Source organism: Bradyrhizobium diazoefficiens (genome assembly GCF_016612535.1).
GTDB classification, from domain to species: domain Bacteria; phylum Pseudomonadota; class Alphaproteobacteria; order Rhizobiales; family Xanthobacteraceae; genus Bradyrhizobium; species Bradyrhizobium diazoefficiens_C.
In genome coordinates this window covers 3,369,348-3,484,690 of the sequence record NZ_JAENXS010000001.1, presented here as the reverse complement: position 1 = coordinate 3,484,690, position 115,343 = coordinate 3,369,348, and the positions used below count along the sequence as shown (strand labels likewise).

The following is a 115,343-nucleotide window of genomic DNA, read 5'->3' as shown; positions in this document are numbered from 1 at the left end:
CTCTATCGAGGAGGAGGTGATCATCGTCGGTTGCCGGCGGCATACGCTGCTGCCGCTCGACGATCGCCTCTATGCTCTGCAGCCAACCATGCCCCATCTGACACGGTCAGCCCTGCATCGCTGCATCCAGCGCGATGGCATCAGCCGATTGCCGGAGGTTGAAGGCAGCAGGCCTGCGAAGAAAAAGTTCAATGCTTATCGGATCGGCTATTTCCACATCGACATCGCCGAGGTCCAGACCGCCGAGGGCAAGATCTACCTCTATGTCGCTGTCGATCGCACCAGCAAGTTCGCGTTCGTGCAACTGGCCAGGAAGACGGGAAGATCCTCAGCCGCGGCTTCCTTGAAGTTCTGATCGCGGCCGTCCCTTATAAGATCCACAAGGTTCTCACCGACAATGGGATCCAATTCACCTTCCCACCGCGGTATGCGGACGGCCCCGACGGCAAGATACGCGACACATATGTTCGACATGCGCTGCCGAGAAAACGGGATCGAACATCGGCTGACCAAGATCAAGCATCCCTTGACCAATGGTCATGTCGAACGCATGAACCGCACGATCAAGGAAGCCACCGTCCAACGCTATCACTACGATCGACGTGATCAGCTCAACGCTCACTTTGCCGACTTCATCAAGGCCTACAACTACGCTCGACGCCTCAAGACCCTGAAGGGCCTCACGCCTTACGATACATTTGCAAATGCTGGACTGCCGAGCCAGAACGATTCAAACTTAATCCGCTCCAGCAAATGCCGGGACTAAACAGGCTCGCTATTTATAGTTATCGGGGCACAAACTCTTCGCTATCACGTCCGGCGGAGCGATCTTGACGTCCGCAAAACTATACTTCTCAAGTATTCTTTGCAGCGTCCCGTCCGCTTTCCGCTTTGCAAGCCCCTCATCATAAATATCACGCAGTTTCGCGTCGTCAGGCCGGAATTCAATAGCCGGATAGAAGGCTTGCTCTCTGCCGTTTTCTATCAGTCCGGTGAACGGAACCGCGTATTCCACCTTACCGTGCAGATTGGGATCCTTTACTGCGTTGATCAAAGAAACCGAAGACGCTGCGTAGGCGTCAATGCGGCCGGACAACAACGCTGCGACAACTCCCTGGCTATCTTGTAACAATAGCATCCGATCCTTGGGAATCCCGGCTGCAACGACGGCTTTAGCCTCGGTAGAGCCTCGGGCTGCCCCGATGCGCAGGTCTGGATTCTCGACCACATCTTGAAAGCGATGAATGTTGTGCGGATTTCCCGCCACGACTAATACGCCAATGCCAACGGCAAGATCAGGATTGCTGAAAATCAATTGGTCACAACGTTGAGGCGTAATCGCCATGCCGGACGATATAACGTCTATTCTCCTGGATGTCAGGCTCGGAATCAACGCCCCCCAATCTAAGAGGACAAAGTCAATCTCCTTGACGCCAGCAGGCTCGAGAACTGCTCGGAGTAAGTCTGGGTGAATACCAACAACCTTTCCATCCGCCCCGATAAATCCCCAAGGCGCATTGTTGGCGATGCCTATGGTGACCTTCCCATCGCGGAGAACACGTTCGGTAATGGACTGCGCAGAAGCGACTGAAGCGCCGGTGCTCAGCGCTTCCAGCACCAGACTTGTGGTGAACACCACCCACTTGGCCAAACTTCTCATCTTGCGTAATCATACCCCTCTCAGCTTAGATCGGAGCCTGATGGTCCGGTCGCCAGGAATTCGAAATGGATTTCGCAGCTTATCCAAGCACCTGACTGCCCAGATCCGAGAGCTCCGACGTCAGTGAGGCAGCCAAATGCTAGATCTGGTATATCCAGTATGTCAAGCCTGGTTTCACCGGTTGGAGGCGCTCTCCCGATCAGAGGGGCTGCATTATAGTTGCGTTGGCGTACTTCGAACGCTGCTCATCTGGCGCGCGACAATCGCGTGTCACTTGTGGCGGTTGACAACACGGCGCAGGTCGTTGGGACTACAAGGCTTCCGTGGCCCAGAGTAGGTGGACAATCCGAGTTCGAAAAGGCGGACTTTACTGTTCTAGAGATACCCTGACCAGAAGTTGCTGGTCAGACCGAGCCGACCGACGGGACAGGAGTCACATATTCGATTGATCGATGGACGATCGGTTAGGCGTATTTCTTCCAGCTTCTGGTCGGTAGTCCGGCTCGATTCGCAGGCCGCCTCGAAGCACGACCTAGCCGTCTTCACTGAGGCGGCGATAAAGCGATGAACCTCCTGAACTCGCCGAGTCTCGTGCATGTCGGGATGTGAAGTCAGCCAGTAATTTCGAACGAACCGCACTTCAGGAAGCAACCGAGTCAATTCCGGATAGCGTTGGGCAGCGTAGTCGTGCAGGATCCCGATGCCGCGCCCACTTCGAACGGCTTCCATCTGTGCGACGACGCTTCCACATTCGTAACGGCGGAGCCATCAGCCGACCGAGAACCGACGCGTAGTCCAAAGCTCGGCTATAGACGAAATCCTCCACTTGCGTGACGAATAGTCGGCCTGCTAGATCGGCCTGGCTACTAACAGATCCTTCGCGTGCAAGGTAGCTCTCCGCCGCGTAGACGCTGAGGGTGTAGTTGGTCAGCTTTGACAGGATCAGACGTCGCTGCTTAGGCCGTTCCAGCGTGATCGCAATATCAGCTTCCCGTCGCGACAACGAGAAAGTCCGTGGTAGCGGCACAAGTTGAATAACAAGGTCCGGGTGCTTGGCCGCCAGCGAGCCGAGACGATCGGCCAAGAAGTAGTTGCCAAGTCCGTCTGGCGCACCTACTCGCACCGTGCCGGTGATTGCTTCGGTCGTTCCCCCAATGTTTGATCCGACCTTCAGAAATTCGCTCTCCGCGCGCTCGGCCGCGGCAACCAATGCCTCGCCTGCCGCTGTGAGCATGCAGCCTGACGTATGCCGTTCAAGCAACTCGACGTTCAGCCCGCGCTCCAACGCCGTCAGTTGTCGAGCCACGGTGGCATGATTCAATCGAAGATTCTTGGAAGCACTAAGAATCTGACCGGCGCGCGCGACTTCCAAGAATATTCGAACCCGCTCCCAATCCATCGACTACGCTTTCTGCACAACGGAGCCGAAAAATCGGCCATTGATGCGCGTTTTTATGCACTTCATACATCGCCCGGTCAATTCATTGAGGAGAGGACCCATGTCTGCGACCATTGTGAATTTCATCAACGGTGAACTGGTGCCGAGCCAAGGCACGCGCACATCATCGGTCTATAATCCCGCGACCGGAGAGCAGTCGGGAACGATCGGATTGGCAACGATGCAAGACGTCCAGTTGGCGGTTGCCGCAGCTCGCAAGGCTTTGCCAGCTTGGGCGAACACCCTCCCCTGCGGCGCGCGCGCATCCTCAACCGCTTCCTGCGGATTGTGGAGGACAAAATCGATCAGCTTGCCGAAGTGATCACCGCCGAGCACGGCAAGGTGCTCTCTGATGCTAAGGGCGAAATTCAGCGCGGTATGGAAGTCGTGGAGTTTGCGACCGGCGCGCCACAGCTCCTCAAAGGAGAGATCACGGAAAACGTCGGCACGCGCGTCGACAGCCACTCGCTTCGACAGCCGCTTGGTGTCGTCGCCGGAATCACGCCGTTCAACTTCCCGGCGATGGTGCCCATGTGGATGTTCCCGGTTGCTCTCGCCTGCGGCAAGACGTTTATTCTCAAGCCGTCAGAGCGCGACCCCTCTGCTTCGCTCATACTCGCGCAGTGGCTGAAAGAGGCCGGATTGCCTGACGGTGTCTTCAATGTTGTGCACGGCGACAAGGAGACGGTAGATGCAATCCTGATGGATCCCGACGTCGTCGCCGTGAGCTTCGTCGGATCGACACCGATTGCTCGCTACATCTACGAGACGGCCACGCGCCACGGCAAGCGCTGCCAGGCGCTCGGAGGCGCCAAGAACCACATGATCGTCATGCCGGACGCCGACATGGATCAAGCGGTGGACGCATTGATGGGTGCAGCCTATGGCTCCGCCGGCGAACGCTGCATGGCGATTTCGGTGGCGGTTCCGATCGGCGACACCACCGCAGACCGGTTGATTGAAAAGCTAGCGCCGAAGGTCCGTGCACTCAACATTGGTCCGGGCACGGATCCCGAGTCCGAGATGGGCCCATTGGTCACAAAGCAGCATGTCGACAAGATCCGCGGCTACATCGACGCCGGTGTTGATGAAGGCGCGAAACTGATCGTCGACGGACGCGACTTCCGGCGTCAGGGTCACGAGAATGGCTTTTTCATCGGCGGAACCCTGTTCGACTGCGTGACGACAGACATGAAGATCTACAAGGAGGAGATTTTCGGACCGGTGCTCGCGGTGGCTCGCGCGAGATCCTACGATGACGCTGCCGACATGATCAACAAGCACGAGTTTGGTAACGGTACCGCCATCTTCACCAGGGACGGCGATGCAGCCCGGGAATTCGCGCATCAAATCCAGGTCGGCATGGTCGGCATCAACGTTCCGATCCCCGTTCCGATGGCGTTCCACTCCTTTGGTGGCTGGAAGGCTTCTCTCTTCGGCGATCACGACATGCATGGCCTGGAAGGCGTTCGATTCTACACCAAGCTCAAGACGGTCACGACCCGGTGGCCAACCGGCATCCGTGCCAGCGCGGAGTTCGTGATGCCAACGATGAACTAAGGTTGGAGTCGCTGGAGGGCTGCGGACGGTCCACGCGCCGATATGGGTTCTCCAAGCGCCTGCTACTAACTGCTGCAAGAGCCGCATCATGGCGAAAAGGGCGGCGATTTCCTCCGCACCGCTAGTTTCTTTAAGGCCGCGGACTGCTCTGCGGGATGCATGTTCTACCGAGTGCCATTCTCGTCAAGACGGTATTCGTAGCGACCTTTCGCGGTGTTGATCATGCAGCGATACTGGGCCGTATAAGCCTCGATCGCCGCGTCAGTGTGCGTCCTTCCCAAAAGAGAAACGTACAATGGACGGCGAGACTAGGGGCGGCGAGACTAGGGGCTGTAGTCTCGTTCAGGCCGCCAATGGCGGGCCGCTTCCGAAACATCCACGACTACATCACATAGCGAATGTTGGCTGGTCGCGCACGACGTCTTTTCGACGGGCAATATTTGCGGCTGCGCCGTGCCGATCCCGGCGGTTAACTGCGAGCGAAGAGCGGGGGCTAAGACTGGTGGCGTGTCTCTTCGGTTCTTCCCGGGCACGCCGCTGGACTTGACGGTGACAACGATCCCTAGAGCGTTTCATTGCTTAATTGAATCGGAGGGGATTCCAGCTTTTGGCGATTTGTGTTTCAAGATGCTGACTGGATTGGAGGCCAGCATCGCATGACCCGACCTCTTTCCCTGGATCTTCGCGAGCGAGTAGTGGCGTCGGTTTTGGCGGGCGAGAGCTGCCGGTCCGTGGCCGAGCGGTTCGGCGTTGCGGTCTCGTCGGTTGTGAAGTGGGCACAGCGGCAGCGGGCGACCGGCTCGGTTGTGCCCGGCAAGATGGGCGGCCACCGCAAGCCTGTGCTCGATCCGCACCGCGCCTTCATCGTCGAGCGGATCACTCAGACGCCGCACCTGACGCTACATGGTCTGAAGGCGGAACTGGCAGCCCGCGGGGTCAAGGTCTCGCACAACGCGGTCTGGCTGTTCCTGCGCCGAGAAGGGCTACGCTTCAAAAAAAACACTGTTCGCCCTTGAACAGGCTCGCACAGACATCTCTCGCAGGCGTCAACGTTGGCGATCCTGGCAGGCCGGGCTCGATCCGGGCCGGCTCGTCTTCATCGATGAGACCTGGATCAAGACCAACATGGCCCCGTTGCGGGGCTGGGGTCCCAAAGGGGCCCGCCTGCGCGGCTTCGCGCCGCACGGCCACTGGCGAACCCTGACATTCCTCGGCGCGCTCCGCCATGACCAACTCACGGCACCCTGCGTCTTCGACGGGCCGATCAACGGTGAATGCTTTCGCGCTTATGTCGAGCATCTTCTCCTGCCAACCCTGCGCGAAGGCGACATCGTCGTTTTCGACAATCTCGGAAGCCACAAGTCGAAAGCTGTCAGGCAGATGATCCAGGCCGCTGGCGCCAGGCTCTGGTACCTGCCGCCATACTCGCCCGACCTCAACCCGATCGAACAGGCCTTCGCCAAGATCAAACACTGGATGAGGCAGGCTCAGAAGCGCACCGTCGAGGACACTTGGCGCCACATCGGCCAACTCGTCCAGGACATCCAGCCTCGCGAATGCGCAAACTACTTCGCCAATGCGGGTTATGCTTCAGTCAAAAAGTGAAACGCTCTAAGCGCATCCTCACGAGTCGCACACCAGCGTCTAGCCAGGAATTCTAAGGGCCTCGATCGTCAGACTGCATCCACTGGATTCAAGCCGTACTCAGCAGGCGGCCAAGTCCGTTCAATGAGATCGACCGATCGATGTTCATCGTCTCTTCGATGAGTTTGGCTCCATGCTTCTCGAGCGAAGTTCCGCGCAGATTGCGCAGAAACTTCCTTTCGAGGTCAGCATCGCTAAGCGGCTTGTTTGGGTGACCGGTCGGCCACTCGACAGTCGCGGAGAAGGATCGACCGTCCTTCACCAACAAAGAAGCCGTGGACAGATATGGTAGGCCATTCCAGAACGCGTCCTCGGCGCGCGGATCGACCTCTACGTTAATTTTCTTCATCAGAGCAGACACCGCTTGATCATTCATCGTCGAGGGCTCGTACCATGCGATCCCAGGCTCTATCGACAGCACACTCATGGCTGTGACGTACTGAACTGAAAACTGGCCGTCGAGATCAGCTGCTGGAGCATCGTCTGAGAACCAATCAGCTACTTTGGCTGAACAACGAACTGAAATCTTTTCGATTTGTTCGGGTTCAACGCCGCTGTTCTTTACCGTGCTGGATACGGCATCAATTATTGAATGCAACGAATAGCAGGCCGGGTATCCCTTGAATGATGTCCCCCGTAGACGCCATGTCTCGCCCAGATTCGCAGACAATTTCGACGGGTCGAATTGGTCTGATCCGATGATTGCCGCAAAGCCCCTCACAGGGTCGCTCAACATTGCGAAGGGACCGACAATATCCTGACGAGCGCAGATTGCAGCGTCGATGCCACCTAGCGCCATCTGACCGTAGTTCGCTTTGAGGGCGTGCGCAGGCCGACCATACTGAACATACCAAAGAGGGATGTTTGTATTGGCGGCGGCATGTCCTAGGGCAGATCGAAACTGCTCCTCCGACCCCCCAGATACAACCATAGCGGCTGCGCCCGCGGCCACACCATGCCAAGCGTGATAAGACGCAAACCGGCGATAGGCCTCCGGGCTTGCTCTCGTTGCGTCATACAGCCGGAGACCCGCTTCATACCCAGCAACCACTCCCAGGAGGAACTGCTTGGGCGTGCTGTTGAGATGCTCTGCCATAGCCAAGGCGGCCGGTATGACCGTTGCGCTTGGATGACCAGCGGCAGTATCCTCGAAATCGAGTACATCCGAGAGCCAGCCGTTTACCTTAGCGGCAACGGAGGGTGCAAACTTCAGCGAAGTTCCGGGAATGGAGCAGCCATTCGCTTCGCTTCCGCTGCCATACGCAGCTACTACCTTCCGCCCTAAAGGGGTCCGCGTACCTGCTACTATGCAGCCAATCGTATCGAGAGTAACGAGCTTCGCTGTGTGCAGGACGTCTGTGGGAAGGTCTTCAAATTTGAGCTCGACGAGAAAGCGCGCGAGTTGCCCAGCAGGTTCGTGGATCGGGGCGCGTGGAAACAGTATGTGTTCGAAGGGAGATGGCTCTTCGACTTTGTCGGCGCAACTAATGGATTCATTTGACATGTGTTTGCCTTCCACTGAGGAGAGCCGCATCAAGGGAAACTGGGCGCAGCCAGCGTAGACTTCTCTGCAGCCGAAACGCCACAACGCTTTCATCATACCATGTATACCCAACCTCTCAGGATGTCCAGCCTGGCGATCATGTTTGGGAGATGAATTGTGCGACCGTGCGCCCGCTCGACTAGATCAAAGGTGTCGACCAGCACACGCATCCGGATGGGTTGGCCGGCCTCGAACTGGATGACCTGCGTCGAAGCGAAGGAGATTGGCTCTTTTGCTTCGGCGGGACAACGCAAAGCGTATCGTTCAATTCTGTATTCGTAGGCATCCAATGCAATTGAACGCCGGCAGCGACTCGGCGCTGGACCGAAGATCCATCCGTTGCACAGGTGAGCTCGGCGCCGGATTTCTTTCCCGTGGAGAACCCATGGGGCTAAGTCTCTTGATGGATCGCCTCTTCCGTCGCCCCACACCGTTTTGACATTTTTGCGCTGGAAACCTTCCAGCTCGCGAAGCTTGAAATCCAGGGCTCGACATGAGGCATCTGGTGACGCTCGCCTTCAATGAGCGTGTGGAGCGCATTTCTACGAAGATGTCAGAGCGCCGTTCGCCTGCGAGCCAAGAGACAACGCACCCGCTTGCTACAATCGCCTGCATTTCTCCTCATCGCTCGTGAAAGGCTGTTAAAGCGCGCGCCCCGAGCGGCATGACCACGTAACAACAATCCCTTAGTGTAGCAGTTGACTGAGGAATTTCTTGGTGCGGGCATGCTCTGGATGATTAAAAAAACGCTCTGGCACCGCTTGTTCGATGATTTCGCCGCCATCCATAAACACCACGCGGTCGGCGACCTCGCGCGCGAAGCCCATCTCGTGAGTGACGCAAATCATTGTCATGCCTTCATTCGCGAGCCCGGTTATCACATCAAGCACTTCTTTGATCATCTCTGGATCAAGTGCCGATGTAGGTTCGTCGAACAACAGGACCTTCGGTTTCATACAGAGTGCGCGAGCGATCGCGACACGCTGCTGTTGACCACCTGACAATTGAGCGGGATATTTTCTTGCTTGTTCGGGTATGTGAACTCGTTCCAGATTCTCCATCGCGACCTTCTCAGCCGCGTTGCGGGCCATTTTTCGCGCGCGAACCAATGCCAAAGTGCAGTTGTCGATCACGCTCAAATGCGGAAAGAGGTTGAACTGTTGGAAAACCATGCCAACATCACGGCGCACTTCCGCTAGCCCTTTCATTCCTGCGCGCACCTCAGTGCCATTTACCAAGATGCGGCCTTTCTGATGCTTCTCAAGCTGATTGATGCACCGAACCAACGTTGACTTGCCCGAGCCCGAGGGACCGCAAACGACAATTCGCTCCCCAGCCACTACAGTAAGGCTGACATCACGTAGAGCCTGAAATGTTCCATACCATTTCGAAACGTCTTCGATGCACACGGCAACCGTGTTAGCTGCGTTATGGAGTGGTCTATTGGTCATATCTCGTTCCGCTGCTTCAAATGCCATTTCTTGATCCGCAAGCAAATCGTAGTGATTGCTAGTGAGAGGGGCTGCTAACGCCGAGAAGCCGCTCGAAATACCCCACGAGAGAGACTGCGACTACGGCCATCATGAGGAACAGAATGCCAGCAACAAATACCGGCTCCGCATAACGATAGGTCTCCGAGGCCACGTCCATTGCGCTGCCTAGCATTTCCGGAACAGCAAGAACTGCAAGTATTGGGGTGGACTTCAGAATAGAGATAGCATAGGCCCCCAAGGGTGCCGCAATGTTGCGCAGCATCTGCGGCGCAATCACAAATATCACCGTGTCGCGCCAACCAAGTCCGAGACTTTGCGACGCTTCGGTCTGCCCCGCCGGTATAGCATCGATTCCGGCTTTGAAAACTTCCGAAATATACCCAGAGAAATACAGACTGAGGCCCAGAACGCCTGTGAACAACGCAGGAAATGTCACACCATAATAGGGCAGCACGAAGAACATGAAGTAAATTTGAATCAGGACGGGCGTTGACCGAATTGCGTCGATAATGAACTGTGTAACTGGACGCATAAGCCAATGAGATCGGCGCAGCATCTCCCAGGAGAACCCGAGCGCCGTAGCGAAAACGAAGCTGAGAACCGCCACGAGAATCGTATTGCCAAGGCCCTCCAAGACCGACGGCACGATTCTCATAGCAAAGACGAAATCAAAGCTCATGGACGCGCTGCCCCTTTCTATGTGATTTCTCAAGATAGCGCCCGAAAATGGTGATCGGATAGCAAATGATTAAGTAAGACAGTAGGAGAGCCGAATAGATTTGAACTGGGTTGTAGGATAACTGACCCAATTGCCTTGCACGGAAAGTCATGTCCGTGAGGGCGATCAGAGATACAAGAGATGTTCCCTTTATTAATTGGATTACCTGGTTGATGAAAGTAGGGATCATTGCAGAAATTGCTTGAGGCAGCTCAATCAGGCGAAGTACATCGAAGCGACTCAATCCCAGCGCCAGCCCAGCTTCGCACTGACCACGGTTTAGGGATTGCAACGCCGCACGGACGGATTGACTTCCGTATCCTCCAATATTCAGTCCGAGCACCATCGCGCCGACTGCAATGCCGGAGAGATAGATGCCAAAGGCGGGTAGCGTATAGTAAAATGCGTAGACGAGCACGATCAGTGGCGAGCTTCGCCAGAATTCGATCACAGCTGTAACGCCCCAGCGGCAAATACCGGTCGAGAAGTGCTGAAGCACACCAGCGAGCAGAGCGAATGGCACCGCATAAAGTAGACCGAGGATCGTTACAGCCGCAGTGACACCAAATCCCCCGTATATACCCATCATGATATCAAGAAAACTCATTCACTCTGCTCGCTCGGCTTACCGGTAGTTGTCAAGGCATAGATCTTTGGCCGTAAGACCCTCTGGAGCTAAGTCGGCGTCTGTAAGACCATACTTTGAAGCTATTTTTTCTATTGTTCCGTCGGCTCTCCGCTTTGCCAGGCTCTCATTATAGAGATCGCGCAACTTGGCATCTTCGGGCCGAAATTCGATTGCCGTGTAGAACGTCGATTGTCGCCCATTCTCCACTATCCCGGTGAACGGAAGCGCGCGCTGCATTTTCCCCTCGAGATTGGGATCTTTAAGCGCGTTAATCGCTGTTGGTACTGACCACGCGATCGCATCGACCCGCCCAGCCAACAAGGCAGCAACGGGCCCATCCCCGCCCTCGAACTGAAGAACGCGGTCTTTAGGGATACCCGCCTTGATGGCGTTTTCGACATTAGTACTGCCTCGCGTACCGCCGATGCGGAGCGCCGGATCCTTGGCCACGTCGGCATAACTGTGAATATTGTGAGGATTGCCCGGCAGCACCAACACCGCATCACCGATAGCGAGATCAGGGTTGCTGAAAATGACCTGCTTACAGCGTACTGGAGTAATGGCCACACCGGACGCGATGACGTCTATTCGCCTGGACAGCAGACTAGGAATTAGGGCAGGCCAGTCAACGACGATAAAGTCAACGTCCTTCACACCAAGAGGTCCAAGAACCGCCTTGAGTACATCCGGCGCGACGCCGGTGACTTTTCCATCTTCGACAAACCCCCAGGGCGCGGCATTATGGATGCCGATTGTAACTTTACCCTCCTTGAGTACACGATCCGCGATCGACTGTGCACGGACGACCGGAGCAGCGACGCTTAAGATCGCGAGTGCCGCACCCCCGACCAACACCGCTCGCCTAGCGATTTCTGAACCTCTCATTTCCGTCCCCTTGGTTTTGATTAAACGCACGACCTATACTAGGTATGCCAACTATGTCAATCAGGTTTCGATTGGAGGGGCGGATCTGGCCGGCGGAACGGTTGTGTGGCGGCGTCTCGCGGGGTGGCCTGTCTGACACCGCTCAACGTAGCCGGAGTGATGAGGAGTTCGGCGCGGAGGTTCGAGCCAGCTCCTCGCCAGCGATCGAGTCTATAGCCTGCCACTCACCCAGATCCGGCGGCAGACGCCGCCCTCGCGCGCGTGCTGGGCCTGTACCTGCAGCCACATCCAGTGCTATGGGTGCACACTTCCACCGAGATATTTTATCGCGGCTTCCGTGCCGCCCGCGCCGTGCGGGATTTGCAACGCGTTGAGGCCCACCTCAACTACGCCCAGCGTTCCCAAAATCATCGGGGCATTGGTATGGCCCATATGGGCGATGCGGAACGCTTTGCCTTGCAGGTCGCCGATGCCGATCCCAAGCACCACGCCGCATTTTTCGTTGCAGTAATGCTGTAGCCTCATCGGATCATGGCCATTACCCACCACCACGGCCGTAACCGTGTTGGAGCGCTCGGAGGCCTCGCTAATGTTGAAGCCGAGCACTTGGCCCTCACTCCACACAGCTACCGCACGACGCACCGCTTCCGCTAGCAGCTGATGGCGACGGATGACGTTCTCCAAGCCCTCACTGAACAGCATATCGATGGCCTGACGCAGCGCGAACAACAGATGCACCGGCGCGGTGCCGGCGTAGCGGCGGTAATGCTCGATACCTTCCCGCTCAGCCCAGCTCCAATACGGCGTGCGCATGTTGGCGGTCTTGTTCACGGCTTGCGCACGCTCGTTCACCGCGACAAAGGCGAGCCCCGGTGGGGTCATCAGACCCTTCTGCGAGCCAGACATCGCGACATCGATGCCCCATTTATCCATCTCGAACGGCATGCAGCCGAGCGAAGCCACGGTATCGACCATATAGAGCGCGGGATGATCGGCAGCCTTGATCGCCTTGCCGATCGCTTCGATGTCGTTGACCACGCTAGAGGCGGTGTCAACTTGCGCCACCAGAATGGCCTTGATCTCGTGGTTCTTGTCGGCGCGCAGCCGCGCCTCAACCTCATGGAGCCGGACCGCGCGGCACCAATCGCCTTTGAGCACCTCGACCTCGGCGCCCATGGCGCGAGCGGCATTGCCCCAGCCAATCGCGAAAGAGCCGCTCTCTAGGACCAGCACCTTGTCGCCGCGCGAGAGCGCGTTGGAGAGCACCGCCTCCCACGCGCCATGACCGTTGGCGATATAGATGTAGACCCTGCCCTTGGTCGCAAACAGCTTTGACAAGTCGCGTAATAGACTATCGCTCAAATCGACCATTTGGTCGGAATAGATGTCGATTGCGGGCCGGTGCATGGCGCGCAGCACCTCGTCCGGCATTGTGGTGGGCCCGGGGATGGCCAGAAACTCCCGGCCTGCGCGAACGGTCATGGAAAGTGCATTCCTTCGTCTACCCACGCACCCTGCGCGTTGCGGGTTGAGCTTCGATCCCTGGCATCACTCTAGTGTTGCCATTAGTCCCGCCAGCAACCCGCCGCGTTCGGCCAGGCTATCAATTTCAATATACTCGTCGAGCGTGTGCGCATTGGCACCGCGCGCGCCCAAGCCGTCGAGCGTGGGGATTCCCATTGCACCGGTGAAGTTGCCGTCGGAGCCCCCGCCAGAACTGCAATGCCGCAATTCGGTGCCGAACGTTTTCGCGATTTCGCGCGCCTTCTCGTAGAGCCGTATGGTGCCGGCATTTGGCTCCCAGACCGGCCGGGTGACGCCACGTGTCACCGTGAAGGTCACGTCATTGGTGACGCCTGAGAGCGCCAGCATTTTTTCCACGCCGCGATCGAGATCAGCCTGGCGCTTGGCCATGCTCAGTGCCTCGCCGGTACAGGTTGTGGCCACGCAATTGACCCATTGGCCGCCATGCACGATGCCGACGGAGAAGGTGCAGTCGTCCGTCGTCATCGCGTCAATGGCAAGAATCTGCCGCGCCATTTCGCGAATCGCCGAGCGGCCCGACGAAAGCGTCGAGCCGGCGTGGCTCGGGCGTCCGGTGGCTTCGAGATTGAAGCGCGCAATAGCGTATCGCCCGGTTACGACGCAGTTATCCGGCTTTCCGGGCTCCGGGACCAGGACGTATTTATTGCGGGCGGCTTCCGCCTCGATGATGTCTCTGCTCGAAGGAGTGCCAACCTCCTCATCGGGCGTGAACAGCACCGTGATCGGCAGCGGTGTGGTAAAGGCCGCACGCATCAGCTGCCGGATCGCTTCGAGCGAGAGATAATTGCCCCCCTTCATATCGAAGATGCCGGGGCCGTAGCACCTGTTACCCTCGCGCCGCCATTTCAGCTTCTCGATGGTGCCGATCGGGTGTACGGTATCCATGTGGCCCGCGATCAAGATCCCGGGCTCACCTTGCTTCGGATGCGGAAAGCGCGCGCGGATGCAGCCGGCAAAGCCCTGCCGGCCGGCGATGCGCTCGATCGTCGCGCCCATGACCGCCATGTCACGCGCCGCAATATCTAACATCTTATTTACCGCATTCACATTCCAGGTCGGGCTTTCGCATTCCACCCACTCGCGCAACCCCCGCAGCATGGCCTCGGAATCAAAAGGAAGATTAGCGGGGTTCATCGGGGAGTCTCTCAGGTTTCAAACGATGCGCATTGCAACGAGAATGTTAATGATCGCCGCCAGCGTCGCCAACAAAGAGCCACTACGAGGGAGCCCCCCGTCAGGACGGGAAAGGTCCCGAGGGGAACCTCTGGGATCAGGCCGCGGCCTGTTCGATCGGTGAGAACGGCAGGCCGAGACTGTCGGCCACGGCCTTGTAAGTCAGCCGGCCTCGATAGACATTGAGGCCCGCGCGCAGATACGGATTTTCGAGCACGGCAGCAAATCCCTTGTTAGCGAGAGCCAAACCAAAAGGCAGCGTGGCGTTGTTCAGCGCCTGGCTCGAGGTCAGCGGGACAGCTCCCGGCATATTGGCGACGCAGTAGTGAATGACGCCATCGACTTCGTAAGTGGGATCCGCGTGCGTCGTTGGACGCGAGGTCTCGAAGCATCCGCCCTGATCGATAGCTACGTCGACGATTACGGAACCTTTGCGCATCAAGCTCAACATGCCGCGGCTGACCAGCCTCGGCGCGCTGGCGCCGGGAACAAGCACCGCACCAATGACGACGTCCGCCGCGAATACCTCCTCTTCGACGGTGTCTATCGCCGAGAATCTGGTACGAACCCGCCCCTCGAACAGCTCGTCCAGCTCGCGAAGCCTGGGTATCGAACGGTCTAGATTGTGACCTCGGCACCCAAGCCTGCCGCCATCTTTGCCGCGTGCGTACCGACGACACCGCCTCCGATCACCACGATGCGAGCCGGCTGAACACCGGGCACGCCGCCGATTGGCAGCCCCCCGGCCGCCCGCATACCGCTTCAGGGCCGCACCGGCTGCTTCAATCGAAAGTCTGCCCGCGACCTCGCTCATCGGCGCAAGCAGCGGAAGGCCGCCATGCGCATCAGTCACGGTTTCGTAGGCGACGGCGGTGCACCCAGACTTTAGGAGACCATTAGCCTGCTCCGGGTCCGGCGCCAGATGCAGATATGTGAAGAGGATCTGGCTCTCTCGCAGCTGGGTCCATTCGGAAGGTTGGGGCTCCTTCACCTTTACAATCATCTCGCTCGATGCAAATACCTCGCGAGCGGAGTCAAGAATTGTCGCGCCCGCCTTGCGATAACTGTCATCTGTGGCGCCAATGCCGGCGCCAGCGTTGGTCTCAATCACTTCGCTATGACCGGCGGCCACATATTCACGGACGGCCCAGGCGTCAGGCCCACGCGGTATTCGTCCGTCTTGATTTCCCTGGGAACACCGACCTTCATTTGCATCCTCCTCTTTGGCAACGTGTTGTAGTCGAACAGGAGTCTGCTTTCCTGCAAACTTGCGAAGCACGCGCAGCATTGATGCAGAACTTTAGCGATCTTTGACGCTATTGCGCAGATTCCCAAGTAGATGGACGGGACAAGATCAATACAAAAACTCCTCGCGTAGCTCAGTACCTAATAAGTCAGAACAGTACCTTCGAATCGACTGCGTCTCAGGTGAGCCAGGTTCATGGCTGGCTGCCAAACGTGCGCAGGCCGGTTGATGATCCGGGATCAATACGCCTTTGCAAGGCCGAGCACCTTCTCGGCGATGAAGCTTAGCGCCAGTTGCGGGCTGACGGGCGCAATGCTCGGAATCATTATCCCGCGCAGATAACGCTCGACGTGGAATTCCTTGGCATAGCCGAAGCCGCCATGAATCATCACGGCTTGCTCGCAGCCGTGGAAACCAACCTCCAGATATTTGGCAGCGTTCGCAGCAGCGCCGCAAGGCATCCTTTGTCATATTGCCAAGCCGCCGACATCACCATGAGCCAAGCCGCCTCGAGCTCGACCCAGTTCTTCGCCAGCGGATGCTGAATCGCCTGATTTTTGTCGATTGGCCGATTAAACACGATGCGCGTCTTTGCATACTCGGCCGCACGCGACAACGCGAGCTTGCCCAGTCCTACCGCTTCCGCCGCGATCAATATGCGCGCGGGATTCATACCCTCAAGAATATATTCGAACCCCCGATTCTCCTCGCCGATGCGGTCCTCCATCGGTATCTCAAAATTCTCGAAGAACAACTCGTTGGAATCGACTGTCTTGCGGCCCATCTTTTCGATCTCGTGGACCTTAATCTGCTATTGAAATCGGTGTAAAATAAACTAAGTCGCGGGTGGGGCTTTTTACCTCCGCCAGCGGCGTGGTGCGCGCGAGCGGCAGGATCTTATGGGCTACCTGGGCTGTTGAGATCCAGACCTTCTGGCCGTTGACGATATAGCGCCCGTTTTTCGCGACCGCGCGCGTCTTGAGCTGGGTAGTGTTAAGTCCGGTGTTCGGCTCAGTCACCGCAAAGGATGCCTTTTCACGCCCTCCCACCATCGGCGGCAGCATGCGCCGGCGCTGTTCCTCCGTTCCGAACACCACGACCGGATTGAGCCCGAACACGTTAATGCGCACGGCGGAGGCGCCCGACATGCCGCCGCCAGACTCGGAGATTGTCCTCATCATAATGGCGGCTTCCGTAATGCCAAGACCGGATCCGCCGTAGGCCTTCCGGTACACAGATGCCAAGCCAGCCGTCATCAGCAAGCGCTTTGTGGAAGTCATGGGGAAAGCCTCCATTGCGATCCTTGTCGAGCCAGTAGGCGTCGTCGAAGCGGGAGCAGATCTTGACGATCGCATCGCGGATTGTCTCCTGCTGATCGGTGAGCGCGAAGTCCATGCATACCTCTCTTTCCTCGTTTTGAAGAGCGCGGCCTCTCGCCAACGGCCTTGATGCTTTTTCCTTGCGTTTCCTGGCGAGCGATCACATGGCCGCCTAAGCGTATCTCGCCCGCGTAGTTTATCAGCGCCGCAAAAGTCAGCCACGAAAGGCTTTGGGCCTGAAACAAGCTTGTTTTGGAGATAACTCCCTTGATGCCAGTCCAGTGCGTGGGTCCTAGAGATCTATCGAACGACCCGACAGCGCGGTTACGCGCACCCCTATGCGGTTCGCAACCTCGTACGCGGATGGCGCGGTGTCGCTTGGCACGACAACACTGGATGATCATAAATTGGGCTCACCGGGCGCTTAGGCGCAGGACTTGTATAAGCACCGTTGTCTGAAGGGTCCGTGACTAGGGTGCTGATGATCCGCTTTCCCGGCAGCGACAACAACGGCAGCCCCGGATGCGAATCGAAGAGATACATCCAGTTATTCGGGATGACTGCCAGGAATCATGAGCCGCGCAGCGAAAAGTCTTTTTGTAATCTGTGTCCACGAGACGATGGTCCCATCCCCATCCAAGGTTGTGAGGCGGGTCGTCTTTGCGGGTCCTGGCACAAATGGCCAAAGCATGGCCTCTTACTTAAGAAAAGGCCTCCGGTGGGCATACCGGAGGCCTCTCTTGGAGGTTATACTTGGATATACAGAGCCGTTTCTCTCCTCTGGTTCGACTGGAAATCAGAAATTCCGCTGCGCACGGAGCAACAGCACGAGGCTGTTCTGGTCCTTCAGCTCATACGCGGCACCGGGCTTGGCGACACCCGATTGCACCGGCAGTGTCACCGCGCTTCCGCTCGCATACTTCTGGTCGAGCATCAGGTAACCGAGTTCGGCCGTAAAGGTCAGATTCTTGACCGGCGTCCAGCGTGTCGCTGTGCCGACAACCGCATAGTTGAAGTCGGGGTTACAGCCGGTAGCGCCGCTCGATAGCGCGAGGGTCGCAACGAACGCGCCGCAGATGTAGCTCTTCGCTGTGCCGTTGTACCGCACAGCCGCATACGCGCCGAAGAGCGAGGTGTTCCAGTATGGATTCCAGTTGTGGGTGTAGCCACCATTGAAGCCATAGGTCGTGGTCAGCTCCTGCCCGGCACCGGCGACGAAGACGGAGTCAGACACACCGGCAACGCCGAGACTTTGATAGGCACCCGGCACGCTCGTACCGCCGTACATCGCGAACGATGTCCCCATATAGTCCTGGAAGTTGTAACGGCTCGCGCCGTTCGTATACACGCCGGTCAAGTTGATTGTGTCGCCCGCGCCCGTCGGAAGGTTCTTGATCGATAGCGCAAGCTGTCCTGCCCAACCCCACTTATCGCCAGGATGGCCAGTGACTTCGGTCGCGCCGAAATAGGCAGCATGGTTATCATGTGCAGCGAACGATGCCTGGAAGAGTCCCCAAGCCTGGTCAACCCGGACGCTGGCGACGAAGTCTGGAGCTCGCGAACCGCCGATATCGTTGGCACCGTAGGTACCGGTCGCCAGGCCTGCGGCGGTCGCGCCGCTCACGTTCCAGATGTTGGTCTGATAATTGGCGACCTGATCCTGGGCCGAGAACGAAGCCGTGATGCCTTGACCGAAGTCAGCCGTATACGTGACCTGGCTCACGGGATCCCAACCGCCGCCGCCCGGCAGCTCGAAGTTGTTTGCCGGATACTCGCCCCAAGGGGTCCTGAACGCTGACGCCGCTCTGCCGAAGGTGAACCCACCAAACTGGATGAAGGCGTAGTAGATACCGAGCGAACCACCTGCGACCTGCGACCCGAGTGACGCGGTGTAGGCCGTGCCACCAGTTCCCAGACCGCTGTAGGTGCCCGAAGTCCAGGTGAATGCCAACTCTGCGAAGGTCCGCACCAATCCGTACTCGGTCGCGGTGCGCGTGTCGATTTGCAGATCTTGTCGGACCCGGGACGTGTAGTAATTGCTGAGGCGGTTTTGCGCGCCCGCCACACCGGCACTGGCGGCATCAAAATCAGCGTTCGTGGCCAACATGGTATCGGCGCGCAGATAGCCACCCAGCTTGATGCACGTGTCAGTGCCCGGGATGTAATAGAAACCGGCTCCATAAAGCGAGCAGATCTTCACGTACTCGATCGCCTTCGCCTTCAAGGGAAGATCGGCCGCCTGTGCGCCGGCCATGCCGATCAGACCCGCCGCCGAACCGAGCAAAAGGCTCTTCGCAATCTTCATAAATTGTCCTCCAGTGTTTCGCCTCAAAGGAAGCTGCGCCTCTACGTGAAGGAGATCAGCCGCCTTCGCCCCCAATCATTCTCGACCTGCAGGGCCTTCCTCGAACGTCACCTGATAGATGAACCAGCAACGTCGCGATGCGGACCATTCCGCCTCTCGCTTGAGTACTTTGACAGATCGCGCTCGTCATGGACGCGCAAACTTTGTACGAAACGGACGAACGTAAATCGGCGCCAACTGAGCGTGTTATAATCACGCCAGAACAGTACGTTTCGTACCGCCGCATGACCACAAGCGTACGCTACGTACACATCAGGATAACTCAGTGCGTCCAGGTGATGCTGCTCAACGATCCCGAAGAGCAGCGCCAACGACGAAAGGTTTGTGACGACTCGAGCGTATGGAATTTCCCGCTCAGGAGCGGCGAGAGAGTCGGCACCAACGAAGCGACGACGGTGGAATGTTCTCTGCACATCCACCCTTGCGGCGGGCCAACGTGTTTAAGCACTTGAGAGTAGTCGTCCGTTAAGAAGCCCGGTTGAGCGTGGCTTGGCGTACGAGGTCGGCCCCATAGTTGGAGCAGGAACAGGCGTAAGAGTGCTCACTGAGCCAAGCGGGGATGCCTCGGAAATTGTAGCCGACAGCGCAGAGAATGACGTTGGCGGCATCGCTGGCACGGCCTTTGAGGTAGCAGCGCCCGAGGTGACCTTCGGCCTTCAGGTGTCCGCAGCCGGTGAGTGTCTCGGTGCGGTCATTGACGAACTTACGCAACGTAAGCGTAACTCTGCGACCCTTTTGAATGGCGCTTGACGCCTATTTTGTTCGCAGCTTGTGCCGGCGCGGCTTCCAAATTCCGGACAATGCGTTGACGGCGGCCTCGAGCGCCTTCCGGTCGACGACGTTGGGATCGAACCGCTCCGGGCCCCAGAGGCGCAGTGCTCGTGCTCCGGATGGGCGGGGTCGCTGATGGCATCAAGGTATTCGGCGTACCCGGGCGCACCTCCGACATCCTCTGGCGGGCAGCGGCCGGCAGCATCGAGCAAGATGGCAAGTCCCTCTGTCGTCGCTTTGTCGAACCATTTTTCGAGCTTGATCACAGGGTCCCAGCTGTCGCCGAAGTCATAGAGATAATGGATCGTCTTGGCGCCGGTCTCGCAACGATATCGCAGAGTCGCGCCTTGCTGGCATCGATCGGCTGGGACCAAAATCACCGGGGATCGGGGATGCCCCAACGTTCTTCGCCGAAGTGGAACTCGAAGAGGTGGCTGTTTGTCCAGCCAAATGCCGCCTGCAGCGTCAGATGCAGCCGATCGAGACGCAGCAGGGTGACGGGTACGACAAGGCGACGCATAACCTCCGGCTTCACATCCTTGAGGGTCACCTTGATCCGGACCGCGCTCGTGTTGAGGCTCATGCCGCCAGCCTCGGATCATGTGTATGCATCGTATAGGTCGACGCCCAGGGAAGCAGTTCGTCCAGTCGCGCCGCAGGCCAACCATTGACGAGCTTGGCGAGAACGTCAGCGAACCAGTGCTCGGCACTGACGCTATTGAGCTTACAGGTCTCGATTAACGAGGCTAGTACTGCCCAACTCTCGGCGCCCTCGTCCCCAACCGGCAAAAAGGGAGTTCTTGGCGTTAAGCTTGATCGTAAGCGCAGCGCCGAGGTCCTTCGGATTGTTTGAGCGGAGTCTTGGGAGCACCGTCAGAAGAGTCATCTTCGGCAAGGGTGCTCACAATGGACGACCATTCGGGCGACATAAGACGACCGCTGTCGCCACGTATCGAAGTGTATGCTGGCGTAGGTCGAAAGCAGTGGCCGGATGATTTGAAGGCCCAGATTGTCGCGGATAGTCTCGAGCCAAGCGCGGTTGTAACAAATGTCGCCCCCCGCCATGGCTGCCGGCCCCAGGAGGTGCTTGATTGGCGACGTCGAGCGCGTTTAGGCCAGTTGGTGCCTTCGGCGGATGCCTTATCGTTTGTACCTTTGGTGTCGGAATCGTCGCTACCGGCGGCTACGGAGTCCTCCGCGTCGCCGGAAGCAGCCGTTGTTACGGTCGAGCTCCAGGGGGCATGGGTCGAGATACGCGGGACGCCTGGCCTTGCTGTGTTGAGCGATGTGTTCATAGCGCTTCGACGGACACGTTCATGCTGACGCCGCCGGCGAGCCTCATGATTTACGTGGCGACGCAACCTGTGGACTTCAGGAAGGGTGCGGAGGGCTTGGCGCTCTTGGCGAAGGAGACGCTGGGCCATGATCCGATGAGGGGTGGGGCGCTGGTCTTCCGTGCAAAACGCGCGGATCGGGTAAAGATTGTCGTCTGGGATGGCAGCGGCCTTGTGATGTACTGGAAGCGGCTCGATGGCAGCGGCTTCAAATGGCCTCCCATCGTAGCTGGCGTAATGCGGATGAACGCCGCGCAGCTGTCGGCGCTTCTGGCCGGCATGGATTGGACACGCATGCATGCACCTCGAATCCCGCAGCCGAAGGCGCTTGCGTAAAGATAAAAATCTTCGCTGCATCGGGGCGCGAAGCGTGGCAAAATCGGACTAATGAGTGATTTGCCTGATGAGCTGCCGAGCGATCCAGCCGAGTTGCGTGTCTTTGCCGCGGCTCTGCTGGATCGCTGCGCCAGGCTCGAGCGGTTGCTCAAGCTTGCAAAAGATGCGCAGTTCGGTCGATCGTCGGAGAAGCTGGATGCTGATCAGCTACAGCTTGTTCTGGAGGACATCGAAGAGGCTGTCGCGGCTCTCGAAGAGCCGAGGATCGCGCCAATCCCAGAACCTGCGAGAAGAGAACTGCCTAGCGCAGAGCCAACCGTGGTCATCTGCCAGAACATCTGCCGCGCATCGTCGAAACCCTGATGCCGGCTGAAACCTGTTGCCCGTGCTGCAATGGCGATCTCTTTGAGATTGGTCGCGATGAAAGTCAGAGGCTGGACGTCGTACCCGCGCAGTATCGCGTCGTCATCGACGCCAAGTATCATTGGCATTTGCCCCTTTACCGCCAAGCGCAGATGCTGGCGACGCACGGTATCGCCATTGATCGTTCCACGCTCGCTTTTTGGGTCGGCTATGCCGCCCAAGATTTAAAGCCCTTGTGGCATCGCCTGCGCGAGCTGCTGCTCGCCTCCCAAAGCTCTGAGTCGATGAGACCCCGGCGCCGGTGCTGGATCCGGGGCGCGGCCGTACCAAAACTGGCTACTTCTGGGCGCTCTCGCGCGATGACAGGCCGTGGGCTGGGCCTGATCCGCCTGGGGTGGTCTATGCCTATGCACCGGGCCGCGGCGCCGTTCATGGCTTGAGACTGCTCGAAGGCTATCGCGGCATCATCCACTGCGACGGCTATGAGGTGATCAAGCTCGAAAAGTGGTTCGACAACACGACAACGGAGGGGCTTCCCCTCTTGCTCGAGGCCGCCGGCCGTTGTCCTCCGGAAGATGTCGGCGGTGCGCCAGGCTATGTCGAATACCTCGACGCCATCGGCGAACCCGCCCATACGGAGCACGAACAAATGCGCCTCTGGGGACCGGAGCGGCACGTGATCGAGCGGAAGGGGCTAGGCCGCCGTCAACGCTTTGTCCGACAAATGGAAGCCGCGGCGTCGCGTCACGCCGTCAAGATAGGCGTCAAGCGCCAATCGAAAGGGCCGCAGCGCTACGCTTGCGCTTGATCGGCCGCATCGCACGCTCGACCGCATTGGTGTCCATCTCGAACCGATGAAGCGAGAGTTTGTCCTCATCTGCATAGACAGCGAATGTTCGCAGTCCCAACTCGCACGCGGCTCTGAAAATCCGGATTGCGATTTCAGAGCGATTTGCGACAAGAAGGTTTCTGATCCGGGACCTTACTGCAGGAACGAGTTTGCTCATCTTCGCCGCCCTTCAAAGTGCGAGCCCGGCGTTCGCTCCGGGCTCAAGTTGAGCGTCCCGCTCTCGGGACACATTGGGATAAACCGAGTTCGATGGGCGTCGTGGAGGTTAGTTTGCGTACTTGCGTCTTTTGTTTCACCTTGCCGGGGCGGCGTCTCTACACCTTTGATCGGCCGCTCAAACTAGCTCGGCGAGAGCGCTCAGGAACGCGTCGATCTCGGCCGCCGTGTTGTAGTGGGCCAAGCCGATGCGAGTCACGCCTTCGGACTCGATCTTGAGCCGCTGAGCGGCCTCGAAGGCGTAGAAACTGCCACTCCAGGCAAAGATATTGCGACGAGCGAGATGCTCGGCAGTCGCGTTTGCATTCTTGCCGGGCAGGAGAAAACTCAAGGTCGGTACCCGCTCGAGAATACGGTTTGAACCAGGACCGAAGAGGCGGAAGCCGGGAAGCTGGGCGAAACCATCGAAGAGGCGGCGCATCAACGCGGTCTCGTGACGACTGGCGGCGTCGAGGCCGGCAACGATGCGTGCGCGCAGCGTCCCACCGGCCATCCCGCCAAATCTATCGCCGAGCCATGCCAAATGCTCAATGGCGCCCGCGGTGCCGGCAATCGCTTCGAAGGAGGGGGTGCCAGGCGAGAAGCGCGTCGGCATGTTCCATGAAGAAGGCCGGACTTTGAGCGGCTTCAGACGATCGCGGACCTCGGCCCTCAGGTAGAGCAGACCGGCATGTGGGCCAAAGAACTTGTATGGCGAGCAGGCGAGCAGGTCGCAGCCGATGTACTTGACGTCAATGGGCAAATGCGGCGCCGATTGCACGGCGTCGACCATGGTAACGGCTCCGACGGCACGACCGGCCGCGACGATACGGGTCACGTCGTTGATCGTACCGAGAAGGTTGCTTGCATGATTGCACGCGACCAGCCGCGTGCGCGGGCCGACCAGCTCATCCAGCGTGTCATAGCGGTACCCGAAGGTTTCGGGATCGAAGTCGAGCCAGCGCACCGTGACCCCACGCGCCTCGGCTGCGATGAGCCAAGGCGCGATATTCCCGTCATGATCCATACGAGTCAGCAGAATCTCGTCGCCCGGTTGCCAGTCCCGCGCCAGCATCTGCGAGAAGTGAAAGAGCAGCGACGTCGTGTTCAGACCGAAGACAATCTCGTCGCTGCCGGCATTTAGGAAGTCGGCGGCAGCCTTCAGACCTTCCTCGACGATGCGCCTCGTACCCTGCGACGTCCTGAAATGGGCACCGTCATTGGCGCAGGATGAGACAAGGGCCTCGTGCATCCTGTCGAGCACACGTTGCGGCACCTGTGAGCCAGCCGGAGCGTCGAGATAGACCCGAGCGCGTCCCTCATCGCGGATCGCGAGCGCCGGGAAATGCGCGCGCACCTCGTCTTCGTTCCAGTCGGTCATCATTGTCTCCCGTTGATTGGGTTGCGTGTAGGACAGATGCGTTCAAGTGTCGCTTTGATTAGCTCAGCAATAGTGTGGCCCGCTTTGCGTTCGAGCATCACCGCGCGGAGTTACGCATGCGGTGCAAACTCTGCCTGCCGTTCCGTGCCAGACAAGACCGCATGCATGCTCCGGCAGCAGTTCTTCTTTCACGGCGTCTGAAATCCGCGCGCCGAGCATGGCCATTACGAGCGACCTTTAGGTCGGTTGTGTGTGGCTTTGCAGCAGCTATTGCGTCTGCAGCGTGTTCAGCAGCCCCTCAAGATCTGCCCACAGATGATCGATGTTCTCCAAGCCGATGCTAATCCGCAGATACGTTGTTGCTCGGCTTGAGGGCATAACATCGCGATCATTGGCGATGACCATTGGGGCGACAAGGCTCCGCGTCCCACCCCAGGACGCCCCAATGGCTATCGTCTTCAGGCCATCCAAAGCGCGATCGACAGTCTCCGAGCAAACTCCGTCCATTTGGAGACTGAAGACACCGGAACTGCCTTTGAAATCACGCTGCCAGATGCTGTGATTGGGAAAACTAGGAAGGCAAGGGTGCAGCACCGGGTAACTCCAGTTCTGAGTCAATCGTTGAGCGAATTCCTCCGATAGTTCGCCAACGTGCCGCAGGCGGAGACTCATTGTTTGCATGCCGCGCAACGCGAGAGAACATTCGTCAGGCGAAACGCCGACGCCGAGAGAACTCAATGTGAGTCGTGTCCGTTGGTAGAGATCCATGTCACGGAAAATAACCGCCCCTAACAAAATGTCGGAATGGCCACCTACATATTTCGTCAGTGCTTCCGCAACTATATCAACGCCCAGATCCAGCGGCTTGCACAGAAGTCCTGTCGCCCAGGTGTTGTCACATCCAACGAGCGCGCCCTTTGCCTTGCTCAAGCGGGAAATGGCAGGGATATCGCAGACTTCCATGGTAGTCGATCCAGGCGACTCGACCCATACGAGCCGCGTGCGTCCGGGTCGAAGCCGCGCCTCAAAGTCTGTCAGCTGAGTAGGATCAAAAAACTCGGTTTCGACACCTAAATCGCCGAGGATCTTGCGCGTCAAGTGCTTTACAGGCGGATAGACGTTATCCGTTACGAGCAGATGATCGCCTTTCTTGAGCACACTAAGCATGGCGACTGAAATTGCGGCCTGACCAGACGGCACAATGATTGCTCGTGCAGCATCGTGCACGGCAGACAGCTGGCGTTCCAAAGTCCGCGTGGTCGGCGTCCCGGAGAGCCCATAGGTATAGCCATCCGGCCCACGAGCAGCCCGGCTGCGATACGAGGCTGCGTCCGGAAATATAATTGTCGAGCCGCGATAGACGGGAACGGCAAGGCTGGCAAAGCCTTCAAGCGGTGTTTCCGGCGGAATAACGCAAAGCGTTTCATCCAAATGGGTGTTCTTGCGCATCTTGCCGTCTCATAAAACTTTTGACAGAAATTCGTGCGTCCGCTTTTCGCGGGAAGCTCCGAAGATCTGGTCAGGTGGACCAATTTCGTGGATCATTCCGGAGTGCATAAAGGCAACCTGGTCGACAATCTCGCGTGCAAACCCCATTTCATGAGTGACGATTACCATCGTTATACCGTCGCGAGCCAACTTGCGAATGACGTCTAGAACTTCGCGCACCATTTCTGTCCATGTGCTCCGCCGTCGAACGCTCACGATTGCTCCGGCGGGGAATGGTTGCTTATATCGATAAGCGCGGCATGCCTCGACCTCAGGGACCAAATCAATTTTAGCTCGTGGTCCGTCCACCAGCGCTCGCAGTCGCGAAGAGGAATGCGAGAGCCCGGCGAGATCACTTCTTTGGCGCCGGATTCTTGCGATCTGATTGAAGGTTCAAAGTATAGGCAAGTCGGTCGAAGGGCGATTGGAGAACGCCGAAAACAGTCACGCCCGGTTTACTTGTCGTGAACTTGTAAAGACGGCGCAGCATCGGATAGCCGTTTGGGATGGCAAATACTTCCGCAGCTTGTCCAGCGGCGGGAGCTGCATCGATCATATGAGATTCGCTCCGGATCCGAATCCCATTCCGACTTAGCGCCTCGGTTACCAGGCGCTCGCCAAACTCGTCAATGATTTCGCCGTCAACATCCGATGAAATATAAGTAGAATCGTAAACGGCGGGGATCTCGTCTCCGAACGAGATGATCTTTCGCACGCAAAGCATCGACTCACTTGGCGGCTTGAGTACCCTCATTGTTGGATCGGTTATTTTTTCCCTCGTGACCGAGAGCAGTCGTATACTCGCGTTCTCCCAAGAGAACACTAAGGCACTGAGGTCAATTAGAAATCGCTTCTGTTCCTTGACGAACGTGCCCTTGCCTGCGACCGCAGTCAACACTCCCAAGGCCTGCAAATCACGCAAAGCCCGCTTGATGGTAATCGGACTGACCCCAAATTCCTCGCTGAGCATCGCTGTGGATGGGATAGGGACGGACGGCGGATAAGTGCCCTTCGTTATGCGCTTCAAAATTTCTTCACGGACTGACTGATGCAGAGACGACGAAGCACGGAGTTGTGAATTGATCACGACATTCTCCAATCGCTTCCATTAAAGGTGCTGCTCTGGCGACTCAATAAATCGGCGAAAGCCAAGGTGGGTGGCATACCTAGTATAGGAAGGCTGGATCGTCAACCCAAGGGTTAGCCGATCAGGGTTGCAAATTTCCTGGAGCGGATATGGAGTTCGGGCCACCACAGATGGGTTGCGCGCCTGAAGGTCTCCGGCAACATTGGCGGCTTCTCCTCACAAGCTCACCATCGCGCTCCGCGATGTTGCGACGAGCGTCCACCGGTCCGCTCAGCAAAGCAGTATCGCAGACAGCGCTCGTGTTGGCGCGATGGGATTTTTCGGAAGATCGACAGTGGGGTGTCGATCTCTGGACTAATGGAAGAGCTAGGCGGAATTTGGGTGATGACGACCTAAGATAGGCGGCGTATCGAGGCGGGTGCTTCAAGCTTGCCAGACCCCCTCACGATGGAGAGCGATACGCCTATGACCGAGGGTAGCAACGTTTTTCACCTGCGTCGGCCCGATCGGATTGACGATCCACTGACTGATATACTTCGGGCCGGAGCCCGCTAGCTGATCGCCAGAGCCGTTGAGCTCGAGTTCAACACGTTCCTGGCGTCGACCGCGGATCTGGTACTGCCGGATGGCCAGGCGCGCGTGGTCCAGCATGGACACGGGCCGGAGCGCGAGATTGCCACCGGTATCGGTCCGGTGGCGGTCGCCCGGCCGAAGGTTCGCGAGCGCGGGCGAGCGGGCCAGGCGACAGGATCCGGTTCCATTCGACGATCCTGCCACTCTGGGCCCGGCGCGCGAAGAGTCTTGATGCCTTGATCCCGGTGCTCTATTTGCGCGGCATCTCGACCAACGACTTCCAGGACGCGCTGTCGGCCTTGCTCGGCAAGGACGCGCCGAACTTGTCGCCGTCGGTCATTGCCAGGCTGAAGAGCGACTGGCAGGCGGAATATGAGCGCTGGCAAGCGCGTGATCTGTCGGCACGGCGCTACGTCTACATCTGGGCGGATGGCGTCTATTTGCAGGCTCGCATGGAGGACTATGCCGAATGCATGCTGGTGTTGATCGGGGCGACGCCTGAAGGGAAGAAAGAACTGATCGGCTTCCAGGTCGGGGTGCGCGAGAGCGCGCAAAGCTGGCGAGAACTGCTGATCAATCTGCGCAAGCGCGGCTTGCGGATCGGACCCCAGCTTGCCGTCGGCGACGGTGCGCTCGGCTTCTGGCAGGCGCTCGATGAAATCTTCCCCGGCACGCAACATCAACGGTGTTGGTGTCACAAGGTGGTCAACGTGCTCGACAAGGTGCCAAGTTTGTGCAGCCAGCGATGAAGCGCGGCCTTCGCGACATCTACCTGGCGCCGAACCGCGGCGGCTGAAACCGCGATCGACATCTTCGTGGAGAAATACGGCGTCAAATACGACCGGGCCGTTGAATGCCTGATCAAAGATCGCTCGACGATGTTGGCATTTTACGACTTCCCTGCCGAGCACTGGTCGCATCTGCGCACGTCGAACCCCATCGAGAGCGTCTTTGCCACGGTCAGGCATCTTGCCGTGCGAACGAAGGGAGCGCTATCGCCGCATACAGCAAGGCTGATGGTCTTCAAGCTCGTCGGCGCCGCATCGAAGACCTGGCGGCGCTTGAAGGGCACAAACCAGTTGCCGAAGATTATCTCCGGTGTAAAGTTTGCGGACGGAATCGAAATCATTCCGACCGCCGAAGTCCGCGCCGCCTGATCAGGCCGCGTCACCCAAAATCCGCCATAGCTCCTAATGGAAGGGCTGCACCGGTTAAGGGGCGTTTGTCTGGCTCCCGAATAGCAGCGATGAGTTCGCACATTTCGCCTTCCGAACAAGGATAAGAGTACGCCGACCCTTTGCGCAGGTCGCCCGACTCTCGTTTTTGCGGCTATCACGCGCTATTGCTTCCTGCCCGAGCTTGTTGCCCCCGGCAGCGCCCTGCCTGCTTTGCCGCCCCGTATTGGACTGGTGCCGCGCGGGCGAATCGGGCCGCATGACCGCAGTTTCCGCATCATCGCGTCCCACCTGTCTGCCTTGGCCTGAGCAAGGCTTGTGCCTGCCGCTTCCACGTAAGCGGGGCTGCGAGGCCCATCAGATTGTTTGTGCGTAGACCTATGAGCGCCGTTAGAAGAGTCATCTTCTGCAAGGGTGCTCACAATGGACGACCATTCGGACGACATAAGACGACCGTTGTCACCGCGCATAGAAGTGTACGCCGGCGGCGGCCGGAAACAGTGGCCAGATGATTTGAAGGCGCAGATCGTCGCGGACAGTCTCGAGCCGGGCGCGATCGTAACAGATGTCGCACGTCGCCATGGCTGCCGGCCCCAGCAGGTGCATGACTGGCGGCGCCGGGCGCGTTCAGGTCAACTGGTGCTGCCAGCTGCGGGGGGAGCACTGTCGTTTGTGCCGTTGGTGTCGGAATCGTCGCCATCGGTGGCTGCAGCTCCCTCCGGGTCGCCGGAAGCAGCCGTTGTGACGGTTGAGCTCCATGGGGCACGAGTTGAGGTGCGAGGGACGCCTGGCCTTGCCGTGTTGAGTGATGTGTTTGTTGCGTTGCGCCGGACACGTTCATGCTGACGGCTCCCGCTGGCTTCATGATTTATGTTGCGACCCGACCTGTAGACTTCAGGAAGGGCGCAGATGGCCTGGCGCTGTTGGCGAAGGAGACGCTGGGCCACGATCCGATGAAGGGCGTGGCGGTGGTCTTCCGTGCGAAGCGCGCTGATCGGGTGAAGATAGTTGTCTGGGATGGTAGTGGCCTCGTGCTGTATTGGAAGCGGCTTGAGGGCAGCGCCTTCAAGTGGCCGCCGATCGTTGACGGCGTCATGCGAATGAACGCCGCGCAGTTGTCCGCGCTTCTGGCCGGCATGGATTGGACACGCATGCATGCGCCTCGAATCCTGCAGCCGAAAGCGCTTGCGTAGGACATAAAATCTTCGCTGCATCGGGGCGCGAAGCATGACAGACTCGGGCCAATGAGTGATTTGCCTGATGAGCTGCCGAGCGATCCAGCCGAGTTGCGTGCCTTTGCCGCGGCTCTGCTGGATCGCTGCGCCAGGCTCGAGCGGTTGCTCAAGCTTGCAAAAGACGCGCAGTTCGGTCGATCCTCGGAAAAGCTTGACGCTGATCAGCTCCAGCTTGTTCTGGAGGATATCGATCAGGCTGTCGCGGCTCTCGAAGCAGCCGAGGACCGCGCCAATCCCAAAGCACGCGAGAAGAGAGCTGCCGAGCGGAGGGCCAATCGTGGCAAGCTGCCGGAGCATTTGCCGCGCATCATCGAGACCCTGATGCCCGCTGCAACCTGCTGCCCGTGCTGCGCAGGCGACCTTTTTGAGATCGGTCACGATGAGAGCCAGAGGCTGGACGTCGTACCGGCGCAGTATCGCGTCATCGTCACCCGCCGCCCCAAACTGGCCTGCCGCGCCTGTCACGGCGTCGTCCTCCAGCGTGCTGCTCCCGAGCGATTGATCAGGGGAGGACTGCCGACCGAGCGGCTCGTCGCGCATGTGATCGACGCCAAGTATCATTGGCATTTGCCGCTTTACCGCCAGGCGCAGATGCTGGCGACGCACGGTATCGCCATCGACCGTTCCACGCTCGCCTTCTGGGTCGGCTACGCCGCCCAGGAATTGAAGCCCTTGTGGCATCGTCTGCGCCAGCTTCTGCTCGCCTCTTCGAAGCTCTGTGTCGACGAGACCCCCGCACCGGTATTGGATCCGGGGCGCGGCAGGACCAAAACCGGCTACTTCTGGGCGCTGTCACGCGATGACAGGCCCTGGGCCGGACCTGACCCACCTGTTGTGGTTTACGCCTATGCGCCGGGCCGTGGGGCCGTTCATGGCTTGCAGCTACTTGAGGGCTTTCGCGGCATCATCCACTGCGACGGTTATCAGGCTTACAAGACTATGACCCGAGAGACGCGTGCGGACGCCTTGTCCGGGACGCTCGCCTTCTGCTGGTCGCATCTGAGGCGCCAATTTGTGAAGATCGAGCGCGAGGCTTCGCCTGCGCCAGCGCCGGTTGCCCGCGAGGCTCTTGAGCGCATCGCCGAACTTTACGCGGTCGAAAAAGCGCTCCGCGGCCGATCAGATGTCGAGCGCCGTGCTGGCAGGCAGGCGCATGCCCGACCTCTGGCTACAGCCTTGAAGCAGTGGTTTGAGGCCAAGCTTGATCACCTTGCACAGAAGAGCGACACGGCGAAGGCCTTGCGTTACGCGCTGCGTCATTGGGACGGCTTGACGCTCTATCTTGATGACGGGCGCATCGAGATGGACACGAATGCTGTCGAGCGTGCGATGCGGCCGATCAAGCTCAACGCCAAGAACTCCCTTTTTGCCGGTTGCGACGAGGGCGCCGAGAATTGGGCAGTGCTGGCTTCGTTAATCGAGACCTGTAAGCTCAATGGCGTCAATGCCGAGCACTGGCTCGCTGATGTTCTCGCGAAGCTCGTCAATGGTTGGCCTGCGGCGCGACTGGACGAACTGCTCCCTTGGGCATCGATCTACACGATGCATGCACACGATCCGAGGCTGGCGGCATGAGCCTGAACACGACCGCGGTCCGGATCAAGGTGACCCTCAAGGACGTAAAACCGGAGGTGATGCGTCGCCTTGTCGTGCCGCTCACGCTGCGCCTTGATCGGCTGCATCTGACGCTTCAGGAGGCATTCGGCTGGACGAACAGTCACCTCTTCGAGTTCTTCGCTGGTGAGGCACATTGGGGGATTCCCGACCCCGACAATGATTACGGCCACCAGCCCATGGATGCCCGTAAAGCGCGGCTTTGCGATATCGTTCGAGAGACCGGCGCCAAGACGATCCACTATCTCTATGACTTCGGCGACAGCTGGGATCACGTGATCAAGCTCGAAAAATGGTTCGACAACACCACGACGGAGGGCATGCCCTTCCTGCTCGAGGCCGCCGGTCGTTGTCCTCCGGAAGACGTCGGTGGTGCGCCAGGCTATGCCGAATACCTCGACGCCATCAGCGACCCTGCTCATCCGGAGCGCGAAAATATGCGCCGCTGGGGCCCGGAGCGGTTCGATCCCAACGTGATCGACCGGAAGGCCCTCGAGGCCGCCGTCAACGCGTTGTCCGACACATGGAAACCGCGGCGACACGCCACGCGAACAAAATAGACGTCAAGCGCGATTCAAAAGGGCCGCAGAGCTACGCTTACGCTTCCACTAACGGCGAGCAGGCGCATGCTTGATCCATCCTCAAAGCTCAACTCTTGTCTGCAGTGCTGGTCGCAGGCCAGAGGCCTCCCGATGTATCAACCAGCGGCCGCTTTCGAGGAATGAGGCGAGCTATCGCCAAATTTTGGTGACGGCGGTGCCGGTCAGGCGGCGGCGGTTATGGGCTGACGGTCGGCCGGCTTGGCGATGACCTCGATCCCATCGTTGAATGTCACACCGAGAACGAGTTTTGGCAACTGGTTGTGGCCATCGAGACGGCGCCAGCTTTTCTGTGCGCCCTCGACCACTTTGAAGACCATCGCGAGCGCGGTCCCGTTCGACAGACAACCCTTCGATCGGATCGTGCGGTGGCGCACGGTGGCGAAGGTGCTTTCGATGGGGTTGGTCGTCCGCAAGTGTTTCCAGTGCTCGGCCGGGAAGTCGTAGAAGGCGAGCAGCGTGTCTCGATCCTTGCTCAGGCAGTCGGCCGCCTTCTCGTATTTCAGCGCGTAGCTCTCGATGAAGGCATCGAACGCCAGCCCGGCGGCGACCTTCGTTTCGGCCATCCAGATCTCCTGCAACGCGCGTTTGGCTTTTGGGTGCTGGCTCTTCGGCAGCTTGGCGAGCACGTTTGCAGTCTTGTGCACCCAGCAGCGCTGCTCGCGCGTTTTCGGCCAGACCTCGCCGGCGGCTTTCCAGAAGCCGAGTGCGCCATCGGCGATGACGAGCCGCGGAGGCGCGTCGAGCCCACGGCGCTTCAGATCAAGCAGCAGACCGCGCCAGTCATGCGCGCTTTCGCGGGCGCCATCGGTGAAGCCGACCAGTTCCTTGCGGCCTTCCGGCGTCGCTCCGATCAGCACCAGGATGCACTGCTTTGCGTCCTCGAGCCGCGCCTCCAGATGGATGCCATCGGCCCAGATGTAGACGTAGCGCTTGGCCGACAGATCGCGCTTCTGCCACGCGGTGTGCTCGTCGAGCCAGCCATCCTTCAGGCGACCGATCGCGGAGGCCGACAACCCGGCGGCATCCTTGCCGAGCAGCGCAGCCAGCGCTTCCGAGAAGTCGCCAGTCGAGATCCCCTTCAGGTAAAGGATCGGCAGCAGCGTCTCGATCGACTTCGAACGCCGCGTGTAGGGTGGCAGGATCGCCGGAGAGAACCGGATGCGGTCGGGATCGGAGGCGTCCGCCTCGCGATCGCGCACACGCGGCTGGCGGATAGCGACCGGACCGATACCGGTCATCACCTCCCGCTCCGGCAGGTGACCGTGGCGGACGATGCGCTGGTGGCCGTCCGCGGTCTTCAAATCGGCATGCTTGCCGAGAAGGTCCTCGACCTCGGCCTCGACCGCATGGGCGAGAAGGGCGCGTGCCCCGCTACGCAAGACTTCTGTGAGTTGATCGGCGACGGTTCCTGGCTGAATCAGCTTGATGATGTTATCTTTGGACACGGCATATCGCTCCTTCGGTGGAGAAGTGGAGGCGTCAAGCACCCCCACGATATGCCGCCTTCCCGATTCCCGCCGTCACCAACTTTCGGTGATAGCTCGAATGAGGCTTGCTGAATCCACTCGCAATTGCGAGTTTAACGATCGACACACCTGATCGGGGCATGCGCGCCTAACCTTGCCCCTGTCCTAACTCTCCGCCTCAGTCGTGAGGCCAAATAGTGCGTCGCCCGTAGAGGTTAGCGTTGGAAAGCGTCGGAAGGTCACGACCCCCCCTTCGGCAAACGTGAGTTCAAGCGGTTGCGCCAGTGCGTCATCTAAGCGATGAACACATCCGGCCTTTTGGCCAGCAGCGACTTTCTCACCGGGCTTGGCAAAGGGCTCAAAAAGGCCGTCGCACGGCGAATAGATCGTACCAGCTTGCCCGATAAATCGGACAAGGCGTGTCGCTGGCGCCTGAGGGGCCTCAATTGTGGGCGCTATGCCATAGTCGCGCAGTACGCGACGCAGACCGCTCTCGGCGATCGCAAGACCTGTCTCGGACAGTGTCGAACCACTGCCCAGTTCGGTGGTGAGGGCCGGAATGCCCTGCTGTTCGGCTGCCGCATAGAGGGTCGCGCCCGCGCCGCCAGCCGCACCATTTGTCACGACGCTATAGGGCGCAGCGAAGCTTTTGAGGAGATGCCGGATGGCTTCGACTTCGCCCTCAGTGCGGCCGGGGCGGGCCAGCGCCACGGGCAAGTAGTCGAGCGAGCTTCCGCCCGAATGCAGATCGATAATCAAATCAGCGAGCGGGAACAGTTCTGTAGCGACATAATGTGCAATCATCGCTGTAGGCCCCCCCTCGGGGTTGCCTGGGAAGACGCGGTTGAGATTGCCTCCATCAAGAGGCGAGTTGCGACGGCCCGCCCATACCGCTGGCTGATTAAGGGCGGGCAGAATAATTACCCGACCGCGAAGTTCCGTCTTCGAAAGTTCTCGCGCTAGCTTGCGCAGCGTGACTTGACCTTCATACTCATCGCCGTGGGTTCCCGCGGTCAAAAGCGCCGTGGGTCCCTCACCACCCTTGAAGCAAAGCATCGGAACCGGAATCCAGCCGTAGGCGGAGATATCGGAGGAGAATGGAACGCGGGCGAAATCGGATTGAATTCCCCGCGCATCAAAATCGATCGTGGTCCAGACACGGCTTTTCATCGAGCTCTCGCAGCAATTGGTTGCGCACGGCAGGGTTTGCGCTGCGCTCTCGCAACCGGTGCGACAAAGCTGACAGATGCGTCAACAGTCGGCCCCACCGGCTGCATGCGCAGCGTAAGCGAGCGGGATAAGATGGTTTTGGGCGAGGACTTCAAAGTTCGACTACGGGTAGTTTTGCTGGTGACGCCGTGCTCAAAAACTCGGGACCGCTTGGCGTAACCCTGAAAACTTCCTCCATCTGAAACACGCCAGCGGCAGCCTCCAGCTTCGGCTCCACATGTAAGACCATGTCTTCCAAGATGATCTCCGCCGAACCGGCCATCAGGGATGGCGGCTCCGTCAATGCGATCCCCGAACCATGTCCTACGCGTCCCGCTATGGCGAGACGACCTGAGTGCTTTCTGACAGACCAGAGCTGATCGAACAGCGCGTAGGCGTCATGGCCCGTCATTCCCGGTCGGATCCCGTCTGCTAGGCGAAGGGTGACGTTTCTCACAAACTCGTACGTCTCCTCTTGCTCTGGCGTCGCCCTACCGACCTTGGCCACGCGGTTCAGATCACTGATCTGATCGGCGCGACGAGCACCCATGTCGACCCAGACAAAGTCGTCGTTTTGAAGTTTGGTGTCCCCATTGGGCTGTGCATAGCTCTGACCGCCTCGCCCAAAGCGGACCGGCAACCAATCAACGCTGTCTGCACCAAGTCCAATCATTCGCTGCTTGAGCGATTGTCCGAACTCGTACTCGCTCATCCCGAGCCGGAGGTCGGCCAATCCGTCGAAGAATGCGCTAGTCGCGATATTGCAGGCCCGTCGCTTTGCATCCAGCTCATGCTCACTCTTTATCAAACGCTGGCGCCAAATTAGGTCGGCGGCATCCGTGAGCTGAAAGTGATTGGGCGCACCGCGAAGAACATCGAAAAGACTTAGTGATCCGCGACCGAACATATCGCGGCCGTAGTCAAAACCAATTGCAGCTCCATTCGGGAGCCCGCGCAAAAAGTCTCCGGCAGCATCGAGTGCTACTTCCGTAAACCCGTTATAGAAGACCCGATGCACATCCGCATTGCGACCGCAATATGCGTTGCGCTGCTCGCCGCTATTGATGATGATCGTAATCCCAGGCTTATCACGCCTAACGATCGCCAGCAGAGGACGCGTGTCAGAGAGCCAGAATAGGGTGCGGTGACCAGTATAATACTCGAAGTTGTGTTGAGAAGTAATGACGAGCGCATCCAGAGGTACCTGGGCCATGTTCTCCTTCAGGCGCGAGATCCTGAAGCTTATTTCAGTCTCGCCCGGCCAAGAAGGTATCGCATCCGACATTCTTACTGCTCCATCAATCTCATCAATTGCACTTAACGAGCCATGCCCTGAGGTCGCGCCCTTAGTTCTTGAACCCTCTTGAAGAGGATCCAATTCAAACGGCAGTAGGCTTGGCTTCCGACACTTCTTCTTGACATGCCGATATACCTGCCATACATTATATACAATGGTTGGGTATAGCAATCAGAAAAGAGCATATCCGACGACAATAAGGCAGCACTCGTTTCGATAGCGTTGGCGCTCAAGGGTTTAGTCGGCATACGCGAGATGCCTTGGCTCTAGCGCTGGAAATCGGGAAAGTGACCCTTGGTATCTTTGACCAGTCACCTTGGCGGCTTTGTAGATGCCGACGGAAGAGGGTCAGTCTGTGGATGGGCCTGAAGGCGGCATTCGCGCCACTTGGAAATACCAAGATAGATTTGGTCGTAACAGAATTCAGCACAGTTCAGTTAGGCTCAAGGCCCGTCGATTCGACGGCATTGCGGCTGGTTTCTACATCGAATCTGGGCGCTGCAAATTCGTCGCTTGCAGAAATCCGGCGGAATTGCCGCAAAGAAAGACGTGTATGGCCAGCCTGAGCCGGGGACTTGCGAGAAAACTGCGAGCAGACCTCATATCGTTTGTCGACGTTCAAATTCGACAATTCAGGCATCAAGACGGGCAACGCGTTTCCGGTACCAAACGGTAACGCGAATCCGTTCACGGTTAGCAGCATATTTGAAGCGACCAATGATTGATGGGATTCTTCAAAAATGGACGCAGTTCTACCGAAGATGCACGATGCGACACGGCACTCGGCTGCAGGCGTTGATCGTGTAGAGCTCTATGTTGTCGGGTGCTTGCCGATCGCAAAGTGCGCCAGTCAACTGGCCACGAATGCAGCCTCCTATGTCTTCTTTTGTCGACTGACCTGCGCGCGGCTTTATCGAGGTTCTAAGGCCACTGGTTACTCGATAAGTTTGGTCGAATTGTTCGTCGTCATCTTCCTCCCGCGACGGGCAAACACTGGCCGCTCCTTATGGGGCGCCTTTTTCCTCAGTGTTGAACCTTTCAAATGGCTCAGGGCCCTAGATCGAGTCGGATGATGTGACCCACGAACTGAACAGCCTACCGACGCTCCCATGGCCTGGCAGCGCGCGTCCAAGCACGCGATCTTTCGTGAAAAATTCCATTTTGGCGCGAATCCCTCTGCAAGATCTAGCTGCATTGGGAGAGTTCCTTGAGCCAATCGTGCTAAGAGAGCGAATGGTTCTGCATGAGCCTAAAAAGTCACTAGATTACGCTTATTTCATCGAGTCGGGTCTGGTTTCGCTGAGAATTGTCGCGGCGGGAAGTATTCTTGAGACGGCGGTGATAGGATATCATGGCGCAGTCGGCGCTTCGTCATTGCTGGGGGGGCATCTTTCGACGCATCAATCTGTGGTGCTTTTCCCGGGAAGCGCGCATAGGATTCGGGTTGAGGATCTGCGTCGAGTGATCAACGACCGGCCCCGGATCCGAGAGCAACTCTCGCGATATATTCAAGCGCTGAGCTTGCATTCTGCTCAGGCCGGATTATGCGGCGTCCGACACAATCGCGAGAAGCGGCTCGCGTGCTGGATTTGCTTAGCAAGCGATGCTGTTGATGCTGATGTGCTTCCAATTACCCATGACTATCTTTCGTCGGCCTTAGGTTTACGCCGCGCCAGCGTGACGGAGACGCTAATTCGGTTCGAAGAACAAAGGTTAATCCGCAAGATGCGTGGTGTTTTGCAGCTCGACGAACGCAAGTGCCTCGAACAGAAGGCATGCAGCTGCTACAAGCTTATCTCAGGCGCGTATGCTGCGTGTGAATCCACAAGTTCAGCTATGGGGCCGCTACTTTAGCAAGTGACCAAGCGTTCCTTGCCAGATCGGGCTTGGCGGCTGCATTCGTTTCGGCTGCGATGTAGATGCTGAGGCGCTACAGCTGGCCGCTTCAGGTTCCTCGGGCTGCCGATGGCGTCATGTCTGGATTAAGGAAACACTTGGACGCGATCCTGTCTCTCCAACCATGCGGCCGAAAGAGCGAAAGAGCGAGCGCAGCAGCGTTCGCGAAGGGACTTTACAATGTGCATCTGGGGAAGCGCATGATCTAACGTTCGAGCGTTTCCCCCTCAATTCAATTCGTTTCCAATCTAAAGCCGTCGCCCCAATGCTTGATACGACCGACCGATGGCGATGGAAAATGTATCGTACAGCAGAGGGTCGAGGTTTCGCAATAGCGAGTGAGCAGGTCCCTTCGAGATGCATTCGACTGCGCTTTGTCGTGTTCGAAATAAGGACTGATGTCTGGATAGCGCATCTGCAGCGGCGAATGCATCAGATCGCCGAGAATCACGACATGGTCGTGTCCGCGTCCAAGGCAGATGGCGACATGATCCGGCGTATGGCCTGGCGTTGGCAGAAAGCGGACATGATCGCCGAGTTGATGCGTGTTGCTGACGAGGTCCGCTCGGTTCGCCTCTACTATCGGAAGGACGCTTTCCATGAACGAATTTCTCCGCTCCTTGTCGTTCTCAGCGGACCAATAGTCGTATTCCTGCTTCGTGAATAGATATCGCGCGTTTGGGAACGTGGGTATCCAGCGCCCATTTTCAAGGCGAGTGTTCCAGCCCACGTGATCGATATGTAAATGTGTGCAAACGACATAATCAATGTCACCCACTGTCAAGCCGTGGACCGCGAGCCCGCGCATATAACTGTCGCTGGTTTGCATGTGCCAAGTCGGGTATTGAGGGAGCTGCTTGTCGTTGCCGATGCAAGTGTCGATCAGAATTGTGTGGTGCGGAGTGCGCACCACGTAGGATTGGCAGCATAGAATGAGAATGTCCTCGCTCGTCAGCGCCGTCGGGTGCATCCAGCTCCGGTTTTCGACGAGCAGTTCAGGCGTAAGATCGGGGAACATATCGCGCGCCGGCAAGGAGACTCCTTCCCTTTCGATGATGCGATAAACCGTTAGATCGTCGACCATGAAGCTCGTAGTCATGGCACTCCCCTCGAAACAGCCAGATTGTGGGTGTAGTCAACAAGTTACAGTCTAATTTGTACCGCTCAGAAAATACAGCATCTGTAAAAGATGCGGTCCGAAAGGCAATTCAGCAATGTGGCGAAGCAGCTGATCGGCTTTTTTATCAGTTTATCGCAGCAATATAGCGGGCGCCCGCCAGTGGGAAGAGCGGATGGCACTGCGTACATTCCTAGGATGGTGACGATCACGGTCGCACTAATTAGCCTGGACGATGGGGCGGAAACCAGGTTCTTGTGTACCACCGCTTAGCGATAGTTATTAGGACATAGATCCTTTGCTGTCAGGCTGTCCGGCGCGATATCGGAGGCGGTCAAGCCGTATCGTGCGGCTATTGTCGTTACCGTTCCTTCAGCTCTCCGCTTTGCTAGGCTTTCATTGTAAAGATCGCGCAATCGCGCATCTTCCGGTCGAAACTCGACCGCCGTGTAAAAGGCTTGTTCGCGGCCATTCTCAACTAAGCCGGTGAACGGAATCGCGCGCTCCAGCTTCCCCTTAAGGTTCGGATCTTTAAGTGTGGGTATCACGGCTGGCGTTGGATTCATCAGAACGTCGATCCGACCGGCCAACAGCGCACTGACGAGCGAGTCTCCATCCGGAAACAAAAGCATGCGGTCTTTGGGAATGCCAGACTTGATGGCATTATCAACTTCAATGCTAGCTCGCGCAGTGCCCATGCGTAGGGCCGGGTTTCTGGCCACATCGGCATAGCTGTGAATGTTATGAGGATTGCCTGTCTTCACGAGCGCGGCGTCTCCGATGGCCAGATCGGGATTACTGAAAATCACTTGCTCACAGCGCACCGGGGTGATGGCCATGCCGCACGCGATAACGTCAATCCGCTTCGACAGTAGGCTTGGAATAAGAGCTGGCCAGTCTACTATCGCAAAGTCAATATTCGCGACTCCGAGGGGGCCGAGAACTGCCGCAATCAGCTCTGGATGAAAGCCGGTGACCTTTCCATCCTGACCAACAAATCCCCAAGGCTCCCCGTTGAAGATACCGATGGTGATCTTCCCTTCTTTGAGAACCCGATCTGTGATCGATTGCGCGCTAACGGCTGAAGCGCCCGCACCGGACACAGCCAGGGCCGCGCTCCCAATCAGCACGGTTCGCCTACTGAATTCTGAACATCCCATTTGTCGCCCCCTAGTCAGCTTCAGGACGCGACGATAATAGGTATACACGTTATGTCAACTGGGCTTATTCCGGTCAGCTTGTCAATATCAACCCCATATTGCCTGGGTCGGCCGGCAACCCATTCAATGCGCTGGGGGGCTGCCGCTGCGTTGGCCTGCGACATGCTTCCAGTTTGCACTGATTCAGACAGGGTGGCTCCTTGCGGATCCCCGCAACCTCGTGCGGGGTGGTTGGTTTCAGGCCGTGGTCCGGGCCATCGCTAATGATGCGCGGACCTCCCGGGTGATCGGGTTTGTCGGTGCGCAGGCCAATGTGTCAATCGGCCCTTTAATTGCGGGCTTGTTGTCAAGTGACCTTTCTTCTCTCCATGGACACGCCGGCAGCGATTGCTCCGTCGGAGCTGGTCGGGGTGCTTGCTACATGGCGCTGTTTCTCCCCCAATCAATGCGCCAAAGATTCCTCGAACTGCATCAAAAGTGAGTCAGAGCCAAATTTGAACACGATGACGTAATTGCGGTTGGCGCTCGGGAGGAAGGTACTCTCGCTATTGTCAAGCTCTCGCAATCAAACGATTCGGAGCAGCTATGATGAAGCAATACGTTGGGCTGGATGTCTCACAAAGGGAAAGGGCGATATGCGTAGTCAGCGAGATGGGACAAGTAATCTTCGAAGGAAGGGGCAAATCTGATCCGGGCGCGTTGACCGGCCAGTTACGCAAACATGCGCCTCATGCCGAACGCATCGGATTCGAAACCGGCGCGATCGCAGCTGGATCAAGGAGTATGGATTGTTGTTCCCTCGCGCAATGGGCCGCCATCAACGTCGTTTAGATCAGGGAAACGGGTATCTGTTCTGACCGTGTGCTGCAAGAACGTACGCCTTCTACTTACACTTCCCGATTCGTGCCCCGTCGTTTCAAGCGATTTGTGGATTGAACAGCTCGCATTCGAATGCGGCCCGTCAGCGACCAGCAAGGGAGGCGCTTAGTCGCATTTCCCGTGCCGCATCCACTTTTGAGGAAGAACTCTTGCTGATCGCGGGGCCGGCCAGCACGGAAAGCTTCCGCGCTCACGAGACCGCCTATTTATTCGCGAGTTCGTCCATCACCTGTTTGGTGGCCTGATAGGCTATCTCAACGATTTCGTCGATCTCAGCCTCGGACACGACGAGAGGCGGTGCAAAGCCAAGGATGTCTCCATGCGGCATCGCTCGTGCAATAAGCCCCCGATCACGAGCCGCCTTTGAAATGCGGGCACCGACCTTCAGCTCCTGATCAAATCGCTTTTTTGTCTGCCGGTCCGCGACATACTCGATCGCCCCGAGCAAGCCCACCCCTCGAACTTCCCCGACGATTTCCAGCTGTGCAAATCGTTCCTTGAGTCGCTTTTGAAAGTGCGCGCCGACGGTTCGGGCTCGATCGCTTAGTCGTTCCTTCTCGACGATGTCGAGGACCGCATTGGCTGCTGCTGCTGCGATTGGATGGCCGGAGTAAGTATATCCATGGGAGAATGCTCCGACGCGATCGGCGGCTTCCTCCATGACCTTGTAAACTCTCTCGCCGACGATGGCTCCCGAGAGCGGCATGTAGCCGGATGTCAGCCCTTTGGCGACTGTGACAAGATCTGGTTCCATCCCGTACAGCGTGCTCCCGAAGTCCGCGCCGGTGCGACCGAATCCGCAGATGACCTCATCGGCAATCAAAAGGACGTCGTACCGTCTGAGCACCGCCTGGATTTCATGCCAGTAACCCGCAGGCGGCGGCGTGATGCCACCCGTGCCGAGTACCGGCTCAGCAATGAATGCACCGACCGTTTCTGGGCCCTCTCTCACGATCAACTGTTCGAGCTCGGCCGCTCGCCGGCGAGAAAAGTCCTCTTCCGTCTCGCCCGGTTCAGCGCCCCAATAGTGATGCGGCGCGCCTGTATGCAGAACACCCGGGACGGGCAGGTTCATGTGATCGTGATAAAATGACATGCCGGTCATCGAACCGGAGATCACCGAGCAACCATGATACCCGCGCTCACGCGAGATAATTTTCTGCTTCTTGGGCTGGCCGCGTAGATTGTTGTAGTACCAGACAAGCTTTGCTTGAGTCTCGTTGGCATCCGATCCCGAGAGCCCGTAGAATACTTTGCTTGCCTTGCCAGGCGCCATGCGCACGAGGCGGTCCGAAAGCGTGGCGAGCTCTTCGGTCGTGTGCGCTGCATATGTGTGGTAGTAAGCCAAGCTGTAAGCTTGGCGCGCGATGGCTTCGGCCACCTCGGTGCGACCGTAGCCGATGTTTACACAGTATAGGCCGGCAAAGCCGTCAATATAACTGCGGCCCTCTGCGTCCTTGATATTAATTCCCTTCCCACCAGTAACGATCGTCGGGTCACCAATCTTACCGGTGGCGAATTCCTTGAGCTGGGTGAAAGGATGCAGAACACTCGAGCGATCCCGTTCAGCAATGGTCTTGATGTCAATCATGTCGCCCTCCTAAGTCGCCAGGTCGCCGAAGCAGACGTATTTCAGTTCCATATATTCAGCTAATCCATGCCGCGACCCTTCGCGTCCGAGCCCAGATTGTTTCCATCCCCCGAACGGAATGGGTGGCCCAGTAAATGAAGCAGTATTGATACCGAGCATGCCGCATTCGATCCGCTCTGACAGTCGCATCGCGCGGCGTAGATTGTCCGTGTAGACGTACCCGGCGAGCCCCATATCGCTAGAGTTTGCTCGGGCGACAACCTCTTCTTCTGAATCGAAGGGAAGCACAGCTGCGATAGGCCCGAATGTCTCCTCGCAAGCGATGAGCATGTCCTCGGTGACGTCGCTAAGTAACATCGGAGGAACGAAATTGGGACCCAAACTCTCACCCCGCTGCGGCGAGACAACGCGCGCCCCTTTCTTCGCCGCATCCTCGATGTGAGACCTGCATTTGTCGGCGACTGACAACTTGGTCATTGGCCCGATATCCGTTGTAGGATCCAGACCATGCCCAATTCTCAGTTGGGCTATCCCGGCTGCGAACTTATCAACGAAGGCGCTATAAATGCTTCTTTGCACGTAGATGCGGTTAGCAGCCAAACAGTCCTGACCAGACGTAGCAAATTTTGCTGCCATCGCACCCTTGACGGCCTTCTCAAGATCGACATCGTCAAACACCAGAAAAGGAGCATGCCCCCCCAACTCTAGCGATACCTTCTTGACGCTCTCGGCTGCCCCCTTAAGAAGCAAACGGCCCACTTCTGTAGAACCCGTAAACGAAAGAGCGCGTATTCTTGTATCGCTCAACAGGGGCGTGGAAAGTTCGATCGGATTGCCGACGAGCACCTGAAACACGCCCGGTGGGAGCCCAGCTTGCTCGGCCAGCCTGGCAAGCGCCAGCGCGGATAGCGGCGTCTCGGGAGCAGGCTTCACAATGATCGGACATCCGGCAGCGAGCGCGGCCCCCGCCTTCCGTGTGATCATCGCTATAGGAAAATTCCACGGCGTTATCGCCGCCACGACACCTACTGGCTGCATTCGCACGTGAAGCAGACTTCCAAGCTTATGGCTCGGGATCGTCTCGCCGTATGCGCGCTCCCCCTCTGCTGCGAACCACTCAAGAAAGCCAGCACCGTATGCAATTTCCTGGCGCGCCTCAGCAAGCGGCTTGCCTTGCTCGCTCGTCACCAGGATCGCGAGTTCCTCCTTGTGCTCGAGCATCAATGAGGCCCAAACTCGGAGAATCGCACCTCTCCTTGCCGGCAACAATTCTCGCCATACGGGAAAAGACCGCTCAGCCGCAGCTATCGCCTCCTCCATCTCTGCGGCGCCGCAACGAGCCACATCCGCGATCTTCTCACCCGTCGCGGGATCGATCACATGGTCTCGCTCGCGGCCGGCCACCCACTGACCGTCGACGAGCGCCCCTCCCGCCAGAAAATCACGACGGCGCAGATTTTGAAGATACTTGGTAGCCAGACCGACCGCGTGCGGACGTTTGTGCTGGGTACTTGGAAACGCCATTTGGGGGCCCTACGCGGTCATTTTGTTGAAATTGCCCATGAATTCAGGATACTGATAATGCATAGAGATTTGCGTCGCATTTCCCCGACGCTCGGACGATTTCCTGCAACGCACATGCACGTCGCGACGGAATGCACCTGAAGGCTGGAGCCCAATCATGCCATACGACCGGATAGACGCCCGCATCCTGGAGATCGTCCAGAAGAATAACCGGCTGACTTCCGAGGTCATCGGTGAAATGGCTGGGCTTTCTGCTACGGCGTGTCAGCGCCGGTTGAAACGACTCCGTTCGGATGGAATCATCGAAGCCGACGTCTCGATCGTTTCAGCGAAAGCGGTGGGAAGGCCTATTCAGATGCTTGTGCTGGTGAGCCTCGAGCGAGAGCGCTCAGACATCATCGACAAATTCAAGAAGGCCATCAAATCGTCAGCTGAGGTCGTCAACGGGTTTTACGTCACCGGCGACGCGGATTTCGTTCTCTACATTACCGCCCGTACCATGGAGGATTATGAGCATTTCACGCGTCGATTCTTCTATGAGAACTCGGATATCAAAGGCTTCAAAACGATGGTCATAATGGATCGTGTGAAGACAGGTTTTGCCATTCCGATTGAATCTCCGTCCGAGGATTGAGCGGGCGCATACTTCCCTCTGGTTACTCATCTGCGGTTTTTCATCGCTCATTCGCTTACAACGCCAAAAACAATCGCCTCGATGCTCTACTCTGCTGGCTGGCACGCTTTCTTGCGGTTTCCTTTCGGATTGATTTTTCAAGGCAGGTCCAGCTCGACCAATTGGCTTGTCAATCGATCGCATGAGCCATCCACTCTGACGAGACGATGCAAAATACAAGAACTTGGCGGAAGTTCCTCTGCAGTTCGCTGGACGAAGTGGCTGCACATGCTCCGGCGGACCGTGGCGGCAAAGCCGAGGGCCGCTACTCCCCACAAATGGTATCAATGTCGAGGTCGGGATCGCGGCGACTGGTCTATGCCGCGACAGCGGTGCGTCGGCTTACCAAGAGCGTGCCACATCCAAACCACCTCACTGCTTCGTCGCAGGAATTGACAAACCAACGACTTCGCTCGAGTTCACCCACACGAGGCGGGCAGAATCACGTTCCACGGCTATTTCAGGGCATTGGTCGTTGCTATAAGGTCTTCGCACTCGAGCTGCGCAAATCAGATGAAATGTCTAGCCGTTTCCTCGAGGCCAAGCTTCTTGGACCATCAACGGCCGGGGCAATCCAATCGTCGGATGCGAGGCAGGGGCCGAGATGACCAATTCGTCCGCGCGGAAGACGTTTAGCGCAGATGGCATCACCGCACCGCTCCACGGTCTCACCTTCCGGCGCATCTGGCTAGCAAGCGTGCTCGCCAATCTGGGCGCTCTCATTCGGAGCGTCGGCGCCGCTTGGGCAATGACGCAGATGACATCGTCGGTAGACAAGGTCGCTTGGTGCAAACCGCTCTGATGTTGCCGGTCATGCTGATCTCGATGCCGGCCGGTGCGATCGCCGACATGTACGACCGGCGTATCATTGCACTGGTCTCGATCGGTATCGCGCTCGCCGGCGCGACCGCACTGACGGCGCTCGCTTGGCTTGACTTAGTCACGCCGAATTTGTTGCTGGCATTGTGCTTTGTAGTCGGCAGCGGCATGGCCCTAGTGGATCCGGCCTGGCAATCCTCGGTCAGCGAACAAGTGCCTTTGGAAACCCTCCCGGCCACGGTGACGCTGAACAGTAATCAGCTACAACATTGCGCGAAGCGGTCGGTCCGGCCATCTGCGGTATCGTGGTCGCAACCGCGGGTGCGGTTGCTGCATTCGCGCTCAATGCCTTGCTTTATCTTCCGCTGATCATCGCGCTGTTCCTATGGAAGCGCATCTCTGTACCGAGTCGCCTGCCGCCTGAAAGGCTCAGTCGCGCTATCGTTTCAGGTGCGCGCTACATCATCAACTCGCCGTCGATCACGATCGAGCTGGTTCGCTCCATGGTGATGGGTGTGATCGGCGGCGGGATTATCGCGCTCATGCCCATTGTAGCTCGCGACCTGCTTCATGGTGGCGCACAGATGTATGGCACTATGCTCAGCGCCTTTGGTCTCGGCGCGGTGGTCGGGGCACTCAATATCACCGAGCTGCGCGAGCGCATGGCTGGCGAGGCGGCAATCCGAGCCTGTGCTCTTTCGATGGGCGGCGCTATTACCGCAGTCGCGTTGAGCGGCGAGCCGGTATTGACGGCAGTTGCGCTGTTCCTCTCGGGCGCAGTGTGGATGATCGCGTGGGCGCTGTTTAACATTGGGGTACAGCTGGCGGCGCCGCGTTGGGTCGCCGATCGATCACTTGCGGCGCACCAGGCGGCCGGATCGGGCGGAATTGCCATTGGAAGCTGGGCTTGGGGTTATCTGGCCGATGTCACGGGTATACACAAAATTCAGCTGGTTTAATGCTTGTAACACCGATCTTGGGGCTCTGGCTCCCGATGCCACGCATCAGCGCTCGTGAGCAAGACGCCGAGATGCTGGCCGATCCTGAAGTTCGGCTCGAACTTTCCGGACGCAGCGGCCCGCTTATGGTTGAGATTGAGTACCGCGTTTCGCGGGAGAATGCACGGGCGTTTCACAATGTGATGCGGGACGTGCAGCTATTTCGCTAGCGCACCGGCGCTTATGGCTGGTCTATCGAACGCGACATCGCCCACCCCGAACTTTGGACTGAGCGCTATCACTGTCCGACATGGCTAGATTATCTGCGACAGCGCAACCGCTCGACTCAGTCGGAGCGCGCCCTAGTATTTGCCCATCGGCCGCGGCTTTCTCTATCTCGTCGCGATCATCGACTGGGCGAGCCGTGCGGTTCTGGCGTGGCGGTTGTCGAACACGATGGACGTCTCGTTCTGCGTGGCGGCTGGTCAGGGGTAGCCCGACGTACTGGCCTCTCTGTGGGCGTGGGTTAGATACCGTAGTCGCCGCATAAAACATGCAAGAACTGGGCAAAAGTCGCTGCCAAACAGTAAAGGGTTGCTTTACGATCAATTAGAGCAACTTTCTGTGAAGGCGAAACCGCATGAGAAAAACGATCGACGGGAGCCTGCCGGCGAAAGCCACGGTTCTTGGCCTCGTGAGCGACGTGGAATCTTCAAGCCGTTCCGGCGCAATCGCTCTCGCCAGAAAGTGGACCGGAGATGTCGTCTTTGCGGGATGCAACATCTCAACAGGCAAAAATTGCTTGGCGCGCGGAGAAATCGACTCCGACTGCCAGCTGCATCAAGCTTCAGATCCTTATAGCGTTGTTGAGTGAGGTCGAGAAGGGAAATCAGTCTCTCGATCAGACCATCTCCGTGAAAAGCAGCGATCTTGTCGGTGAATCGGGCGTGCTGAAGCACCTTTCGCCCGGCATAACTATGCCTCTCCGCGACGTGGCTACGCTCATGATTATTCTGAGCGATAACTCCGCCACAAATATCGTGGTTGATTTGATTGGGTTGGACACGATCAATCGCGTGATCGCCGAAACCAACCTTAGCTCGACGCGTCTCGTCAATCGACTCGACTTCGAGAAGATCGGCGACGATCCTACGAAATTTGCAGTGAGCGCCGCGAATGACTTCCTTACGACCCTAATCGCTATTGCCAAGGGGCAGTTGATTAGCGTTCGGGCTTCGCAAACCATCTACGAAATCATGTCGCGCCAGCACTATTTAGACCTTTTGCCGCGCAAGTTGCCCTACAATCCCTATGCGCGCGACCGCGGCACCGAACTCGAACTGGCGGTCGCCGGCAAGACAGGTTTTTTTTCGGGGTTTCGCGGCGATGCAGTCATCGTTGAGCGCCTGGGCGTAAAGGTGGCGATGACTGCTTTCGCGACTGGTGCGGACCCGTCGTTTCGGACCGACAACGCGGTCGCGCGTTTCATGGGTGAACTCGGCGAGGCACTTTTCGCCGACCTTTCAGCCAGCTGATCGCCGGCGCGACGGTCGTAATTGTGGCGCGCCTGTTCGGCGTTGTGCAGGGTAAATGCGGTACAGTGAAGGGCGGAGCTTTCGAACTTTCGCTTCAGGCAGGTTCTGCGTTTGCGGATTGTGAAATCGACGGACGCATCTTCGCGTTCACCCTAGTAATTGTTCAGGCATCTGCACCACCTGTCGACGACGTTAGGACCCAACGGCTCCGCCGGGATCGTTGATTGCTTCAGCTGCCGCCGGCTCTTCACTCATATGAACCTAGACGTCACCGCGAAGCGCGGTTTCGACGAGCCTTATCCAGAACGACGTACCGTGAAGAATTGCTTCATCATTAAAATCGTAGCCAGGATTATGAAGTCCTGCGCTGTCGCCGTTGCCGCAGAAGATAAACGCGCCAGGTCGCGCCTGCAACATGTAGGAGAAATCCTCGCTTCCCATGTGCAGGGGTGCCTCGACCACATTGCCTTCACCTGCCACTTCCTTCGCCACATTGATCGCGAAGCGGCTCTCTGCTGCATGATTAAACGTCACGGGGTAGCCATCCCGGATACTAAGGTCTATTTTTGCTCCGGTTAGGCCAGCGACGCCGTTGACCACCTCACCAACTCGCTGCCTGATAAACTGACGCATTTTTGGGGTCGTCGTACGAATACGGCCGTTGAGGTCCGCTTTTTCCGGAATGATACTGCCCGAGTTGCCAGAATTGAATACGCTGATTGAAAGTGTAGCCGGCTCGCGCGGATCGACGTTTGAAGCAACGATTTGCTCTAGCGCGGTGATCAATTGAGCTCCGACGAAGACCGGGTTGATACATTCGTGCGGATTTGCGGAATGCCCTCCGCGCCCTTGGATACTAATACTCACCGGATCCGCTGCCGCCAGAGTTGGGCCCTCGCGCAGCGCGAAAGTACCAACCGGAAGGCCAGGTTGGTTGTGCATGCCGAAGACTTGACCAATCCCAAAACGCTCCATCAGACCATCTTCGATCATCGCTTTGGCCCCAGCACCACTCTCTTCCGCCGGTTGGAAGATTATGACTGCTGATCCAGTAAAGTTGCGCGTTTCGGAAAGATAGCGAGCGGCACCCAACAGCATTGCTGTATGTCCGTCATGTCCACAGGCGTGCATAACGCCCCGAGTCTTGGAGGTGTAGGGTAGATTTGTCGCTTCCTCGATCGGCAACGCATCCATGTCAGCACGCAACCCAAGCACCTTCATGTTGCGATCAGATTCAGCTCCTCTGCCCCTGATGACGCCTACAACGCCAGTTTTGCCGAGGCCCGTGACCACTTCGTCGCAGCCGAACTCACGCAGGCGCTCGGCCACGAAGGTGGACGTACGGTGCTCCTGGTACCCCAATTCCGGATGAGCATGAAGGTCTTGGCGCCACGCTTGAATGTCGGGACGCAGGCCGGCGATGCGGTTAACGACGGGCATGCGAAAACTCTCCTTAAACAGGTGAAACTTGCGTAGACGTCTACGCAGGGTGGGCTGCGACGCACTAGCCTTGTAAGTCAAACGGCTTGTTTCGCGCGGACGACTTTTGCGAGGATTCAGCTCTAGCGAAAGCTTTGGATCGGCATGCTGGTTCTACAGTCTGCGAAGCTGGATCGTCTGCGGACAGCCCGTGCACGTGAAATGCTACGACTCAACTGTTTGCCATCAGTACTAAAGGCGGCGCCGTCACATGGCTCGTTGTGAGCGGGGCACTTTGGATGAAAGGTGCACCCGCTCGGAAGATTGACAGCAGTCGGCACCTTGCCTTCGATCGGTACCTGCCGCAAAGCCCACACCCGAACCGGCGCAGCGGTCGCCATGGTCAGCGCCTCTGGCCGGTTTTGGAGAGTGTCCGGATGGGCGAGCGCTCATTGCGCTTTCTGCATGTTCCAGAACGGGCGCAACCCAGGTGCCTTGATCAGCCCGGTGAGTGTCTTGCGGTGAGCGACGGGAGAGACGCCCTGGCCCAAAAAAACGGCGCCGACGAAGTCCCACCACAACCCCTGCATTCTACGCGCCAGTTCCTTTCGCTCTTCGAGCGAATCCACGTCAGGCCATTTCGCGCGGAGAGCTTCATAGTCGTCATTTCTCGGCCATCCAGACCACGCTTTCTCTCCATCTGCTTGGAGAAAAGGAGTGCCGACCGGATCCTCCAGAGCCTGGTTCGGCCAACCTGATATAAAAATGCTCCAACCGCCCTTATCAACGGGTGACTTGTTCGGGTGAAGTGCCAAGACCTGTGCCCAGTCCATCGCAGCAAGTTCGACATTAACTCCGATCTTGCGCAACGAACTCGCCACGATCTGCGCAGGATCGTGCGCCCAGGCCGCATTTGTGGGATCAAGAATAACGACCTTTTCCCCGGCGTATCCAGACTCCTTGAACAGTTGCTTAGCTTTCTCCGGATCCCCGCCTTTTTTATACCATCCCGTGTTTTCGTCATTGGTATAAAGTGTATTGTTTCCAAATATCGAAATGACGCGTGAGCCGTATGCAGCGGGGCGCAGGCGCAAAAATGCTTCCTGATCAATGAGGTGGAGCATCGCTTGCCGCGCCTTCACGCTGTCAAAAGGCTTCTGCAGACAGTTCATCCGGACAAAAAAGTCGATGCCCGCATTGTCCACAATCTCAATTACGAGATTAGGATCGCTCTCGATTACTGGAAGTAGATCAAGCAAAGGGAACGCGAGGTCAAGCTCGCCTGTTTGCAGCGCCCCAAGGGCGGTCTGCTGATCGGCAATGTTCTGCCAAATCATACGATCGACCTTGACGATCTTTCTGCCCGCAAATGCGTCCGGCGCCTCTTTGCGGGGTACATATTTTTCATTGCGATCATAAGTAAAGCTCGCCCCTGGATTAGCGAGAGCCTCATTGAACCTAAACGGCCCTGAGCCAATGTTCGCGGTGACTTGTTCGGTTGCGGGGCGGTCAGCGTCCTTTTCTCGCATGATAAACAGAGCAAGCCCCGAACTCGCCAAGATATCTATGAGAATTCCAAGCGGCTCCTTGAGGACGATCGAAAACCTTTTGTCGTCCTTTTTCGAAACATCCTTGGCTCTCTCCATGATCAACCGCCCGCCGGGGTTAACCTGTGCCCAGCGACGGATCGAGGCCACACAATCCGCGGCGGTTACGGGCGTTCCGTCGTGCCAGCTCAAGCCGTCCCGGAGTTCAAATGTGTAGGTCTTCTTATCGTCCGAGATCGCCCAATTCTCCACCATCTGAGGCTGGGGCCTTCTTTTCGAGTCCAATCCGAATAGCACATCGTAAATGGCCAGAGCATGATTATGAGTGATGACACCCGTCGAAGCGACCGGATCGAAGCTTCGGAGATCGTTCATTTGCATGCGCACGGTCCGCGCGGCTGTTGGTGCCGCCTGTGCCCGCTCGATTGATGGCAGGGACACCGCCGCCCCTCCAGCCAACGTCATTTTGACGAGTTCGCGTCGCGACATTCTCATAGCTATGTCCCTCGCAGTCTGCTGCGATGAGGATGCTTGACGATGGGACGCCTAAATAAGCAATTTCGGCCCGCGTACGCTTGAATTATGCATAGACTCGAAGGAAATGCAGTTTACCTGCGCCTACGACTTCGGGCGTAAAGCCATACGTCTACCGGTTCAATCCCAATCTAAACGCGATGAGGAGCGAAGACGTCGCGTTGAATGCGAACGCCGCAACAATCCCTGTAGGGTCTCAATGATGCGGCCGATGGCCGGACCGACCCTTCGCAAAATATTATAGCTGATTCCATTATGAGCTACGGCCGCTGCCAGGACAACTCAGACACGAGGCTCATGCGCGCACATGAATATAGGCTAGCTAGCGCCAAAGCCGCCGGCGTCGGATCCGATCCCACGCTGGGATCTCCGCTCCCGACGGCTTCGGCGTTTCCATGCCGAAATTAGCTGCCTGCGATTAGATTAGCTGCCTGCGATTAGAATTGCTGGATCTCGCCCGAGCTCCTGCGCACACCGCGCTCCTCAGCCGCCAAGGCAAACATCCGCATGCTGCGCTTAGCGGTCGTCACGACAAGGCGATGATCGTGTGTCGCTTTGCAAAAATAGAGGTTCAGCCACTCCGCTGGATAATCGCTGAAAGCAGCCGCATCGTTCGCGTGAACCTGAATGTAGGCATAGCGACCGAAGCCGGATGAGACAGTAAACCTCTTGAGCGCGTTGAGGATGGAGCGGTCGTCATGCGTTAGATCGACAGTGCCGATAAATTCCTGCAGTTGTAAGCCCGAGTATAGGCCCTCCGTCGAGGAATTACTGACCTTCCAAGGGAGGTCGCGTTAACGTGGATCTTCGAAGAGTCGTGACTGAGCGTTGTCTGCTCAAATCTGAGTCTCAGCCGATTGGCAGAGGCTTTGGTGTTGGGACGCGGCAATGGCCCAAGGCAGATGCCGACCAGCCCCTCTTACGCAGTCAAAACCTCGGTAATTCGCCTGAGGTCAAGGCTTTCGTCTTGGGTGGCCATTCCACCAGCCCGCAGTTCCTGAACACTTTCTTCGCTTCATCCGAGTGCCCCTCGACTTCACTCGCGGGTTATACTTTCGAAGGATGCGGACGAGGAGCGGCGAATTTGCACCTGCGAGTTCTCACGCAATTGCCCGCATGCCGCGTCGCCGAACTGCCCCGACCCAGATCCGACAGCCAACAAGTTCAATTCTCGCGTCACCCGAGTCCGTGCGGATCGCAGCTCGGACGAGGGAAATCCGGAATCTTGCTTAAATGGATCGAGCGACGCAGAATTAATGCGTCAATCCGCTTTGCTATGCATCGATCCGTTCAGAATAACGTTTACGTTCTGATATCTAACCAGAAACGACGTGCGACAATGCACGAAGCAGCGATTGCGTCGCAGCAAGGGAGGATGGTAAGCATGATGGTCTGTCGACGCGACCTCATCAGAGGCGGCCTGCCAGTAGTAGCGGCTGTATCAATCGTCCGGCGCGAGACGCTCATCGGCCTCGTTGGCATGCCTCAGATCGTTCCGACGTGGAATATGGGGGAGGCCTGACGCTGATGCTTGTTTACATTCTTCGCAGGTTTGTTTCGACTCTTGCTGTTATGGCAATCGTCGGTGTGTTCGTCTTTTTGTTACTCAGACTTTCTTCTGGTGATCCTGCGGCCGTTATTGCGGGCGACACTGCGACACCGCAGATGATCGCAGCCATTCGCGAAAACTTGGGACTGAACGATCCTCTGCCAGTTCAGTTCGTGCATTGGGCAACCGGCATGTTGAGCGGCGATTTTGGGATCTCCATTTTTACGGGGCGCCCCGTTCTTGAGCTGATCCTGCAGCGCCTGCAGCCGACGATCTCGCTATCGATCTTGACGATGATTGTTTCGGTCGCGATCGGTGTCTCCTTCGGCGTCTTTGCTGGTTGGCGATCTGGTGGCTTTCTCGATCGCTTCCTCTCGGCCTTAACGGCAGTTGGCTTTTCTCTTCCGACTTTTGTGACAGGCTATTTTTTCATATACTACGTCGCAATCAGGGCGCGCTGGCTCCCAGTTCAAGGTTACGCGCCGATTGAGCAAGGAGTCGCGCCCTGGTTTGAGCATCTGATTCTGCCGATTATGGCATTGAGTCTTTTCTACATAGCCTTCATCGCCCGGATCACGCGTGCAAGCATGATCGAAGTTCTATGGGAGGATTTTATGCGTACGGCGGCCGCGAAGGGCGCTTCCGCATATGCCATGCTTTTTCACCACGCTCTGAAGAATGCAGGTGTCCCAATCCTCACTGTGATAGGCCTGAGCTTCGCCTCTCTGATCGGTGGTGTCGTCATTACGGAAAGTGTGTTCAACCTACCTGGTGTAGGTCGTTTGACCGTCGATGCGATCAACAACCGCGATTATCCAATCATTCAAGGTGTGCTGATCCTCGCTTCGGGCGTGTACGTTCTGATCAATCTCGCGGTCGATCTCACTTACACTTTGATCGATCCGCGCATCCGGTATTGACATGTCTCTTATCTCCGCCTCAGTTGACGCCGCGCCGATGGGCCGGCTGCGCTTCTCCAACTTGCCTCGTTTCGCACGGCGGCATCCGCTGCTATTTGTTGGCGGCGGACTTTTGACGGTCTTGATCATTCTGGCACTTGCCGCGCCGCTTTATGCCGGTGATCCCCTGAACATGGATCCCTTCAAGCGTTTTCAGTCGCCTTCTGGAGTGATGTGGCTCGGCACGGACAATCTGGGCCGGGACGTGTTCGCGCGTACCGCATTCGGCGCGCGGACCTCCCTTCTAGTTGGCCTGATCTCGGCGGCGAGCGTGCTCACCAGTGCTATTTTTGTTGGTGTTATCGCGGGCTACAACCGTGTCGTCGACAGTATCCTAATGCGGATCATGGATGGCCTCATGGCGATTCCGACGATTCTGCTAGCCATGGCGCTTGTTTCTCTGACGGGGGCCGGGGTCGGTATCCTCATCTTCGCCATCACGATCACCCATATCCCGGGCACCGCGCGGCTCGTTCGTTCAGTTGTTCTCAGTGTTCGAGAGCGCCCCTATGTTGAGGCCGCGCTCTGCGGCGGTGCGCGTCTGCCGAAGGTGCTGTGGCGGCATATTCTCCCAAGCACCATTCCGACGCTGATGGTCCAGGGTGCAACTCTCTGCGCGGGTGCGATTCTGACCGAGGCCGGGCTCAGTTTCCTCGGCGCGGGCGTGCCGCCCGAGATTCCGAGCTGGGGCAATATGATCGCGAGTTCTCGCTTGTATCTGGCGATCGCCCCGTGGTCGGTCTTCGCCCCGGGCATCTGCCTTGCTGTCACCGTCCTTGCCGTCAACTTGCTCGGCGATGGCTTGCGCGACCTGTTCGATCCCCGCGTAAAGCGGGGGCGCTGACATGCACATGCAAAAAGCCGCAGGCGGTGACGTGCTTCTCGATGTGCATGAGTTGGAGACGCACTTTTATGGCGAAGACAGCGTAACCCGTGCCCTGGACGGCATTAGCTTCCAGGTCAAGCGGGGCGAGACGCTCGGCGTGGTCGGTGAATCCGGCTGCGGCAAGAGCGTCACCGCGCTGTCCATTCTTCGCCTGCTGCCCAAGCTCTCCGCCAAGACCGTCGGTGGGGAGATCCGCTTTCACGGACGTGACCTTCTCAAGCTCTCCCAAAGGGAGATACGAAAGATCCGCGGCAATCGGGTCGCCATGATCTTTCAGGAGCCGATGACGGGTCTGAATCCCGTTCATACTGTCGGTCGTCAGATTGCAGAAGCCCTGCAAATCCATACGAAAATCTCCCGGTCGGAAGCGATGCATAAGGCGGAAGAGATGCTAGGTTTCGTCCGCATCGCGGACCCCGATCGCCGGGTCAAGAACTATCCACACGAAATGTCGGGGGGCATGCGCCAGCGAGCGATGATCGCCATGGCGCTGGCCTGCTCGCCGGAACTGTTGATTGCCGATGAGCCGACCACTGCGCTCGACGTCACCATCCAGGCCCAGATCCTGCGGCTGATCGTCGATCTGAAAGAACGCATGGGAACGGCCGTGATGTTCATCACGCACGATCTAGGTGTTGTTGCCGAGACATGCCAGCGTGTGATCGTCATGTATGCCGGCCGGATCGTGGAGCAGGCGAATGTAGCGGACCTGTTCGCACATCCTGCACACCCCTATACCCAGGTCCTTATGCGCTCGGTGCCCGATCGGCGTCGCGGCCGCAGACAGCGCCTTCCAGAAATTCCCGGTATTGTGCCGACCCTGCGCGATCCGATTATCGGGTGCAGCTTCGCGCCGCGCTGCCCTTTTGCAATTGGCAAGTGCCGCGAAGAGACGCCTACGATGCGCGATGTCGGTCTCGGCCATGCTGCAGCATGCTGGCGTTCCGAAGAGGTCATGAGCGCATGAGCAATCCGCTGCTGAAAGTCGAGAATCTGACCAAGCACTATCTACTTGGTTCTGGTTTCCTTAGGAAGAGGGGCCCGGTGGTGCGGGCAGTGGAGGACGTCTCCTTCTCTGTCGATGCCGGCGAGACACTCTGTATCGTCGGCGAGTCCGGCTGTGGCAAGTCCACCGTCGCGCGGCTTCTGATGCGAATCGTCGAGCCGACGGCCGGGCGCGTGCTGATCGAGGGCACTGACATCGCGGGCCTCGATGCGCATGCGCTTCGCGCCTGGCGCCGCCGGATGCAGATGGTGTTTCAGGATCCTTATTCATCGCTGAACCCGCGTCTCACTGCCGGACAGATCATCACCGAACCCGTCGAGAATTTCGAACGCCTCAACCGGAAGCAGTGCCATGCGCTTGCCGCGGACCTTCTTCAAAAGGTGGGCATGCGGCCCGAAATAATGCATAGGTTTCCATCCGAATTGTCAGGGGGGCAGCGGCAACGGCTCGGTATCGCGCGGGCGCTGTCCCTTAAGCCCTCGCTCATCATCGCAGATGAGGCGGTCTCCGCGCTGGACGTCTCCGTGCAGGCCCAGATCTTAAATCTGCTGCTCGACCTCCAGCGGCAGATGGGCATCGCATTCATCTTCATCTCGCATGACTTGAGCGTCGTCGAGCATATCGCCCATCGCGTTGCAGTCATGTATTTGGGCCGCATCGTGGAACTGGCCCCGTGCGAGGCGCTGTTCGCCACGCCGGTGCATCCCTACACCGAGGCGCTGATCGCGGCGGCTCCGGTGCCGGATCCAACGCTGGTTCGGTTGGAGGCGCCGGTGGAAGGTGAGGTGCCAAGCCCGATCAATCCGCCGCGTGGATGCGCTTTTCATCCGCGCTGCCCGCTCGCGATCGAGCGTTGCCGGATGGAAGCGCCGCCTTTGGCGCCCATGCCCGATGGCCGGATCGTAGCTTGTCACGTGCGCGCACCAGCGACGGGACCACGGATTGAGCAGACCGCAAAGTATTCTTCTCCAACTCGGACAGGCCAGCTCCAGACTCCTCTCTGAGGAACGTTCGCGCAGCCATGGCTGCCGAGCCTGTCGGCCTCAGAATGACTAGTCTGCCTCGCTGTCGCAGTCGCCCTATCTATCATCCAAAGTATCTGAATTTAAGCTGTTGTGCCGCAAGGAATTGTGGGCGTCACAACCATCAAAAACCCCTTTCGGGACAGCGGGATGCTCGGTAAGCAGAGCGCAGATGACTTCCATGAGCGAATCGACCCATTGGAGACCCCATGAATAGACCCTCAGAAGAGAATTCGGTCCGGCAGGAGTTTGCCTATGATGCAGCTGGTTCGATTGCAACGAACGTCGCGGACGGCTTCACGATGGTAGCGGTCGGCGATCTCATTGTGACGAGGCCTCTGACCAAAGGTCAAGATCAGGGTTTCGGCGTACTGGTCAAGATACTTCGTAATGCCGATGTCACGTTTGGCAATATGGAAACCAACATCTTCGATGTCCGAACGTTCAAGGGTAGTCCGCAGGCTGAATACGGCGGTGCATATCACGTTAGCCTTCCGGAACTCGGACCTGACTTGAAGGCGATGGGTTTTAATCTCGTCAGTTACGCGAACAACCACGCATTTGACTGGGGCCTCGAAGGCATGCGGGAGACCAGCCGCGTGCTCGATGAAAACGGGATCGTCCATGCGGGCGTTGGCGAAAACCTCGCGCAAGCCGGTGCCCCTCGCTTTCTAGAGACCACACGCGGTCGCGTGGCATTGGTATCGTTTGCCACATCGTTCACGCCAATGTCTCGGGCATGCGATCCGGCTGGAGGCGCGCCAGGCAGACCGGGATTGAACAGCTTGCGTTTGAAGAGAAGCACCGTGATTCCAGCGGAGATGCTCAAGGGTTTAAGGCGGGTTCGAAGCGCATTACCGGACTCCATCCCCAACCGCGACGATCTAGATGCCGTTGTGCTAGCTGGAGTAACATACAGGTCGGGCGCCAAAGCCGGCTACAGCTATCAACCCGACCCTCGGGACGTCAGGGCCATTCTGCGAAACGTTCGGCAAGGCAAGCAGTTCGGCGATTTCTGCATCGCCACCAACCATGGTCACGAGCCTGGTAATTGGAGCCAGGAGCCGCCCGATTACGAACAATCGTTTGCTCATCGGCTAATTGACGCTGGAGCCGACGCATATATCGGGCACGGGCCTCACCGGTTGCGAGGTATCGAGATCTACAAGCGCCGACCCATATTCTATAGCCTTGGTAACTTCATCATGGATGACCTCCGAACGCCCGTTGGCGCTGACATGTTCGATGCATACGGCAGAGATCCCCGATCCCACACGGATGCCGAGGTGACGGTCAGCGAAATGTCAGAGGGGTATCGGACAGATCCGGGTTTTTCAGATCCGGTCTTTTATGACAGTATCGTCACGGTCAGCCGATTTGAGAAGAATCAGCTCACAGAGATCCGGCTTTATCCAATTGACCTTGGTCACTCGAAGAGGTTTGCCAACCGCGGCGTCCCCCGCTTGGCGCCTGCACCGCAAGCAAACGTCATCTTGGAACGTCTAAAGGCCATGTCGAAGCCATTTGGGACCCATATCGCCATAGAAGATGATACTGGAATCATCGAACTGCCGCCGAGCTCATCATAAGACGCGAGGCACTTGCACGATCTGCGGGACATTGAAGAAATTAGGAACAAGAGTTTGAGATGCGAGATTCGTACCGAAGCTCAGTGGTGAGCTTCGAAATCATGGTCGTGCCGAAGCCTTCGCGGTGTTGGGCCTGGGGGCAGCACTGGGAAAGCCGCTATGGTCAGGCCTACCGGTTCGGCCGGGGTCTTCGATCAGGGCAAAGGTACGGGATGGGTCGGCAGGAAACCTGAGAAATTCCGGTCGTGTCCAGGTGGAAAGCCGGCACGGAGCACCGGCCGAAACAACGCTCGAAACAACGCTCCAGGCCCGATCAACTTGGGGAAATCGGGAGCGCAAATACGAATACGAAGTACCAAGACACATGGAATCCCTAGGCGAAGACACAAGCTGACGGATGTGCACGGCAGGAAGTCGTGGTGGCTTCAGAGTACTGAGAAAGGCGGGCTCGGCCGGACCCGTTGGAGGAAGGGACTCGTCATCGGGAGGGAACGCTGAGTCCCGCGAACCTGATCTGGCGAGGAAGCATCCCCAGCGGGATGCTGATCTCGCTGCATCACCCGATCGACCGTGAATGGATGCTCGAAGCCTATCACCTGACGGGCAAGGATGGCGCGCCCGACATCGACGGCATGATGGCGGACTACGATGCAAACCTGAAGGTCAATCTTGATGACCTTCTGGCACGCATCAAATCCAATCGATACGTCGTGTCGCCGGTGCGGCGGCACTAGGTTCCGAAAGCAGATGGCCCCGAACGGCCGTTTAGCGTTCCGACACTGGAAGACAAGGTGGCGCAGCGGGCGGTTCTCCTGCTGCTGGAGCCGATCTATGAGACGGACTTCCGGGTTCGTACGGCTTCGGATCGGGACAATCGGCCTATGATGTTGCGAAATGGATTCATTGAGCAAGGGCTGCGCTGGGTGGTGGATGTCGATATCTCGAAATACTTCACCTGCATTGATCATCAGTGGTTACGCCGGATGGTGGCTCACCGGATTGCCGACCCGATCATCCTTCAGCTGATATCAAAATGGCTGGAGCCAGGAAGGGACTCAGCAAGGGGGCCCGATATCTGTACTTGCACTTTACGCTCGATCTTTGGTTTGCGAAGAAGTTCAAACCACTGTGTCGAGGCGAGGCATATCTGGTGCGTTTTGCTGATGAGTTCGTGGGGTGCTTCCAGTTCCAGGACGATGTGCAGAACTTCCGGCGCCAGTTGCAGGAGCGGTTCGCGCAGTTCAATCTGGAGCTGGCCGAGGAAAAGACTCGGCTGCTACTCTTTGGACGCTTTGCTGCCACCATGCGGGACAAGCACGGACAGAGTCCGGAGACATTTGAAATTCTCGGCTTCAAGCATGTCTCTTGGGTTGACCGGAGCGGGCAGTTCGCCCTGATCCGTATCCCCAGCACCAAGAGCTGCAGAAAGTTCCTCGCTCGTACCCGCGAGTGGCTGCTCGAGCATCGGCACTGGAAGAGACGCGAACAGCAACAACACCTAACGGTGATGCTGCGCGGCTTCTATCAGTACTTCGCTCTGCACCCACTGCGACCGTAAACTGAGCTGGATCCGCCTTGAAACCCAGCGACAGTGGAAGCAAGCCCTACAACGCCGTGGCCAACGCCGCCGGCTGAGTTGGGCACAATTGGGCGACCGCTCGTGGTTCGAGCTTCCGTTCGCTCGAAACTTGCATCCGACGGTGTGATGAGGCGCTCTTCGCGAATGTCATCTGGGGAGCCGGGTGCGGGAAATCTGCACGCCGGGCTCTGCTTGGGAGGCGAGTTCAAGAAGCCATGCCGGCTCGGTGAGGGCACTGACGTGAAAACGTCAGCAACAGTGAGGCTCCGCAAAGGCTACAGCTTCAAGGCTCGTCTCTACCATCCTGCTGGATGAATGGTTCGAGCAGATGGCGCGACCGCAGCCCAAGGGGCGCTTCCAACTGGTCCGATGGGCTGATGACGCGGTGATCGTCTTCGAGGACCCGATTGCTGAATGTCCTGGGCAAGCGGCTCGATCGGTATGGGCTTCAACTCCATCCGACCAAACCCCGCCTCGTCGATTTCCGGTTCAAATGCCCAGGTGGGCGTCATCCCGCGACGGCGGGGACCACATTCGACTTCTTTGGCTTCACTCATTTGTGGGGGCAATCGAGGAAGGATAAGAATGTCGTCCGGCAGATAACGGCGAAAGACCGCTACGCCCGCGCTGGCTTCCGTGACGGAATGGTATCGGGTCAACCGGCATCGTCCGTTCCGGAGCAGCACGCGCACTTGTCACGGGTGATCCGAGGCACTGCGCCGACTACGGCATCTCCGGCAACGGCCGACAGATCGGATGGTATCACCACCAGATCACGCGGATATGGGATACGAGTGGGCCGGCGCTCATTCAAACTGTCATCCCCGAGCTTCTTGATCGTGAGTTTGAGCTTCCGTATCAGCAGTGTCCGTGCCTGAGCTTCCTCCTCCGCGGCCAACCGGGTCGTCGCTCGGCGCGCAGCATCGCCTTCATCTGGTCATATCGTCAGGCCGAGAATCATCGGCGCCTATCGCCGACCGGAGAACCACAAGACGCGGTCTCTGTTCGAACCATTAATCGTACCGCCGATTCAAATCCCGACGATTTACCAGCCGCCTGCGGTGGCCAATGTGTTGCGGCATTCACTAACCGATGTCCTCCAGCAGGTAGCCGAGCTTGGCTGGCGTGATCGTCATCACGCCATCAGCCGAGGACGGCCACAGGAAGCGGCCGCGCTCCAGCGCTTCGCATAAGACGACATTCCAAATCCAACGTGCCAAAAGGACCTTGATAGCTTGCCGCTCTTGCGACGGAACCATGGAGGTCGCCGCGCTGTGGATCTTGCCCCGCCCACCATAATCAACACCGCGCTTCTCCGATCCAGCAAACCATCAGAACGGGTAGGTTCGCATCGCCCGACACTGAGGTAGCGCTTAGATCTCTACATGGCTTCCGTGAGGCGAACTACGCCACAGCTAGCGAAGGAGAGGATCCAAAGATGTGCGGTATGTGTGGGTGGGTTGACTTCGGTCGGGATCTTGGAATTCTTGACGCGCAGCGGTCGCTTGCCGAGATGACCGCTTCCATGGCCCGGCGAGGTCCGGACGGCGAAGGAAACTGGACGGACGGGCCTGTAGCTCTCGGACATCGCCGCCTAGCGATCGTTGACCTCCAAGGCGGTCACCAACCAATGAGTCTTGATGTAGACGGCCAACCAGCGTTGGTGCTCGTCTACACAGGAGAAGTTTACAATTACCGAGAACTGCGTCATAGGCTCGCTGCGTTGGGCCACCGATTCGATACGAGCAGCGATACCGAGGTACTGCTGCACGCCCACCGCGAGTGTGGCCAGCGAGACCCTCGTATCGCGGCTAGCGAGCTCAACGGAATGTTCGCATGCGCGCTTTGGGACACTGCGAAGCGCGAGTTGCTTCTCGTGCCGTGACCGTCTGGGGATCAAGCCACTTTACTACTATCCCACCAAGCAGGGAGTCTTGTTTGGCTCTGAGCCAAAGGCGATCCTCGCCAATGATCTCGCCGAACGCGTCATGGACGCTCACGGGCTGCGTCGTACCTTATGCTCGGTCGCCGCCCCCACGACACAGCGTTCCGCGGCATGCATCAGGTGCGGCCAGGCCATATTGTCCGCGTCACGCGTGAGGATATCCAGCAGATTAGCTACTGGCAGCTCACCAACCATGTGCATAACGATGACGTGCCTACGACCGTTCGGCGCGTCCGAGAACTGCTAGAGGACACAATCCAGCGTCAGCTGATTGCCGATGTTCCTGTGTGCACGCTCTTGTCCGGTGGCCTTGACTCTTCGGCGATGACCGCAATGGCCGCGCGCTTTAGTGACAAGCGAATCCCGTCCTTCGCCCTCAACTTCGTCGGTTATGCTGAGAATTTCATCCCTGCCCGATGTGCCCGGTACCCGACGGGCCTTACGCACAAGAAGTCGCCAAGTTTGCTGGTACCCACCACACGGAAATCATGTTGTCATCCGACGAACTCATGGACGGCGGAGTGCGGGCCAGCACTCTACATTCGCAAGATCTCCCACTCACCGGGGGGGACCTCGACGGCGCCGTGTTTCTTCTGTTTAAAGCGATCCGGCAGCATTCGAAGGTGGCGCTCTCCGGAGAAATCGCAGATGAACTTTTTGGCGGTTACTCTTGTTTCACGACATCGGGCGAGTCGAGGCTAATACATTCCCTTGGTCGGGGAACGTTGATATCGCTCGGCAAGCTTTAGATCCCAGCCTGATCGCGGAGCTTGACTTCCCGAGTTACCTCGAAGCCGAGTACCGCTCGGCGCTTGCGGAAGTACCCGCCCTCACGGGCTCGGTCTCGGCCGATCGCAACGAACATCGCATGCGCGAGATCTGCTACCTCTTTCTCACACGCTTCCTGCCGACGCTTCTCGATCGCCTCGACCGGCTGAGCATGGCTTCAGGTCTAGAAGTCCGCGTTCCCTATGGCGACCACCGCCTCGTGGAGTACGTGTTTGGTAGCCCGTGGGCCCACAAAAGTTTTGATAGTCGTGAGAAGAGTCTGTTGCGCGCCGCAAGCGCAGACCTCCTACCGCGTTCCGTCGTACAACGGGTCAAGAGCGTACTTCCATCTATCCAAGACCCACACTACTATGACATGTTGCGCACCCGTTTCATTGCGCTGCTAAATGATCGCAATGCGGCAATAAGACCGCTGCTGTCCGTCAACGGCTCACGCGGCTTGCTCAATGCAGCCGATAACGTCAGATGGACGCAAAATATCTTGGCCTTGCAAGATTTCCTAGCTGATTACAAAGTGAGTCTCGCACTTTGACACAATGAACTTGGTGTCGGCTCTGAGTCAAACTGGAATTGCTGGCTGTCAATCGGCTTGCAAATTTGGCTCTGACTCACTTTTGATGCAGTGTGATGTCTGCGTAGCGCTTTGATTGGGGGAGAATCAGCGCCATGCAGCAGGCACTCCAACGCTCCAGTCTGGTGCCGAGTGGGTTTGCTGTAGAGAGTGCGTATTACGATGGTGATAAGGCCGTTATTGCGGTCCGGGCATCCAGAAGTGTTGGCCTGTGTCCATCCTGCGGAACGGCTTCCCGACGTGTCCATAGCCGCTATCGGCGACGGGTAACCGATCTGCCGCTCTCGGGGCGGATCGTACAGCTCCTGGTGATCGCCCGCCGCTTCGGCTGCGACGCCGTCCGATGCGGGCGCCAGATCTTCACTGAGCGCTTCGCCGAAGGGGTCCTGGCTCCTTCCGCGCGACGCACAGCGAGGCTGGACTCTATCGTTCATCACCTCGGTCTGGCGCTTGGCGGACGACCGGCAGCAGGGTTCGCAAAACGGCTGATGCTGCCGGTAAGCAAGGATACGCTCCTGCGCGTGGTCCGACGCCGTACCCGCCCGCCGGCCGATCCGCTCAGGGTTATTGGCATTGATGATTGGGCTTGGGAGCGCAATTACCGATACGCCAGCATCGTCTGCAACCTGGAAAGACGCCGGGTAGTCACGCTGCTGCCGGACCGTGAGCCCGCAACTGCCCAAGCCAGGCTCGCTGCTCATCCCACGATCGCGATCGTATCCCGTGATCGCGGTGGAGGATATGGTGAAGCTGCGGCAAAGGCCCTGCCGCACGCGGTACAGGTCGCAGATCGCTGGCATCTGATGGAGAACGCCAGTCGGGCCTTCCTCGACGCCGTCCGCAAATCGATGCGCCAAATCCGCGGCGCGGTCGGGGCGACGACAATCGATCCCAGACTGCTCACCGCGGCCGAACGCCTACAATATGAGGGCTATCTCCGCCGCGAAGAGAGCAACGAAAGCATCTTGGGCCTGTCGAAAGGCGGAACGCCGATCAAGCGTGCGCCAGACCGGCCATAGCAGGAAGCTGGTGCGACAGGTGATCCGGGGCGAACGCCACGATGTCTTCCGGACCCGGCAGAGTTCACTCGATCAACACCTGCCATGGCTCGACGACCAATGGAGGGCCGGTTGCAGGAAACGGCGCTGAACTTTGGCGCCGCTTAAAAGCACGCGGCTTCCGAGGCTCCCTTCGCGTTGTCGGTGAATGGACGGCACATAGACGGCGGTCCGAAAAGGTTGATGTCGAAAGTCTTCATCGGATCCCATTGGCCAGAACAATCGCTCGTCTCATGACGGTCGGACGGGATACGCTTTCGAAAGCAGAGACGATCACTGTCGCCGCCGTCGAGGCTGGCGTTCCCACCCTTGTCGAAGCTCGAGAGATCATAGCCCAATTCCACCTGATGGTCCGGCGAGGAGCGGCCGCCGAACTGTCGCCATGGATCGAGCGCGCTCGTGCCAGTCTCGTTGCCTCATTCGCCCGCGGCGTTACGCTCGATGAAGCCGCGGTTCGCGCGGCAATTACATCGCCTTGGTCCTACGTACAGACTAAAGGGCAGATCACCCGCCTCACACTCGTTAGACGGCAAATGTAGGGCCGCAGCAAAATCGATCTGCTTCAGGCCAGACTAATCGGCGCAGAATAGAGCGGAGCTGCACCAAAACTGCGTCAGAGCCAATATTGCAGGCCGAACGACACATTGCCAGAGTGAGGTGGAGGCGCAGAGCGTTTGCGAAGCGCTGAAACTTCGACTGGCCGAGTGTCGTCTGGAATCGCATCCGACGAAGACGAGGATTGTCTACGGCAAGGACCATCGACGCCAGCAAGAGCGAGACGGTTATGTTCGACTTTCTCGCCGCCGAGGTCAGTCAGGGGGCCGTACTCGCAGAAAGAGTTCTGCGGGTTCACCCCGGCGGTCAGCAGTGCTGAACGCGATGCGGGCAATGATCCGAGACTTGAACTTTCGTAAGCGGCCAAATCTGACGCTGGACCCAATTATCTACTCAACCGATGGGATGGCTTTGCCCGCCTTGTCCACGACGAAAGGGTCTGCATGACGAACAATGAAGCAGAGCGAACATTGCGCGGTTTTGCTCTGGGAAGAAAGGCATGCTTGTTCGCCGGTTCTGATCGCGGCGCCGAGCGGACTGTCGTGATGGGCCACTCTTATGATGACGGCGCGTCTCAACGAAATCGACCTGAAAGCCTAGAGCGTTTCATTGCTTAATTGAATCGGAGGGGATTCCAGCTTTTGGCGGTTTGTGTTTCAAGATGCTGACTGGATTGGAGGCCAGCATCGCATGACCCGACCTCTTTCCCTGGATCTTCGCGAGCGAGTAGTGGCGTCGGTTTTGGCGGGCGAGAGCTGCCGGTCCGTGGCCGAGCGGTTCGGCGTTGCGGTCTCGTCGGTTGTGAAGTGGGCACAGCGGCAGCGGGCGACCGGCTCGGTTGTGCCCGGCAAGATGGGCGGCCACCGCAAGCCTGTGCTCGATCCGCACCGCGCCTTCATCGTCGAGCGGATCACTCAGACGCCGCACCTGACGCTACATGGTCTGAAGGCGGAACTGGCAGCCCGCGGGGTCAAGGTCTCGCACAACGCGGTCTGGCTGTTCCTGCGCCGAGAAGGGCTACGCTTCAAAAAAAACACTGTTCGCCCTTGAACAGGCTCGCACAGACATCTCTCGCAGGCGTCAACGTTGGCGATCCTGGCAGGCCGGGCTCGATCCGGGCCGGCTCGTCTTCATCGATGAGACCTGGATCAAGACCAACATGGCCCCGTTGCGGGGCTGGGGTCCCAAAGGGGCCCGCCTGCGCGGCTTCGCGCCGCACGGCCACTGGCGAACCCTGACATTCCTCGGCGCGCTCCGCCATGACCAACTCACGGCACCCTGCGTCTTCGACGGGCCGATCAACGGTGAATGCTTTCGCGCTTATGTCGAGCATCTTCTCCTGCCAACCCTGCGCGAAGGCGACATCGTCGTTTTCGACAATCTCGGAAGCCACAAGTCGAAAGCTGTCAGGCAGATGATCCAGGCCGCTGGCGCCAGGCTCTGGTACCTGCCGCCATACTCGCCCGACCTCAACCCGATCGAACAGGCCTTCGCCAAGATCAAACACTGGATGAGGCAGGCTCAGAAGCGCACCGTCGAGGACACTTGGCGCCACATCGGCCAACTCGTCCAGGACATCCAGCCTCGCGAATGCACAAACTACTTCGCCAATGCGCGTTATGCTTCAGTCAAAAAGTGAAACGCTCTAGCTTGCAGACGTCTTGACGCGCATCGCCGACATGCCGCAGAACCGCCTGCAAGGGTTGTTGCCCTGGAACTGGACGCCTCCTGCGTCGAGGGCCCCTGCCCAGGTGGCCTAGCCATGCACGTCAAGAAGGTTCACCCCGTCTTCACTATCGCTCGCGTCGCAAAAGACCTCCGCGGAAACAAGGACTGGCTCTGGGACGTGGCCAACGGAATGGATACAGTAGATGGCGTCATCTGGGTTTACGGCATAGGTGACGACCAGATCATGGCGTTCACCGAATTCGGCATCGAAAAACTCACGCAGCTCATCAAGATGCACAAGGAAGACCCCGAACTCCTCAAGCGGTGGAATCGGTGAGCCCCTGTCCGTGGCCTAGCTCGGATGGATACGAATTACCTGAGCTTGCTAAGAAGTTTCGATCAAGTAATGCCATCCTTTCTAGTGTCGAGGCCGAAAGCGGCTTTGATGCTATAAGAAGCAGATCTTGCTATTGCGCTCTCTGAAGTTCGCGAGGATCCATCAGAATCAAAGACATTCTGCGATTTAGTCCGCAAAATTCATGCCGCGATTAACTTTCCTGGTAGTTCCAATAAAAGAGTGAACATCGTTCGTGACCAAACCAGCCGGCGTTCGAGGTGAAAGAATCGTGTCCTCCCGCAGAGTTTCGGCCAACGCCTAGAAAATAATTCGAGGCCTTGATGTAGCGTGTCGCTGTCAATCGTGAGTGCCGGCAAGATTTTTACGACCTCATCAACGGGGCCGCATCGTTCGATGGCCAATCCCTTTTCGAATGCCTTGCGTGTCGTAGCCGCTGCAACTGCAGCCGTTTGGCAATTAAACCCCAGGGCCATTCCCCCGGCCTCGAACCGCAAAATTGTTTGCACGTTTTGATGCAATAGCCTTAAGTCGAGACCGCATAACCTTGCCCGTGGCCTCGCTTTGCTGCGAAAATGTTGGATTGCGCCAGTAAATTAATAGCGGCGTTCGCGGAGACGAGGGCAAGATTATTACTACGAAACGTACCAGTGTGTTCGCCCGGTCGCCACACGTCAAACTCTTCTTTGATCAACAACATTGATAGCGGCAGGCCGTACCCACTTGGGGACTTAGACATCGCGACGATATCGGGAGACAGCTGGGCACACTCGAAGCTAACAAACTGTCCCGTGTGACCACAGCCCATCTGAATGTCATCAACAATGAAAAGGGCGCCAACATCTTTTGCTAGTGCCTGAATCGACCTTAACCATTGCTCTCTAGCTACGTTTATGCCGCCTTCTCCTTGCACAGTTTCGACAAGAATGGCAGCAGGATGATCAACGTCACTGCTCTCGTCTGCCAATATCTCTCACATGTAGCCAGTATCGATCCCCAGGCCAAAGTAGCCATCAAAAAGGCATGAAGGCTGTCCCGGACAGAGAAGTGCCACCGGCGGCGCGGTAAGAGCGATTACCGCTCGCGGCGGTCGCTCCTAAGCTCATCCCATGATAGCCCCGTGTGAATGAAATGATGTTATGGCGACCAGTAACTTTTCGCGCGAGCCTTAATGCCGCCTCATTAGAACCTGTTAGCCCGGTGAACTGAAGTTGCTAGTCCAGGCTCCTTTTCCGAAGTATGATAGAGCTGAAAGTCTCCATGAATTCCAGTCTCGCTGGCGTGGCCATATCCAGCCCGCGCAATACAGCGTCCGATGCAAAGTACTGAGCGACAGCCTTTCTAATCGCAGGATTGTTGTGGCCGTAGTTCAGTGCTCCGGCGCCGGAGAGAAAGTCAATGACCTTTCTCCCATCTCCGTTAGCATTATTGAGCCGGCGCGCGGCTGAAAATCGCCGGGAACGAACGGGAGTATGAGCGGACGTTTGATTCAGGGGATTCGAGACGCTCGATGTCGCGCGATTTGCAGAGTCCTTCGTCCATCATTGTCTCTTTGGTAGGCTAACAAGTTGCACCCGCTCTCAAGATTATCACCCTAACGATCAAGGATCGCGACACTCAGGTTGCCCATTCTCCCTAATCTACGTTTTCCAGAACGGTTGCACTCATGTACGCGAGATGCGGCACGCAGCAACCTACTAGCGTCGGTACTGTTCTTTGTGTAGCAAGTGAAATGGGGCCCGATTTGGGACCATGAGCTTAGTTGGAAGGAGCTGCTCCGTTTGATAAACGGAGCGCATGATGACGACGAAGACGAGACGCAAAATCGACGCGGCACTGAAGGCAAAGATCGCGCTGAAAGCCGTGCGGGGGCAGGCGCCCCGGGCCTTTGACGCGGGTGTGGGGCGGGGAGAGCGAGGACGCGAGATCGAGAAGCTGCACGCCAAGATTGGACAACTGACAGTTGATTGCGTTTTTTTAGCGCAGATGTCCGTAAGATGAGCACGCCGGACCATCGAGGAATGCTCGATCGCGCCGACATGGCGCTGTCGATCCGCCCGCAATGCATATTGCTTGGCATCGTGCGCTCTGGGTCTACCGGCCGCCACGGCCGGCCAACGACAACGACCTTGCCCTGATGCAGCGGATCGACGAGCTGTTCACAGCCTGGCCGTTCCTGGGCTCGCGGCGAATGACCGCGATGCTGAAGGCTGAGGGGCTTCAGGTCAATCGCAAGCGCGTGCAGCGGTTGATGCGCAAGATGGGCATCGCGCGCTGGGACCGAAGCCGAACACGACAAAGCGGGCGCCGGGCCACAAGATTTATCCCTATCTCTGCGCAACATGACGATCGACCGGCCGAACCAGGTGTGGGCGGCTGACATCACGTACTGGCCCATCGGCCGCGGCTTTCTCTATCTCGTCGCGCTCATCGACTGGGCGAGCCGTGCGGTTCCGGCGTGGCGGTTGTCGAACACGATGGACGTCTCGTTCTGCGTGGCGGCTCTGGACGAGGCGTTGGCGAAGTACAGCACGCCGGAGATTTTCAACACCGACCAAGGCAGCCAGTTCACCAGCGCGGCCTTTACCGGCGCGTTGGCGGGCGCAGGGATCAAGATCTCCATGGATGGCCGTCGTCGTTGGATGGACAACGTCTTCATCGAGCGGCTGTGGCGGTCGCTCAAGCATGAGAACATCTATCTCAAGGGCTATGCCGCGGCCGCGAGGCCAAGGCAGGGGTCGCGAGCTGGATCGCCTTCTACAACGATCGTCGCCTTCATCAGGCGCACGGCTATCGCAGGCCGATGGCGGTCCGGCGCGAGCGGATGCAGGTCGCGAAGGCTGTGGCCATCGTGGAGAACGCTGACGCGTTGACCACATGCCCACAGCAACTGCAGCAGACAGAGTCTCGGGCAGCGTGATAGAAAGGGATCAGGAGCGGTCAGTTTCCAACTATCAAACCGGTTCAAGCGGTCCCGCTTCGCGGGTCCATTTCACCGCGACGAGCTATCGCCAAATTTTGGTGACGGCGGTGCCGGTCAGGCGGCGGCGGTGATTGGCTGACGATCGGTCGACTTGGCGATGACCTCGATGCCATCGTTGAATGTCACACCAAGAACGAGTTTTGGCAACTGGTTGTGGCCATCGAGACGGCGCCAGCTTTTCTGTGCGCCCTCGACCAGTTTGAAGACCATGGCGAGCGCGGTCCCGTTCGACAGACAACCCTTCGATCGGATGGTGCGGTGGCGCACGGTGGCGAAGGTGCTTTCGATGGGGTTGGTCGTCCGCAAGTGTTTCCAGTGCTCGGCCGGGAAGTCGTAGAAGGCGAGCAGCGTGTCTCGATCCTTGCTCAGGCAGTCGGCCGCCTTCTCGTATTTCAGCGCGTAGCTCTCGATGAAGGCATCGAACGCCAGCCCGGCGGCGACCTTCGTTTCAGCCATCCAGATCTCCTGCAACGCGCGCTTGGCTTTCGGCTGCTGGCTCTTCGGCAGCTTGGCGAGCACGTTTGCAGTCTTGTGCACCCAGCAGCGCTGCTCGCGCGTTTTCGGCCAGACCTCGCCGGCGGCTTTCCAGAAGCCGAGTGCGCCATCGGCGATGACGAGCCGCGGAGGCGCGTCGAGCCCACGGCGCTTCAGATCAAGCAGCAGACCGCGCCAGTCATGCGCGCTTTCGCGGGCGCCATCGGTGAAGCCGACCAGTTCCTTGCGGCCTTCCGGCGTCGCTCCGATCAGCACCAGGATGCACTGCTTTGCGTCCTCGAGCCGCGCCTCCAGATGGATGCCATCGGCCCAGATGTAGACGTAGCGCTTGGCCGACAGATCGCGCTTCTGCCACGCGGTGTGCTCGTCGAGCCAGCCATCCTTCAGGCGACCGATCGCGGAGGCCGACAACCCGGCGGCATCCTTGCCGAGCAGCGCAGCCAGCGCTTCCGAGAAGTCGCCAGTCGAGATCCCCTTCAGGGAAAGGATCGGCAGCAGCGTCTCGATCGACTTCGAACGCCGCATGTAGGGTGGCAGGATCGCCGGAGAGAACCGGATGCGGTCGGGATCGGAGGCGTCCGCCTCGCGATCGCGCACACGCGGCTGGCGGATAGCGACCGGACCGATACCGGTCATCACCTCCCGCTCCGGCAGGTGACCGTGGCGGACGATGCGCTGGTGGCCGTCCGCGGTCTTCAAATCGGCATGCTTGCCGAGAAGGTCCTCGACCTCGGCCTCGACCGCCTGAGCGAGAAGGGCGCGTGCCCCGCTGCGCAAGACTTCTGTGAGTTGATCGGCGACGGTTCCTGGCTGAATCAGCTTGATGATGTTATCTTTGGACACGGCATATCGCTCCTTCGGTGGAGAAGTGGAGGCGTCAAGCACCCCCACGATATGCCGCCTTTCCGATTCCCGCCGTCACCAACTTTCGGCGATAGCTCCACCGCGACGGCCCTGGAATATGTAACGATCGCCCGCGAACGGATCGCGCTTCAAGCTCTCAACCGCAAGCGCCAGGCGCGGCATGCCCCCCCAGCGCATGTCCGTCCGGAAGGTTGCGATCCAGGCCCTGACGCCGCTCGGGATGGGGATCATCGCTGCCTCAGAAGCTCAGGGGGCACGCTGCAGTGCCTCACTGTCCACGCCACGGTCAACGCGCGCACGGCAGCCCCCACGAAGCTCGATCTCAACGATTCCAGCTATTTCACGCTGCGCAGGCGGTGAAACCACTGGCTGTGTCGTGTCGTTTGAGATCGGCCCGCCACCGGTGTGATCTCGTGACCTCGACAGGAACGAGAGGTTGCACGGCGTCTCCGCCCAGTCGACCCTGGCGCGCCTGTCGATGCACGTGAAGAGCAGACTGTGAGCCACCCCGTGCAGGCGCGCGATGCCACAGACCGTCTCGCCAGCGTGCAAGGTCCTTTGAACCTCCTCAACGTAGAGCCCGATCGCCGCAGACCCTCCGCGCCCAACACGTTGACCTGCATTCGCCACCTGACCTTAAAGCGACACTTAAGGTCAAATCCTCGGCATTGAACCCGCGCTGTCCCATCCTAGACTCCGATCTCGGTTAGGAAGGCTTCGTGAAGCTCTGTCGTGACTACACCTATCTTTCCGTTCCCGATTTCTTGCCCGTCGATACTGATTACGGGCGTCACAAAATGCATTGCGCTGGTAATGAACGCTTCGCGGGCAGCAAGCGCCTCCTCTAGACTAAACGCTCGCTCGTCTACCTTCAGCCCCCGAGACCTACAGAGCGACAGCAAGGCTTCTCGAGTGCAGCCGGCCAGAATTTCGCGAGAAACGGGTCGAGTCACGATAGCGCCATCGTGTTGAACTATATATGCGTTCGCGGAGGCGGCCTCGGTCACGAGGCCGCGAGAGACAAACCAAGCTTCTTGACAACACTTCCGCTTTGCTTCCATCCTTGCAATGACCTGGTAGAGAAGTTGAGTGGTTTTGACGTCACGCCAGCCCCACCTTAGGTCTTCCACTGAACACACAGCGATCCCTCTATAAGATTCACCTCTTTTGATAATATTAGTCCTGCCAATACTCACGATCGTGGTTGGTATCATGTTATCCAGATAAGTGAACGCGCGTTCGCCTATGCCGCGCGTCACCTGGACATAAACATACCCCTCACGGAGCTTATTGAGTTTGATTACCTCAACGACTTGCTCGTCGAGTTCGGTCCAAAACCGTTCTGGTACACAAAGATTGATCGCCTGCGTTGAACGCTCGATGCGCGCACGATTCAGATTCCAGTTGATCAGACGGCACTCGGCGACAGGACAACAGTCATAGACGCTATCCGCAAACATCAAGCCGCGATCGAAGATCGACACCTTTGCTTCCGCGGAAGGCATGAACTTGCCATTCACGCAAACAATCTCCTTCATTTTGCATCTCCCTGCATCTCAGCGCGCGCGGCGTCGGACACAATGCGTTCATGACACGATTGGCTGCGCGATCATATCGCGGTCTTTTCTATCAAACACCTGCAAGCTAATTCTTGGCAGCTAGCAGACAGATTATTCAAGCGCGATCGAACTGTAGAGAAACCCGCGCGCTATAGACCAGCACAGAGGAGTCATTCAGCGCGCCTGATGGTCCAGAATCCCACCGTTAAGACTGCTCCACCTCACGTTCGATGCGTTGGACTTAGATCTAGTCACTATGGCCGCAACTGCGCAACTCTCTTTGCTGGTAGTTGCGGACTGTCGCTGACGATGATCCTGTCTTGGCCAGGCCTATCCAGGCTCCGACGCCTATCCAGGCTCAGACGTAAGCGCGCTTGTTCGAACGATGTTGAGGATGGTCATGGCCATACTAAACGTAGCATTCATGTTCGGTGGACGCTCAGCTGAGCACGATGTCTCGTTGCGATCCTTTCAAGCCATCTATGAAACCTTGGACCGGCAACGCTATAATCCCCTACTGGTGGGTGTCTCAAGGGACGGAAAGTGGTGGCTGCATGAGGATACAAAATCGGTTCTGCAAAATTTAGAATCCTCAGGTGCTCAGATAGTGTTTTTACCCGGAGGACGCGGCAAAGCCATCGTACACGGGCCCGGAACGGGTTACACTCTATGCCATGTTGATGTAGCGTTCCCAATGTTGCACGGCCCATTCTGCGAGGACGGCCTTTTGCAAGGCACTTTGGAAACGGCGCAGGTACCGTTTGTGGGATCGCCGGTTCTTGCCTCGGCGATATGCATGGACAAGGACATTTTTAAACGAACTTTGCGGGACGCGGGTATTCCGACGCCACGGCACTTGGCTTTGGCACGTGGAGAAGAGCTCGCGTTTCACCTTGCGCAAAGAGTGCTCCGGAGCAGCTCGTTATTTGTAAAGCCGGCAAGCCTTGGCTCTTCGATTGGGGTCAGCAAAGTCACTTGCGACTCAGAGTTTCGAGCCGCTATCGACCTCGCATTTACTTATGACAACAAAATACTGTTGGAAGAGTACGTGCAGGCTCGCGAGCTTGAGTGCGCCATCTTACAGGACCCCGAAGTTCAAACCGAGCTACTGTCTTCGTGGCCTGGTGAAATCATTCCGGCTAATCATCATGCGTTTTATACCTATCAGGCGAAGTACATCGATCAAAAGGGAACAATCTGGAAAACTAATGCGGAGGTCGCCGAAGCGGTGGCTGATCGAGTGCGGGCGCTATCTTGCGCGGCGTTTAGAGCGATCGGCTGCGAGGCAATGGCACGGGTTGACCTCTTTTTGAGAGCGAATGGCGAAATCCTGATTAATGAGGTGAACACAATTCCCAGCTTTGGGCCATCCAATATGTTCGCGAAAATGGTCGAGGCATCGGGTATTACGTACCGGGTATTAGTACAAAGGCTACTTGAACATGCGATCAAACGGTCTGAACGGGGAGGCTCACCGATTTCAGCCCGCGCGACTCTGGCATCAGCGGAGCCGGTGCGCGACGATATCCGCTAGGAGCCAGTCCAGTTAGCTCCTTAGCTCCGGGAGGCGGTTTTATCCTAATGATGGCGGCTCAGGCGGCCCTCGCCAGCTTGACGAGGTTGTGAGCGGTGCAGATCAGGACCCATTCGGCTTTCAGTTTGTCGATGCCGCGCAGCAGGAATTGCCTGAACCCTCTTGCCTGTTTGATCTGTCCGAAGACTGGTTCGACGATCTGCTTACGCAGGCGGTAGCGACTTCGGTAGCCGGCGCGCTTGAGCTTGGTGCTCATCCTGGCGATCAGCGATCCAGCTCTTGAAGCCTTTTTCGCGGTGGCGGACTTGGTGCCGTGCTTCTGCCTCCCGGTGGCGATATAGCCCTCGATGCGTCGCCGCTTGACCAGACGAAGATTGGCGGCGGAGCAGTAGCCGGCGTCGGCCGACACTTCGTCGGGATTGGTCCCCAAATTGGCCCTGATACCGTCGAGCAACGGCGCCAGTTGCGCCTGATCGCTGGAGGAACTGGTCAGCGTCTGCGCCACGATGGTCTGATGGGCACCATCGACCGCGGCCTGGGCGTTGTAGCCCTGGATGTAACCGTCCTTGGTCTTCAGGATGCGGCTCTCCGGGTCGGTGAAATTGCGTTTCGCTTTGCCGTCGGGCTCGGTTTTCGTCGGCGTCTCGGCGCGACGTTGCTGGCTTCGGCCCGCGCCTTGCTCTCCGCCTCGGCTGCAGCCTTGGCTTCGGCCTCCAGCGCGGCCTTGGCCTCGCGTATCTCTCAAGCCGCTTCTGCTTGTCGGCCGCCCAATCGGGCATTTCGTCGCCACGCTGGTCGCCGTAGAGCTTGTCCTCCTCCGCATCGGCAGCCTCGGCGGCCTTGAGCCAGCGATTGACCTCCGCTTCCCGCTTTTTCATGCGATCGTGGCTCACCGACTTGTGCTTAGACGCGTTCGCCTTGATCTTAGTGCCGTCGAGCGCAACGTGCCCGAGCTTCGCCAACCCGGCGTTCTCGGCGAGCTTCAACACCTGCACAAAGAGCTCAGTCAGCGCCTTAAGATGCCGCCGCCGGAACTCCGAGATCGTGCGGAAATTCGGCGGGTCGCCTGCCACGATCATCATGAAATCCGCCCGCTCCACTGACGCCTTGGCGATCCGCCGCGACGAGCAAATGCCGCTCGCATAGCCGTGCAGAAGCACCGCCGTCATCATCCGGATCAAACGGCGGCTGACCCAGCCCACTCCAGTAGCTGCCCGCGATCGTCGATAGATCAAGGCTTTCCCTAACCAAACACGATCAACCGCGAAAGCTGGTCTTGCGGCGCATAATCGTGCACGCTCGGCGGCAGAAGCTGAGGCTCATCGATCTTCCAGGGACGAAATTCCTTGCTCATCGCTACGTAAGGAATCAGACTTGCACCCCTTGGCCAGTCACTACTCAGACAGGCTCCTAGCGGATCAGCGCTACGCAAGCTAACTCAACTTGCGCAGTTGGAATTTCAATTATTTTGCGAGAGGCGGTGCGAGTCAGATCAATTGGTTAGGTGTGGCGCGGGAGTGATTTGTGCGTGTAGTGCCGAACGTCGGTATTTTCTTTGGCTGCGAGCGCGTTTCAGATGGTGCATATATATGTGCCATACGAATCGCAAGAAGCATGGAAAGGCCCACCGGTGCTGGCGGTTGGTCCGGAGCGTGCGCGTTGGTCGACGCGTCATTCAGGAGACGGTGGCGCAGCTTGGCCAATTCGGTGAAGAAGGACGCGCGGGCGGCTGATCGACGGTCCCGAGCAGGCGCAGCTTTTCGATGACGGCGGCGCCGATGCCGATACGCTTAAAGGGTATTCGCATCGAGCGATTCCGTCAGTTTGGCGATGTGTATCTGGCACTGGCGCTGCGGCCGGGGTGCGGCCTGAAGGGTTATGCGAGCCCGCTGCTGCCGACCGGCAACGAGAGCATCGCATGAGCGAAGATGGCAGCCGTGTGGGGCAGCGCGGTTCTGTAAGCCATCGAGCGCGGAGGATTGGTACGGTCGCATAGCGTTTCAGATCTGCTGAAACACGGTGACGAGGAGGTGAAATGGACCCGCGAAGCGGGACCGCTTGAACTGGCTTGATAGTTGAAAACTGACTGCTCCTGATCCCTTTCTATCACGCTGCCCGAGACTCTGTCTGCTGCAGTTGCTGTGGGCATGTGGTCAACGCGCCAGCGTTAACGGCCGTGAAGAACGCCTATTTCAGCCCGGGACGAAGCGAAGGCGGGCCGTGAGCCGGGCGAGGAATTGGCGCAACAAGAGCTCCGGCCACCGGATCAGCCGCCGGAAGTTGTAGCCGGCCGCGGCGAGGACGGCGTTGATGGCGTCGCCCCGGCGGTGTCCCAGGTAGCTGCGGCCCATCCGGTGTTCGGATTTGAGATGGCCGATGACCGGCTCGATGGCCGAGCGCCGGCGCAGCTCGCGTTTGATCTTTGGCGTCACCCGCCGCTTCTGGCCCGAGATGAACACCCTGGACTTGTAAGCGGGCGGCGCATTGTGACCGCGATAGCCCTTGTCGCCAAGGAGCCGCTCGATGGTGTTGCCGATCAGCGCCTCCATTTCCAGGATCACGGCAGCCAGGGTATGGCCGTCATAGGGCTGCCAGGCAGCGACTTCACATGGGTGACGAACTGACCAGCCGTGCGATAACGTCGTGGCGACCGGCACCTTGACGCCGAACCCGTAGGGCCGGTGGGCCTTGCCCTTGCCGATGCATTCGACGTCCGGCGCATGCAGCGAGTAGAGCTTTTGGCCACGCTGGCGCTGCTTCTGACCGAGCACGCATCGCACCAGCGCCAGCATGCGGTCGAGCGCCACCCCATCGAGCAAGCCGATGTTGTCGAAGAGCTTGCGGGCGATATCGCGGATGACGCGGCCGAGATAGGTTCGCAGCGTCCTCAAGGCCCGATTGGCGCGCTTGAACTGCTTGGCATGGGCATAGCGCTGGTGCTTGATCGTAAGTGGCACGAGCATCGTTCCCTCCAGTCCAACTGAAAGACTCACGACGCGCGATTCGACGAAATCCTCAAAAACAAACTGCAAGCTTTTGGACATCAAAGCCCGAAAGCTTGCAATCTCAAAAGCCCTCTCGCTAGAAAATTCGACTCCTCCTCAACGGTTTGGAGGTTCTTCACGGACGACTGTCCACGATGGCCACAGCCTTCGCGACCTGCATCCGCTCGCGCCGGACCGCCATCGGCCTGCGATAGCCGTGCGCCTGATGAAGGCGACGATCGTTGTAGAAGGCGATCCAGCTCGCGACCCCTGCCTTGGCCTCGCGGCCGCGGCATAGCCCTTGAGATAGATGTTCTCATGCTTGAGCGACCGCCACAGCCGCTCGATGAAGACGTTGTCCATCCAACGACGACGGCCATCCATGGAGATCTTGATCCCTGCGCCCGCCAACGCGCCGGTAAAGGCCGCGCTGGTGAACTGGCTGCCTTGGTCGGTGTTGAAAATCTCCGGCGTGCTGTACTTCGCCAACGCCTCGTCCAGAGCCGCCACGCAGAACGAGACGTCCATCGTGTTCGACAACCGCCACGCCGGAACCGCACGGCCCCAGCGCGATCTTTGCCTTCCACGCGTCGATCTTTCGTCTCGTCTTCGTCGTCATCATGCGCTCCGTCAATCAAACGGAGCAGCTCCTTCCAACTAAGCTCATGGTCCCAAATCGGGCCCATTTCAGGGGCTCGGGATCGTGGTATCAGCCTCATTCTGTTTTTCGCCGGAGATAACATCGCCGGCTAGCTCACGGACCGAGACCCAGCGCCTATCCTATTTGGCGCGTGTTGTCGACGGAGCTTGCAATAGATCTTCGTTCTCGGGATATCTGGATCCAAGACAATTTGAATTCAGTAGCCACAGTCTTTGAGCCGTAGCATGGCTCGAGCTCGTCATAGAGACCGAGCGAATGTTGGATCGGCGACAGTTAACCCGCAGGATCTGATGGCACATCGCTTGCTTCCCTGATGCCGCGAGATCACAGAGTTTCGCCCGAAGTACACAGTGGGGACAAAATGCTTGGAATTGGAAGTAAGTTGCCGTCGTTCCAAATCACCGGGGTAAAGCCCGGCTTTCACCTGCACGAAGAGAAGGGAGAAAGCGCCTTCGAGACGCTGACCGAAAAGAGCTTTCCTGGGAAATGGAAAATCATTTTCTTTTACCCTAAGGATTTCACCTTCGTCTGCCCGACCGAGATCGCCGAGTTCGCCCGCCTGTCCAACGAATTCGCCGACCGCGATGCGATCGTGCTGGGCGGCTCGACTGACAACGAGTTCTGCAAGCTCGCCTGGCGGCGCGAGCACAAGGACCTGCACCATCTGCCGATTTGGCAGTTTGCCGACACGGACGGCGCGCTGGTCGATGGGTTGGGCGGCCGCTCGGCCGACGGCGTTGCCCACCGGACGACCTTCATCGTCGATCCTGAGAATACGATCCAGCATGTCTATGCCACCAATCTCAACATCGGCCGCAACCCGAAGGACACGCTGCGCGTCTTGGACGCCCTGCAAACTGACCAGCTCTGCCCCTGCAATCGCGAGGTCGGCGGGGAGACACTGAAGGTCGCCTGAGGGGATATGACGATCGACCAGTTGAAAGACCAGATTCCGGATTTCGCCAGGGACGTCAGGCTAAATCTGGCGTCGATGATGGCGGACGACACACTCTCACTACAGAGCAAATACGGCCTATTGCTGGCGAGCGCGATCGCGAGCCATCATCCATTGGTGATTGCCGCCATCGAATCTGCAGCATCCGAGGTGATAACGCCTGCGGCAGTCGCGGCGGCGAAATATGCAGCATCAGTCATGGCGATGAACAACGTCTACTACCGCTTCGTTCACCTCGCCTCCAACCCGGAATACAAGACGATGCCGGCGCGGCTGCGCCTGAACGTACTGGGTCATCCCGGCGTGGACAGAACCGATTTCGAGTTGTGGGCCTTGGCAGTAAGCGCAATCAATGGGTGCGGTGACTGCATGGATGCTCATGAAAAGTCGCTGCGGCAAAGCGGCGTCAGCTCGGACACAATTCAAACGGCCGTGCGCTTTGCCGCAATCGTGCAGTCAGTTGCGGTTGCGATCGAGGCGGCAGGGCGCGGCACGCCACAAGCGGCGGAGTAATCCACCCTCCCCGCGCCCTTTCGCCTGGCCCCTCCCCAGGGCAGGCTCAGAGTTGAACCTCATATCCGCGAGCTGAGTTCGCCGAAAGCGCCCTTGCATCCGAATATTTGAGCGTCAGTCGACTTTCGGCCTCTGGCGCGCACGCAAGCTACGGCAAAATGACTCCGCCATGAGATCTTCTCCGCCTTACCGATAACGCAGGCGACCGCAGTCCCCTCACCCGAATTTGAACAACACCCCATATCCGCCACGCGGATAGCTCCATTCAACATCGCCGGTGGACTCTCCTATGACGCGGCAGGTGCCGCACTCCATACAGCCGTCGACGGTGACCTCGACCTGGCCCTTGTCATTAAGATCATAGCAGCGCGCGGGACAGGCTTTCAAAAGCGCAAGGAGCTGCGACGAGGGCCTGGTGTGTGCGCGCACCTTGATGTGGGGCCGTCCGGCGTCCACAAGATAGCGGTTGCAAAACAACTTGTCTTCGACGCGCACTGATCGGTCGATCTTCATAGTTTGCCTCATTGGCTCGGATTCCCGCTTCGAACAATTAGCGCCACGCGCGGGCGAAACGGAATGCATCGCCGAACAGCCCGATCCACGACCGCGCATTGACAAAGGATTTCAGCGTTGACTTCTGCTTCTCAGTCTTTGGCGTACCGTCAACCCGAAGGTAGGTCTGCATCGCCTTCGAGATGAGCTGGGGGTAGGTCAGAAAGAAGTTTTGCGAATTCGTATGCATCAGCCTCGGCATGTCCTTGTACTTCTTCATGTCCTTCAAGACGAAGGAGCGATCCAGCATCCTCTTGTACAGCGCGAGATTTTCCTTGGTCATGGCAAGCCGGCGTGATTTGACCTGGAAAATCGCTTCGGCTGCGATCCGGCCGGAGGTCATTGCAAGATTGGATCCCTCGCGATGCATGGCGTTGTTGAGCTGCGCCGCGTCACCAACAACGACCCACCCGTCTCCATAAAGCTGGGGGATGGCCTTGTAGCCGCCCTCAGGAATGAGGTGCGCGGCATATTCCTTGACCTCAGACCCTTCGATCAGGGGCGCGACCGACGGGTGACGCTTGAAGCGATCGAGCAGCTCGTAGGGCGTCTTTCCGGTGCGGTGGAAGTCTGCGACGAGACAGCCGATACCGACCGAAATGCACTCCTTATTGGCGTAAATGAAGCCCATTCCCGTCATGCCGCCGGAAATGGTACCGGCAGCTTCGATCACAACGCCTTCGTCTCCGTTCAGATTGAAGCGTGCTTCGATGGTCTCGCGCGGCAAAAAATGCATTTCCTTCACCGCGAGGGCCACCTTGTTAGGTTTGGGGCGCTCGCGCAGGTGCGCACGCGTGCCAAGCAGGCCGTTGACGCCTTCGGCCAGCACCACGATGTCTGCGCGGATCTCGCCGTCCTGGCGATCTGTACGAACACCAATGACCCTGCCGTAGGCATCCTGCGCAAGATCGGTGACGGTGGTCTCGCACAGCACGGTCGCGCCGGCCTCCCGCACCTTCGAGGAGAACCATCTGTCAAACTGCGCCCGGATAATCGTGTACCGGTTAGCCCGCTCCTCATTGAAGTCCTCCGAGCGGTAATGCAGCCCGACATGGGAGCGATCATCCATGATCCAGAACCGTTGTTCGACCAGATGGCGCTCCAGCGGTGCGTCCTCCCGGAACTCCGGGATCAGCTTTTCCAGCATGTCGGCGTAGAGTATTGCGCCCTGAACGTTCTTCGATCCGGCATATTCGCCGCGCTCGAGCTGCAGCACTTTCATGCCTTTCTTGGCCATGGTCAGCGCTGCCGCGTTACCTGCCATGCCAGCGCCGACAACGATTGCATCGAACCTTTCCTCGATCATGATGACTCCTCTAGCTCGCAATCCGATCGCGCGAATGTGGCGAAAGCCGCGCACGAAACGCGTCCGTCAGCGCCGGCAACAGATGCATGGCGTCGCTGACGATGCCGATGTGGGCAAAGTCGAAGATCGGCGCGTTCTTGTCGGTATTGATGGCGACGATCAGATCCGCGCCCTCGACACCAACCCGATGCTGGATTGCGCCGGAAACACCTGCGGCGATATAGAGCTTTGGCCGGATCGTCTTACCTGTCTGGCCGATCTGCCGATCGGCGGTAACCCATCCCTTTTGCACGAGCGGACGGGAACAGCCATATTCGGCGCCGAGCACACCGGCGAGCTGGCGCACAAGCTGAAAGTTTTCTTGAGAACCGAGCCCGAGCCCTCCGGCAACCACGACGTCGGCATAGGCAAGATTGGATTTGGCCGAATCTCGGTCGGGCATGAACGAGAGCACTTTGGTCACAATGTCGTCTTCGACCAGGCCGAGCGGATGGACGATGATGCGGCCAGGATCGCGCTCGACGCGCTCCGGCATCGGCATCACGCGCGGGCGGACGGTTGCCATCTGCGGCCGGTAATTCAGGGTGTAGATCGTGCAGAGCAGCGAACCGCCAAAGGTCGGACGGGTCGCCGCAAGCGAGCCATCCGTATCGACGTCGAGCTCGGTGCAGTCGGCGGTAAGACCAGTCTGTAGTGTGGTGGCGACCGACCCCGCAAGATCGCGGCCGAGCGTTGTTGCCCCTAACAGCAGGATCTCGGGCTTGTAGATCTCAACGAGATCGGACAGCGCTTTGGTGTAGGACTCGTTACGATAATCCGAGAGCACATTGTCGGCCACGAGATAAGTCAAATCTGCGCCGTAGCAGAAGGCTTCGAGTGCGGCGTTGCGTGTGGCCTCGCCCTCAGGGCCGGCGACAACAGCCGCAAGCTTAACCTTTAGCCTGTCAGCAAGCTTGCGGCCCGCCCCCATAAGCTCCCACGAGACAGGATGGACCTGCCCGCGCTCCTGCTCGACGAACACCCAGACATGTTTGTAGGCTTTGAACCGGTCCGGTAACTGCTTCTTTGTTGCTGCGCGGCCCGCTGCGGCTGATGTGGGACCCTTGATGACGTTGCTCATGGCGTTGCATTCTCCTTCCGGTCCACGCGCCTGCGCGACAGGACCGGGTTCTGGCTTGGACTGTCGGTTGAACATGGCCCGGATGAGCGCGTTCGCCGGCTGATCGCGGCTCTCACGCTGGGTCTTTTTCGCGGAGGACGGGCCCCTTGATGCTCGGCGCGAGAGGCGGCAGGAGATGAGATCGAGGCCAACGATTGCGGCGAGCTGGTTGAGCTGCAACGAAAATGGCCACGTCGCGATTCCGGTGCCGACCTCGGCCATGTCGTCATCGATGGCCGACTTGCCGATGAAGCCGACAGCGAGCCCAGCAGACAGCTGCGTGACCTTCCAGATCGTGGTCGTGCATTCGTACAGCGTGGGTAGCGCCGGGTCGTCAACCGGGGATCAGTCGATGAGCAGCAACGCACCTTGATCCAAGGTGCGCATCTCTCACAGTCAAAACTCAGACAAATACGATCCCATTGCATGCACGCTGATCTCACCGGTCCGCTGGCCAGTGAACTGGGGGGCGCCTCCGCGGCTACGGATTCGTAACGGTTGGTCGGCACACCCCGCTGCACAATCGTGTTTGACAGAAGCCGCGCGCAGATTTTCGCAAGCGCGGGGCGCTGTTTGATGCAGATGATGCCATGCATGCGCTTCTCCGGAATAAGGTCGGTTTGTGGTCGGGCGGACTTGGGTGCAGAGCAGCAAGTGTCATACCAACTGAGAACACCGCGAGGTCATACACCTAACGGGTGAATTGGGCGCTTTTGCTTAGTGGTTCCTGGCACCGGGCAAACAGCGCCACGAGATCCGTCGGAAATGCGACAGAGCCCTCTCCCGTGTCGCTCCACAGACTCGACGAACGAAGAGGTGCACGCCGAGGCGCGCCACAGCTATTTACTCTGAGGCAGACGGCATTGAAAAGAAGACTATTTCAACGTACTGAGCGGCACGAAGGCGGCCGGCCTCTTGGGCTCCGTGACCGCATCTTTCAGGACCTTGAAGACGCGTTGGTCGATTGGCGAAGACGCCACGAAATCCGCATAGGCCTGCTCCAGCATGGTCTTGCAGCGCGCAGCGACCTCCGCTTCCGCGGCACCGGCGAATTTCTCCTTGGCGAGATGTTGCCCCATGCGTTTTAGGATATGCAGGCGCGCGACATTGACGATCCTGGGATCGTAGTCGACACCAAGCAGCGCAAAGATCTCCTCGGCCGAGCAGGCCTGGTTGAGGCGGTAGAGGATGCCGGCCGTCTGTGGTGCATTGCTCATCGAAATTCTCCCTGAATTGGCCTACCCGTCTCGGTCGCGATCCGGCAGCGCCTAGTTGGTTCGCGGAAAAGCGGTTTCGTGTTGGCCCTGCTGGAAATGGCCACACAGCCCATGTCCTCGGACTTCAACGCGATCTGCGAGCGCTTCGGCCGCGCTTCGATTGATTTGGTGGCGGGCGAAGTGAAAGGCGAAAGCTCACTCACGTTCGACCGGAAGAGCATTCGCAAACATCGCGCCAGATCGCTGCCACCGTCTCGCGCGCGACCAGCCGCTTGTGCTCGATGGCATATTTTCGCACCCGGGACAGGATTTGTCTGCTCTGCTCCGTGGTGACGGCAAGCTGCAGTTCTCCAAGCAGCGTGGTGATGGCCGAGAGTCCGGAATGTTTGCCAATCACAATGCGGTTGGAGCGACCAAGCAAACGTGGGTCGAGCGCTTGGTAGGTGCGTTCGTCCTTCAATAGCCCATCGACATGAATGCCGGATTCGTGCGTGAACACATGCTCCCCGACAATCGCCTTGTTAAGAGGAATCGTCCGTGCAGCCGCGGCCGCGACCAGCGTGGCGACCTCTATGAGCTCCGGCAGCACGATGCCGGTGTCACGCCCGTAAAGCTGTCTGAGTGCGACCGCAACTTCCTCGAGCGGCGCATTGCCGGCCCGTTCGCCGAGCCCGATGACAGTGACCGAAGCGTGGCTCGCGCCGCCCCTGATATGGCCGCGACCGTGTTGGCGGTCGCGAGCCCGAGATCGTCATGTCCGTGAAATTCGAGCTCGAGATCGGTAGTCGCGCGCAGGCGCGCGATCAGCGCATAGGCGGAGTCGGGATCGAGCACACTGAGTGTATCGGCGATCCGAAACCGCCGCGCGCCCGCAGCTTTCGCAGTCGCGATGAGACTGATAAGAAAGTCGACATCGGCGCGGGAGGAATCCTCGCCTCCGACGGCGACATCAAGCCCTCGCTCGCGGGCGTAATCCACCACCCGCCTCATCCGCTGCAAGGCCTGGTCGCGGTTCCCGCCAAGCTTGGCCGCGATCTGTACGTCTGAAGCTGGGATCGAAACATTGACCATCGGCACCTTGGCCTGGATGGCCGCGTCGACATCGGCCTCCCGCATGCGGCACCAGGCGATAGGAGTGAGTGGCAGACCGTCCTCGACAATGGCGCGGATGGCCGCGATCTCGTCATCGCCCATGGCGGGGGTCCCCGCCTCGATCTCCGTGATGCCGGCCCGGGCCAACGCACGCGCGATGGCCACCTTTTCTGCTGTGGTGAACGCAACGCCAGGCGCCTGCTCGCCGTCGCGCAGCGTTGTGTCATTGAGCACGGTCTGCTGGTTCCATGCCGACTCGGACCATGACGGCTTGGCAGCGATGGCTTTGGCGTCGATCAACGAAGCCTCCTGATTGTGCTTGGCAAGGACTGCTTTGGCAAACCGCATGCCATGCCCGCAGGATTCCAACCTATTGAAGCTCCATCATTTGTCGCCCCCCGTTGGATGTCCCAGGCAGTGTCGCAAAACCGACGCACCAGTTGAGCTCTCACCATTCTGCATCCTGGATCAGCTCGGTTGCCGCGCAGATCGACGGTCAGACCGAGGCGTCAGAGTTCATCGGTTCGCGAACCCGGCACATCGCATCAGGGATTTGCTTTTCTCATGATAAGCAGGACGCTAGCGCCATAGACAACATTATGGATGCGGTGTGGTATCGGCGTCGAACACCATCGTGAGGCATCAGGCACCATCCAACCGCAACAGGACCCTTGCGCGATTGATCCGCAATCCGATGGACGGCGCATGCCGAGCCGGGACGCCGGAGTTAAGCAGCCTCGCCCGAGCACACGCCGCAGCGACATCCCGGGTCCGCGCCGGCAAAGCCCAGATCTCTTCAGGCCACACAGGGTTTGCGGCTTGGGCGCAACCTGGCCTTGAGAAGAGCGTCCGCTGGTTCGCGCCGCAATCCACTGCAGCAGATCGATTCGGCCGAATCACCTGCAGTTCTTGACCGACTCCGCGGCCCATCGGCCGGCAGTTACCCCAAAGAACCATCTATCGGGCGGCGGGAATACGGGTCAGCTGCCGCCCGTAACCGGAGCGGCCGGCGGCAACAGAACGTCACGCCGGCGCTCGGCCATTCGGCTCTCACCGCTTTCATCGCCAAAGCAGTGGTTGAAGTCCTTGCACTCGGTGCACACTGGCGTAGTGCACAAGATGAGGCCCTCGTTCTCGCATAGCGTGCGATAAAAGAAGCGCTTCCAGCGCATGTTGTTGACATTGCGCCTGGCGAGCGGCGCGAAATGGCGGTTGAGAAGACGGGACAGTTCACCACGATCGCCCAATCCGAGATCTGCCCACAGATGATTCGGCTCCATGACACGGCGCGCGATCATCGCGGCCAGCCAACGGCCGGTGTCTCCTGCCGTCGATCGTTGCGCGAGCAAGAGATCACGCACCATTGCGACCTCGTCGTTGTCATCGCGCTTGGAACCCAGCAGCAAATCATCGCCCTTGATCCGAACCGACGGAAAATTCTGCTTGAGCAGCGCCGCCAGCTCATCGCTGGACAGGCCGACCTTCCCGAAGAGAAGACCACCTTCCATCACACCGGCCGCGAGAATGCACGCGAGCACGTGGCGGTCGAAGCTAAAGTCATTGCCGATGTCGGCATCTGCGGGGTGCCTCCCGGTCAGGAGGCGATAGCTGGCAATTCCTGCCCCTGTCTGCACGCTCCCATCATTCGTCTCGACAAGCATGACAGGATAGAACTGCTCTTCGAACATGGGCGTTCGCTACTCTTTCCACATTGGTCAAGGATGCATCACCGCGTCGGCACTCGGGAGACACCCTTTCGCCCGACTGCCGGCCCTCCTTTTGTTGGCTATTGGGAGGGCCGGGCTGCCGCGTTGTGCCGCTTTACGATGCCGCAAGTTCCGCGGCGCTTTTCCCGACGATGGACTCGTCAACGGCTTTCATGATGCCGTGCTCCATCAGCATGTCCTCGAGCTCGTCCATGGTGATTGGGGTCGGGATGATGCCTTTGCCGCCATTGTTGTGGATCCTGCCCGCGAGCTTGCGGTAGTGATCGGCCTGCTGGGAGTCCGGCGCATATTCCAGCACAGTCATGCGCCGCAGTTCTGCATGCTGCACAATGTTGTCGCGCGGCACGAAATAGATCAGCTCAGTGCCGAGCTTCTTGGCGAGCGCTTCGGCGAGCTCCAGCTCCTTGTCGGTCTGCCGCTCGTTGCAGATGAGGCCACCGAGCCGCACGCCGCCGGAGCTCGCATATTTCAGAATGCCCTTGGAGATGTTGTTGGCGGCATACATCGCCATCATCTCGCCGGACATCACGATGTAGATTTCCTGGGCCTTGTTTTCGCGGATCGGCATAGCAAAGCCGCCGCAGACGACGTCGCCGAGCACGTCGTACGAGACGTAGTCGCGTTCCTCATAGGCGCCGTTCTCTTCGAGGAAGTTGATCGAGGTGATGACGCCGCGCCCGGCGCAGCCGACCCCGGGCTCCGGGCCGCCCGACTCGACGCAGCGAATGTCCTTGTAGCCGATCTTCATCACGTCCTCGAGTTCGAGGTCCTCGACGCTGCCGGCATTGGCGGCCAGGCTCAGGATCGTATCCTGCGCCTTGGCGTGCAGAATAAGGCGAGTCGAGTCCGCCTTGGGATCGCAGCCCACGATCAGGATCTTGTGACCCATCTCGGCCAGTGCCGCCAGCGTGTTCTGCGACGTGGTCGACTTTCCGATACCGCCCTTGCCGTAGAACGCGATTTGTCTCAGTGAAGCCATGTTGCTCTCTCCATCAACCGATTTGCCAAAGATTCCGTGCTGTTTTGCACGCGAGCTTGTTTCTCTTTCAGAAACGGGGCACACGGGTCCAAGGGTAGGAGAGCATCGCTCGTCTTGCGCGTCGGCGTGCACTCAGCCCTTACTCAGTGTTGCTGCATCGCAGGAGCAACTGCCGTGCCAATGCCGGCCCTCCTCTCTAAGCTTCTGATGATGCACTGCAAACACCGCGAGATTTCTCATCGCGCTGGATGTTTCGAACCTGACAGCAGCTGTGCGGCTGTGAGCAATCTGACAGCGCTCACATTTTCGGGAACGAAAGTATCCTTGCGGCGCATTCATTCGCAAAACGCAATTCCCTCAATGGAGATCAAAATGCGACTGCGGCCGAGCCCTCGGCGCGGTTTTCAGAAACGATGCTCCGATCGGCATCGAAGTTCGAGCGCCGTGCACCAGGATCGGGTGTTCACGTTTGATGAAGATGTGGGTGACTGCTGTCATTCCGGTTTACGCTGCATCACGACATCAAAACCGAGAAGCTTCCGATGCCAGCGCGCAGGGATGTCGATCGGCCCGAATTCGACCTGTGCCGACTGCTGTCCTCACGAGAGCGACGCATAAGCGGGCGCTGGTCGGCCATCGCGAGCTCGACTCGGGCCGTCGGCATGCGGCTTCTTCGCGACAATCGACTGGGAGATCGCGATCGAGGCATTGATGGCTGATCCACATGCCGCTCCCGGACCGCCTGCCCTCGATCTGGCTCCAGCGGCTTCTCATAGTGGCTGCGCGCATGCCAATGCTGATGCGCGCGCAGTCGCTGTCTCCTCGGTGGACTTGATCCCTCATCGGTGCGAAAACGGCAGCGCACTCCGCCATCGGAAGTCGTTACCATGTCCCGGAACTCGTCACGGCGGCAACATGGATGCGCTTTGCCCGCACCACTAAAGGATCATGAACTTCTGCGAATGCAACCGCAGTCACCCCGAAGGGTCCCTCGCCGCCAGAACAATGCCAATCGCCAGCAGCGGATCGGCTGTGATCTGGACGCAGTGTTCGGATCGGTTGAGCAAGTGCAGGTCATAATGCGGAAAGCTGCGAAAGGGCGGCTCGGTGACATCAGACGCCTCGCATCGTACCAGGGCGAGATGTGGAAAACGGCGCCGCAGCTCGGTAAAGGGGCTCGCGCGGCCCTCTGCCGCCGTGATCACTCGTTCAAGTTCGATCAGTTCGTTTTCGTCCACCGCCATGACCACCCTTATCTTTTAGGAGCGAAACCATCAATTTTATTGCCAGAACACCCGGTCGAGATCGGCATTAAGCTCATCGGTCGCTGCGCTCAGCCGCTGATGGACGCTGTGGAATTGCCAGATTCCTCGCGCATGGTCTTTCCAGAACAGTTTCCACAGTCTGCATACGGCGTCATGATGGATCAACGCGACATCGATCACGCGGCCATCCTTGTCGATCTCGCGTGAACAGCAGGGGCTCTCGACGAGATAGCCGCCCTTAACCGGCCTCACACCGGGTGAGACATAACGATAGCGTCTGCGGGAGCCCAATGCGCATTCGATCCGCTTGCGATCGACCTCGTTCGGGTGAGCGTTCAGACCGACGACTGCCCTTTTCATGATCGCAGCATTCATTGCGAAAGCCCCCTTTAAAGCCGCGTTCTTTGCGCTTCAGGACAGCCGACCGGCCGCCCGGCAAAACTCTGAAGCTAGGTCCGTACGTTCGCTTGTGTGTGCGCTCTCAAGCGTACGATCTCGCCGATGCGGCCGACGCCGGCCAAAAGGTCCATCAAGCCTGCGACGACCCGTGAAACAGCCGCCGTTTGTGTGGTTGCCGGCGGATCTGAGCGGCGGGCGCCATTCGGATGTCGATGACGGGGCGCGATCATGACGGGAGCCCTTCTCGCGATAGCGGGCCCTCGAGCTCGGTGCGTGCGTCAACCGAATCAAGTTCCTTGCATTTCATTCCGACGCGGTTGCCGGTTTGAAGAAACTCGACACCGTAGACGTAGAAGTGCTGCAGGAACGTCCCGATGGAAACGACGTAGCCGACCTCACCTCTCTTGGCGAGGACGTCCCCGATCTCCTTGCCGGCATAGGTCCCGTCATTGCGGACGGTGCGGTTGGCCTTCACCTTTTCACCGAGGTTGAAGGCCGGAGGTCCATCCAGCTCTATGACGTCACTGTCGCGGACGATGTTGCTCATGCATCACTCCGTCATGAATTCGATCGAGCCGCATCCTGCGTGCTCGCAGGCCGCCGTGGCCCGGATTGCCGGGACGAAACGCGGGGGTTTTCCCGGCAGCTACCGTCAACGTGAACGCCATCAAGCTTACTCTCGTTCAGGCCGGCGGCTGGTACCGCGGCAACGAGGTGTCGATGACGCAGGTCTTGTCCACCGGGCAGACCGCAACGCATTGCGGCTCCTCGAAGTGACCGATGCATTCGGTACATTTTTTCGGATCAATCACGAACGTTCCGCCCTTCTCGAAGATGGCAACGTTGGGACATTCGGTCTCGCAAGCGGAGCAGCCCGTGCATTGCGAAGAAATGATCTTGAACGGCATCCGATGTCCTCTTCACGCCACGGAAATAATCGGGTCCTGCCGGATCGCTCCGTCACCCCGGTCGACATGCTGAATCTGGCCGCTTTTCACCTTCTCGAGATAAGAGCTGAACCATGCGATCGCGGAGTTTTCGATGAACTCGTGCGCGTATTGATCGACCGGCTCGATGCCAGCCTTGTTGAGTTCGCTCGTGGGCCGACCACCGATCCTGGCGACGAACACAGCACGGCAGTCATTGATGGAGCGGATGATGGCCGCGAGGTCATCCTGCGCGCCATAACCGCCCTGGCAGTAGTGATCGACGCGGCGGTGCCCGACGAATTTGGCGCCGGATCTCGAAACTTCATACACCTGGAACTCCTTCGCATGCCCAAAATGCTCGTTGATGAGGCCAAAGCCCTTGGTTGCGCCCGCGATCAGCACTTTGATGTCGCTTGACCCGCATTCATGCTCCCCCACGTCCACCTGCCTGGGCACGCTTCTGGCGCGGCGCTCCTCCTCGATTCCAGCCTGGTGGGCCTTGCGCACCTCAGGGTCGTAGTTGACAGTCATGGTCACAATCTTCTCCTTCGTAAACTCCGCGCTTCGATCCTCGCCGAGCAGGCCGACAGCATCGGCGCGGCATTGGCGGCAATGGCGCATCATGTTCATCTCGCCTTCGCATGCGTCCTGCAGCGCCTTCAACTCGCGGGCTGTCGGCACACGCTGGCCCTTGAGGCCGAACGCGGTGCCGTGTTCGGGGGCTGCGATCAGCGGCATGATGTTGTGCAGGAACGCGCCGCGCGACTTCACGGCTTTGTTGACCTCAATCAGGTGCCGCTCGTTAATGCCTGGGATCATGACTGAATTGACCTTGCAGAGAATGCCTCGCGCGGAGAGCATTTCGAGGCCCTGGAGCTGACGCGTGGTCAGGATTTTCGCGGCCTCGAGATCGCGGTATCGCTTGCCGTTATAGAAGATCCACGGATAGACCTGGGCTCCGATCTTGGGATCGATCATATTGATTGTGATGGTGACGTGCTCGATGTTCAGTCGAGCGATGGTGTCGACGTGATCGGGCAAGGCGAGACCGTTGGTGGATAGACACAGTTTGATATCGGGCGCGGCTTTGGCCACGAGCTCAAAAGTCCTGAAGGTCTTTTCCGGATTAGCCAGGGGATCGCCGGGACCGGCAATGCCAAGCACTGTCATCTGCGGAATGCGGGAGGCGACCGCGAGCACCTTTTTGGCCGCCTGCTCGGAGGTGAGCTTCTCGCTGGTCACGCCCGGGCGCGATTCATTGGCACAGTCATATTTGCGATTGCAGTAGTTGCACTGCATGTTGCAGGCTGGCGCGACCGCAACATGCATGCGGGCGTAATGGTGATGCGCCTCTACGCTGTAGCAGGGGTGAGTCTTCACCTTATCCCAGATCGCTGGCGGCAGATCGCCTTGGTCTCCGTGTGCCCCGCAGCTTGCTTTGCCGCGTTTGGTCAGGGTGCCGCAGCCTTTGGGCTCTGCGGCCAGCATGGTCTCGCCGCCATCTCGTGCATTTCTAGCGCTGCTGCCGCGCTCCACTGCGTCCATGTCCAGTTCTTTCTCCAAGCCAAACAGGCTTCCCGGAGCCACTCCTGAGCGAGCCTTTGAACGTGGGTTAGCAACTCGCATGCCATCGCCGACGGCAATGGATTTTCTTATCAACACCAATCGGTTAGCGAGAACGATCTGCCCCGTTGCGCCCCCGGACAGCGACCATCGGGCGTGTCGGAAATGCGACAGACTTTGGGATGCTGGCAGCGATTGCCACGCCCGTCCATCAATGCGCTCCCGCTCAGCGGCACCGGCACTGTTGCCGTGGTTTGGACGGCTGCCACGGGCTCGGCCGAGGTGGGCCGGCTTCGGTTTGACAGCGCCTCTAATTGGTCAGCAAGATCTCGACGGCCCGCGGCAGCGCCACCGCAAGCGGGATCAAGCCCTGGTCGAGCAGGAATCTCAGCTCGTTTCGCGAGAGCGCATCCGATTCGACAAGTACGTAATGAACATCTGCCGAGCGCTTCGTGATCTGCCGCGCATAAATGCGCAAGAGCTGATCGTCGAACCGGCAGCCGATGAAAAGAAAGCTCCGCCCAATCCGCCGCTGCTTGACGATCCCCGGAATCGGCGTCTGGATATCAATCTCGGTCAGGACCTCGACATAATCGGCGTCGGAGATCAGGAAGTTTTTGGCCGGCAGCACGCCGCCATGCGGCTTGTAGAGGACCGTGGTCCAGTTTCCGGCCGCCAGAGAATCGACCTCGTTGCCATCGGCGTCATAGAAGCGATACCAGCGGACCTCGCCGATGCCGGCGCGGGTGATGCCCTGGACTTCGCCCCATCCGTCACCCTTGCCAAGCGCGGCGCGCATCGCGCCATCATACCAGGTATCGACGATCATCGGTAAGCGTAACGCAGCGAGATGACGATGCAGAGCCGTTGGCTCGACCGGGGCGGCAAACGCCTGAGCCATCAGGCCCGTCACAGTGGACCGATGCTTGTTGCTCTCGATATGTTGTGCTGCGGCCCAGGCATTGCCGCGGGCCCGGCGCGGCAGCGCGACCTTGGTGCCGAAGAAGATCGCCAGCGCATCAGGTGTCAGTGGCACGTCAGGCTTGGATAACGCGGCGAGGCCGGGGCCGAGATAGGGAACAATGCTGCCGGCACGGAGTCTCGCCGCAACATCGGCGAGCAACGCCTCCGCATCCGTCCCCTTGAGAACGGTGATTTGCGACACTGCTTTCATCGTTCATCGCCGTTCCCGCCCAGCCTTTTGGCATTGATCGTGATCGGCAGCGGCGTATCGCTCGCCAGTTCGGGCAAACAGAGCACCCATCCATTCGATAATCTGATCCAACCGCCCCACAGCGTCTCGTGCTCGGATTCGACGATCTGCTCTTCAATATCCTTCTTCGGCACATAAATCGACAGGCCCGCCTCAGGAGAGCGGCGGATCATGATTTTCATGGGATCAACTCCAGGGATTACGGGTTGCTGGTGGGGTTGGCATGCCCTTGGGACAAGCCACGCAGGCGGGCGAGGATGTCGGACAGCGCGCGCACGACCTGGTCGATCTCTTCAGCGGTGGTTTCATGGGACAGCGAAAAGCGGACCGCACCGCTCAGGCTGCTCGCCGGCACCTGCATGGCGCGCAGGACATGCGAGGGCTCCATCGCGCCTGAGCTACAGGCCGATCGGACCGACACAGCAATGCCGGCGCGATTGAGGTGATGGACGATCGCTTCGCCTTCGAGGCCCTCGAAGGCGATATTGCTAGTGTTCGGCAGCCGGTTACAGTGGTCGCCAAGGACGTTGCAGTGACCGTTCCGCAAGATCGATTGCTCCAGACGATCGCGCAGCGCAGCAAGGCGAACGCGCTCTCGGTCGAGCCGCTCTGCAGCAAGCTCTGCCGCTTTTCCGAGGCCGACGATGCCGGGGACGTTCTCGGTTCCGCCGCGGCGCCGGCGCTCTTGTCCTCCGCCCCAGATCAGCGGCCTGAATTTCGTGCCTTTGCGCAAATAGAGCGCGCCGATCCCCTTCGGTCCGTGCAGCTTGTGCCCGGAGAGCGACAGCATGTCGATCTCGCTGGCCCTCAGGTCAATGGGTACCCTGCCGGCGGCCTGCACGGCATCGGTATGAAACAGCGCGCCGCAGGCGCGCGTCCATCCGGCCAGACGTTCCACCGGGAAGATGGTGCCGGTCTCGTTGTTGGCCCACATCACCGATGCAATCGCCGTGCGTGGTCCAAGCGCCGACCGAAACGCCTCAAGGTCGAGCCGGCCGCGCGTATCCACCGCGATCAGACGAACCTTGACGCCGCTTTTCGACAAATGTTCGACCAGCGCCAGGATCGCCTGATGCTCGACCGAGGTAGTGACGATCTCGTCCCGGCCCTCCTGCGTCGAAAGCGCAGAGAGAATAGCGGTATTGTTGGACTCCGTCCCGCCAGACGTGAAGACGATCTCATCATCGTAGGCAGCCCCCAACAACGCCTGCACGCTGCTGCGTGCCTGCCGCATAGCGCCCGCGACCTGCCTGCCAAAGCCATGGGCTGAGGAGGCATTGCCGAACTGTTCGGTGAAGAACGGCAACATGGCTTGCACGACCGACGGCTCCGTTCGGGTCGTCGCATTGTTGTCGAGATAAACCGCCACTGAAACGTTGCTCAATGTGGCGCCGTGGGCGCGCCGGCGACGGGGATCAGGCGAACGAATTCGCCGAGCTTTTCGATCAGCCGCGCCTGAATGCCCTCCAGCGTCGCAGCTGACAGCTTGCAGAGCACACAGGCCCCGCTCAGCTTGACCATGATTTTGGTGCCGTCGATCGCAACCAGCTGACAGTCACCACCGTCGCGTTTTAGATTGGGGCGGATCTCCTCGAGGACGGCGCGAATCACTTGCTCCCGGTCCATTTCGGCGGCCGGCGGCTGCTTCAGATGCTTGGTTCCGACCAGCATGCTTGCGACCTCGTTGATCAGCTGAAGGATTTGCCACACGTGCAGCTCGCGTTGGCGTTCGGGTTGTCGAAGGTAAATCCCGAGCCCTCCTGCGCCAGCACGAAATCAATCGTGGTGCCGGCGAGATATTGGTGGCTGTCGTTGTCGACGAACAACTTGATCCCGTCGCGTTCGATCACGGTATCGTCGGATTTCGTCTCATTGGCCAAGCCCATAATGTACTTGAACCCGGCACAGCCGCCGGACTCAACCGTAATGCGCAAGCCGCTCGCTCCCGATGTTGAAATCACGCCCCTGACCGCATTCAGTGCGTTATCTGTTAAATTGATCATGGCTCACCCTTTCACCTGCGTGGCTCGGCTGACTGCAAGTTGGCAATTCGCATGCCAGCGCACACGCGCCTGATAGGCTTGAGTTTTCCAATTCCTGGCTGTTGGCTTTGCGACCCGTGTCGTCTTCCTGACGATGCCGTTTTCGGGAGTGAAGGCGCACGTCTCATTTCTTCAGGTGCTACGCAAGTGAAGCGCAGTCCAGAGGCCGGCAAGTAATTTGCATTCCGTGTTGTGCCGGTCGAGAGCCGGCGATGACCTTAGATCGAGGACGATTTTCATGACTGCAATCGAGAACACCGCGCTCGGCCGACTGGATAAGGAGGGACGACTTCTCAACGCCGTACTCAAGGGCGAGACCGCCAAGCCAGGCCGATTAGGTTTTCGTGGCGATATTGCGTTGAAGTTCCAGGCCCAGCTCGCGGACGAGAAGCGGCCGCCGGAATATTCAATCGAGCAGGTCTTGACGGTCGTGCAGGAGGGCGAAAGCACGATCCCGGTGCTGGCCGGCTATCTGCATTCATTGGCCTATCTCACCGACGTCGGCAGCGTTCTTCACGGCGCGCTGAGGCCTGACGGGCGCTACTTCATGTTCTGCAACAATATAGATCTTTTGGCGAAGTACCGGACCAAGGTCGGCGACATCACCTTTCACATCCTCCCATGCGATGAATCGACCGTCTGGAAAGAGATGATGGATCTGGCCGGGCTCGACAAGAACGACTTCAAGAAATTCGATGCAGGCGGCAAGCTAGATTACTTGCTCGACGCAGCTACGGCTCTCGATGTCTCGTATGAGGAGATCCCTTACGAAGACGGGCTGAAGCGAATGGGGCCTGTGAAGAACCGCAACCAGAACCGACCGGTCTGAGCGACGGCTGCGGATCTGTCAAAGGCGCCCTCCTCGACAGGTCAAACCGTCAGCAGATGTCGTCCTCCATTTCCTCACAGTGATGAGCGTGAGCCGCGCGCATTGCGGGTGAGCAACGCAGCGCGCGTGCGGAGTTCAATGCGAAGCTTCCTAGCCACGCATCAGCCAGATGCCGTCGGCCATGAATAACTGCTGGCGTTCGTCCCCGAATTGATGGCGATCCCAGACTCGGGGTGCCAACGAACGGCTTGGCCCCAGCACACCACACGGGCAGCCGACGACCTGCGGCTGTCGCTCGAGTCAACGATCACGCGATGGAAATGCGCGTCGCCAGGCGCACTGCAGGAGCTCGCACTGAAGAGCAACGTGGATCCATTCGGGCGTTCTATGCGATGTGCTTTTCCAAACAGGTTTGCGGCTCTGCAACAAGCCATTTGTTTGCTTTGGCACTAACTCACATTGAAAGGCCCTGCTGTCATTCCCGGTACCAGCGCCCAGGCGTCTGTTGATTGGCGCGGCTTTTGCTCTCGTGTCTCACCGTAATCGTGCAGCGCACCTGCCTTGTCCGGCAGCCTTTATTGAAGCGAGGACACTTCTCTTCGAGGTCCAAATGTCTTCAAGAACTGATCACGAGGGTCGACTGTTCGCGATTATCCTCGGCACCAATGAGATTGCGTCCGCGATCGCCGTCCAACTTGCGCGCGGCGGAACTTGCGTGGTGCTGTCTCATGATGCCGATCCGCCTGTGATCCGGCGCAGGATGGCCTTCCATGACGCGCTGTTCGCCGGGATCGCACAGGTCGAAGATATTGTGGGTGAGCGCCTCGACGAGGCCATGCAGGTGCTTAGGGCGCTGCGCGGGGACGCTAGCCGACGAAGACGGGTGATCGTCTCCCGTCTTGGCCTTGTCGACCTATTGCCGATCCGCCGCATTGATGTGCTGATCGACGCCCGTCTGCAGAAGCGCCGAATCAGGCCCGACCTGCGGCGGCTCGCGGGACTGACAATAGGTCTGGGCCCCGGTTTCTCCAGCAGCTCGAATTGCGATGTCGCGATCGAGACCCGGCCCGGCAGGATCGGCTTGGTCAAGCGAGACGGGTGGACGGATGCGGCTGACGGAATTGCGAGTCGGCTCGGTGATCTGGGCGCGGAACGTTTTGTCTATTCCAGCTTCGTCGGCACCTGGCGAACATCGATCGCAATTGGAACGCATGTCGACAAAGATCTGGTGCTCGGTCATCTCTCCGGCGTACCCATCATGGCGCCGCGCGATGGCGTATTGCGCGGCATCGTTCGTGATGGGACCGAGGTTCCTTCCGGCGTCAAGCTGCTCGAAATCGACTCGCGCGGCGTGCTGGCGCAATGGACCGGTATCGACGACCACGGCCGGGCAATCGCCAACGCGACGTTAAGTGCGGTCCTTCGAGGTGCGGCCCAAAGGTTTGGCCTGGTTCTTGAAGCGGAGATGTCGGGACAGGCGTAACTGGCTGCCTACCGGCCGCCTCAAACGCGTCACTTTGCCCTTTGGAGAGGGCCGAAACTCCGCTCCGCATGGTCGGGGTGAGCGAGCTTGGGACAGGAACGTTGCGGACCTCAATCCTCAAAAGGCACTACGATGCCCGCCTGCCTTGGTACACCATCTATCCAACAGTACCGGAGTTCTCGGTGGCGGTCGGCACCAGGGATTGTGAGGAATGGCTAAGGCGCCTGCCGACGAATGATGCCGTGTCGCTCTATATCCACGTTCCGTTCTGCCGGTCGATCTGCTGGTATTGCGGCTTTCCGAAGAGCAGCACTGGCCGGGATGCGTCGATCCTCAACTATCTGGCGGTGCTGCGTGAGGAGATCCGTTTGGTGGCGGCGAAAGCGCCCGATGTGCTGCCCGTGAGCGACGTGCATTTCGGCGGCGGAACGCCAACCCTCATTGCACCAGCCGATTTCCTGGCCCTGATGGAATTGCTGCGCCGCCGATTTAGCTTTTGGCAACCAGCTGCGGTCGCCGTCGAGATCGACCCGCGCACGTTCACGGCTGAAATGGCCGAGACCCTCGGAGCAGCCGGCGTCAACCGCGCGAGCCTGGGTGTGCAGAGCTTCGATCCGGTCGTCCAAAAGGCCATCAACCGGATCCAGAGCGAAGTAGAGACCGCGAGGGCCATCGAAAATCTCCGCCGGAATGGAATAACCCGCATCAACTTCGACCTCATCTATGGTCTGCCAAATCAGACAGTGCAGTCCTGCGTCCAAACGGCGGAGGCGGCGGTGGCGATGCGCCCCGATCGCCTTGCAGTCTTCGGTTACGCCCATGTTCCCTCCTTCAAGAAAAATCAGCGCCTGATCGAGGAGGCCATGCTGCCGGACACGGTTGGCCGTGCCGAACAGGCTGCGGCAGTGGCCGACACGCTGGTTGCTGCCGGCTACCGCCAAATCGGGCTGGACCATTTCGCCTTGCCGGACGACGAACTCGCGCTGGCGCAGAAAACCGGTCGCTTGCGACGTAACTCGTTGGGGTACTCGGCTGATACGTGTCGAACCGTTATCGGCCTCGGTGCCTCGGCCATCGGCCGTCTCGGCAACGGCTATGTCCTAAACGAGGTTGCAACGGGTTCCTACACGCGGCACATCCGTGCTGGCCGTCTGGCGACGTCAAAGGGCTATCCTCTCTGCAACGAAGACCGCGTGCGGGCCGCGATCATCGAACGATTGATGTGCGACCTGGAGGCTGATGTTCCGGCAATCTGTGCGGCCTTTGGACTCGATCCAGTTCCGCTGCTTGATTCCGCTGAACGCTTGCCGATGCTCGCCGAGGACGGGATCGTAGACATCGAAAGCGGCTTCATCCGCGTTAGGCAGGAGCACCGCTTCTTGCTCCGCGCTGTCGCTGCCGCATTCGACGCATATCTCGACCGCTCACCCTACTAATCCAATGCGCATGACGTTTGTGGGAAGGCAACCACCAGGAAGAGCCAGCGTAGTGAATTGGTTGGTGCAAGTGGGCAGCCTTTGACACTCGGCTGTGTCGTCAATCACGACAGACTCGCGATCATTGCCCTGAGCTTACGGCCAGCCACCAATTTGCTCCCGCTCGCACATTCGCCGGTGACTTACGCGTGCCGCGCTCACGCCAAATCGCTCCGCCGCCTATCGACCTGAAACATCGCTCCCAATGCAGGTAAGCACCCGTTCGCATAGATCCATCGACCGCGGCTTCACCACGCCCGATGGCTTCTCACCCCGGGCAAGCAGCTTACATCATCAAACCGCTGATCTGGACATCCCCAACGACTCAGTCAAATGGGCTACGCTCATATCCACGTTGTCCCTCTCGCGAATGCGCAGTTGCGTGAAGATCAGTTTGAACAGACGCTCACAAGAACAGTAACTCGGCGGTTTGAGGTTCCGCTCAGCACCAGCGACCTCGCCTCAAACGACCGAGATCTCAATAAAACGATGCCAACGGCTAGCCCGCCGCCGAAATATGGCCGAACTCGGTGGCCTGCCTCTCGAACAGCCCGCGATAGATGCCGCCGGGCCGCTTGGTCAGGGCAACATGCGTGCCCTGCTCGACGATATTGCCGCGATCAAACACCAGGATGCGATCGAGGCTGCGCACCGTCGACAGGCGGTGTGCGATCACGATCGAGGTGCGGCCCTTCATGAGCCGCTCCATCGCCTGCTGGATCAGCGCCTCCGATTCCGAATCTAGGCTCGAGGTCGCCTCGTCCAGGATCAGCACCGGCGCATCGGCCAGGAAGGCGCGCGCCAGCGCCACGCGCTGCCGTTCGCCGCCCGAGAGCTTGACGCCGCGCTCGCCAACCAGCGTGCCGTAGCCCCTCGGCATCCGCAGGATGAATTCGTGCGCGTTGGCAAGCCGCGCCGCCTGCTCGATTGCCTTCAGGTCGGCGCCGGGCTGCCCATAGGCGATGTTCTCGGCAAGCGAGCGGTGGAACAGGATTGGCTCCTGTTGCACGATTGCGATCTGGCTGCGCAGCGATTGCTGCGTGGCCAGCGCGATGTCCTGGCCGTCGATCAGAACGCAACCATCGGAGACTTCGTGGAGCCGCTGCACCAGCTTGACGAAGGTCGTCTTGCCAGCGCCGGAGCGGCCGACGAGACCGACCCGCTCGCCGGCGCGGATCGTCACCGACAGCCCGTCATAGAGCGGCGCGATATGGCCGCCATAGTGGAACGTGACGTCGTCGAACACGATCTCGCCGCCCTCGATCGCGATGGGTCGCGCGCCTGCAGCGTCGGCGATGCCAATCGGCTCGTCGTGGATGGCGACCAGCTCGTCCATATCGTTGACCGAGCGCTGTAGGTTGTTGATGTGCATGCCGACGTCACGCAAATAGCCGTGGATGACATAGTAGCTGGTCAGCACATAGGTGACGTCGCCGGGCGAGGCGTTCCCCGCCATCCACAGCAGGACTGAGCCGCCGATCACCGAGCCGCGCAGGCACAACAGCAGCGAGAGTTGCAACAGGGCAGTGCAATTGTGGCGTAGCCAGGTCCGCTGCACGCGCACGCGCCAGCGGTTGATGACGCGGGCGAGCCGCGCATCCTCACGTGTTTCGGCGCCGAACGACTTGACCACCGCATTGCATGTCAGCGCATCTGCCAGCGTGCCTCCGACCTTGGTGTCCCAAACATTGGAGATGCGCGCGGCCGGCGCGATGTAGCGCGTCGAGAACAGCACTGTTATCGTGATATAGGCGAGCGTGCCGAGCGCGATCACGAGGCCGAGCGAGGTCCAATGCGCGCCGAGCAGGATTGTCGATCCGATCAGCACCAGCACTGAAGGCGCCAGCGCCGCCAAGATGGTATTGTTCAACAGATCGAGCGCCCACATGCCGCGGGTGATCTTGCGCACCGTGGAGCCCGCAAAGGAGTTGGCGTGCCAATCGGTCGAGAAGCGCTGCACGCGGGTGAACGCATCCTGCGCCACGTCAGACATGATCTTCAGCGTGAACGTCACGATCGCCCGCAGGCCGATCAGTCGGAGCACCATCGACGTTGCGCCCAGCGCAACGATAGCGCCGAATGCGATCAATGTCGCATGCCGCGCGTCGGAATTTGACGGGCCGCGCGCCAGCCCATCGATCAGGTGCCCCGAGAACACCGGCATGAAAAGATCGGCGAGGGTCGCACCTAGTAGTCCGCCGGCCACGACAAGGGTACACCCCGGCTGCTTCAGCCAGCGCCGGAACACGAAGGGCAACACGACCCGCATCGCGCTAGGAGGTTTATCAGCTGGAGAGGTCATAGCGCAATCTGGCCAATCTCACCGCGCAAACCTGCTCTATCTGAATTAACCGCAGCGTCGCAAAGGCGCGAGAGATCGCCGGTCCTCGGTCGGCACCCCTTCGCGGAGCGAGACGCTCGACGCCAACAACCCAAGTTGGTCGGACCTGGAAGCCTGGCATTCTTGGCCGATCGGGAACGCCCCGCCTCTTCCACCATACAGCTTCGGCATTTTCTCACACATAGCGTCTTGCTCGCGGCAAGACTCCTCCTTCGAGGGATCGCAGTGATCGGAAAGCAGGGCTTCGCGCGCCTGCTCGGCAATCGCGACGGAGCATCCATCATGGCTTTGCGTGATAAAAAAACGATCGCGTTTGGAGTAACCCTTGTCGTTGCAGACGGCCAGTCAACATGCCCATCAGGCTCGTTCGCGCGCACAGACCTCAATTGCATTCCGATTTCCTCGACGCATGACATGCGCAGCGTCATGCCGCCACGATTGCCATGTGTGCGCCGAAACGATCAATTACTAAGGTTAGTAGTTGACTGGGGCACAACGCGTTCCTTCCGGTGCCGGTAACGCGGTTGTTACAGGCTCTGAGTGAGTACATCCCGTCATCTAGACGAACCCCGGACGTCTTGATTGGCGCCGCCTCGTCGGCGGTAAATTCCGGAAAGTCGTCTTCTCGATCGTGCGTCGGAGGACAGGGCTGGCCCGAGCCATCGGAACGTCTCTAGTCTGAGGGTCAGATTCTGAAAGTCCTCAACCCTTTCAGACAAGAGGCGGCCGTGCAAATTCTGCTCGCATGTCACAATGCGTACGCTTCTCTCTTTCTCACCTCGATTACCGCAGGGTACGCTGTAGGGTTCCTAACGACGGGCTTACGAGGCGTTGCAATACCCTGCGCGCCATTTTTGGATTCGCCGGTCAAGCACCACATTCCGTTCGGCAAGCAATTTGCATCGCGTATCGCGCCTCCGAAACCGGAGGCATTGTCTTAGCTAGAGGGATCATTCTCCATGACTGCAGCCAAGCACGACGCCACCAAGCCGCTGGACATCCAGGCGCTCCTCCTGATCGCTCGATGCGAAGGTGTGGCCACAAAGCCGCGCGACTTCGAAGCTCACGGCGGGTTGAATTCGGCGTCCCATCACGAACGTGACACGGTCATTGGACTATTCAGCCAAGAAGCGAACAGCGACAGCCGCGAGCGTAACCGGTTTGCGAAGCTGGCGTGGTCCCTTCTCAGCCGCCTCACCGATCCATTCCTGTCCTGGGAGCCCATTCATCCTCTCCATTTCATACTCTAAAGCGGATTGTCAGGCGGCCAGCTAAATCGCCGCCGTCCTTAGCAATCCTCTCTGCCTCAGACACAGGAAGATGCGGAACTGCTGCACCGCGTGACGACGTCCAGCTTTTGCAGGCCTTTCGTTCCCTGCGAGCTTGGATCGGTACAGACTGGCGGAGGTAACCAGATTGACTGATTCCAGGAAGGCCCGCACGGGGCTCCGCCGTGCGGGCCTTTTTATTCTCAGTTGTGGCCGGCGTCGTTCGCGAGCGCGATATGGATGATGCTGCCGCCCAATAGAACCACATCGCAATTCGATTTCGCGCGCACGAGGGCCGGTTGCAGCGGTCCAACAACCGGCGTTGTCGCAAGTCGCGCCCGTTACGTTCCGAACCGACGTCGCTTTGGCTCGGTGTTGAACATCATCCAACGGCCGGGGCCAGAAGGACATCCGAACCAGCAAAAGCTGAATCTGCGGTTCTTGAGCGGCGCCTGCATGATCCGGCTCACCGCCGCATGCATTTGACCTTCTCGAAGGAATAGCACGCGATCGAGAAACACCCTTGTGTCGGCAATGCTTGCTCGTGGTACTCGCTCCACACGCACCTGATGAAGATCATATTCGCTAGGAATGTCGCTGTATCGCTACTTGGGCCAATGCAACATCGTCAAACGCCAGCGGCCAGGTAATACAATGAGATCCTCAGCTCTTCTACTGCCCCGGGTGCTGAGATATGGCCCATGGGGATACAACGAGCCTGACAGCGGCATTCCGTCGTCGATCTCGCGTGAATGTGGATAGGCTTGCGTCTCGGTCAACTACCAATCTTCGCAATTGTTCGAGGTGACCGGGCATGTCAAACGGCAGGAAAATCAGCGTCGTGTAGGTCAAACGTGATCTCGTTGATATCGCGCGAAGCGCGCAGCAACGGGTCCATAGCAGCGGAATTTGATGCCGCCTGCATGTGCCGTCCGATTCTGCGACTTACTTATTCGCGTCCCGGCCCAAAAGGTTGGTTTTGCGAACAGATGCGTTTTCGGGAGAATGCCAGCATGACCAAGATATCCTCGATCGACAGTATCATTCCGCAAGCCGACATCGCAAAGCGCGCGGCGCGGATCGGCGCTGAAATCAGGAACTTCAAGCTGTCCGGCGATTTGCCGGCGGAGACAATTACCGCGATCAACAGCCTGCTGCTCGAGCACAAGGTTCTCTTCTTTCGCGATCAGGGCCATCTCGACAACGCAGAGCAGGAGCGCTTTGCCCTTCGTTTCGGAACGCTTATGGCGTATCCGATACTCGCTGCCATCGAGGGAACGGTATCGATGATCGAGCTTGATTCCGCGCGCCCCCCTCGCCGAGCCGACCTCTGGCACAGCGACGGGACCTTCTTCGAGGCTTATCCTAAAATCGCGGTCCTGCGAGGCGTTGTGATCCCCCAATTTGGCGGCGATACGATCTGGTCAAACACCGCGACCGCCTATCTGGACCTCTCCGCGCCTCTGCAACGGCTTGCCGACGAACTCTGGGCGGTTCACAGCAATGCGTTCGACTACTCCGTCATGGCCAACAGCGAGGCCGACAAAAAGCATCTCGACGAGGTGTTCGCCAGGACGGTCTATGAGACCGAGCATCCCGTCGTGCGTGTCCATCCTGAAACCGGAGAACGCGCGCTGGTGCTCGGCGACGTGGTGCAACGGTTGGTTGGCATCCCGAAATATGATGGCCAGAGGCTAATCACCCTTTTCCAGTCCCATATCACCGCGCCCGAAAACACCGTGCGGTGGAGTTGGAAGGTGGGCGATGTGGCGATCTGGGACAACCGCGCCACGCAACATTATGCGGTCAGGGATTACGGCGACCAGCGTCGTGTCGTTCGCCGTGCCACCGTCGCTGGCGAGGTGCCCGTCAGCACCGATGGTCGATTGAGCTCGATGCGCATAAACCCCGCCAAGGAGCCGTCCGCTTAGGTCGCTTAAGGCTCCCCAGAGACGTCAAAGATCCCGCCGACGCAGTCTCTTCCGCTCGTTTGCTCTTACAGCATCCACGAGCGTAGTCCGCTGTCGGCATTGAACAATGTCCATTTCCGGCGGCTGCAGCGATGACCTCTTCGACCGCGATCTCCCTTTTCTCATGCGCGTCCGTGTCGCGCTTTCTGACGCAGCAGCTTCCGGGTTTTGCGAGTGAGCTCCGGACCAATCTGGTCGGCGCACACTCTATCAAGGCCAGCAACAAGGAGGGGAAACTCAGCTCGCATGCGGGCGTGGCGATGAGGGTTCGCACTCGCTCGGCTGCGGCTCCGGTCTTCGCTCAATCAACCATGTCGCAGACCGGGCTTGCCGTCGCCGTATCCTTTGCGGCGAGTCTCGTCTGCGGCTCGGCCTTGGCAGGTGCTGAGAAAGCATCAGACACCAGGAGCGAGGCGCCGGGTGATGCTCCTGGACCAGCAATTCAAAAGCAGAGCGGCGCGACCATCAGTGTCCGAAGCCGTCGGCTCAAACGAACAGCGCCTCTCGCCGCCCGCTCGGCGCCGGCACAACCGATCAATGCCCCTGAATCGAGGCACGATCATCCAGGCAAAGTTGCTGAGACCAGGGCCCCAGACAGGATCGCCCCGTTCGCGAAGTTCGATAACCTGCGTGAGAAAGGCATTTGGCTCAATATACCCGGGCCTGCGGATACGATCGATCAAGACAAGGGCGGGGTGAGGTCCGCGCTGGCGGATCTCGGGATCGGCTATGTGGGCTGGACGCAAAACAGCTTGATCGACAACCGAATGCCGAGTGCATCCAAGAGCACCATCTTCAATCAGCGGTATATTGGCGAGAGTCCGACATTCGGTACCGTAAATTCCATGATCGTGACCTACGATCTCGGCCGATTTGGAATTGCTGATGGTCAGATAACCGTCGGAGCCGAGCAACAATATTGGACCTGGAAGCCCGCCGGGCCAGATCGAGTGGGAATCAATACAATCGCCTATTACCAGACGTTCTTCGACAGGAAGCTCGAACTCAAGATGGGTTACCTCCGAAATCATGACGAATTCTTGGGAATGAATCCGTTCGGACCGACGCCGGTCATCTTGTCCCAAGCTGGAATGAGCAACAATTCCGCGCCGACGCCGGCTCTCAACGTGAAGTACAATCTTGACGATCGCCTCTACAACAAGATTTCGATCCAGCGCTCCGTCAGTCCGGATGGACAATTGGCGCACATGAGCGAAAATCCCACCGGCTTGAACTGGCGCGCGGCCAATGCCGGCATTTTGTTGCTTGATGAATTTGGATACAAGGCCAAGGCGGCTCCGGGATTGCCCGAGACCTGGTTGCGGGCTGGAATCGGTTTCAACGACAGCCGCTATCCGAACTTGGCGGATCCGAGCCAACCGAGAGCCGACGCGAACAGCGCCTATTACTTGGCAGTGGACCGACAGTTTTGGCAATCCGATGCCGAGGGTTCGCCAGCGCGGGGACTCTATGGTGGGTTCTCCGCCATGTACGCTCCGTCTGATGTCAACAAGGTCAGCCGCTATCTCGAGCTTCGTGTTTATGCGAAAGGACTATTCAGCAGCCGGCCCGGTGATCAGATCGCCATTGCTGCCACCAACACCGCTTGGAGCCATCTTGCCGTCGATGCCGCCTTGGCTAAGGGCGATCTCGTCCATCGCGATAGCACGGCGATCTGGGGCAGATACACCGCGCGGCTGGCGCCGGGCGTCTATGCAACGCTCGGCCTGCTCTACATCAATAACCCGACAACCATCACATATTCACGCCAAACCGGACATGCCCTGAACGTCTTGGTGTCGACATCAGTATTCTTCTAGACTAGGGTCTGTTGAGATTCATCTGGAATGGATTACAGCGGTGGCGAGGTAAATCATGGCCTCGAAGCTGCTGTCTGTCTTGTCGCAACGCATTGCTATGCGTTTGAATTCCTTGAGCTTGCCGAAGAAATTTTCGATCAAGTGACGCCATTTGTAAATGTCTTTGTCGATGTCGAGAGGCTGAGCGCGCCTTTGATGTTGCGAGATGACGATCTTGGCCTTGCGTTCGTTCAAGTCTTCGATGATCCAGTTGGAATCAAAAGCCTTGTCGGCGATCAAGCCACCGAACTCGATATCCTTGATCAGGGGCACGACGCCGACGGTGTCAAAGCGATGGCCGGGGAGCAGGATGAACCGCACCAGATTCCCGAGCGCGTCAGTCAGCGCGAGGATTTTGGTGGTCCAGCCGCCTTTTGACTTGCCGATGGCCTGATTTTTGGTCCCCCTTTTGCTCCCTGCCCGTGGCGGTGAACCTTGACGATGGTCGCGTCGACCATGGCGAACTCCATGTCCGGATCATCCGATACGGCATCGAAGATCCGCTTGAAAACACCGGCTTTCACCCAGTCGCGATAGCGTTTGAACACGGTATTCCAGTTGCCGAACGTCGGCGGCAGATCCCGCCATGGGCTGCCCGTGCGGGCGATCCACAGTACAGCTTCCAGAAACAGACGGTTATCGCTTCCACTGCGGCCGGGGTCCCTCGGCTTGCCCAAACAAACCGGCTCCATCTTCGCCCATTGAGCATCTGTCAGAACGAATCGGGGCATGCCAAACTCCTTTCGGAGCTTGAATCACGGACATTCCGTTCTGTGAATCCTGAATCTCAACAGACCCTAGTCCGTTGGTGGATTCAGCCGCGAGTACCACGCCAGAGGCGGCTGCCGAGTTCTGAGCGCGATCTGCGCAAAGACTCCGCCGCCGCAAGGCCACCGGGAGCTTCAGTCCGAGGAGCGAATGGTCCCGTTTACCTGATGCGGCGAGACGACGACCACGGCGGTGGTGTCATCCGCGCCGCGCATGGAGACAACCTCCATTGGCCCATTCGCTTGGCAAGCCCTTCGTCGAGGTTAGTCCTCGCCGGTCTTTTCCGCCCCTCCCATTGATCATTCCCACCTGAAGTGAGCATACCTTTGCGACCGGACATCATCACTAGGCCTTCGTCGGAGGAGACGAGCATGTTCGTGCGTTCGGATGCTCATCGAAGCGGGTCAGCTATTGTCCGCGGGTTTCGCCAAGTTGCGCCACCGAAGGCGCGGCGTGAAGTTGCGACCACCGGAATTCTCTCGCCCGCGCTCTCGCACCGAGTGTCCGTCCTTGTCCTGCACAGACGAACGGAGGCGGCCGTCAAGCCCCTTCCGCGGCGGGCGCGTGAGTCTGGCAGTTGGTCGGACAGACCCGGGCGCAGGCGCCGCAGCCGATACAGGCGCCCTCATCATTCATCACCATGATCTTCTTTTCGATCTCATCGTCCTCGTCGCTGTCAAGTTCGATAAGATCGCCCTCTTCGTTGATCCCTTTTAATATCATGACATGGCGACCACAGACCTTGAAGCAGCGTCCGCATCCGATGCATTTTCCGGAATCGATCGAGACGAGATAATCGGGCATCCAGCCGCGGCCGTCGCGCGTTACAAATGACATGCTTGTATACCTTTACGCCCTTTCCTGCGCCTTGAGATCCTCGCGCTTTTTCTCGAGCTCGGCAAACGCCTCATGTGCTCTTTGCGCCACCGCCATGATCGAGTGCCAGTTGAGCGGCAGCTCCTCTGACAGGTCGTGCAGGTCCATCTTGGCCTGTGTCGCCTTGTCTGACAGCTTCTTGATGTCTGCCTTCAGCCTTTCAAGTTCGCTCATGTGCCGCCCTCAATAATTCGCAGCGTCCGGAAATTTCCGGATCATCCCGACCCCGTCTGCGACATACTTTTCACCCTCGGCGGCGAGCTTCGCAAGATTTTCGAACCCGAAGCGATGCACGTCGCGCAGCTGCTTATTGACGACGATCAGGCGGCCTCCGATCAGCACCATTCGGCCAAAGCCTTCATGATGCATCTTCAGCATCGGCTGGATCATCACGCCGGCCGCCTTCTCGATCGAGAGCGCGACCGCGTTGAAGAACAGCTCCACGCGCCACACCGTGTCTGGATCTGGATCGCCCACGATCGGCAGCGCGTGCCGCGTCTCCTTATCCAGGATATAGGGCTCGAGCAAATCGAGATCGCTCTTGCCCTCCCATGTCCCATGGCTGTCCTCAGCGCGCCAGATCTTGACCAGCTGTTTGACGAACGGCGCGTCAAGAGCAGTATCGGCTTGCCTCGCTTCTGCGGCCTCAGTCATGTGATCCTCATTCCTCGAAATCGAACCTGCGCTCCTTGGCCTTCGCCAGGGCCTTGCGGATCCAGGGGGGCGGCGTCCCGTTCAGCATCCGTTGGAGCTTTTCGAGCAGCGCCAGGATGTTCTCGGGCTTATTCACCTTGATGGGATGGATTTTATTCGCCACCACCCGCGCAGCGCCGGAGCCGCCAATCGCAACGACATAGAGGATGGCGCAATCCTTGATCACCTCGATCTTGGGCGCGAGCTTATCCTCGTTGCCGTCTTCCCTGAGATCGCCATCGAACTGCACCGCCTTCAGAAAGACGTGCCCGTCCGGGCCGACGTCATAGATGACAATGTTCTTGGCCCAGCCGAAATGGGCATCGACGCGCCTCAAATCCTGGGTAGCGAATGCGACCTTCATGCAATCGACCTCTCTGTTGCGTCGGTGAAGCTGCGTCCGGACTTGAGAGGCGGCGTTGAGGCCCGCCAGCTATCGGGGCAGGGTTTATGATTTTCCTCGCGGTCGGCGATGACCAAGTTGGCGAGATGGAAGATCAGATCGCGCGTGCCGCGATACCCAACGGACAGCTGGTGTGCTGCGCCAAGGCGGTCGAACATCGGAAATCCCGCGCGATGAAACGGGATCTTGAGCCGTTCCGCCGCTTGGCGGCCATGCGAATGCGTGATCAATAGATCGCAATTCGCTCTCCGGGCGCGCTCTTCCAGATCCTCAAGATCGCCGATCAGCACCTCCTCCGTCCTTATCCGCTCCAGCACGGGCGAGGGCGTGGTCGTCACGGCCGCCGTGACCTGCGCGCCCATGTCGTGCAGCATGCTGGAGAAGTCGAACAAGAGGTCAGGCTCGGCACCGATCGCGAGCTTACGGCCGCCGATATGGAAATGGGCGTCCAGCATCGCATCGGCGAGCTGTCCGCGCTGGCGCCGATATTTGGTTGGCACAGGGCGGCCGGAGATCTCGCTCAAGAACGCGATGAATTCATCGTTGGGGATGAGGCCACACAATCGCTCGAACAGGCGAAACGGCACCCCGGTCCTGGTCTGCATGGCTTCTGCCGCCCGCCGCATCTGCGCACCGATGGCAATGGTCCAGCCGGACTGGCCCATGCTGGCAATTTCCTCAATGCCGATGCCGCCGATGGTCGTTGACGTAAACTCCTCGGGGATATGCCCGTCCAGCGATCCCGCTAGGTCAGGCAGGAAGCGTGGCTTGAGCCCGAAATCCTCCAGAATCGTTCTGACCTCATCGAGGTCCGCGGGCGTCAGGTGACATCCGGGCAGGACATTCACCCGCGCGGGATCGCGCTCTGCCGCGATCGTCGGCGCGCTGACAAGCACCTCGACCATGCGCGCCACTGCCTTTTCCCAGCCGTCCTGGAACGCATCCTTGAAATCGGGCGTCGAGACATGGACCAGGGGAAATGTGGCGAGTTGCGGATGCTTCTTGCGGATCAGCTTGATGTAGCCGTCGATATCGTCGCCGTTCGTTTCCGTTATCCCGGTCGAGCAGATCCCGATGATCGCCGGCTTGGCTCGATGGTGGATGTTGAGGATGGCTTGCTCGATATTTTCAAACCCGCCGAGCACGGTTGTCACCTCGCTCATCGCGGTGGTCTGCAGCGGGACCGGTTCCTTGAAATGCCGCACGAACAGCGTGAGCCCGAACGACGTGCAGCCTTGCGAACCGTGCAGAAGCGGCATCGCCCCGCGCAGGCCCATGAACGCGAATGCGCCGCCGATGGGCTGGCTCATCTTCAGCGGGTTGACCGTGCAGGCCTTGCTCGGCGTGCTGACGAGAGCCATGACGCCGTCCTATTCCGCGGCCTGCCGCATGGCAGGCGGCTGCGAGACCGACATCGCCTTCAGGATGTCCTGGATCCGGCTCCTGCAGCAGCCGCCGTATGCGTCGGCGTGCTCTCTGACACCCTCGACGCTCGTCAGACCGTGCACGTGGATTGCATCTTCGATCGTTCCTCGATCGACTTTGTTGCAGAGGCAAACCTTTTTCGCGCGGCGGCTCGCCTCCATGAGCGCCGGGGTTTTTGCGGTCTCGGCGGGCTGTCCCTCGCTCTGCGCAAGGGCCAAGCGCATGGGCTGGCCATCCTTGGCGATCCCGTCCCATGGGGCCGGCCGGCGCAGTTGCTCCCACATCGGATTGAACAGCGCCTTGTCGATCTCCTCGACCAGGTTCACGATCCCCAAATAGCCCATATAGGCATGAGAGCGCTCCTGGTTGATGTCGAGCCAGGGCATCGCCGCCTTCAGCGCGACGAATTGCGACTTGCCGCCGGAGAGCATGATGTCCGCTTTTGCGGCCTTCAGCATCCTGTACATATCCCGTGGCGCCATGTCGTCGATCATATGGGCGTCCTGCCCCATCCGCTGCTTGATGCGCTGCTTGTCTTCTTTTGTGGATTTTTTGACGCTGGTGCCGACCAGCTCGAGGCCGGCCTCCTGCAACGCGGCCAGCACGGACCAGGATTTCACGCCACCTGTGATGAGAAGTGCCCTCTTGCCGGCAAGGCGCGGCCTGTAGGATCCGATTTTCGCCCACGCGCGCGCCTCCTCCCGCGCTATGACGGCCTCGGTCCGGCCGATCAGATCTTCCGGGCCCCCGCGCGCGACCAAAACGCGTGCAATGTTGCGCAGTGCGTCGCTGGAGTCCTGGATGCCGTAGAACGAGCCTTCGAAGAACGGGATGCCATAGCGCTCTTGCATCTTGCGCGCCACATTGATCATCGACTTCGAACAGACCAGCATGGCGGCGCGCGCCCGATGCGATGAGGCGACTTCGCGATATTTCCCGTCTCCGGAAATGCAGGAGAGGATGCGGATGCCGAGCTCGTCCAACAGCGGCTTGACCTGCCACAATTCGCCCGAGAGGTTGTATTCGCCGATCAGGTTAATGTCGCAGGACGTGGTGTGGTCCGGCTCTTCGGTGCCGATGACATGATCAAGCAGTGCTTGCCCCGCAAGCTTATTGCCGAGGTTTTTCGACCCTACGAAGCCTGGCGAATTGACCGGAATCACGGGCTTGCCGAACTTCCGGGAAGCCGCTTTGCAGACGGCATTGATGTCGTCGCCGATCATGGCGGGAATGCAGGTCTGATAGACGAAGATCGCCGCCGGATCGTATTTCGCCAAGATCTCCCTGATCGCCTTGTAAAGTCGCTTCTCGCCGCCGAACACGATATCGGTTTCGTTCATGTCAGTGGTGAAGCCGGTGCGCCAGATGCTGGCCCCGGACGAAGCTGCACCGCGGTTGTCCCAGGAATTGCCCTCACAGGCGATGGGTCCGTGCACCAGATGGGCCACATCGGTGAACGGCTGCAGCGCGATCTTGGCGCCGTCGAAGGCGCAACCGCCGGCCGCACTGCCCGGCTTAGGTGGTTTGGTGCAACCCTTCTTGCGGTCAGCCTCCGACTTGTCGGCGTTCTTGGCGCAGCCCGGCTCGTTGAAGACGTCCAGGATTCTGGCCGAAAGCGAACTCATCGGTCTCTCCTCTCAATCGCGATAATGTGAGATCAGCCATCGCGCTTAAGCCATCGCCGATGTTTGCCGGCGATCACTTAGGCGTGTTTCGTCATCAACGAATGATGTCAAAGCTATAGTCCGTGCCTGTAACGCTGGTCTTCCTGTCGATCTCGTCAAAGATCTTGTCGAGGATCTTCACCAAAACGTTCATGCCGCCCTGATAGCCCCACAGCGGAGAACGATGATGATGATGCCGATCAAAAATGGGGAAACCGATGCGGATCAGCGGGGTGCCGGTATCGCGCTCCAGATATTTGCCATGCGTGTTGCCGATCAGGAAGTCGACCGGCTCCGTGAACAGCAGCGAGCGCATGTGCCAGAGGTCCCGCCCCGGATAGGCATGGCAATTCTGCCCGAACGGCGAGCTCGCAAACAATGCCTGCATTTTATCGTGCCAGGCCTTGTTGCCGTTCGTGGACAGCACATGGACCGGTTCGGCGCCGAGTTCGAGCAGGAAGGCAGTCAGCCCATAACATAGGTCTGGATCGCCGTAGATCGCGAATTTCTTGCCGTGGATATGGGCGCTGGAGTCGGCGATCGCGTCGACCAGGCGGCCGCGCTCTCGCGCCAGCGCCTCGGGGATTTCCTTGCCGGTGATGCGCGCTAGCGCCATGAGGAGCTCGTCGGTCGCGGAGACGCCGACCGGATGGTTGAAGGCCAGGACCTCCTGGCCATGGCCGGCGATGAACGCTAGCGTCTTTTCCGTGCACCATTGCTGCGCAGAGATCGTCGCCTTGGCGTGAAGCGCGTTTGCGGCGTCTTCCAACGTGGTGCCGCCGTCATACATCCTGAACTCGCCGTCGGTCGGCGTATCGAACACATCGGAATTGTCCGCGAGAATCGTGTACTGGACATCCATCAAATCGAAGATGCGCTTGATTTCACGGGTGTTGCCAACAGTGTAGCCGTCAAAGCCGCCGATAAAGTTGATCTTCTCGTTGGGAGTGCGCTCGAGCTTCGGCACTGTCCCGGCTTTTCCGTCCCAGAAGTGCTCAAGGATACCTTTCAGCGCATTGTCATAGCCCGTGATGTGGCTGCCGACGAAGGCTGGCGTGTGCGCGAACGGCACATCGAAATCCTGCGGGACCGATCCTTTCTCCTTGGAGGTTTTGATAAAGGCGTTAAGGTCATCCCCGATCACCTCCGCCATGCAGGTCGTGGAGACCGCGATCATCTTGGGCTTGTACATGTTATAGCTGTTGGCGAGCCCATCGGTCATGTTGTTCAGGCCGCCGAACACTGCGGCATCTTCCGTCATTGACGAAGAGACGCAGGAACTCGGCTCCTTGAAGTGCCGCGACAGATGGCTGCGATAATAGGCGACGCAGCCCTGGGAGCCGTGCACGAAGGGCAGTGTGCCCTCGAATCCAACGGAGGCGAAGACTGCGCCGAGCGGCTGGCAAGCCTTGGCCGGGTTTATGGTCAGAGCTTCCCGCGCAAAGTTCTTTTCGCGATATTCGGGCGTCTTCGACCATTCCCTGATGCGTTCGACCTCCGCGGGATCTCGAGCGTTCTCGAACATCTTCTTCTTGTTGGCCAGCATTTGCTGGTATTCCGGACCGCGGAACAGCTCGACATGATCGAGCACGTGTTCTGCATTCTGCGCCATTTCGTGGAAATCCTCTTGAAAATCGTGGTCAATGTCGGCTCGACGTCCCTGAAGAGACGGCGGGGAGGCCAGCTATTCCGCAGCCATGAGCCTTGGTTCTGCGACAGCCTTCCAGGGCGCCTTGGTCTTCCCCCACACGGGCGAGTTGATAGCCATGTCCATGTCGCGCGCGAAGATCGGAAAGCCGTCATAACCGTGGTACGGACCCGAATAGTCCCAGGAGTGCATCTGCCGGAACGGCACCCCCATCTTCTGGAACACATATTTTTCCTTGATGCCCGAGCCGACTAGGTCGGGCTGCATCTTCTCGACAAAGCGCTCGAACTCATAGCCATTGACATCATCGTAGATGAGCGTGCCGTCCTTGACGTAATGCTGGGCGGTGCGCTGATAGTCATCGTTATGGCCAAACTCGTAGCCCGTGCCGATGACTTCCATGCCGAGGTCCTCGTAGGCTCCGATCACATGGCGCGGACGCAATCCGCCGACGAACAGCATCACGGTCTTGCCTTCCAGGCGGGGGCGGTATTTTGCGACGACCGCATCAACAAGCGGCTGGTATTTCGCAATCACCCGCTCGGCTCCTTCCTTGATGCTGTCGTCGAAATAGCTCGCTATCTTGCGCAGTGATTCCGCGATTTTCGAGGGGCCGAAGAAATTGTATTCGCACCACGGAATGCCGAACTTCTCCTCCATGTGACGGGAGATGTAGTTCATCGAGCGGTAGCAATGCAGTATGTTGAGCTTCGCTTTGGGCGTGGCCTCGAGCTCGGCCAGCGACCCGTCTCCGGACCACTGGGCGATGACGCGCAGGCCCATTTCCTCCAGCAGGATTCGAGACGACCAGGCATCACCGCCGATATTATAGTCTCCGATGATCGCAACGTCATAGGGCGTCGACTCGAAGCGGGACTTCTCGGGCGTGAGCCTATCGAAGATCCAATCGCGCACGGCATCGTTGGCGATATGGTGCCCGAGCGACTGCGAGACGCCGCGGAAGCCTTCGCAGCGAACCGGCACGATCGTCTTGCCGCCATATTCCTTCGACTTGGCCTTGGATACCGCCTCGATATCATCGCCGATCAGGCCAATCGGGCATTCGGACTGGATGGTGATGCCGTTGTTCAGCGGGAACAGCTCCTGCAGCTCGTCGATGAGTTTGACGAGCTTCTTGTCACCGCCGAACACGATATCCTTTTCCTGGAAGTCGGACGTGAACTGCAAGGTCACGAACGTATCGATACCGGTCGTGCCGGCGTAATAGTTGCGCCGCGAGCCCCAGGAGTACTGGCCACACCCCACCGGACCATGGCTGATATGGATCATGTCC

88 protein-coding genes and 25 pseudogenes (2 of these 113 cut by a window edge) are annotated in these 115,343 nt (G+C 58.8%); 45 read left to right on the top strand and 68 right to left on the bottom strand.

Annotation, left to right across the window (positions count from 1 at the left end):
- A pseudogene (locus JJE66_RS16465) lies at window positions 1-834 on the top strand (IS481 family transposase) (it extends 136 nt beyond the left edge of the window).
- Here JJE66_RS16465 and ehuB (JJE66_RS16460) read toward each other — a convergent pair.
- Together ehuB (JJE66_RS16460) and JJE66_RS16455 are read right to left on the bottom strand one after the other, a co-directional pair.
- A complete protein-coding gene (gene ehuB / locus JJE66_RS16460; protein ID WP_200515210.1) occupies window positions 776-1,651 on the bottom strand; it encodes an ectoine/hydroxyectoine ABC transporter substrate-binding protein EhuB in 876 nt (291 codons plus the stop codon). The pseudogene JJE66_RS16465 and the gene ehuB (JJE66_RS16460) overlap by 59 nt on opposite strands.
- Before the next feature lie 531 nt (window positions 1,652-2,182).
- Window positions 2,183-3,059, bottom strand: a pseudogene (locus tag JJE66_RS16455) (LysR family transcriptional regulator); the annotation flags it as partial.
- Between the two features lie 100 nt (window positions 3,060-3,159).
- Between JJE66_RS16455 and JJE66_RS16450 the strand changes: the two are divergent.
- Both JJE66_RS16450 and JJE66_RS16445 read left to right on the top strand, forming a co-directional pair.
- Window positions 3,160-4,658: pseudogene (locus tag JJE66_RS16450) on the top strand (CoA-acylating methylmalonate-semialdehyde dehydrogenase).
- 656 nt (window positions 4,659-5,314) lie between these two features.
- Window positions 5,315-6,263, top strand: a protein-coding gene (locus tag JJE66_RS16445; protein WP_200515209.1) for an IS630 family transposase whose coding sequence is annotated in 2 segments (ribosomal slippage) — window positions 5,315-5,650 and window positions 5,652-6,263 — 948 coding nt in all. Because the reading frame shifts where the segments join, the coding sequence is not laid out codon by codon here.
- Window positions 6,264-6,351: 88 nt separating this feature from the next.
- On the opposite strand, the gene JJE66_RS16440 is transcribed toward JJE66_RS16445, so the two are convergent.
- The 15 genes and pseudogenes from JJE66_RS16440 to JJE66_RS16380 form a co-directional block, all read right to left on the bottom strand.
- Entirely contained in the window at window positions 6,352-7,902 is a 1,551-nt protein-coding gene (locus JJE66_RS16440; protein WP_200515208.1) for an MmgE/PrpD family protein, read from the bottom strand.
- A gap of 629 nt (window positions 7,903-8,531) precedes the next feature.
- Window positions 8,532-9,296 carry an amino acid ABC transporter ATP-binding protein gene (locus tag JJE66_RS16435; RefSeq protein WP_200515398.1) on the bottom strand — a complete coding sequence of 255 codons (765 nt, stop codon included), beginning with the start codon at window positions 9,294-9,296 and terminating at the stop codon, window positions 8,532-8,534.
- Between the two features lie 58 nt (window positions 9,297-9,354).
- Complete coding sequence (locus tag JJE66_RS16430) at window positions 9,355-10,017, bottom strand: amino acid ABC transporter permease (RefSeq protein ID WP_200515207.1); 663 nt, start codon at window positions 10,015-10,017, stop codon at window positions 9,355-9,357.
- Entirely contained in the window at window positions 10,007-10,663 is a 657-nt protein-coding gene (locus JJE66_RS16425; protein WP_200515206.1) for an amino acid ABC transporter permease, read from the bottom strand. Before JJE66_RS16425 ends, JJE66_RS16430 begins: the two co-directional genes overlap by 11 nt.
- Before the next feature lie 18 nt (window positions 10,664-10,681).
- Window positions 10,682-11,569, bottom strand: a complete 888-nt coding sequence (gene ehuB, locus JJE66_RS16420; RefSeq protein ID WP_200515205.1) for an ectoine/hydroxyectoine ABC transporter substrate-binding protein EhuB — start codon at window positions 11,567-11,569, stop codon at window positions 10,682-10,684.
- Between the two features lie 294 nt (window positions 11,570-11,863).
- Complete coding sequence (locus tag JJE66_RS16415) at window positions 11,864-13,051, bottom strand: alanine--glyoxylate aminotransferase family protein (protein WP_200515204.1); 1,188 nt, start codon at window positions 13,049-13,051, stop codon at window positions 11,864-11,866.
- Window positions 13,052-13,117: 66 nt separating this feature from the next.
- Entirely contained in the window at window positions 13,118-14,248 is a 1,131-nt protein-coding gene (locus JJE66_RS16410) for a M20/M25/M40 family metallo-hydrolase (RefSeq protein ID WP_200515203.1), read from the bottom strand.
- A 136-nt stretch (window positions 14,249-14,384) separates the two neighbouring features.
- Window positions 14,385-15,043: pseudogene (locus JJE66_RS38955) on the bottom strand (alanine dehydrogenase).
- Window positions 15,044-15,146: 103 nt separating this feature from the next.
- A pseudogene (locus JJE66_RS38950) lies at window positions 15,147-15,575 on the bottom strand (hypothetical protein); the annotation flags it as partial.
- Between the two features lie 197 nt (window positions 15,576-15,772).
- A pseudogene (locus JJE66_RS38945) lies at window positions 15,773-16,928 on the bottom strand (acyl-CoA dehydrogenase family protein).
- 720 nt (window positions 16,929-17,648) lie between these two features.
- Window positions 17,649-19,157, bottom strand: coding sequence for a porin (locus tag JJE66_RS16395; protein ID WP_200515202.1), 1,509 nt, complete (start codon window positions 19,155-19,157; stop codon window positions 17,649-17,651).
- 568 nt (window positions 19,158-19,725) lie between these two features.
- Window positions 19,726-19,883 (bottom strand): annotated as a pseudogene (locus JJE66_RS16390) (IS5/IS1182 family transposase); the annotation flags it as partial.
- Window positions 19,874-20,368, bottom strand: a complete 495-nt coding sequence (locus tag JJE66_RS16385; RefSeq protein ID WP_311979899.1) for a plasmid pRiA4b ORF-3 family protein — start codon at window positions 20,366-20,368, stop codon at window positions 19,874-19,876. The pseudogene JJE66_RS16390 and the gene JJE66_RS16385, both read right to left, overlap by 10 nt.
- Window positions 20,365-20,571 (bottom strand): plasmid pRiA4b ORF-3 family protein, encoded by a 207-nt coding sequence (locus tag JJE66_RS38460; RefSeq protein ID WP_283818471.1) that lies wholly within the window; start codon window positions 20,569-20,571, stop codon window positions 20,365-20,367. The genes JJE66_RS16385 and JJE66_RS38460 overlap by 4 nt, the downstream gene beginning before the upstream one ends.
- Window positions 20,568-20,805: pseudogene (locus JJE66_RS16380) on the bottom strand (transposase domain-containing protein); the annotation flags it as partial. The gene JJE66_RS38460 and the pseudogene JJE66_RS16380, both read right to left, overlap by 4 nt.
- Before the next feature lie 89 nt (window positions 20,806-20,894).
- Between JJE66_RS16380 and JJE66_RS38940 the strand changes: the two are divergent.
- The 4 genes and pseudogenes from JJE66_RS38940 to JJE66_RS16360 all read left to right on the top strand — a co-directional run bounded on the left by JJE66_RS38940 (window position 20,895) and on the right by JJE66_RS16360 (window position 22,829).
- Entirely contained in the window at window positions 20,895-21,311 is a 417-nt protein-coding gene (locus tag JJE66_RS38940; RefSeq protein ID WP_200515201.1) for a transposase, read from the top strand.
- Window positions 21,305-21,658 (top strand): IS66 family insertion sequence element accessory protein TnpB, encoded by a 354-nt coding sequence (tnpB, locus tag JJE66_RS16370; RefSeq protein ID WP_200515200.1) that lies wholly within the window; start codon window positions 21,305-21,307, stop codon window positions 21,656-21,658. The genes JJE66_RS38940 and tnpB (JJE66_RS16370) overlap by 7 nt, the downstream gene beginning before the upstream one ends.
- 51 nt (window positions 21,659-21,709) lie before the next feature.
- Window positions 21,710-22,517, top strand: a pseudogene (locus JJE66_RS38065) (transposase); the annotation flags it as partial.
- Window positions 22,509-22,829: an IS1096 element passenger TnpR family protein gene (locus tag JJE66_RS16360; protein WP_311979913.1), complete on the top strand. Its 321-nt coding sequence runs from the start codon at window positions 22,509-22,511 to the stop codon at window positions 22,827-22,829. The pseudogene JJE66_RS38065 and the gene JJE66_RS16360, both read left to right, overlap by 9 nt.
- Window positions 22,830-22,860: 31 nt before the next feature.
- On the opposite strand, the pseudogene JJE66_RS38455 reads toward JJE66_RS16360, so the two are convergent.
- From JJE66_RS38455 to JJE66_RS16340, 4 genes and pseudogenes are all read right to left on the bottom strand, one after another.
- A pseudogene (locus JJE66_RS38455) lies at window positions 22,861-23,028 on the bottom strand (biotin carboxylase N-terminal domain-containing protein); the annotation flags it as partial.
- A gap of 177 nt (window positions 23,029-23,205) precedes the next feature.
- Window positions 23,206-24,447, bottom strand: coding sequence for a cysteine desulfurase-like protein (locus JJE66_RS16350; protein WP_200515198.1), 1,242 nt, complete (start codon window positions 24,445-24,447; stop codon window positions 23,206-23,208).
- A gap of 267 nt (window positions 24,448-24,714) precedes the next feature.
- Window positions 24,715-25,896: a PLP-dependent aspartate aminotransferase family protein gene (locus JJE66_RS16345; RefSeq protein WP_200515197.1), complete on the bottom strand. Its 1,182-nt coding sequence runs from the start codon at window positions 25,894-25,896 to the stop codon at window positions 24,715-24,717.
- A gap of 391 nt (window positions 25,897-26,287) precedes the next feature.
- Entirely contained in the window at window positions 26,288-27,022 is a 735-nt protein-coding gene (locus tag JJE66_RS16340; protein ID WP_200515196.1) for a GntR family transcriptional regulator, read from the bottom strand.
- Window positions 27,023-27,831: 809 nt separating this feature from the next.
- On the opposite strand from JJE66_RS16340, the pseudogene JJE66_RS16335 reads away from it, so the two are divergent.
- A pseudogene (locus tag JJE66_RS16335) lies at window positions 27,832-28,752 on the top strand (IS256 family transposase).
- A 477-nt stretch (window positions 28,753-29,229) separates the two neighbouring features.
- On the opposite strand, the gene JJE66_RS38660 reads toward JJE66_RS16335, so the two are convergent.
- A complete protein-coding gene (locus tag JJE66_RS38660; protein ID WP_311979915.1) occupies window positions 29,230-29,352 on the bottom strand; it encodes a hypothetical protein in 123 nt (40 codons plus the stop codon).
- Between JJE66_RS38660 and JJE66_RS16330 the strand changes: the two genes are divergently transcribed.
- Genes JJE66_RS16330 through JJE66_RS16315 form a run of 4 tightly spaced genes read left to right on the top strand, consistent with a single transcriptional unit; the run spans window position 29,296 to window position 32,179 of the window.
- Window positions 29,296-29,616, top strand: a complete 321-nt coding sequence (locus tag JJE66_RS16330) for a transposase (RefSeq protein ID WP_311979912.1) — start codon at window positions 29,296-29,298, stop codon at window positions 29,614-29,616. The genes JJE66_RS38660 and JJE66_RS16330 overlap by 57 nt on opposite strands.
- On the top strand, window positions 29,610-29,963 hold the full coding sequence (gene tnpB, locus JJE66_RS16325) for an IS66 family insertion sequence element accessory protein TnpB (protein WP_200515194.1): 354 nt from the start codon (window positions 29,610-29,612) through the stop codon (window positions 29,961-29,963). The genes JJE66_RS16330 and tnpB (JJE66_RS16325) overlap by 7 nt, the downstream gene beginning before the upstream one ends.
- Window positions 29,964-30,014: 51 nt before the next feature.
- The gene (tnpC, locus tag JJE66_RS16320) at window positions 30,015-31,580 is read left to right on the top strand and encodes an IS66 family transposase (protein WP_200515193.1); all 1,566 of its coding nucleotides are present in this window, start codon (window positions 30,015-30,017) and stop codon (window positions 31,578-31,580) included.
- Entirely contained in the window at window positions 31,577-32,179 is a 603-nt protein-coding gene (locus JJE66_RS16315; RefSeq protein WP_200515192.1) for a plasmid pRiA4b ORF-3 family protein, read from the top strand. Before tnpC ends, JJE66_RS16315 begins: the two co-directional genes overlap by 4 nt.
- Before the next feature lie 203 nt (window positions 32,180-32,382).
- Here JJE66_RS16315 and JJE66_RS16310 read toward each other — a convergent pair whose 3' ends face one another.
- The 3 genes from JJE66_RS16310 to JJE66_RS16300 all read right to left on the bottom strand — a co-directional run bounded on the left by JJE66_RS16310 (window position 32,383) and on the right by JJE66_RS16300 (window position 36,181).
- Window positions 32,383-33,666: an IS256 family transposase gene (locus tag JJE66_RS16310; protein ID WP_200515191.1), complete on the bottom strand. Its 1,284-nt coding sequence runs from the start codon at window positions 33,664-33,666 to the stop codon at window positions 32,383-32,385.
- A 186-nt stretch (window positions 33,667-33,852) separates the two neighbouring features.
- Entirely contained in the window at window positions 33,853-34,857 is a 1,005-nt protein-coding gene (locus tag JJE66_RS16305) for a succinylglutamate desuccinylase/aspartoacylase family protein (protein WP_200515190.1), read from the bottom strand.
- A 151-nt stretch (window positions 34,858-35,008) separates the two neighbouring features.
- Window positions 35,009-36,181, bottom strand: coding sequence for a Xaa-Pro peptidase family protein (locus JJE66_RS16300; RefSeq protein ID WP_200515189.1), 1,173 nt, complete (start codon window positions 36,179-36,181; stop codon window positions 35,009-35,011).
- Between the two features lie 1,158 nt (window positions 36,182-37,339).
- Between JJE66_RS16300 and JJE66_RS16295 the strand changes: the two genes are divergently transcribed.
- Window positions 37,340-38,047 carry a Crp/Fnr family transcriptional regulator gene (locus JJE66_RS16295; protein WP_311979898.1) on the top strand — a complete coding sequence of 236 codons (708 nt, stop codon included), beginning with the start codon at window positions 37,340-37,342 and terminating at the stop codon, window positions 38,045-38,047.
- A 274-nt stretch (window positions 38,048-38,321) separates the two neighbouring features.
- Here the strand turns inward: JJE66_RS16295 and JJE66_RS16290 are convergent, their stop codons facing one another.
- Together JJE66_RS16290 and ehuB (JJE66_RS16285) are read right to left on the bottom strand one after the other, a co-directional pair.
- A complete protein-coding gene (locus JJE66_RS16290) occupies window positions 38,322-39,188 on the bottom strand; it encodes an MBL fold metallo-hydrolase (RefSeq protein ID WP_200515188.1) in 867 nt (288 codons plus the stop codon).
- A 287-nt stretch (window positions 39,189-39,475) separates the two neighbouring features.
- Window positions 39,476-40,336 (bottom strand): ectoine/hydroxyectoine ABC transporter substrate-binding protein EhuB, encoded by an 861-nt coding sequence (gene ehuB, locus JJE66_RS16285; RefSeq protein WP_200515187.1) that lies wholly within the window; start codon window positions 40,334-40,336, stop codon window positions 39,476-39,478.
- A gap of 615 nt (window positions 40,337-40,951) precedes the next feature.
- Here ehuB (JJE66_RS16285) and JJE66_RS16275 point away from each other — a divergent pair.
- Window positions 40,952-41,197 (top strand): hypothetical protein, encoded by a 246-nt coding sequence (locus tag JJE66_RS16275; protein WP_246756226.1) that lies wholly within the window; start codon window positions 40,952-40,954, stop codon window positions 41,195-41,197.
- A 250-nt stretch (window positions 41,198-41,447) separates the two neighbouring features.
- On the opposite strand, the gene JJE66_RS16270 is transcribed toward JJE66_RS16275, so the two are convergent.
- Together JJE66_RS16270 and JJE66_RS16265 are read right to left on the bottom strand one after the other, a co-directional pair.
- Complete coding sequence (locus tag JJE66_RS16270) at window positions 41,448-42,836, bottom strand: aminotransferase (RefSeq protein ID WP_200515186.1); 1,389 nt, start codon at window positions 42,834-42,836, stop codon at window positions 41,448-41,450.
- Window positions 42,837-42,845: 9 nt separating this feature from the next.
- Complete coding sequence (locus JJE66_RS16265; RefSeq protein ID WP_200515185.1) at window positions 42,846-44,360, bottom strand: NAD-dependent succinate-semialdehyde dehydrogenase; 1,515 nt, start codon at window positions 44,358-44,360, stop codon at window positions 42,846-42,848.
- Window positions 44,361-44,517: 157 nt separating this feature from the next.
- On the opposite strand from JJE66_RS16265, the gene JJE66_RS16260 reads away from it, so the two are divergent.
- The 4 genes and pseudogenes from JJE66_RS16260 (at window position 44,518) to JJE66_RS16245 (ending at window position 48,325) form a co-directional block, all read left to right on the top strand.
- Window positions 44,518-44,994 carry an Lrp/AsnC family transcriptional regulator gene (locus tag JJE66_RS16260; protein WP_200515184.1) on the top strand — a complete coding sequence of 159 codons (477 nt, stop codon included), beginning with the start codon at window positions 44,518-44,520 and terminating at the stop codon, window positions 44,992-44,994.
- Window positions 44,995-45,637: 643 nt separating this feature from the next.
- A pseudogene (locus tag JJE66_RS16255) lies at window positions 45,638-47,095 on the top strand (MFS transporter); the annotation flags it as partial.
- A gap of 61 nt (window positions 47,096-47,156) precedes the next feature.
- Window positions 47,157-47,273: pseudogene (locus JJE66_RS16250) on the top strand (IS3 family transposase); the annotation flags it as partial.
- Between the two features lie 275 nt (window positions 47,274-47,548).
- Window positions 47,549-48,325 (top strand): serine hydrolase, encoded by a 777-nt coding sequence (locus tag JJE66_RS16245; protein ID WP_200515183.1) that lies wholly within the window; start codon window positions 47,549-47,551, stop codon window positions 48,323-48,325.
- Window positions 48,326-48,586: 261 nt separating this feature from the next.
- Here JJE66_RS16245 and JJE66_RS16240 read toward each other — a convergent pair whose 3' ends face one another.
- The 4 genes and pseudogenes from JJE66_RS16240 to JJE66_RS38930 form a co-directional block, all read right to left on the bottom strand.
- Window positions 48,587-49,765 carry a M20 aminoacylase family protein gene (locus JJE66_RS16240; protein ID WP_200515182.1) on the bottom strand — a complete coding sequence of 393 codons (1,179 nt, stop codon included), beginning with the start codon at window positions 49,763-49,765 and terminating at the stop codon, window positions 48,587-48,589.
- 428 nt (window positions 49,766-50,193) lie between these two features.
- Window positions 50,194-51,786, bottom strand: coding sequence for an ABC transporter substrate-binding protein (locus tag JJE66_RS16235; RefSeq protein ID WP_200515181.1), 1,593 nt, complete (start codon window positions 51,784-51,786; stop codon window positions 50,194-50,196).
- A 196-nt stretch (window positions 51,787-51,982) separates the two neighbouring features.
- A pseudogene (locus tag JJE66_RS38935) lies at window positions 51,983-52,101 on the bottom strand (MFS transporter); the annotation flags it as partial.
- A 161-nt stretch (window positions 52,102-52,262) separates the two neighbouring features.
- Window positions 52,263-52,511, bottom strand: a complete 249-nt coding sequence (locus tag JJE66_RS38930) for an autoinducer binding domain-containing protein (protein WP_409362836.1) — start codon at window positions 52,509-52,511, stop codon at window positions 52,263-52,265.
- Between the two features lie 841 nt (window positions 52,512-53,352).
- On the opposite strand from JJE66_RS38930, the gene JJE66_RS16225 reads away from it, so the two are divergent.
- The 8 genes and pseudogenes from JJE66_RS16225 (at window position 53,353) to JJE66_RS38055 (ending at window position 60,394) form a co-directional block, all read left to right on the top strand.
- A complete protein-coding gene (locus JJE66_RS16225) occupies window positions 53,353-54,294 on the top strand; it encodes an ABC transporter permease (RefSeq protein ID WP_200515180.1) in 942 nt (313 codons plus the stop codon).
- Between the two features lies 1 nt (window position 54,295).
- Window positions 54,296-55,177: an ABC transporter permease gene (locus tag JJE66_RS16220; protein WP_200515179.1), complete on the top strand. Its 882-nt coding sequence runs from the start codon at window positions 54,296-54,298 to the stop codon at window positions 55,175-55,177.
- 1 nt (window position 55,178) lies between these two features.
- A complete protein-coding gene (locus tag JJE66_RS16215) occupies window positions 55,179-56,186 on the top strand; it encodes an ABC transporter ATP-binding protein (RefSeq protein ID WP_200515178.1) in 1,008 nt (335 codons plus the stop codon).
- Window positions 56,183-57,229 carry an ABC transporter ATP-binding protein gene (locus tag JJE66_RS16210; protein WP_200515177.1) on the top strand — a complete coding sequence of 349 codons (1,047 nt, stop codon included), beginning with the start codon at window positions 56,183-56,185 and terminating at the stop codon, window positions 57,227-57,229. Before JJE66_RS16215 ends, JJE66_RS16210 begins: the two co-directional genes overlap by 4 nt.
- 227 nt (window positions 57,230-57,456) lie before the next feature.
- Window positions 57,457-58,836, top strand: a complete 1,380-nt coding sequence (locus JJE66_RS16205) for a CapA family protein (RefSeq protein WP_200515176.1) — start codon at window positions 57,457-57,459, stop codon at window positions 58,834-58,836.
- A 539-nt stretch (window positions 58,837-59,375) separates the two neighbouring features.
- Complete coding sequence (locus tag JJE66_RS16200; protein ID WP_200515175.1) at window positions 59,376-59,570, top strand: hypothetical protein; 195 nt, start codon at window positions 59,376-59,378, stop codon at window positions 59,568-59,570.
- A 57-nt stretch (window positions 59,571-59,627) separates the two neighbouring features.
- Window positions 59,628-59,888, top strand: a pseudogene (locus JJE66_RS38925) (transcription elongation factor GreAB); the annotation flags it as partial.
- Between the two features lie 29 nt (window positions 59,889-59,917).
- Window positions 59,918-60,394, top strand: coding sequence for a hypothetical protein (locus JJE66_RS38055; RefSeq protein WP_246756225.1), 477 nt, complete (start codon window positions 59,918-59,920; stop codon window positions 60,392-60,394).
- A 1,106-nt stretch (window positions 60,395-61,500) separates the two neighbouring features.
- Here JJE66_RS38055 and tnpB (JJE66_RS38450) read toward each other — a convergent pair.
- Window positions 61,501-61,674: an IS66 family insertion sequence element accessory protein TnpB gene (tnpB, locus tag JJE66_RS38450; RefSeq protein WP_409362816.1), complete on the bottom strand. Its 174-nt coding sequence runs from the start codon at window positions 61,672-61,674 to the stop codon at window positions 61,501-61,503.
- Window positions 61,675-61,853: 179 nt separating this feature from the next.
- Between tnpB (JJE66_RS38450) and JJE66_RS38920 the strand changes: the two genes are divergently transcribed.
- The 8 genes and pseudogenes from JJE66_RS38920 to JJE66_RS16155 all read left to right on the top strand — a co-directional run bounded on the left by JJE66_RS38920 (window position 61,854) and on the right by JJE66_RS16155 (window position 67,338).
- Window positions 61,854-62,300, top strand: a complete 447-nt coding sequence (locus JJE66_RS38920) for a hypothetical protein (RefSeq protein WP_409362815.1) — start codon at window positions 61,854-61,856, stop codon at window positions 62,298-62,300.
- Complete coding sequence (locus JJE66_RS38915) at window positions 62,200-62,607, top strand: hypothetical protein (RefSeq protein WP_200515173.1); 408 nt, start codon at window positions 62,200-62,202, stop codon at window positions 62,605-62,607. The genes JJE66_RS38920 and JJE66_RS38915 overlap by 101 nt, the downstream gene beginning before the upstream one ends.
- Window positions 62,556-62,771 (top strand): annotated as a pseudogene (locus JJE66_RS38910) (asparagine synthase-related protein); the annotation flags it as partial. The gene JJE66_RS38915 and the pseudogene JJE66_RS38910, both read left to right, overlap by 52 nt.
- Window positions 62,772-62,776: 5 nt before the next feature.
- Window positions 62,777-63,681: pseudogene (locus tag JJE66_RS16175) on the top strand (asparagine synthase-related protein).
- Window positions 63,682-63,815: 134 nt separating this feature from the next.
- A pseudogene (locus JJE66_RS16170) lies at window positions 63,816-65,317 on the top strand (ISL3 family transposase).
- Window positions 65,318-65,716: 399 nt separating this feature from the next.
- Window positions 65,717-65,930 (top strand): annotated as a pseudogene (locus JJE66_RS16165) (transposase); the annotation flags it as partial.
- A gap of 93 nt (window positions 65,931-66,023) precedes the next feature.
- Window positions 66,024-66,972, top strand: a protein-coding gene (locus JJE66_RS16160; protein WP_200515170.1) for an IS630 family transposase whose coding sequence is annotated in 2 segments (ribosomal slippage) — window positions 66,024-66,359 and window positions 66,361-66,972 — 948 coding nt in all. Because the reading frame shifts where the segments join, the coding sequence is not laid out codon by codon here.
- A gap of 123 nt (window positions 66,973-67,095) precedes the next feature.
- Window positions 67,096-67,338, top strand: coding sequence for a hypothetical protein (locus JJE66_RS16155; protein ID WP_200515169.1), 243 nt, complete (start codon window positions 67,096-67,098; stop codon window positions 67,336-67,338).
- 544 nt (window positions 67,339-67,882) lie between these two features.
- Here JJE66_RS16155 and JJE66_RS38045 read toward each other — a convergent pair.
- Entirely contained in the window at window positions 67,883-68,323 is a 441-nt protein-coding gene (locus tag JJE66_RS38045) for an aminotransferase class III-fold pyridoxal phosphate-dependent enzyme (protein ID WP_246756224.1), read from the bottom strand.
- A gap of 833 nt (window positions 68,324-69,156) precedes the next feature.
- On the opposite strand from JJE66_RS38045, the pseudogene JJE66_RS38905 reads away from it, so the two are divergent.
- A pseudogene (locus tag JJE66_RS38905) lies at window positions 69,157-70,159 on the top strand (IS3 family transposase); the annotation flags it as partial.
- Window positions 70,160-70,393: 234 nt separating this feature from the next.
- Here JJE66_RS38905 and JJE66_RS16130 read toward each other — a convergent pair.
- The 3 genes from JJE66_RS16130 to JJE66_RS16120 form a co-directional block, all read right to left on the bottom strand.
- A complete protein-coding gene (locus JJE66_RS16130) occupies window positions 70,394-71,677 on the bottom strand; it encodes an IS256 family transposase (RefSeq protein ID WP_200515165.1) in 1,284 nt (427 codons plus the stop codon).
- A gap of 75 nt (window positions 71,678-71,752) precedes the next feature.
- Window positions 71,753-71,929 (bottom strand): IS66 family insertion sequence element accessory protein TnpB, encoded by a 177-nt coding sequence (gene tnpB / locus JJE66_RS38900; protein WP_200515164.1) that lies wholly within the window; start codon window positions 71,927-71,929, stop codon window positions 71,753-71,755.
- 458 nt (window positions 71,930-72,387) lie between these two features.
- Complete coding sequence (locus tag JJE66_RS16120) at window positions 72,388-73,236, bottom strand: aminotransferase class IV (RefSeq protein ID WP_200515163.1); 849 nt, start codon at window positions 73,234-73,236, stop codon at window positions 72,388-72,390.
- A 421-nt stretch (window positions 73,237-73,657) separates the two neighbouring features.
- On the opposite strand from JJE66_RS16120, the gene JJE66_RS16115 reads away from it, so the two are divergent.
- Window positions 73,658-74,791 (top strand): D-alanine--D-alanine ligase family protein, encoded by a 1,134-nt coding sequence (locus JJE66_RS16115; protein WP_200515162.1) that lies wholly within the window; start codon window positions 73,658-73,660, stop codon window positions 74,789-74,791.
- Between the two features lie 58 nt (window positions 74,792-74,849).
- On the opposite strand, the pseudogene JJE66_RS16110 reads toward JJE66_RS16115, so the two are convergent.
- A pseudogene (locus tag JJE66_RS16110) lies at window positions 74,850-76,145 on the bottom strand (transposase).
- A 424-nt stretch (window positions 76,146-76,569) separates the two neighbouring features.
- Between JJE66_RS16110 and JJE66_RS16105 the strand changes: the two are divergent.
- Window positions 76,570-76,713 carry a hypothetical protein gene (locus JJE66_RS16105; protein ID WP_200515161.1) on the top strand — a complete coding sequence of 48 codons (144 nt, stop codon included), beginning with the start codon at window positions 76,570-76,572 and terminating at the stop codon, window positions 76,711-76,713.
- A 270-nt stretch (window positions 76,714-76,983) separates the two neighbouring features.
- Here the strand turns inward: JJE66_RS16105 and JJE66_RS16100 are convergent.
- Together JJE66_RS16100 and JJE66_RS16095 are read right to left on the bottom strand one after the other, a co-directional pair.
- Window positions 76,984-77,736: pseudogene (locus JJE66_RS16100) on the bottom strand (IS5/IS1182 family transposase); the annotation flags it as partial.
- A 175-nt stretch (window positions 77,737-77,911) separates the two neighbouring features.
- Window positions 77,912-78,336: pseudogene (locus JJE66_RS16095) on the bottom strand (transposase); the annotation flags it as partial.
- A gap of 461 nt (window positions 78,337-78,797) precedes the next feature.
- On the opposite strand from JJE66_RS16095, the gene JJE66_RS16090 reads away from it, so the two are divergent.
- Both JJE66_RS16090 and JJE66_RS16085 read left to right on the top strand, forming a co-directional pair.
- Entirely contained in the window at window positions 78,798-79,352 is a 555-nt protein-coding gene (locus tag JJE66_RS16090; protein ID WP_200515393.1) for a peroxiredoxin, read from the top strand.
- 6 nt (window positions 79,353-79,358) lie between these two features.
- On the top strand, window positions 79,359-79,904 hold the full coding sequence (locus JJE66_RS16085; protein ID WP_200515158.1) for a carboxymuconolactone decarboxylase family protein: 546 nt from the start codon (window positions 79,359-79,361) through the stop codon (window positions 79,902-79,904).
- Window positions 79,905-80,120: 216 nt separating this feature from the next.
- On the opposite strand, the gene JJE66_RS16080 is transcribed toward JJE66_RS16085, so the two are convergent.
- The 17 genes and pseudogenes from JJE66_RS16080 to JJE66_RS16000 all read right to left on the bottom strand — a co-directional run bounded on the left by JJE66_RS16080 (window position 80,121) and on the right by JJE66_RS16000 (window position 95,308).
- Window positions 80,121-80,417 (bottom strand): ferredoxin family protein, encoded by a 297-nt coding sequence (locus JJE66_RS16080; RefSeq protein WP_200515157.1) that lies wholly within the window; start codon window positions 80,415-80,417, stop codon window positions 80,121-80,123.
- Between the two features lie 37 nt (window positions 80,418-80,454).
- Window positions 80,455-81,762: an FAD-dependent oxidoreductase gene (locus JJE66_RS16075; protein ID WP_200515156.1), complete on the bottom strand. Its 1,308-nt coding sequence runs from the start codon at window positions 81,760-81,762 to the stop codon at window positions 80,455-80,457.
- A 10-nt stretch (window positions 81,763-81,772) separates the two neighbouring features.
- Window positions 81,773-82,882: an electron transfer flavoprotein subunit alpha/FixB family protein gene (locus JJE66_RS16070; protein WP_200515155.1), complete on the bottom strand. Its 1,110-nt coding sequence runs from the start codon at window positions 82,880-82,882 to the stop codon at window positions 81,773-81,775.
- Between the two features lie 914 nt (window positions 82,883-83,796).
- Window positions 83,797-84,138, bottom strand: a complete 342-nt coding sequence (gene nifW, locus JJE66_RS16065) for a nitrogenase stabilizing/protective protein NifW (RefSeq protein WP_200515154.1) — start codon at window positions 84,136-84,138, stop codon at window positions 83,797-83,799.
- A gap of 199 nt (window positions 84,139-84,337) precedes the next feature.
- A pseudogene (nifV, locus tag JJE66_RS16060) lies at window positions 84,338-85,578 on the bottom strand (homocitrate synthase).
- A gap of 632 nt (window positions 85,579-86,210) precedes the next feature.
- Entirely contained in the window at window positions 86,211-86,918 is a 708-nt protein-coding gene (locus JJE66_RS16055) for a nitrogen fixation protein NifQ (protein WP_200515153.1), read from the bottom strand.
- Window positions 86,919-87,051: 133 nt separating this feature from the next.
- A complete protein-coding gene (nifH, locus tag JJE66_RS16050; protein WP_200496122.1) occupies window positions 87,052-87,936 on the bottom strand; it encodes a nitrogenase iron protein in 885 nt (294 codons plus the stop codon).
- A gap of 974 nt (window positions 87,937-88,910) precedes the next feature.
- Window positions 88,911-89,180, bottom strand: coding sequence for a hypothetical protein (locus JJE66_RS16045; RefSeq protein WP_200515152.1), 270 nt, complete (start codon window positions 89,178-89,180; stop codon window positions 88,911-88,913).
- Between the two features lie 36 nt (window positions 89,181-89,216).
- Window positions 89,217-89,576: a hypothetical protein gene (locus tag JJE66_RS16040; RefSeq protein WP_200515151.1), complete on the bottom strand. Its 360-nt coding sequence runs from the start codon at window positions 89,574-89,576 to the stop codon at window positions 89,217-89,219.
- Between the two features lie 250 nt (window positions 89,577-89,826).
- Window positions 89,827-90,147 (bottom strand): nitrogen fixation protein NifZ, encoded by a 321-nt coding sequence (locus JJE66_RS16035; protein WP_200515150.1) that lies wholly within the window; start codon window positions 90,145-90,147, stop codon window positions 89,827-89,829.
- A gap of 136 nt (window positions 90,148-90,283) precedes the next feature.
- Complete coding sequence (locus tag JJE66_RS16030; RefSeq protein ID WP_027545442.1) at window positions 90,284-90,508, bottom strand: 4Fe-4S binding protein; 225 nt, start codon at window positions 90,506-90,508, stop codon at window positions 90,284-90,286.
- A gap of 12 nt (window positions 90,509-90,520) precedes the next feature.
- Window positions 90,521-92,017, bottom strand: a complete 1,497-nt coding sequence (gene nifB / locus JJE66_RS16025) for a nitrogenase cofactor biosynthesis protein NifB (RefSeq protein WP_246756410.1) — start codon at window positions 92,015-92,017, stop codon at window positions 90,521-90,523.
- Window positions 92,018-92,402: 385 nt separating this feature from the next.
- Window positions 92,403-93,266, bottom strand: coding sequence for an SIR2 family protein (locus JJE66_RS16020; protein ID WP_200515149.1), 864 nt, complete (start codon window positions 93,264-93,266; stop codon window positions 92,403-92,405).
- Entirely contained in the window at window positions 93,263-93,487 is a 225-nt protein-coding gene (gene nifT, locus JJE66_RS16015; protein WP_200515148.1) for a putative nitrogen fixation protein NifT, read from the bottom strand. Before nifT ends, JJE66_RS16020 begins: the two co-directional genes overlap by 4 nt.
- 17 nt (window positions 93,488-93,504) lie before the next feature.
- Window positions 93,505-94,689: a cysteine desulfurase NifS gene (gene nifS, locus JJE66_RS16010; RefSeq protein ID WP_210349682.1), complete on the bottom strand. Its 1,185-nt coding sequence runs from the start codon at window positions 94,687-94,689 to the stop codon at window positions 93,505-93,507.
- On the bottom strand, window positions 94,686-94,976 hold the full coding sequence (locus JJE66_RS16005) for a NifU family protein (RefSeq protein ID WP_200515390.1): 291 nt from the start codon (window positions 94,974-94,976) through the stop codon (window positions 94,686-94,688). The genes nifS and JJE66_RS16005 overlap by 4 nt, the downstream gene beginning before the upstream one ends.
- Before the next feature lie 17 nt (window positions 94,977-94,993).
- The gene (locus tag JJE66_RS16000) at window positions 94,994-95,308 is read right to left on the bottom strand and encodes an iron-sulfur cluster assembly accessory protein (RefSeq protein WP_200515147.1); all 315 of its coding nucleotides are present in this window, start codon (window positions 95,306-95,308) and stop codon (window positions 94,994-94,996) included.
- 277 nt (window positions 95,309-95,585) lie between these two features.
- Between JJE66_RS16000 and JJE66_RS15995 the strand changes: the two genes are divergently transcribed.
- The 3 genes from JJE66_RS15995 to hemN all read left to right on the top strand — a co-directional run bounded on the left by JJE66_RS15995 (window position 95,586) and on the right by hemN (window position 99,095).
- Window positions 95,586-96,176, top strand: a complete 591-nt coding sequence (locus tag JJE66_RS15995) for a hypothetical protein (RefSeq protein ID WP_200515146.1) — start codon at window positions 95,586-95,588, stop codon at window positions 96,174-96,176.
- 610 nt (window positions 96,177-96,786) lie between these two features.
- Complete coding sequence (locus JJE66_RS15990) at window positions 96,787-97,659, top strand: xanthine dehydrogenase (protein ID WP_200515389.1); 873 nt, start codon at window positions 96,787-96,789, stop codon at window positions 97,657-97,659.
- Between the two features lie 68 nt (window positions 97,660-97,727).
- Window positions 97,728-99,095 (top strand): oxygen-independent coproporphyrinogen III oxidase, encoded by a 1,368-nt coding sequence (hemN, locus tag JJE66_RS15985; RefSeq protein ID WP_409362814.1) that lies wholly within the window; start codon window positions 97,728-97,730, stop codon window positions 99,093-99,095.
- Window positions 99,096-99,633: 538 nt separating this feature from the next.
- Here the strand turns inward: hemN and JJE66_RS15980 are convergent.
- Window positions 99,634-101,436 carry an ABC transporter ATP-binding protein gene (locus JJE66_RS15980; RefSeq protein WP_200515144.1) on the bottom strand — a complete coding sequence of 601 codons (1,803 nt, stop codon included), beginning with the start codon at window positions 101,434-101,436 and terminating at the stop codon, window positions 99,634-99,636.
- Window positions 101,437-102,434: 998 nt separating this feature from the next.
- On the opposite strand from JJE66_RS15980, the gene JJE66_RS15975 reads away from it, so the two are divergent.
- From JJE66_RS15975 to JJE66_RS15965, 3 genes are all read left to right on the top strand, one after another.
- Window positions 102,435-102,725, top strand: a complete 291-nt coding sequence (locus tag JJE66_RS15975; protein ID WP_200515143.1) for a hypothetical protein — start codon at window positions 102,435-102,437, stop codon at window positions 102,723-102,725.
- A gap of 1,031 nt (window positions 102,726-103,756) precedes the next feature.
- The gene (locus JJE66_RS15970; protein WP_200515142.1) at window positions 103,757-104,674 is read left to right on the top strand and encodes a TauD/TfdA family dioxygenase; all 918 of its coding nucleotides are present in this window, start codon (window positions 103,757-103,759) and stop codon (window positions 104,672-104,674) included.
- Window positions 104,675-104,805: 131 nt separating this feature from the next.
- Window positions 104,806-106,533, top strand: coding sequence for a carbohydrate porin (locus JJE66_RS15965; protein WP_246756223.1), 1,728 nt, complete (start codon window positions 104,806-104,808; stop codon window positions 106,531-106,533).
- A gap of 87 nt (window positions 106,534-106,620) precedes the next feature.
- Here the strand turns inward: JJE66_RS15965 and JJE66_RS15960 are convergent.
- The 9 genes and pseudogenes from JJE66_RS15960 to nifD form a co-directional block, all read right to left on the bottom strand.
- Window positions 106,621-107,264: pseudogene (locus tag JJE66_RS15960) on the bottom strand (IS5 family transposase); the annotation flags it as partial.
- 616 nt (window positions 107,265-107,880) lie between these two features.
- The gene (fdxB, locus tag JJE66_RS15955; RefSeq protein WP_200515141.1) at window positions 107,881-108,177 is read right to left on the bottom strand and encodes a ferredoxin III, nif-specific; all 297 of its coding nucleotides are present in this window, start codon (window positions 108,175-108,177) and stop codon (window positions 107,881-107,883) included.
- Window positions 108,178-108,189: 12 nt separating this feature from the next.
- Complete coding sequence (locus tag JJE66_RS15950) at window positions 108,190-108,390, bottom strand: CCE_0567 family metalloprotein (protein WP_200515140.1); 201 nt, start codon at window positions 108,388-108,390, stop codon at window positions 108,190-108,192.
- 9 nt (window positions 108,391-108,399) lie between these two features.
- Window positions 108,400-108,870: a NifX-associated nitrogen fixation protein gene (locus JJE66_RS15945; protein ID WP_200515139.1), complete on the bottom strand. Its 471-nt coding sequence runs from the start codon at window positions 108,868-108,870 to the stop codon at window positions 108,400-108,402.
- 7 nt (window positions 108,871-108,877) lie between these two features.
- Entirely contained in the window at window positions 108,878-109,273 is a 396-nt protein-coding gene (nifX, locus tag JJE66_RS15940; protein ID WP_200515138.1) for a nitrogen fixation protein NifX, read from the bottom strand.
- Entirely contained in the window at window positions 109,270-110,673 is a 1,404-nt protein-coding gene (gene nifN / locus JJE66_RS15935; RefSeq protein ID WP_200515137.1) for a nitrogenase iron-molybdenum cofactor biosynthesis protein NifN, read from the bottom strand. Before nifN ends, nifX begins: the two co-directional genes overlap by 4 nt.
- Before the next feature lie 9 nt (window positions 110,674-110,682).
- Window positions 110,683-112,362, bottom strand: coding sequence for a nitrogenase iron-molybdenum cofactor biosynthesis protein NifE (gene nifE / locus JJE66_RS15930; protein WP_200515136.1), 1,680 nt, complete (start codon window positions 112,360-112,362; stop codon window positions 110,683-110,685).
- A 94-nt stretch (window positions 112,363-112,456) separates the two neighbouring features.
- The gene (gene nifK, locus JJE66_RS15925) at window positions 112,457-114,013 is read right to left on the bottom strand and encodes a nitrogenase molybdenum-iron protein subunit beta (RefSeq protein WP_200515135.1); all 1,557 of its coding nucleotides are present in this window, start codon (window positions 114,011-114,013) and stop codon (window positions 112,457-112,459) included.
- 72 nt (window positions 114,014-114,085) lie between these two features.
- Window positions 114,086-115,343 carry the 3' portion of a nitrogenase molybdenum-iron protein alpha chain gene (gene nifD / locus JJE66_RS15920; protein WP_200515134.1) on the bottom strand. The gene runs 242 nt beyond the window's last position, so 1,258 of the gene's 1,500 nt are visible here — the last part of the coding sequence; the start codon falls outside the window, past its right edge — the gene reads right to left on this strand; its stop codon occupies window positions 114,086-114,088.

Coding starts and splice junctions, on each gene's coding strand:
- JJE66_RS16080 (WP_200515157.1), bottom strand. CDS start 80,417: ATGAAGATCGACCGATCAGTGCGCGTCGAAGACAAGTTGTTTTGCAAC.
- nifK (WP_200515135.1), bottom strand. CDS start 114,013: ATGGCGCAGAATGCAGAACACGTGCTCGATCATGTCGAGCTGTTCCGC.
- JJE66_RS16155 (WP_200515169.1), top strand. CDS start 67,096: ATGCACGTCAAGAAGGTTCACCCCGTCTTCACTATCGCTCGCGTCGCA.
- JJE66_RS16395 (WP_200515202.1), bottom strand. CDS start 19,157: ATGAAGATTGCGAAGAGCCTTTTGCTCGGTTCGGCGGCGGGTCTGATC.
- JJE66_RS15975 (WP_200515143.1), top strand. CDS start 102,435: ATGACTGCAGCCAAGCACGACGCCACCAAGCCGCTGGACATCCAGGCG.
- JJE66_RS16350 (WP_200515198.1), bottom strand. CDS start 24,447: ATGACCGACTGGAACGAAGACGAGGTGCGCGCGCATTTCCCGGCGCTC.
- JJE66_RS16240 (WP_200515182.1), bottom strand. CDS start 49,765: ATGCCCGTCGTTAACCGCATCGCCGGCCTGCGTCCCGACATTCAAGCG.
- JJE66_RS16235 (WP_200515181.1), bottom strand. CDS start 51,786: ATGAGAATGTCGCGACGCGAACTCGTCAAAATGACGTTGGCTGGAGGG.
- nifW (WP_200515154.1), bottom strand. CDS start 84,138: ATGAGCAATGCACCACAGACGGCCGGCATCCTCTACCGCCTCAACCAG.
- JJE66_RS15970 (WP_200515142.1), top strand. CDS start 103,757: ATGACCAAGATATCCTCGATCGACAGTATCATTCCGCAAGCCGACATC.
- JJE66_RS38460 (WP_283818471.1), bottom strand. CDS start 20,571: ATGAGCCTCAACACGAGCGCGGTCCGGATCAAGGTGACCCTCAAGGAT.
- JJE66_RS16345 (WP_200515197.1), bottom strand. CDS start 25,896: ATGCGCAAGAACACCCATTTGGATGAAACGCTTTGCGTTATTCCGCCG.
- hemN (WP_409362814.1), top strand. CDS start 97,728: ATGGTCGGGGTGAGCGAGCTTGGGACAGGAACGTTGCGGACCTCAATC.
- JJE66_RS15965 (WP_246756223.1), top strand. CDS start 104,806: ATGACCTCTTCGACCGCGATCTCCCTTTTCTCATGCGCGTCCGTGTCG.
- JJE66_RS16210 (WP_200515177.1), top strand. CDS start 56,183: ATGAGCAATCCGCTGCTGAAAGTCGAGAATCTGACCAAGCACTATCTA.
- JJE66_RS16020 (WP_200515149.1), bottom strand. CDS start 93,266: ATGAAAGCAGTGTCGCAAATCACCGTTCTCAAGGGGACGGATGCGGAG.
- nifN (WP_200515137.1), bottom strand. CDS start 110,673: ATGGCTCTCGTCAGCACGCCGAGCAAGGCCTGCACGGTCAACCCGCTG.
- JJE66_RS16075 (WP_200515156.1), bottom strand. CDS start 81,762: ATGATCGAGGAAAGGTTCGATGCAATCGTTGTCGGCGCTGGCATGGCA.
- JJE66_RS16085 (WP_200515158.1), top strand. CDS start 79,359: ATGACGATCGACCAGTTGAAAGACCAGATTCCGGATTTCGCCAGGGAC.
- JJE66_RS16440 (WP_200515208.1), bottom strand. CDS start 7,902: ATGATGAAAGCGTTGTGGCGTTTCGGCTGCAGAGAAGTCTACGCTGGC.
- JJE66_RS16315 (WP_200515192.1), top strand. CDS start 31,577: ATGAGCCTGAACACGACCGCGGTCCGGATCAAGGTGACCCTCAAGGAC.
- JJE66_RS16005 (WP_200515390.1), bottom strand. CDS start 94,976: ATGCTGGTCGGAACCAAGCATCTGAAGCAGCCGCCGGCCGCCGAAATG.
- JJE66_RS15980 (WP_200515144.1), bottom strand. CDS start 101,436: ATGACCTCTCCAGCTGATAAACCTCCTAGCGCGATGCGGGTCGTGTTG.
- JJE66_RS16245 (WP_200515183.1), top strand. CDS start 47,549: ATGTCGTCTTTGCGGGATGCAACATCTCAACAGGCAAAAATTGCTTGG.
- nifH (WP_200496122.1), bottom strand. CDS start 87,936: ATGGCTTCACTGAGACAAATCGCGTTCTACGGCAAGGGCGGTATCGGA.
- nifX (WP_200515138.1), bottom strand. CDS start 109,273: ATGAAGGTCGCATTCGCTACCCAGGATTTGAGGCGCGTCGATGCCCAT.
- JJE66_RS15990 (WP_200515389.1), top strand. CDS start 96,787: ATGTCTTCAAGAACTGATCACGAGGGTCGACTGTTCGCGATTATCCTC.
- JJE66_RS16045 (WP_200515152.1), bottom strand. CDS start 89,180: ATGGCGGTGGACGAAAACGAACTGATCGAACTTGAACGAGTGATCACG.
- JJE66_RS38660 (WP_311979915.1), bottom strand. CDS start 29,352: ATGGCGACGTGCGACATCTGTTACGATCGCGCCCGGCTCGAGACTGTC.
- JJE66_RS38940 (WP_200515201.1), top strand. CDS start 20,895: ATGGACGACCATTCGGGCGACATAAGACGACCGCTGTCGCCACGTATC.
- JJE66_RS38920 (WP_409362815.1), top strand. CDS start 61,854: ATGTGCGGTATGTGTGGGTGGGTTGACTTCGGTCGGGATCTTGGAATT.
- tnpB (WP_200515194.1), top strand. CDS start 29,610: ATGCTGACGGCTCCCGCTGGCTTCATGATTTATGTTGCGACCCGACCT.
- JJE66_RS16225 (WP_200515180.1), top strand. CDS start 53,353: ATGCTTGTTTACATTCTTCGCAGGTTTGTTTCGACTCTTGCTGTTATG.
- JJE66_RS16000 (WP_200515147.1), bottom strand. CDS start 95,308: ATGATCAATTTAACAGATAACGCACTGAATGCGGTCAGGGGCGTGATT.
- JJE66_RS15945 (WP_200515139.1), bottom strand. CDS start 108,870: ATGACTGAGGCCGCAGAAGCGAGGCAAGCCGATACTGCTCTTGACGCG.
- JJE66_RS16425 (WP_200515206.1), bottom strand. CDS start 10,663: ATGAGTTTTCTTGATATCATGATGGGTATATACGGGGGATTTGGTGTC.
- tnpB (WP_200515164.1), bottom strand. CDS start 71,929: ATGATCCCCATCCCGAGCGGCGTCAGGGCCTGGATCGCAACCTTCCGG.
- nifE (WP_200515136.1), bottom strand. CDS start 112,362: ATGAGTTCGCTTTCGGCCAGAATCCTGGACGTCTTCAACGAGCCGGGC.
- JJE66_RS16120 (WP_200515163.1), bottom strand. CDS start 73,236: ATGAAGGAGATTGTTTGCGTGAATGGCAAGTTCATGCCTTCCGCGGAA.
- ehuB (WP_200515205.1), bottom strand. CDS start 11,569: ATGAGAGGTTCAGAAATCGCTAGGCGAGCGGTGTTGGTCGGGGGTGCG.
- JJE66_RS16265 (WP_200515185.1), bottom strand. CDS start 44,360: ATGGCGTTTCCAAGTACCCAGCACAAACGTCCGCACGCGGTCGGTCTG.
- JJE66_RS16200 (WP_200515175.1), top strand. CDS start 59,376: ATGCTGATCTCGCTGCATCACCCGATCGACCGTGAATGGATGCTCGAA.
- JJE66_RS16040 (WP_200515151.1), bottom strand. CDS start 89,576: ATGAATGCTGCGATCATGAAAAGGGCAGTCGTCGGTCTGAACGCTCAC.
- JJE66_RS16035 (WP_200515150.1), bottom strand. CDS start 90,147: ATGAGCAACATCGTCCGCGACAGTGACGTCATAGAGCTGGATGGACCT.
- nifT (WP_200515148.1), bottom strand. CDS start 93,487: ATGAAAATCATGATCCGCCGCTCTCCTGAGGCGGGCCTGTCGATTTAT.
- JJE66_RS16055 (WP_200515153.1), bottom strand. CDS start 86,918: ATGTTCGAAGAGCAGTTCTATCCTGTCATGCTTGTCGAGACGAATGAT.
- JJE66_RS15995 (WP_200515146.1), top strand. CDS start 95,586: ATGACTGCAATCGAGAACACCGCGCTCGGCCGACTGGATAAGGAGGGA.
- tnpB (WP_409362816.1), bottom strand. CDS start 61,674: ATGGTTCCGTCGCAAGAGCGGCAAGCTATCAAGGTCCTTTTGGCACGT.
- JJE66_RS16410 (WP_200515203.1), bottom strand. CDS start 14,248: ATGAACCCCGCTAATCTTCCTTTTGATTCCGAGGCCATGCTGCGGGGG.
- JJE66_RS16430 (WP_200515207.1), bottom strand. CDS start 10,017: ATGAGCTTTGATTTCGTCTTTGCTATGAGAATCGTGCCGTCGGTCTTG.
- JJE66_RS16435 (WP_200515398.1), bottom strand. CDS start 9,296: ATGACCAATAGACCACTCCATAACGCAGCTAACACGGTTGCCGTGTGC.
- JJE66_RS16275 (WP_246756226.1), top strand. CDS start 40,952: ATGATGAAGCAATACGTTGGGCTGGATGTCTCACAAAGGGAAAGGGCG.
- JJE66_RS16290 (WP_200515188.1), bottom strand. CDS start 39,188: ATGACTACGAGCTTCATGGTCGACGATCTAACGGTTTATCGCATCATC.
- tnpB (WP_200515200.1), top strand. CDS start 21,305: ATGCTGACGCCGCCGGCGAGCCTCATGATTTACGTGGCGACGCAACCT.
- JJE66_RS16105 (WP_200515161.1), top strand. CDS start 76,570: ATGCCGATACGCTTAAAGGGTATTCGCATCGAGCGATTCCGTCAGTTT.
- JJE66_RS16260 (WP_200515184.1), top strand. CDS start 44,518: ATGCCATACGACCGGATAGACGCCCGCATCCTGGAGATCGTCCAGAAG.
- nifB (WP_246756410.1), bottom strand. CDS start 92,017: ATGCTGGCCGCAGAGCCCAAAGGCTGCGGCACCCTGACCAAACGCGGC.
- JJE66_RS16415 (WP_200515204.1), bottom strand. CDS start 13,051: ATGACCGTTCGCGCAGGCCGGGAGTTTCTGGCCATCCCCGGGCCCACC.
- JJE66_RS16305 (WP_200515190.1), bottom strand. CDS start 34,857: ATGAAAAGCCGTGTCTGGACCACGATCGATTTTGATGCGCGGGGAATT.
- tnpC (WP_200515193.1), top strand. CDS start 30,015: ATGAGTGATTTGCCTGATGAGCTGCCGAGCGATCCAGCCGAGTTGCGT.
- JJE66_RS16270 (WP_200515186.1), bottom strand. CDS start 42,836: ATGATTGACATCAAGACCATTGCTGAACGGGATCGCTCGAGTGTTCTG.
- JJE66_RS16090 (WP_200515393.1), top strand. CDS start 78,798: ATGCTTGGAATTGGAAGTAAGTTGCCGTCGTTCCAAATCACCGGGGTA.
- JJE66_RS16115 (WP_200515162.1), top strand. CDS start 73,658: ATGGCCATACTAAACGTAGCATTCATGTTCGGTGGACGCTCAGCTGAG.
- JJE66_RS16220 (WP_200515179.1), top strand. CDS start 54,296: ATGTCTCTTATCTCCGCCTCAGTTGACGCCGCGCCGATGGGCCGGCTG.
- fdxB (WP_200515141.1), bottom strand. CDS start 108,177: ATGTCATTTGTAACGCGCGACGGCCGCGGCTGGATGCCCGATTATCTC.
- JJE66_RS16300 (WP_200515189.1), bottom strand. CDS start 36,181: ATGTCGGATGCGATACCTTCTTGGCCGGGCGAGACTGAAATAAGCTTC.
- JJE66_RS16030 (WP_027545442.1), bottom strand. CDS start 90,508: ATGCCGTTCAAGATCATTTCTTCGCAATGCACGGGCTGCTCCGCTTGC.
- JJE66_RS15950 (WP_200515140.1), bottom strand. CDS start 108,390: ATGAGCGAACTTGAAAGGCTGAAGGCAGACATCAAGAAGCTGTCAGAC.
- JJE66_RS16205 (WP_200515176.1), top strand. CDS start 57,457: ATGAATAGACCCTCAGAAGAGAATTCGGTCCGGCAGGAGTTTGCCTAT.
- JJE66_RS16070 (WP_200515155.1), bottom strand. CDS start 82,882: ATGAGCAACGTCATCAAGGGTCCCACATCAGCCGCAGCGGGCCGCGCA.
- JJE66_RS16215 (WP_200515178.1), top strand. CDS start 55,179: ATGCACATGCAAAAAGCCGCAGGCGGTGACGTGCTTCTCGATGTGCAT.